Annotated in this window: 104 protein-coding genes, 1 other RNA gene and 1 pseudogene (1 of these 106 only partly in view); 51 read left to right on the forward strand and 55 right to left on the reverse strand. The window is 71.3% G+C overall.

What is annotated here, in order from left to right; genetic code table 11:
- From ACFSKW_RS20115 to ACFSKW_RS20130, 4 genes are all read right to left on the reverse strand, one after another.
- The coding region (locus ACFSKW_RS20115) for an ATP-binding protein (RefSeq protein ID WP_379573805.1) at window positions 1–705 on the reverse strand (705 nt) is incomplete at its 3' end.
- Window positions 706–1,171: 466 nt separating this feature from the next.
- Entirely contained in the window at window positions 1,172–2,020 is an 849-nt protein-coding gene (locus ACFSKW_RS20120) for an ABC transporter permease (RefSeq protein WP_379573806.1), read from the reverse strand.
- On the reverse strand, window positions 2,020–4,698 hold the full coding sequence (locus tag ACFSKW_RS20125) for an alpha/beta fold hydrolase (protein WP_379573807.1): 2,679 nt from the start codon (window positions 4,696–4,698) through the stop codon (window positions 2,020–2,022). Before ACFSKW_RS20125 ends, ACFSKW_RS20120 begins: the two co-directional genes overlap by 1 nt.
- 44 nt (window positions 4,699–4,742) lie before the next feature.
- Window positions 4,743–5,150 carry a PaaI family thioesterase gene (locus ACFSKW_RS20130; protein ID WP_379573808.1) on the reverse strand — a complete coding sequence of 136 codons (408 nt, stop codon included), beginning with the start codon at window positions 5,148–5,150 and terminating at the stop codon, window positions 4,743–4,745.
- 24 nt (window positions 5,151–5,174) lie between these two features.
- Between ACFSKW_RS20130 and ACFSKW_RS20135 the strand changes: the two genes are divergently transcribed.
- Window positions 5,175–6,425: a cytochrome P450 gene (locus ACFSKW_RS20135; RefSeq protein WP_379573809.1), complete on the forward strand. Its 1,251-nt coding sequence runs from the start codon at window positions 5,175–5,177 to the stop codon at window positions 6,423–6,425.
- The gene (locus tag ACFSKW_RS20140) at window positions 6,422–7,213 is read left to right on the forward strand and encodes a class I SAM-dependent methyltransferase (protein ID WP_379573811.1); all 792 of its coding nucleotides are present in this window, start codon (window positions 6,422–6,424) and stop codon (window positions 7,211–7,213) included. Before ACFSKW_RS20135 ends, ACFSKW_RS20140 begins: the two co-directional genes overlap by 4 nt.
- Here ACFSKW_RS20140 and ACFSKW_RS20145 read toward each other — a convergent pair.
- On the reverse strand, window positions 7,186–7,740 hold the full coding sequence (locus tag ACFSKW_RS20145) for a GNAT family N-acetyltransferase (protein ID WP_379573812.1): 555 nt from the start codon (window positions 7,738–7,740) through the stop codon (window positions 7,186–7,188). The two genes, ACFSKW_RS20140 and ACFSKW_RS20145, sit on opposite strands and share 28 nt — an antisense overlap.
- Before the next feature lie 150 nt (window positions 7,741–7,890).
- On the opposite strand from ACFSKW_RS20145, the gene ACFSKW_RS20150 reads away from it, so the two are divergent.
- Window positions 7,891–9,807, forward strand: a complete 1,917-nt coding sequence (locus ACFSKW_RS20150; protein ID WP_379573813.1) for an APC family permease — start codon at window positions 7,891–7,893, stop codon at window positions 9,805–9,807.
- Here the strand turns inward: ACFSKW_RS20150 and ACFSKW_RS20155 are convergent.
- Complete coding sequence (locus ACFSKW_RS20155) at window positions 9,705–10,163, reverse strand: hypothetical protein (RefSeq protein ID WP_379573815.1); 459 nt, start codon at window positions 10,161–10,163, stop codon at window positions 9,705–9,707. The two genes, ACFSKW_RS20150 and ACFSKW_RS20155, sit on opposite strands and share 103 nt — an antisense overlap.
- A gap of 47 nt (window positions 10,164–10,210) precedes the next feature.
- On the opposite strand from ACFSKW_RS20155, the gene ACFSKW_RS20160 reads away from it, so the two are divergent.
- A complete protein-coding gene (locus tag ACFSKW_RS20160) occupies window positions 10,211–11,335 on the forward strand; it encodes a hypothetical protein (RefSeq protein WP_379573816.1) in 1,125 nt (374 codons plus the stop codon).
- Here the strand turns inward: ACFSKW_RS20160 and ACFSKW_RS20165 are convergent.
- Window positions 11,293–12,324, reverse strand: a complete 1,032-nt coding sequence (locus ACFSKW_RS20165; protein ID WP_379573817.1) for a copper resistance D family protein — start codon at window positions 12,322–12,324, stop codon at window positions 11,293–11,295. The genes ACFSKW_RS20160 and ACFSKW_RS20165 overlap by 43 nt on opposite strands.
- The gene (locus tag ACFSKW_RS20170) at window positions 12,321–12,986 is read right to left on the reverse strand and encodes a copper resistance CopC family protein (protein ID WP_379573818.1); all 666 of its coding nucleotides are present in this window, start codon (window positions 12,984–12,986) and stop codon (window positions 12,321–12,323) included. Before ACFSKW_RS20170 ends, ACFSKW_RS20165 begins: the two co-directional genes overlap by 4 nt.
- A gap of 148 nt (window positions 12,987–13,134) precedes the next feature.
- Between ACFSKW_RS20170 and ACFSKW_RS20175 the strand changes: the two genes are divergently transcribed.
- Complete coding sequence (locus ACFSKW_RS20175; protein WP_379573819.1) at window positions 13,135–14,379, forward strand: MFS transporter; 1,245 nt, start codon at window positions 13,135–13,137, stop codon at window positions 14,377–14,379.
- 33 nt (window positions 14,380–14,412) lie between these two features.
- On the opposite strand, the gene ACFSKW_RS20180 is transcribed toward ACFSKW_RS20175, so the two are convergent.
- On the reverse strand, window positions 14,413–15,237 hold the full coding sequence (locus ACFSKW_RS20180; RefSeq protein WP_379573820.1) for an NAD(P)H-binding protein: 825 nt from the start codon (window positions 15,235–15,237) through the stop codon (window positions 14,413–14,415).
- 86 nt (window positions 15,238–15,323) lie between these two features.
- Between ACFSKW_RS20180 and ACFSKW_RS20185 the strand changes: the two genes are divergently transcribed.
- Together ACFSKW_RS20185 and hisD are read left to right on the forward strand one after the other, a co-directional pair.
- Entirely contained in the window at window positions 15,324–15,872 is a 549-nt protein-coding gene (locus ACFSKW_RS20185) for a TetR/AcrR family transcriptional regulator (protein ID WP_379573822.1), read from the forward strand.
- 274 nt (window positions 15,873–16,146) lie between these two features.
- On the forward strand, window positions 16,147–17,442 hold the full coding sequence (gene hisD, locus ACFSKW_RS20190) for a histidinol dehydrogenase (protein ID WP_379573823.1): 1,296 nt from the start codon (window positions 16,147–16,149) through the stop codon (window positions 17,440–17,442).
- Here hisD and ACFSKW_RS20195 read toward each other — a convergent pair.
- From ACFSKW_RS20195 to ACFSKW_RS20205, 3 genes are read right to left on the reverse strand one after another with little or no spacing between them, the layout of a single operon-like run.
- Window positions 17,429–17,692, reverse strand: a complete 264-nt coding sequence (locus ACFSKW_RS20195; RefSeq protein ID WP_379573824.1) for a hypothetical protein — start codon at window positions 17,690–17,692, stop codon at window positions 17,429–17,431. The genes hisD and ACFSKW_RS20195 overlap by 14 nt on opposite strands.
- Window positions 17,682–18,704 carry a dihydrodipicolinate synthase family protein gene (locus ACFSKW_RS20200; RefSeq protein WP_379573825.1) on the reverse strand — a complete coding sequence of 341 codons (1,023 nt, stop codon included), beginning with the start codon at window positions 18,702–18,704 and terminating at the stop codon, window positions 17,682–17,684. Before ACFSKW_RS20200 ends, ACFSKW_RS20195 begins: the two co-directional genes overlap by 11 nt.
- A complete protein-coding gene (locus ACFSKW_RS20205) occupies window positions 18,701–19,876 on the reverse strand; it encodes a mandelate racemase/muconate lactonizing enzyme family protein (protein WP_379573827.1) in 1,176 nt (391 codons plus the stop codon). Before ACFSKW_RS20205 ends, ACFSKW_RS20200 begins: the two co-directional genes overlap by 4 nt.
- Window positions 19,877–20,023: 147 nt before the next feature.
- On the opposite strand from ACFSKW_RS20205, the gene ACFSKW_RS20210 reads away from it, so the two are divergent.
- Entirely contained in the window at window positions 20,024–20,731 is a 708-nt protein-coding gene (locus ACFSKW_RS20210; protein WP_379573828.1) for a FadR/GntR family transcriptional regulator, read from the forward strand.
- Between the two features lie 53 nt (window positions 20,732–20,784).
- Here the strand turns inward: ACFSKW_RS20210 and ACFSKW_RS20215 are convergent, their stop codons facing one another.
- The 4 genes from ACFSKW_RS20215 to ACFSKW_RS20230 are packed head-to-tail and all read right to left on the reverse strand — an operon-like array spanning window position 20,785 to window position 25,124.
- Window positions 20,785–22,044, reverse strand: coding sequence for a mandelate racemase/muconate lactonizing enzyme family protein (locus ACFSKW_RS20215; RefSeq protein WP_379573829.1), 1,260 nt, complete (start codon window positions 22,042–22,044; stop codon window positions 20,785–20,787).
- A gap of 7 nt (window positions 22,045–22,051) precedes the next feature.
- Window positions 22,052–22,897 (reverse strand): carbohydrate ABC transporter permease, encoded by an 846-nt coding sequence (locus tag ACFSKW_RS20220; protein ID WP_379573830.1) that lies wholly within the window; start codon window positions 22,895–22,897, stop codon window positions 22,052–22,054.
- Between the two features lie 8 nt (window positions 22,898–22,905).
- Entirely contained in the window at window positions 22,906–23,856 is a 951-nt protein-coding gene (locus ACFSKW_RS20225) for a carbohydrate ABC transporter permease (RefSeq protein ID WP_379573831.1), read from the reverse strand.
- Window positions 23,856–25,124 (reverse strand): ABC transporter substrate-binding protein, encoded by a 1,269-nt coding sequence (locus tag ACFSKW_RS20230; protein ID WP_379573832.1) that lies wholly within the window; start codon window positions 25,122–25,124, stop codon window positions 23,856–23,858. Before ACFSKW_RS20230 ends, ACFSKW_RS20225 begins: the two co-directional genes overlap by 1 nt.
- 168 nt (window positions 25,125–25,292) lie before the next feature.
- Here ACFSKW_RS20230 and ACFSKW_RS20235 point away from each other — a divergent pair, with 168 nt between their 5' ends.
- Both ACFSKW_RS20235 and ACFSKW_RS20240 read left to right on the forward strand, forming a co-directional pair.
- Entirely contained in the window at window positions 25,293–26,948 is a 1,656-nt protein-coding gene (locus ACFSKW_RS20235) for a right-handed parallel beta-helix repeat-containing protein (protein ID WP_379573833.1), read from the forward strand.
- The gene (locus tag ACFSKW_RS20240; protein WP_379573834.1) at window positions 26,945–27,964 is read left to right on the forward strand and encodes a hypothetical protein; all 1,020 of its coding nucleotides are present in this window, start codon (window positions 26,945–26,947) and stop codon (window positions 27,962–27,964) included. Before ACFSKW_RS20235 ends, ACFSKW_RS20240 begins: the two co-directional genes overlap by 4 nt.
- A 90-nt stretch (window positions 27,965–28,054) precedes the next feature.
- On the opposite strand, the gene ACFSKW_RS20245 is transcribed toward ACFSKW_RS20240, so the two are convergent.
- Entirely contained in the window at window positions 28,055–29,047 is a 993-nt protein-coding gene (locus tag ACFSKW_RS20245; protein WP_379573835.1) for a Gfo/Idh/MocA family protein, read from the reverse strand.
- A gap of 130 nt (window positions 29,048–29,177) precedes the next feature.
- Between ACFSKW_RS20245 and ACFSKW_RS20250 the strand changes: the two genes are divergently transcribed.
- A complete protein-coding gene (locus ACFSKW_RS20250) occupies window positions 29,178–30,011 on the forward strand; it encodes a Gfo/Idh/MocA family oxidoreductase (RefSeq protein WP_379573836.1) in 834 nt (277 codons plus the stop codon).
- A gap of 386 nt (window positions 30,012–30,397) precedes the next feature.
- Here the strand turns inward: ACFSKW_RS20250 and ACFSKW_RS20255 are convergent.
- A pseudogene (locus ACFSKW_RS20255) lies at window positions 30,398–30,775 on the reverse strand (alpha/beta hydrolase); the annotation flags it as partial.
- A 62-nt stretch (window positions 30,776–30,837) separates the two neighbouring features.
- Between ACFSKW_RS20255 and ACFSKW_RS20260 the strand changes: the two are divergent.
- From ACFSKW_RS20260 to ACFSKW_RS20285, 6 genes are read left to right on the forward strand one after another with little or no spacing between them, the layout of a single operon-like run.
- Window positions 30,838–32,184, forward strand: a complete 1,347-nt coding sequence (locus tag ACFSKW_RS20260) for an enolase C-terminal domain-like protein (protein WP_379573837.1) — start codon at window positions 30,838–30,840, stop codon at window positions 32,182–32,184.
- A gap of 13 nt (window positions 32,185–32,197) precedes the next feature.
- Entirely contained in the window at window positions 32,198–33,028 is an 831-nt protein-coding gene (locus ACFSKW_RS20265; protein ID WP_379573838.1) for an NAD(P)-dependent oxidoreductase, read from the forward strand.
- Window positions 33,025–33,792, forward strand: coding sequence for an amidohydrolase family protein (locus ACFSKW_RS20270; RefSeq protein WP_379573839.1), 768 nt, complete (start codon window positions 33,025–33,027; stop codon window positions 33,790–33,792). Before ACFSKW_RS20265 ends, ACFSKW_RS20270 begins: the two co-directional genes overlap by 4 nt.
- The gene (locus ACFSKW_RS20275; protein WP_379573840.1) at window positions 33,789–34,739 is read left to right on the forward strand and encodes a Gfo/Idh/MocA family protein; all 951 of its coding nucleotides are present in this window, start codon (window positions 33,789–33,791) and stop codon (window positions 34,737–34,739) included. Before ACFSKW_RS20270 ends, ACFSKW_RS20275 begins: the two co-directional genes overlap by 4 nt.
- The gene (locus ACFSKW_RS20280; protein WP_379573841.1) at window positions 34,736–35,488 is read left to right on the forward strand and encodes a creatininase family protein; all 753 of its coding nucleotides are present in this window, start codon (window positions 34,736–34,738) and stop codon (window positions 35,486–35,488) included. Before ACFSKW_RS20275 ends, ACFSKW_RS20280 begins: the two co-directional genes overlap by 4 nt.
- Window positions 35,489–35,490: 2 nt before the next feature.
- Window positions 35,491–36,201: an NAD-dependent epimerase/dehydratase family protein gene (locus ACFSKW_RS20285; RefSeq protein ID WP_379573842.1), complete on the forward strand. Its 711-nt coding sequence runs from the start codon at window positions 35,491–35,493 to the stop codon at window positions 36,199–36,201.
- 111 nt (window positions 36,202–36,312) lie between these two features.
- Here ACFSKW_RS20285 and ACFSKW_RS20290 read toward each other — a convergent pair whose 3' ends face one another.
- From ACFSKW_RS20290 to ACFSKW_RS20315, 6 genes are read right to left on the reverse strand one after another with little or no spacing between them, the layout of a single operon-like run.
- Window positions 36,313–36,507: a hypothetical protein gene (locus ACFSKW_RS20290; protein ID WP_379573843.1), complete on the reverse strand. Its 195-nt coding sequence runs from the start codon at window positions 36,505–36,507 to the stop codon at window positions 36,313–36,315.
- A gap of 24 nt (window positions 36,508–36,531) precedes the next feature.
- Window positions 36,532–37,338, reverse strand: a complete 807-nt coding sequence (locus ACFSKW_RS20295) for an SDR family NAD(P)-dependent oxidoreductase (RefSeq protein WP_379573844.1) — start codon at window positions 37,336–37,338, stop codon at window positions 36,532–36,534.
- The gene (locus ACFSKW_RS20300) at window positions 37,335–38,312 is read right to left on the reverse strand and encodes an AurF N-oxygenase family protein (protein WP_379573845.1); all 978 of its coding nucleotides are present in this window, start codon (window positions 38,310–38,312) and stop codon (window positions 37,335–37,337) included. The genes ACFSKW_RS20295 and ACFSKW_RS20300 overlap by 4 nt, the downstream gene beginning before the upstream one ends.
- A gap of 28 nt (window positions 38,313–38,340) precedes the next feature.
- Window positions 38,341–38,943 (reverse strand): TetR/AcrR family transcriptional regulator, encoded by a 603-nt coding sequence (locus ACFSKW_RS20305; protein ID WP_379573846.1) that lies wholly within the window; start codon window positions 38,941–38,943, stop codon window positions 38,341–38,343.
- Window positions 38,944–38,957: 14 nt separating this feature from the next.
- Window positions 38,958–40,316, reverse strand: coding sequence for a sensor histidine kinase (locus ACFSKW_RS20310; RefSeq protein ID WP_379573847.1), 1,359 nt, complete (start codon window positions 40,314–40,316; stop codon window positions 38,958–38,960).
- A 1-nt stretch (window position 40,317) separates the two neighbouring features.
- Complete coding sequence (locus ACFSKW_RS20315; protein ID WP_379573848.1) at window positions 40,318–41,661, reverse strand: sensor histidine kinase; 1,344 nt, start codon at window positions 41,659–41,661, stop codon at window positions 40,318–40,320.
- Between the two features lie 148 nt (window positions 41,662–41,809).
- Here ACFSKW_RS20315 and ACFSKW_RS20320 point away from each other — a divergent pair, with 148 nt between their 5' ends.
- The 5 genes from ACFSKW_RS20320 (at window position 41,810) to ACFSKW_RS20340 (ending at window position 47,396) form a co-directional block, all read left to right on the forward strand.
- A complete protein-coding gene (locus tag ACFSKW_RS20320; RefSeq protein ID WP_379573849.1) occupies window positions 41,810–42,955 on the forward strand; it encodes an acyl-CoA dehydrogenase family protein in 1,146 nt (381 codons plus the stop codon).
- Window positions 42,952–43,998: an acyl-CoA dehydrogenase family protein gene (locus ACFSKW_RS20325; RefSeq protein WP_379573850.1), complete on the forward strand. Its 1,047-nt coding sequence runs from the start codon at window positions 42,952–42,954 to the stop codon at window positions 43,996–43,998. Before ACFSKW_RS20320 ends, ACFSKW_RS20325 begins: the two co-directional genes overlap by 4 nt.
- Window positions 43,998–45,425, forward strand: coding sequence for an AMP-binding protein (locus ACFSKW_RS20330; RefSeq protein ID WP_379573851.1), 1,428 nt, complete (start codon window positions 43,998–44,000; stop codon window positions 45,423–45,425). Before ACFSKW_RS20325 ends, ACFSKW_RS20330 begins: the two co-directional genes overlap by 1 nt.
- A 169-nt stretch (window positions 45,426–45,594) precedes the next feature.
- A complete protein-coding gene (locus ACFSKW_RS20335; protein WP_379573852.1) occupies window positions 45,595–46,701 on the forward strand; it encodes a sensor histidine kinase in 1,107 nt (368 codons plus the stop codon).
- The gene (locus ACFSKW_RS20340; RefSeq protein WP_379573853.1) at window positions 46,698–47,396 is read left to right on the forward strand and encodes a response regulator; all 699 of its coding nucleotides are present in this window, start codon (window positions 46,698–46,700) and stop codon (window positions 47,394–47,396) included. The genes ACFSKW_RS20335 and ACFSKW_RS20340 overlap by 4 nt, the downstream gene beginning before the upstream one ends.
- Here ACFSKW_RS20340 and ACFSKW_RS20345 read toward each other — a convergent pair.
- The 8 genes from ACFSKW_RS20345 to ACFSKW_RS20380 form a co-directional block, all read right to left on the reverse strand.
- Window positions 47,321–48,439 (reverse strand): C45 family autoproteolytic acyltransferase/hydolase, encoded by a 1,119-nt coding sequence (locus ACFSKW_RS20345; protein WP_379573854.1) that lies wholly within the window; start codon window positions 48,437–48,439, stop codon window positions 47,321–47,323. The two genes, ACFSKW_RS20340 and ACFSKW_RS20345, sit on opposite strands and share 76 nt — an antisense overlap.
- A gap of 87 nt (window positions 48,440–48,526) precedes the next feature.
- Window positions 48,527–49,477 carry a helix-turn-helix transcriptional regulator gene (locus tag ACFSKW_RS20350; RefSeq protein WP_379573855.1) on the reverse strand — a complete coding sequence of 317 codons (951 nt, stop codon included), beginning with the start codon at window positions 49,475–49,477 and terminating at the stop codon, window positions 48,527–48,529.
- Window positions 49,478–49,493: 16 nt separating this feature from the next.
- Window positions 49,494–51,521 carry a zinc-binding dehydrogenase gene (locus tag ACFSKW_RS20355; protein ID WP_379573856.1) on the reverse strand — a complete coding sequence of 676 codons (2,028 nt, stop codon included), beginning with the start codon at window positions 51,519–51,521 and terminating at the stop codon, window positions 49,494–49,496.
- A gap of 44 nt (window positions 51,522–51,565) precedes the next feature.
- Window positions 51,566–52,981 (reverse strand): Nramp family divalent metal transporter, encoded by a 1,416-nt coding sequence (locus ACFSKW_RS20360; protein WP_379573857.1) that lies wholly within the window; start codon window positions 52,979–52,981, stop codon window positions 51,566–51,568.
- 9 nt (window positions 52,982–52,990) lie between these two features.
- Entirely contained in the window at window positions 52,991–53,737 is a 747-nt protein-coding gene (locus ACFSKW_RS20365; RefSeq protein ID WP_379573858.1) for a GNAT family N-acetyltransferase, read from the reverse strand.
- A gap of 98 nt (window positions 53,738–53,835) precedes the next feature.
- Window positions 53,836–54,927 carry a M20/M25/M40 family metallo-hydrolase gene (locus ACFSKW_RS20370; RefSeq protein ID WP_379573859.1) on the reverse strand — a complete coding sequence of 364 codons (1,092 nt, stop codon included), beginning with the start codon at window positions 54,925–54,927 and terminating at the stop codon, window positions 53,836–53,838.
- A complete protein-coding gene (locus ACFSKW_RS20375; RefSeq protein ID WP_379573860.1) occupies window positions 54,924–55,937 on the reverse strand; it encodes a dipeptidase in 1,014 nt (337 codons plus the stop codon). Before ACFSKW_RS20375 ends, ACFSKW_RS20370 begins: the two co-directional genes overlap by 4 nt.
- Window positions 55,934–57,367, reverse strand: coding sequence for a flavin-containing monooxygenase (locus ACFSKW_RS20380; protein WP_379573861.1), 1,434 nt, complete (start codon window positions 57,365–57,367; stop codon window positions 55,934–55,936). Before ACFSKW_RS20380 ends, ACFSKW_RS20375 begins: the two co-directional genes overlap by 4 nt.
- An 85-nt stretch (window positions 57,368–57,452) precedes the next feature.
- On the opposite strand from ACFSKW_RS20380, the gene ACFSKW_RS20385 reads away from it, so the two are divergent.
- The 4 genes from ACFSKW_RS20385 (at window position 57,453) to rnpB (ending at window position 60,866) form a co-directional block, all read left to right on the forward strand.
- On the forward strand, window positions 57,453–58,253 hold the full coding sequence (locus tag ACFSKW_RS20385; RefSeq protein ID WP_379573862.1) for a Nif3-like dinuclear metal center hexameric protein: 801 nt from the start codon (window positions 57,453–57,455) through the stop codon (window positions 58,251–58,253).
- 2 nt (window positions 58,254–58,255) lie between these two features.
- The gene (locus ACFSKW_RS20390) at window positions 58,256–58,996 is read left to right on the forward strand and encodes a zinc ribbon domain-containing protein (protein WP_379573863.1); all 741 of its coding nucleotides are present in this window, start codon (window positions 58,256–58,258) and stop codon (window positions 58,994–58,996) included.
- 41 nt (window positions 58,997–59,037) lie between these two features.
- Window positions 59,038–60,336: a bifunctional RNase H/acid phosphatase gene (locus ACFSKW_RS20395; RefSeq protein ID WP_379573864.1), complete on the forward strand. Its 1,299-nt coding sequence runs from the start codon at window positions 59,038–59,040 to the stop codon at window positions 60,334–60,336.
- Window positions 60,337–60,470: 134 nt separating this feature from the next.
- Window positions 60,471–60,866: RNase P RNA component class A (gene rnpB, locus ACFSKW_RS20400), an RNA gene on the forward strand.
- Window positions 60,867–61,061: 195 nt separating this feature from the next.
- Here the strand turns inward: rnpB and ACFSKW_RS20405 are convergent.
- From ACFSKW_RS20405 to ACFSKW_RS20415, 3 genes are read right to left on the reverse strand one after another with little or no spacing between them, the layout of a single operon-like run.
- On the reverse strand, window positions 61,062–61,463 hold the full coding sequence (locus tag ACFSKW_RS20405; protein ID WP_379573865.1) for a carboxymuconolactone decarboxylase family protein: 402 nt from the start codon (window positions 61,461–61,463) through the stop codon (window positions 61,062–61,064).
- A 7-nt stretch (window positions 61,464–61,470) separates the two neighbouring features.
- Entirely contained in the window at window positions 61,471–62,646 is a 1,176-nt protein-coding gene (locus ACFSKW_RS20410; protein WP_379573866.1) for a cytochrome P450, read from the reverse strand.
- Between the two features lie 41 nt (window positions 62,647–62,687).
- Window positions 62,688–64,082: a glutamate decarboxylase gene (locus ACFSKW_RS20415; RefSeq protein WP_379573867.1), complete on the reverse strand. Its 1,395-nt coding sequence runs from the start codon at window positions 64,080–64,082 to the stop codon at window positions 62,688–62,690.
- A 341-nt stretch (window positions 64,083–64,423) separates the two neighbouring features.
- On the opposite strand from ACFSKW_RS20415, the gene ACFSKW_RS20420 reads away from it, so the two are divergent.
- On the forward strand, window positions 64,424–65,167 hold the full coding sequence (locus ACFSKW_RS20420; protein WP_379573868.1) for a GNAT family N-acetyltransferase: 744 nt from the start codon (window positions 64,424–64,426) through the stop codon (window positions 65,165–65,167).
- A gap of 16 nt (window positions 65,168–65,183) precedes the next feature.
- Here the strand turns inward: ACFSKW_RS20420 and ACFSKW_RS20425 are convergent, their stop codons facing one another.
- The 4 genes from ACFSKW_RS20425 to ACFSKW_RS20440 all read right to left on the reverse strand — a co-directional run bounded on the left by ACFSKW_RS20425 (window position 65,184) and on the right by ACFSKW_RS20440 (window position 70,707).
- Window positions 65,184–66,191, reverse strand: coding sequence for an NAD-dependent epimerase/dehydratase family protein (locus ACFSKW_RS20425; protein WP_379573869.1), 1,008 nt, complete (start codon window positions 66,189–66,191; stop codon window positions 65,184–65,186).
- Between the two features lie 63 nt (window positions 66,192–66,254).
- On the reverse strand, window positions 66,255–68,483 hold the full coding sequence (locus tag ACFSKW_RS20430) for a bifunctional SulP family inorganic anion transporter/carbonic anhydrase (protein WP_379573870.1): 2,229 nt from the start codon (window positions 68,481–68,483) through the stop codon (window positions 66,255–66,257).
- A gap of 58 nt (window positions 68,484–68,541) precedes the next feature.
- The gene (locus tag ACFSKW_RS20435; protein WP_379573871.1) at window positions 68,542–69,960 is read right to left on the reverse strand and encodes a hypothetical protein; all 1,419 of its coding nucleotides are present in this window, start codon (window positions 69,958–69,960) and stop codon (window positions 68,542–68,544) included.
- A 183-nt stretch (window positions 69,961–70,143) separates the two neighbouring features.
- Window positions 70,144–70,707 (reverse strand): YbhB/YbcL family Raf kinase inhibitor-like protein, encoded by a 564-nt coding sequence (locus ACFSKW_RS20440; protein WP_379573872.1) that lies wholly within the window; start codon window positions 70,705–70,707, stop codon window positions 70,144–70,146.
- A gap of 239 nt (window positions 70,708–70,946) precedes the next feature.
- Between ACFSKW_RS20440 and ACFSKW_RS20445 the strand changes: the two genes are divergently transcribed.
- Both ACFSKW_RS20445 and ACFSKW_RS20450 read left to right on the forward strand, forming a co-directional pair.
- Window positions 70,947–71,477 (forward strand): PH domain-containing protein, encoded by a 531-nt coding sequence (locus ACFSKW_RS20445; RefSeq protein WP_379573873.1) that lies wholly within the window; start codon window positions 70,947–70,949, stop codon window positions 71,475–71,477.
- Window positions 71,474–72,970 (forward strand): PH domain-containing protein, encoded by a 1,497-nt coding sequence (locus tag ACFSKW_RS20450; RefSeq protein WP_379573875.1) that lies wholly within the window; start codon window positions 71,474–71,476, stop codon window positions 72,968–72,970. Before ACFSKW_RS20445 ends, ACFSKW_RS20450 begins: the two co-directional genes overlap by 4 nt.
- Before the next feature lie 152 nt (window positions 72,971–73,122).
- Here the strand turns inward: ACFSKW_RS20450 and sepH are convergent, their stop codons facing one another.
- The gene (gene sepH / locus ACFSKW_RS20455) at window positions 73,123–75,873 is read right to left on the reverse strand and encodes a septation protein SepH (protein ID WP_379573876.1); all 2,751 of its coding nucleotides are present in this window, start codon (window positions 75,871–75,873) and stop codon (window positions 73,123–73,125) included.
- A gap of 165 nt (window positions 75,874–76,038) precedes the next feature.
- The gene (locus ACFSKW_RS20460) at window positions 76,039–76,956 is read right to left on the reverse strand and encodes a S8 family serine peptidase (RefSeq protein WP_379574560.1); all 918 of its coding nucleotides are present in this window, start codon (window positions 76,954–76,956) and stop codon (window positions 76,039–76,041) included.
- 101 nt (window positions 76,957–77,057) lie between these two features.
- Between ACFSKW_RS20460 and ACFSKW_RS20465 the strand changes: the two genes are divergently transcribed.
- Entirely contained in the window at window positions 77,058–77,876 is an 819-nt protein-coding gene (locus ACFSKW_RS20465) for a hypothetical protein (RefSeq protein WP_379573877.1), read from the forward strand.
- A gap of 30 nt (window positions 77,877–77,906) precedes the next feature.
- Entirely contained in the window at window positions 77,907–78,167 is a 261-nt protein-coding gene (locus ACFSKW_RS20470) for a hypothetical protein (protein WP_379573878.1), read from the forward strand.
- A gap of 197 nt (window positions 78,168–78,364) precedes the next feature.
- Here ACFSKW_RS20470 and ACFSKW_RS20475 read toward each other — a convergent pair whose 3' ends face one another.
- Genes ACFSKW_RS20475 through ACFSKW_RS20485 form a run of 3 tightly spaced genes read right to left on the reverse strand, consistent with a single transcriptional unit; the run spans window position 78,365 to window position 81,680 of the window.
- Window positions 78,365–79,657, reverse strand: coding sequence for a D-arabinono-1,4-lactone oxidase (locus ACFSKW_RS20475; protein ID WP_379573879.1), 1,293 nt, complete (start codon window positions 79,655–79,657; stop codon window positions 78,365–78,367).
- 45 nt (window positions 79,658–79,702) lie between these two features.
- Window positions 79,703–80,422: a polysaccharide deacetylase family protein gene (locus ACFSKW_RS20480; RefSeq protein ID WP_379573880.1), complete on the reverse strand. Its 720-nt coding sequence runs from the start codon at window positions 80,420–80,422 to the stop codon at window positions 79,703–79,705.
- A 55-nt stretch (window positions 80,423–80,477) separates the two neighbouring features.
- Window positions 80,478–81,680, reverse strand: a complete 1,203-nt coding sequence (locus ACFSKW_RS20485) for an MFS transporter (RefSeq protein ID WP_379573882.1) — start codon at window positions 81,678–81,680, stop codon at window positions 80,478–80,480.
- Between the two features lie 91 nt (window positions 81,681–81,771).
- On the opposite strand from ACFSKW_RS20485, the gene ACFSKW_RS20490 reads away from it, so the two are divergent.
- Window positions 81,772–82,911 (forward strand): lytic transglycosylase domain-containing protein, encoded by a 1,140-nt coding sequence (locus ACFSKW_RS20490; protein WP_379573884.1) that lies wholly within the window; start codon window positions 81,772–81,774, stop codon window positions 82,909–82,911.
- 134 nt (window positions 82,912–83,045) lie between these two features.
- On the opposite strand, the gene ACFSKW_RS20495 is transcribed toward ACFSKW_RS20490, so the two are convergent.
- Entirely contained in the window at window positions 83,046–83,993 is a 948-nt protein-coding gene (locus ACFSKW_RS20495) for a ferrochelatase (protein ID WP_379573885.1), read from the reverse strand.
- Between the two features lie 39 nt (window positions 83,994–84,032).
- Here ACFSKW_RS20495 and ACFSKW_RS20500 point away from each other — a divergent pair, with 39 nt between their 5' ends.
- The gene (locus ACFSKW_RS20500) at window positions 84,033–86,012 is read left to right on the forward strand and encodes a S9 family peptidase (protein WP_379573886.1); all 1,980 of its coding nucleotides are present in this window, start codon (window positions 84,033–84,035) and stop codon (window positions 86,010–86,012) included.
- The gene (locus tag ACFSKW_RS20505) at window positions 86,013–86,816 is read left to right on the forward strand and encodes an inositol monophosphatase family protein (RefSeq protein ID WP_379573888.1); all 804 of its coding nucleotides are present in this window, start codon (window positions 86,013–86,015) and stop codon (window positions 86,814–86,816) included. It begins immediately after the preceding gene.
- A gap of 72 nt (window positions 86,817–86,888) precedes the next feature.
- Here the strand turns inward: ACFSKW_RS20505 and ACFSKW_RS20510 are convergent, their stop codons facing one another.
- The gene (locus ACFSKW_RS20510; protein ID WP_358126007.1) at window positions 86,889–87,053 is read right to left on the reverse strand and encodes a hypothetical protein; all 165 of its coding nucleotides are present in this window, start codon (window positions 87,051–87,053) and stop codon (window positions 86,889–86,891) included.
- Window positions 87,054–87,283: 230 nt separating this feature from the next.
- On the opposite strand from ACFSKW_RS20510, the gene ACFSKW_RS20515 reads away from it, so the two are divergent.
- The 4 genes from ACFSKW_RS20515 to ACFSKW_RS20530 all read left to right on the forward strand — a co-directional run bounded on the left by ACFSKW_RS20515 (window position 87,284) and on the right by ACFSKW_RS20530 (window position 90,755).
- A complete protein-coding gene (locus tag ACFSKW_RS20515) occupies window positions 87,284–87,937 on the forward strand; it encodes a response regulator transcription factor (protein ID WP_379573889.1) in 654 nt (217 codons plus the stop codon).
- 68 nt (window positions 87,938–88,005) lie between these two features.
- Complete coding sequence (locus ACFSKW_RS20520) at window positions 88,006–89,286, forward strand: sensor histidine kinase (RefSeq protein ID WP_379573890.1); 1,281 nt, start codon at window positions 88,006–88,008, stop codon at window positions 89,284–89,286.
- A gap of 284 nt (window positions 89,287–89,570) precedes the next feature.
- Window positions 89,571–89,870, forward strand: coding sequence for a DUF4193 domain-containing protein (locus ACFSKW_RS20525; protein ID WP_090929286.1), 300 nt, complete (start codon window positions 89,571–89,573; stop codon window positions 89,868–89,870).
- A gap of 51 nt (window positions 89,871–89,921) precedes the next feature.
- A complete protein-coding gene (locus ACFSKW_RS20530; protein ID WP_379573891.1) occupies window positions 89,922–90,755 on the forward strand; it encodes a hypothetical protein in 834 nt (277 codons plus the stop codon).
- Window positions 90,756–90,824: 69 nt separating this feature from the next.
- Here the strand turns inward: ACFSKW_RS20530 and ACFSKW_RS20535 are convergent, their stop codons facing one another.
- From ACFSKW_RS20535 to paaI, 3 genes are read right to left on the reverse strand one after another with little or no spacing between them, the layout of a single operon-like run.
- Window positions 90,825–91,421: a TetR/AcrR family transcriptional regulator gene (locus tag ACFSKW_RS20535; protein ID WP_379573892.1), complete on the reverse strand. Its 597-nt coding sequence runs from the start codon at window positions 91,419–91,421 to the stop codon at window positions 90,825–90,827.
- Between the two features lie 4 nt (window positions 91,422–91,425).
- Window positions 91,426–92,649: a phenylacetate--CoA ligase PaaK gene (paaK, locus tag ACFSKW_RS20540; RefSeq protein ID WP_379573893.1), complete on the reverse strand. Its 1,224-nt coding sequence runs from the start codon at window positions 92,647–92,649 to the stop codon at window positions 91,426–91,428.
- Window positions 92,646–93,026 (reverse strand): hydroxyphenylacetyl-CoA thioesterase PaaI, encoded by a 381-nt coding sequence (paaI, locus tag ACFSKW_RS20545; RefSeq protein ID WP_379574561.1) that lies wholly within the window; start codon window positions 93,024–93,026, stop codon window positions 92,646–92,648. Before paaI ends, paaK begins: the two co-directional genes overlap by 4 nt.
- A 97-nt stretch (window positions 93,027–93,123) precedes the next feature.
- On the opposite strand from paaI, the gene paaN reads away from it, so the two are divergent.
- The 3 genes from paaN (at window position 93,124) to ACFSKW_RS20560 (ending at window position 97,062) form a co-directional block, all read left to right on the forward strand.
- The gene (gene paaN, locus ACFSKW_RS20550; protein ID WP_379573894.1) at window positions 93,124–94,770 is read left to right on the forward strand and encodes a phenylacetic acid degradation protein PaaN; all 1,647 of its coding nucleotides are present in this window, start codon (window positions 93,124–93,126) and stop codon (window positions 94,768–94,770) included.
- Between the two features lies 1 nt (window position 94,771).
- Window positions 94,772–95,605 (forward strand): 3-hydroxyacyl-CoA dehydrogenase family protein, encoded by an 834-nt coding sequence (locus ACFSKW_RS20555; protein ID WP_379573895.1) that lies wholly within the window; start codon window positions 94,772–94,774, stop codon window positions 95,603–95,605.
- A gap of 71 nt (window positions 95,606–95,676) precedes the next feature.
- Entirely contained in the window at window positions 95,677–97,062 is a 1,386-nt protein-coding gene (locus ACFSKW_RS20560; protein ID WP_379573896.1) for an alpha,alpha-trehalose-phosphate synthase (UDP-forming), read from the forward strand.
- On the opposite strand, the gene ACFSKW_RS20565 is transcribed toward ACFSKW_RS20560, so the two are convergent.
- Entirely contained in the window at window positions 97,043–97,324 is a 282-nt protein-coding gene (locus tag ACFSKW_RS20565; protein WP_379573897.1) for a DUF4235 domain-containing protein, read from the reverse strand. The genes ACFSKW_RS20560 and ACFSKW_RS20565 overlap by 20 nt on opposite strands.
- Window positions 97,325–97,365: 41 nt before the next feature.
- On the opposite strand from ACFSKW_RS20565, the gene valS reads away from it, so the two are divergent.
- The 7 genes from valS (at window position 97,366) to ACFSKW_RS20600 (ending at window position 105,739) form a co-directional block, all read left to right on the forward strand.
- Entirely contained in the window at window positions 97,366–99,849 is a 2,484-nt protein-coding gene (gene valS, locus ACFSKW_RS20570; protein WP_379573898.1) for a valine--tRNA ligase, read from the forward strand.
- A 156-nt stretch (window positions 99,850–100,005) separates the two neighbouring features.
- On the forward strand, window positions 100,006–101,085 hold the full coding sequence (locus ACFSKW_RS20575; RefSeq protein WP_379573899.1) for an AI-2E family transporter: 1,080 nt from the start codon (window positions 100,006–100,008) through the stop codon (window positions 101,083–101,085).
- A gap of 46 nt (window positions 101,086–101,131) precedes the next feature.
- Window positions 101,132–101,569 (forward strand): dUTP diphosphatase, encoded by a 438-nt coding sequence (gene dut / locus ACFSKW_RS20580; RefSeq protein ID WP_379573900.1) that lies wholly within the window; start codon window positions 101,132–101,134, stop codon window positions 101,567–101,569.
- Window positions 101,570–101,583: 14 nt separating this feature from the next.
- Window positions 101,584–102,237: a DUF3710 domain-containing protein gene (locus ACFSKW_RS20585; RefSeq protein ID WP_379573901.1), complete on the forward strand. Its 654-nt coding sequence runs from the start codon at window positions 101,584–101,586 to the stop codon at window positions 102,235–102,237.
- A gap of 27 nt (window positions 102,238–102,264) precedes the next feature.
- On the forward strand, window positions 102,265–102,654 hold the full coding sequence (locus ACFSKW_RS20590) for an OB-fold nucleic acid binding domain-containing protein (RefSeq protein WP_379573902.1): 390 nt from the start codon (window positions 102,265–102,267) through the stop codon (window positions 102,652–102,654).
- An 18-nt stretch (window positions 102,655–102,672) separates the two neighbouring features.
- Window positions 102,673–103,332 (forward strand): DUF3159 domain-containing protein, encoded by a 660-nt coding sequence (locus ACFSKW_RS20595; protein ID WP_379573903.1) that lies wholly within the window; start codon window positions 102,673–102,675, stop codon window positions 103,330–103,332.
- 325 nt (window positions 103,333–103,657) lie between these two features.
- Entirely contained in the window at window positions 103,658–105,739 is a 2,082-nt protein-coding gene (locus ACFSKW_RS20600) for a serine/threonine-protein kinase (protein ID WP_379573904.1), read from the forward strand.
- Here the strand turns inward: ACFSKW_RS20600 and ACFSKW_RS20605 are convergent.
- Both ACFSKW_RS20605 and ACFSKW_RS20610 read right to left on the reverse strand, forming a co-directional pair.
- On the reverse strand, window positions 105,736–106,395 hold the full coding sequence (locus ACFSKW_RS20605; RefSeq protein ID WP_379573905.1) for a potassium channel family protein: 660 nt from the start codon (window positions 106,393–106,395) through the stop codon (window positions 105,736–105,738). The genes ACFSKW_RS20600 and ACFSKW_RS20605 overlap by 4 nt on opposite strands.
- A complete protein-coding gene (locus tag ACFSKW_RS20610; protein WP_379573906.1) occupies window positions 106,395–107,060 on the reverse strand; it encodes a potassium channel family protein in 666 nt (221 codons plus the stop codon). The genes ACFSKW_RS20605 and ACFSKW_RS20610 overlap by 1 nt, the downstream gene beginning before the upstream one ends.
- A 91-nt stretch (window positions 107,061–107,151) precedes the next feature.
- Between ACFSKW_RS20610 and ACFSKW_RS20615 the strand changes: the two genes are divergently transcribed.
- Complete coding sequence (locus tag ACFSKW_RS20615) at window positions 107,152–109,200, forward strand: APC family permease (RefSeq protein WP_379573907.1); 2,049 nt, start codon at window positions 107,152–107,154, stop codon at window positions 109,198–109,200.
- 7 nt (window positions 109,201–109,207) lie between these two features.
- On the forward strand, window positions 109,208–110,446 hold the full coding sequence (locus ACFSKW_RS20620; protein ID WP_379573908.1) for a class I SAM-dependent RNA methyltransferase: 1,239 nt from the start codon (window positions 109,208–109,210) through the stop codon (window positions 110,444–110,446).
- Window positions 110,447–110,589: 143 nt separating this feature from the next.
- Here the strand turns inward: ACFSKW_RS20620 and ACFSKW_RS20625 are convergent, their stop codons facing one another.
- From ACFSKW_RS20625 to ACFSKW_RS20635, 3 genes are all read right to left on the reverse strand, one after another.
- Entirely contained in the window at window positions 110,590–111,054 is a 465-nt protein-coding gene (locus ACFSKW_RS20625) for a hypothetical protein (RefSeq protein ID WP_379573909.1), read from the reverse strand.
- 144 nt (window positions 111,055–111,198) lie between these two features.
- Window positions 111,199–111,513, reverse strand: coding sequence for a hypothetical protein (locus ACFSKW_RS20630; RefSeq protein WP_379573910.1), 315 nt, complete (start codon window positions 111,511–111,513; stop codon window positions 111,199–111,201).
- Between the two features lie 10 nt (window positions 111,514–111,523).
- Complete coding sequence (locus tag ACFSKW_RS20635; RefSeq protein WP_379573911.1) at window positions 111,524–112,171, reverse strand: tetratricopeptide repeat protein; 648 nt, start codon at window positions 112,169–112,171, stop codon at window positions 111,524–111,526.
- Between the two features lie 243 nt (window positions 112,172–112,414).
- Between ACFSKW_RS20635 and ACFSKW_RS20640 the strand changes: the two genes are divergently transcribed.
- On the forward strand, window positions 112,415–113,064 hold the 5' portion of the coding sequence (locus ACFSKW_RS20640) for an aldo/keto reductase (RefSeq protein ID WP_379573912.1). Its footprint extends 331 nt past the window's final position; the window shows 650 of its 981 coding nt (coding positions 1–650); the start codon lies at window positions 112,415–112,417; its stop codon lies off the right edge, out of view.

Genomic DNA, 113,064 nt, shown 5'->3' on the forward strand with positions numbered 1-113,064 from the left:
GGCCAGCAGGCTGAACCGGTCGGTCAGCAGCCCCAGGATCTGATCCACCGACAGCGCGCGCAGCCGCACCGCGGCCAGCTCGATCGCCAGCGGGATGCCGTCGAGGCGGCGGCACAGCTCGGCCACCGCGCCGATGTTCTGCTCGTCCAGCACGAAGTCGGGCACCACCGCGCCCGCCCTGGCCGCGAACAGCTGCACCGACTCGTTGGTGAACAGGTTCTCGTCCGGGTTGTCGCCCGGCACAGCCAGCGGCGGCACCGGCACCACGTGCTCGTACGGCAGGTGCAGCGACTGGCGGCTCGTCGCCAGGATCTTCAGCCGCGGGTTGCTGTGCAGGAGCTCGTCGATCAGCTCAGCGCAGCCCTCGATCAGGTGCTCGCAGGTGTCGAGGATGAGCAGCATGTCGCGGTCGCCGACCCACTCCGACAGCGACTCGGACTCGCCGCGCGCCGACTGGTCGGCCACGCCGAGCGCGGAGGCGATGGTGTTCTTCACCATGCCCGCGTCCTGCAGCCTCGCCAGGTCGGCGAACCACACGCCGTCGGCGAACTGTGAACGCACCTGATGGGCGAGCCGCAGCACCGTCCGCGACTTGCCGACGCCACCGATGCCGGTGACCGTCACGAGGTTCGACTCGGACAAGTGGCGTTTGAGGTTGGCAAGCAGCCTCGTCCGGCCGACGAAGCTCGTGAGCTCCGCCGGCAAATTGCCTTCTCGACGCCAACCTGTCGGGGTGGCCATGGGCAGCCTCACGGGGGTAGGCGGACACCTTCTCACGCGCGGATCCACTGTACCCCGAGTAGCCTTTACTGTCCCTTGAGGCTTACATGTGCGAGGGTGGCGTTTCTTCCTCCGGATAGCATTGTCGCCGTGAGCGAATTCCTGCCTGAGCAGACCTCGGACGACACCGACCTGGGGTGGGGCGATGATCGGGACGAGGATCCCGATGCTTTCTACCTCGACAACAAGCCCCCTCACTGGGGCTGACACGGCCTGTCGTGGAGGATGAACTTTCCTGCCCTCCCGTGACTCCCATCCTGGCCCTCAGGTGTCGTGACGCCGCTGGAGCCGTGGATGACGACCGATGGGCCGGCGCCCTCACGAGCCCCGGCCCATCGGCCCCCTCCTGTTCCGCGGCCCTTGACTGCCGCGGCCCCCACCGGGGCGCGGGTCAGCTGACGACGTCCTTACGGCGGAAGCGGCGGAAGGCGATCGCGATCAGGATCGCCGCGTAGGTGACCGACACCGCGGCCCCCTTGGTCATCCCGCCCCAGTCCAGCGCCGGGGCCAGCGCGTCCATCCACGCCGTGTTCCAGAACGTCGGCAGGAACTCCCTCAGCGAACCCAGCGCCTCCACCGCCTGCAGGATGGTGCTGACGATCACCAGTCCGACCGCGCCGCCCACCGCGCCCAGCGGTGAGTCCGTCATCGTCGACAGCAGGAAGGCAACGGACGCCACCACGAGCTGGCTGACCAGCGCGTACCCGATCACGATCCCGAAGCGCGGCAGCACGTCGAACGCGGGGATCGTCTCCCCGGTCCCCGGCACCTGGATGTCGTTCCAGCCGAACACCAGCGTGCCCGCGATCAGCGCCATCACCGGCAGGCAGATCACCGCCGCCGCCGAGTACCCCAGCGCCACGACGAGCTTCTGCCGCAGCAGCCGGTCCCGCGGCACCGGCGCGGCCAGAAGGTAGCGCAGCGACGACCAGTTCGCCTCGCTGGCCACGGTGTCGCCGCAGAACAGCGCCACCGCCACCACCAGCAGGAAACTCGCCGACACCGACAGCGCGAACGCGGCGAAGTTGAGCCCGCCCTGCGTGGCCAGGTCCGACAGGCGCAGCGCGTTCTGCTGGCCGGTGTTCTGCGGGCCGAACTGGAAGGCGATCACCAGGATCCACGGCAACGCCAGCAGCAGCCCGAACATCACCAGCGTGCGCCGCCGCTTGAACTGCCTGACGATCTCCACCCGCAGGGGCAGCGTCCGGCGGGCGAGGTAACCGGGAGCGGCGGTCGTCATCAAGACTTGTCTCCGATCAGGTCGAGGAACACGTCCTCGAGGCGGGCGCCGTGTCCGTTGTGCTTGGCGGTGCCGAGCAGGTCGGACACCGGGCCCGTGCTCACCAGGCGGCCGCGGTGCATGACCACCACGTGGCTGCAGGTCTGCTCCACCTCCGCCAGCAGGTGGCTGGAGACGATCACCGTACGGCCGTCGCGGGCGTAGCGCTTGAGCACCTCGCGCATCTCCCTGATCTGGGGCGGGTCGAGCCCGTTGGTGGGCTCGTCGAGCACGAGCAGGTCGGGCAGGCCGAGCATGGCCTGCGCGATGGCCAGGCGCTGGCGCATGCCCTGGGAGTAGGTGCGCACGGCCCGCTCCAGCGCGGTGCCGAGACCGGCGATCTCCAGCGCCTCCTCCATGCGGGCGTCCTGCGGGGGCCGTCCCGTCGCCTGCCAGTACAGGGTCAGGTTGTCGCGCCCCGACAGGTGGGGCAGGAAGCCCGGACCCTCGACGAACGAGCCCAGCCTCGACAGGACGGGAGCCCCCGGCGTCACCGCGTCACCGAAGATCCGGATCTCGCCCGCGTCGGGCTGGATGAGGCCCATCATCATCCGCATCGTGGTGGTCTTGCCCGCGCCGTTCGGGCCGAGCAGCCCGAGCACCTGGCCCTTCTCCACCCTGAACGACAGGCCGTCCACGGCCTTCTCGCCGTTCCTGTAGGCCTTCGTCAGTCCCGCGATCTCCAACGGGACCTGGGCACCGCGGGCCGCGCCGGCCGGCGTCCCGAGCTGGTCGCCGGCAGCGCTCGCGAGCTCGACGGCGGCGCCGTCCGCCGAGGACGGGGGAGCGGCGGCGGCCGTTCTGCGGCCCGTCGCCACGATGAGCGCGGCCACCGCGATCGCCGCCAGGGGCAGCGCCCATGTCCACCACACGGGACCGGACGGCGGCGCGGCGAGCTCGGGCACCGTCGGCACGGTCAGCGTCGGCGAGGCCAGACCCACCACGTAGCTCGCGGGCTCTGCGGGAGTCGCGTAGCCCATGTCGGTCGTCGTCAGCGCCAGCCGTACCCGATGGCCTGCCGCGAACCTGTGGTCGACGGCGGGCAGCGTGACCGTCGCCTCGCCGGAGCCGGCGGTGATCCGCACCGGCGCCACCAGGCCGGCCGGCAGCGTCGGCGGGGTGGCGGCGTCGGCCACGTCGTAGAGCTTGGCGAACAGCGTCGCCTCGCCCTTGCCCTGGACCCTGACCTTCACGGTCGGGGTGCCGGTGAGCTGCAGCGGCTCGGTCAGCGGCGCGGACTCGAAGACCGCGCTCTGGCCCGGCATGTCGAGGGAGACGCTGAGGTTGCCCTGCGCGGCGCCGCCGCCGAGCAGCCCGCCGACGCCCGGCACGGCCGAGATCGAGGCGGGGCTGCCACCCGGCGGGTTGGCGACGTTCTGGTCGGGGCCCGCGAGCCGTACCTCGACGGTGGAGGTGCCCGCCAGGCCCGGGTAGCGGTCGGTGCCCGGGTGCAGGCGGATGCGCTGGCGGGTGCCGGGGTCGCGACCGCCGTCTCGCGTGATGATGAACCCCTTCATCGTCCGGGCGGTGGTGTCGCCACCCCCGCCGGACCCGCCAGACGCGCCGGGCCCGGCGGTCGTTGCGGTGCCCGCGTTCCCCGCGACACCGGCGTCCGTCCTCAGGTGGCGGTCGAACCAGTCGAGCAGGCGCTCGTCCAGCCAGTCCACCTCGCCGTTCCCGCCGTCGTGCCCGCCGTCGAACCACATCACCTCGACCGGCGTCCCCGCCGCCGCGATCGCCTTGGCGTTCGCGTCGGCCTGCGCGAGGGTGAACAGCGAGTCGCGCTGCCCCTGGATCAGCAGCGTCGGCGCCTTGATCCGCCCCGCGACCGACACGGGGCTCGACGCGCGCAGCATCTCGATCGCCGCCGGGGTCGGCCTGCCGGTGGCGGCCACCTCCTGGTACATCTCGCACACCGCGGGCAGGAACCTGCCGCACCTGGCCTCCTCGGCCGACAGCGGCCGCGGCTGGGCGGTCAGCGCGCCGAGCGCCTGCGCGCCGGGGCCTGAGGCGGCGCCGGGCCCCTGCGCCTCGAGGGCGGGCCCGCCCCTGCTGAAGAAGAGCCCCGCCCACATCTTCTTGAACACGCCGTTCGGGAACAGCGCCTCCGACAGGTCGTTCCAGGTGATCATCGGGACGATCGCGTCGACCCTGGCGTCATGGGCGGCGGTCATGAGCGCGATCGCGCCGCCGTACGAGCCGCCGGCGATGCCGAGGCGCGGGTCGCCCGCGGCGTCCAGCCGTACGTCGGGCCGTTTGGCCAGCCAGTCGATGAGCTGCTTGACGTCCTTGACCTCGTAGTCGGGCGAGTTGAGCGCGATCTGCCCGGTGGAGCGGCCGAAGCCGCGCGCCGACCAGGTCAGCACCGCGTAGCCCTGCTGCGCGAGCCGTACCGCCTGGGCCCTGACGCTCTGCTTGCTGCCGCCGAACCCGTGGGCGAGCAGCACGGCCGGAGCCCTGCCACCGCCCGCGGGCGGGAAGTACGTCGTGTCGAGCTCGACCCGCTGGTCGTTTCCCGGGCCGTCGACGACGGCGATCCGCTGCTCCTGGCCGCTGATCTCGGGGGCGGACGGCCACACCAGCCAGACCACCGTCGCGAGTACGGCCAGCGCCGCGACCAGCGCGGCTGCTCTCTTCATGGACCGAGCGTACTGAGCAGTCCTGAGAGGCAGCTGAGACGCGGTCAGCCCAACAGGGCGTAGACGGTGCTGGCTCGTGCGGCGGGTCCTGGGCCGCCCTCGGCGCTCAGCGTGATCTCGGCGAAGGCGAGCGTGCGGCCCAGCTTGGTGACGCGCGCCTCGACGAGCACGTCGGCCTCGGTGACGGGCCGCTGGAACGTCGTGGACTGCTGGACGGTGGTCATCGGCACGAAGCCGCCCCTGGCCGAGGAGATCGCGATGACGGTCGCGGTGTCGGCGGCGGCCATGAGCGCCTGGCCGCTGATCCCGCCGCCCTCCCTCGCCAGCCGTCCCGACCACGGCAGGCGGAGCAGCGCGTGGCGCTCGCCCACCTCTTCCACGCTCAGCCCCAGGTCCAGGACCCAGGGGGCGAAGTTGTCCTTGAGTATGGCGTCGCCTTCTTCAGGAGTCACGCCGTCATCATGCACGCTGGAGTCATGCTTGAGGAGGTCTTCCTGCCGTCGACGTACGGCGCGGGCGTGCCGTACGAGCTGTTCGCGACGTTGCGGCGCCAGTCGCCCGTCTGCCGGATCCCGGAGCCCGAGGTCGGGCCGTGGCGGTCGGGGCCCGGATTCTGGGGGGTGTTCGGGCACGCGGACGTGAAACACGTCCTGCGCACGCCGTCCGACTTCTCCTCCCACCTGGGCGCGACGCAGATCCGCGACCCTGACACCCCCGCCGACCTGGCGTTCGTCCAGGCGATGATGCTCAACACCGATCCGCCGGAACATTCGAGGCTGCGCAGGATCGTCGCGGCGGCCTTCACGCCGAGGGCCGTGCGCGCGCTGGAGGAGACGATCGCCGCGCGGGCGGCGCGGCTGTTCGCGGCGGGCCGGTGCGACTTCGTGGAGGTGGCCGCCGACCTGCCGGTGTGGACGCTGGCGCACGTGATGGGCGTGCCGGAGCAGGACCGGCGCCTGCTGTACGACTGGGCGTCGCGGGTGATCGGCTACCAGGACGAGGAGTACGCCCACCTGTCCACCGCCGAGGACCTCAGCCCGATCGGCAGGATCGCCGTCGCCGTCAGGCCCGAGCGGCGGCCCGGCGTCAATCCCAGGTCGAGGGCGGCGCTGGCGGACATGTTCGCCTACGCCCACGCGCTCGCCGCCCGGTCGAAAGGACGGGACGACGTGATGGCGGCCATGCTCGACGGCGGCCTGACCGAGGCCGAGTTCGAGAACATGTTCTTCCTGTTCGCGGTGGCGGGCAACGAGACGCTGCGCAACGGCATCCCCGGCGGCCTGCTGTGCCTGCTGGAGCATCCCGAGGCCATGGAGCTGCTGCGGGCGCGGCCCGAACTGCTCGCCCCCGCCGTGGAGGAGATGCTGCGTTTCTGGCCACCCGTCATGGACTTCCGCCGTACCGCGACGCGCGACCTGGAACTGGGAGGGCAGCCGATCAGGGCGGGGGACAAGGTCGTCGTCTACCACGCCTCGGCCAACAGGGACGAGACGGTCTTCCCCGACCCCGACCGCTTCGACATCACCCGGTCCCCGAACGACCACGCCAGCTTCGGGTTCGGCCCGCACGTCTGCCTGGGCGCCCACCTGGCCAGGACGCAGATGCGCGCCGTCTTCGCCGAGCTCCTGCGGTGGGACGTACGGCTCGACGGCGAACCCGTCAGGCTGGTCTCGAACTTCCAGAACGGATTAAAGCATTTGCCCGTCCTCCTAGAGTCGAGATCATGACCGACTATCTCGATGTCAACAGGGCCAACTGGGACGAGCGCGTTGCCATCCACGTCGGCAGCGCGTACTACGACGTCGCGGGGTTCAAGGCCGGCGAGCAGCCGCTGCGGCCGTTCGAGTTGGCCGAGATGGGCGATGTGCGAGGGCAGCGGCTGGTCCACCTGCAGTGCCATTTCGGGCTCGACACCCTGGCGTGGGCCAGGCTCGGCGCCGATGTGACCGGCGTCGACTTCTCCGGCAAGGCCGTCGAGGCCGCCCGCGCGATCGCCGCCGAGTGCGGCATCGCCGCCAGGTTCGTGGAGGCCGACGTCTACGACGCACCCTCGGCGGCCGGCGACGGCTTCGACATCGTCTACACCGGCATCGGCGCGCTGGTCTGGCTGCCCGACCTGGACAGGTGGGCGCGGGTCGTCGACTCGCTGCTCAAGCCGGGCGGTTTCCTCTACCTGGCCGAGTTCCACCCCTTCGGCGACATCCTCGACCTCGAGGACGGCTCCAGGGTGGCGTACGACTACTTCGACCGCGCGCCCCAGGTGGAGGACTTCCCGCACACCTACACCGGCTCCGAGGTGCTGGAGAACACCACGTCCGTGCAGTTCGCGCACGGCATCGGCGAGGTCGTGACCGCGCTGGCCGGGGTGGGGCTGCGTGTGGAGTTCCTGCACGAGCACGACTTCACGCTCTTCAGGCGCTTCGGCTCGCTGGAGGCGCACGGGCCGATCTACCGTTTCCCCGAGGGGCGGCCCGCGGTGCCGCTCCTCTACTCGCTGCGGGCGGCCAAGCGGTAGTGGATCTCCTCCATGCCGTCCTCGACCTTGGAGAATCCGCTCTCCACGAAACCGAACCTCTCGTAGAACCGGCGGGCGCGCGGGTTGGCCGACAGCACCCACAGGCCGATCGTGCGCTCGGCGGGGATCGCCTCCACCGTGGTCGCCATCAGGGCCCGGCCCAGGCCGGTGGACAGGTGGCCGGGTAGCACGTAGATCGCGTAGACCTCGGTGTCGGCCCGGTCGTCGCGGCTCTCACCGAACATGCTGAAGCCCACCACCGCGTCCGCCCCTGCGCCCCCCGGCGCGACCTCGTCCGTGCCCTCCGGCGCGTCCTTCTCCGTGCCCGCGCTCACGGCGACGAACGCGCGGGTGCGGCCCGAGCCGAGCGCCCGCGTGCGCAGGCGCACGTTCTCGTCGGTGACGGCCAGGCCGTCGAGAAAGGCGTCGGGCATCGCGTCCCTGTAGGCGAACTTCCACGTCTGGATCCTGACGGTCTCGATCGCGAGCGCGTCGTCGGGCGTCGCGGGGCGCACAAAGAAGGTCATGAGCGGCCATTCTGCCCGAACCCATGTACGGGCGGCCCGCCGAAATTGACGTTTTCTTGACGCCCCGATCGCGATTGAACCACCTGTGGCCTCAGTAGTGTGCGTTCGTCTTTACGTGTACTTGATGTGGGGGTGGCCAGGTTGGCCGGCGTGGACCAGCGCGCTGCCGTGCGAGATGGGGCGCTCAGGGCGTGGCTGCTGAAGGGCCTGCAACGCTCGGCGCAGGGAAGCGGCCCGCATCACGAGGAGTCACCCGGCCACCAGCACTCCTGGTGGCAGGTGATGTGCCTGACCGGCGTGGACTACTTCTCCACCCTTGGCTACCAGCCAGGCATCGCCGCGCTCGCCGCGGGCACGCTCAGCCCGATCGCCACCGTGCTGCTGGTGGCGCTCACCCTGTTCGGCGCGCTGCCGACCTACAGGGCCGTGGCCAAGGAGAGCCCCCACGGGCTCGGCTCGCTTTCGATGCTGGAACGCCTCCTGCCGGGCTGGCGCGGCAAGCTGCTCGTGCTGTTCCTGCTCGGCTTCGTGGCCACGGCCTTCATCGTGACCATCACCCTGTCGGCGGCCGATGCCACCGCCCACCTGCTGCACAACCCGTTCGTGCCCGAGATGTTCGCCGGTTGGCAGGTGCCCGTCACGCTGGCGCTGATCGCCGCGCTGGGCGGGGTGTTCCTGGCCGGGTTCAGCGAGGCCATCTCCATCGCCGTCGTCCTGGTGGCGGTGTACCTGCTGCTGAACGCGGTCGTGGTGGCGGCGGCCCTGCGGCAGGTGTTCGCCGAGCCCCTGCTGATCTCCGACTGGCAGGCGGCGCTGACCAGCCAGCACTCGAGCCCGATCGCGATGATCGCCGTATCGCTCTACGTGATGCCCAAACTCGCCCTGGGACTGTCCGGCTTCGAGACGGGCGTGGCGGTGATGCCGCTGGTCAAGGGAGAGCTCACCAGCCGGATCAAGGGCGCGCGCAAGCTGCTGACCACCGCGGCGCTCGTCATGAGCGTCTTCCTGATCACCTCGAGCTTCGCCACCACCGTGCTCATCCCCGCCGAGGAGTTCGCCGAGGGCGGCGCGGCCAACGGGCGCGCCCTGGCGTACCTGGCCCACGCCTACCTCGGCGACTGGTTCGGCACCGCCTACGACCTGTCCACCATCGCCATCCTGTGGTTCGCCGGAGCCTCCGCGCTGGCCGGGCTCCTCAACATCGTGCCGCGCTACCTGCCCAGGTACGGCATGGCCCCTGACTGGTCGCGCGCGGCCCGGCCCATGGTCCTGGTCTTCACCGCCGTCTCCTTCCTCATCACCGTCTTCTTCGGCGCCGAGGTGGAGTCCCAGGGCGGCGCCTACGCCACCGGCGTGCTCGCGCTGATCCTCTCGGCCGCCGTCGCGGTCACCCTGTCGGCCTGGCACGGCGGCCGGATCCGCGCCGCGATCTCGTTCGGGATCATCACGCTCATCTTCGGCTACGCCACGGTCGCCAACATCATCGAACGGCCCGACGGCCTGGTGATCGCCCTGCTGTTCGTCGTCGCCATCGTGATCACCTCGTTGATCTCCCGCGCCACCCGCTCCACCGAACTGCGCGTCACCAACATCACGCTCGACGACCTGGCGCGGCAGTACATCAACCAGTGCGGCGACATCCGCCTCATCGCCAACGAGCCGAACGCCCGCGATCAGAAGGAGTACGTCGACAAGGCCCGCGAAGCCTGGGAGCTGCACCGCCTGCGCACCGGCGAGGGCCTGCTCTTCCTCGAGGTGAGCGTCCCCGACGCCTCCGAGTTCGCGGGCGAGTTGCGGGTCGTCGGCGAGGAACGGCACGGCTTCCGCGTCCTTCGCATGGAGAGCTCCACGGTCGCCAACTCCATCGCCGCCCTGCTGCTGTACCTGCGCGACCAGACGGACAAGACCCCGCACGTGTACTTCCACTGGGCGGCCGAGGGCAACCCCATCGGCGCGCTGCTGCGCTACCTGGTCTTCGGCGGTGGCGACATCCCGCCCCTCACCCGCGAGGTGCTCCGCCAGGCCGAACCCGACGCCGGCCGCCGCCCGGTCGTCCACGTCGGCTGACCTGCCGCCCGACGCCGGCCGCCATCGCGGCCGGCGGCCCGGTGGAAGTCCTCCAGGGACTCCCCGTCACGCAGCCGCAGGAACCCCTCGATCGCCAGGTCGCGACGGCGGCGGGCGCCCTCGGCGTCGGTCACCGTGGCGGCCTGGCCGTACCTGCCGGGGTCCCGCAGGATCTCGGGCGGGAAGGTGAAGACCGCGTCGCCCGCCTCGGGCAGGCCGCTGTTCTGCATCACCACGACGATGCGCAGCCTGCCGTCGGCGTTGACCAGGCGGTGGACGGTGCCGGGGGTGAAGGTGACGACGGCGGGCAGGTGGCAGCCCTCGCCGTCCCGCGGGCGTGTGCCTTTGGTGCCCACGGGGGCGTGATTGCTAAGAAGGTAAAGGCCAGGCATGATGTCCTGGCGTGAGAATACGAGCGGCTATCGATTGGGCGCTGCCCTATTGGACACGCGGGCAGGCCGGGCGTGAGACGCCGCCAGAGCTTTTCAAGGTCCTTTACTACGGGTGGCTGCTGGCTTTCGTCCTCAAGGTGCTGGGCTCCTCATGGGACGTCTCCTGGCATTTCAAGTGGCTGCGTGACGACCTGGCACCCCCGCACCTGCTCAACTCGGCGGGCACGGCGATCGTCCTTGCGCTCACCATCATTCATGGTTACACCGGTTATGGCGTCGACAGAACCGCGCTGCGGCTGATCCAGTGGGGGACGGGCACCTTCCTGGTCGCGGTGCCGCTCGACCTGATCAACCACCGGGTCAACGGGCTCGACATCACCTCGTGGAGTCCCTCGCACATCCTGCTCTACCTCGGCACCTTCTTCATGATCGCGGGGGTGATCCGGGGCTGGTACGTCGGCGGGGGAGGCAAGCCCGTGCTCGCCGCGCTGTTCGCCTTCTTCCTGGAGAACATCCTCTTCCCCGCCCAGCACCAGGAGTACGGCGTGTTCGCCATCGCCGCCTGGGACAGGGGAGCGCCGGAGGCGGAGCCGATCCTCATGCAGTTCGCCGCCGACCAGATGGGCAGGCCGGTGGACCGTGACATGATGGTCGCCTTCTCGCTGCCGGTGCCCGACTACCTCTACCCCGTCTACTTCACCGTCGCCGGCCTGATCGTGCTGGCCGTGGCGCGGATGATGGTCGGCAGGTTCGGCACGGCGACGCTGGTCGCCGCCGCCCTCGTCGTCTACCGCGCGGCCGTCTGGCCGCTGCTTAGCGTCGCCGACTTCCCCGAGTCGGCGGTGCCGTTCTTCCTGGTGGTCGGCGCGCTCGCGGTGGACGTGGCGTTCCTGATCCGCATGCCGTACCTGAGAGCCGTGCTGGGGGCGGTGCTGGCGACCGCGGCCGTGTACGGCTCGCTCATCGCCCAGCACGCCGTGCTGGCCGCGCCGCCCCTGGCCACCGCCTCGGCGGTGTGGGCGGCGGCGGGCCTGGCAGTCGCCTGGCTGGTCATGGAATGGTTTGTGACCAGGTTCGGGCTGCGCGCCGCCGATCAGCCGATCGGGGCGCGGGTGAGCGCCACGGCCACGCCGTAGGCCAGGCCCATCACGACGAGCTCCGTCGCCGCCCACGCGGCGATGGAGCTCTTCTCGTTGCGGGCGATGCCGGGCATGAGCCGCCATCTGATGTTCGCGGCGAGGGGGATCAGCAGGCCGACCAGGGCCACCTTGGCCAGCACCAGCAGGCCGTACTCGGAGGCGACCAGATCGCCCGGCAGCTCGACGCCGGTGGTCAGGGCCATCGTCGAAAGGCCGCTGACCAGACCTGACAGGGAGACCAGGGCCAGCGCGATCGTGGCGACCTTCGAGAACCTGGGCAGTGCGACGGCCAGCAACTCGCCGCGTGAGGCGAGATAGGCGCCGACCGCCAGGAGGCCGCCCGTCCAGACGGCCGCGCCCATCACGTGGAGCTCCATCGAGATCATGATGGGGTCGTGCCACACCGAGTCGACCGCGTGGCCCGTCACCGGGACCGGCAGCAGGCCGAACAGCGCGATCACGATCCGCAGCTCGGCGGGGACCTTCTCGCCGAACCGCACGGCCAGCAGGCCGAAAGCCGCGTAACCGAGCGCGCACGCCGTGCTGAACAGCAGGCCCTGGCCGGCGCCCACCGAGCCGATGTAGGTGGCGATCATGCCGAGCGTCGGCACCGTTCCAGGGCTCAGCTCGGCGGTGTACAGGACGATCGTCACCAGTGCGGTGATCGCCCAGATCCACGCGGCGGTGACGGCGTGGGTCCTGACGCGGCGCATGACGGGCTCGGTGGCGTCGGGGTCGTCGAAGCCGAGCAGCTTGGGCAGCAGGCTGAGACCGACGACGGCGGCGGCGGCCAGATCGAGCAGGACCCTGACGGCCGGCAGGCCGTACTCGACGACGGGGCCTGGCAGGGGGATGCCGGGGACGGGATCCTCGGCGGTCAGCGTGGCGGCGACGACGGCCGCGCAGACGGCGGCGAGGACCAGGCCCGCCGACATCCTGCCTGCCGTTACCGCACGGGCGGCGGGCCGTACCTCGGTGACGGTCATGCGTCGACCTGCCCGTCGGCGCGGGTGGCCGTCCCGCCTGCGGAGGCGACAGGGTGGTCGCCCGGTCCTGCGGCGGTGGTGGCGGTCTGCGCGGACGCGGACGGGTTCGTGGCGGGGGAGGGGGCGGCGCGGCGCAGGGCGATGACGGTGCCCGCGCCGAGAAGCACGAGCGCGCCGACCACCCACACGATGGCCATGCCGGCGCCGCCGTTCGCCGCCGCCTCGGCCGCCTGGGCGCCGAGGTCGGCCGCCTGCGACTGCTGCGGCGCGGGCGCCTGGGACGCGGGCGTGCCGGTGCCCGCGACGGTCAGCGTGAACGTGACCTTCCCTGAGACCGGGTGCCCGTCGGCCGACAGGATGCGGTAGCCGATCACGTACGCGCCGGCGGGCCCGAGCGGCCTGAGCCGCGCGGTGACCTTCGACCCGTTCACCGTGGCCTGCGCGGCCTCCCACCTGCCGCCGTCCGGACCCGTGACCGTGACCTGGGCGAAGCCCTGCCGCGCCGGCTGGTCGAACTCCAGCGTGACCTGCTCGGGCGCGGACGGCAGCGCGGCGCCCTCCTTGGGGTCGCTGCCGGTCAGCACGTTGTGCGCCTGCGCGGGCGCGACCGTGACGCCCAGCGCGGCGCACGCGAGCAGCAGGACCGTGAGTAGCCGCCTCACCGATCTCGACCTTCCGTAGAGCATGTCTTGACCAAGACATGCTCCCACTGCCGGCCACCTGCCGCGTTCGCGGTATAGCCGTGTTGATCGGGTACGGCATAGCATGCCGCCACCGCGATTCCCCCGATCACGCCGCGCGGAGGCCCCGATGAGCAGTGTCTCCCCACCGACCTCGGGGGCGCTGGCCGAACCCGTGCACAGGGTCGGCCCCTGGTGGGTGGCGAGCATCGCCTTCGCCAACCTGGCGCTGTTCGTCGGCTACTTCGCCCCGCTCCAGGTGCTGCTGCCCGAGCAACTGGCCGCCGTCTCCCCGGGCGACAAGGAGGGCGCGCTGGCCTGGGTGACCGGCGCGGGCGCGCTGGTGGCGATGCTGGCCAACCCGGTCGCGGGCGCCCTGTCCGACCGCACGACGGGCCGCTGGGGCCGCAGGCATCCGTGGACGGTCGCGGGCGCGCTCGCCGGAGGCGCCGCGATGGTGTTCCTCGCCTTCCAGACCAGCGTGCTGGGCATCGCGCTCGGCTGGTGCCTGGCCCAGGCCGCGCTCAACGCCACCCAGGCGGCGCTCAGCGCGGGAGTGCCCGATCACGTGCCGGTCGACCAGCGCGGCGAGGTCTCGGGATGGATCGGCGTGCCCCAGTCGGTGGGGGTGGTGCTCGGCGTCGTGCTGGTGACCGTCGTGGCCACCACGACCAGATCGGGCTACCTGCTGGTCGGCGCGGTGGTGGCGGTGTTCGTGCTGCCGTTCGTGCTGACCACGAAGGATCCCCGGCTGACCGAGCGCCCGCCGTTCGACCCGAAGGAGCTGTGGGTCAGGCATCCGGACTTCTTCTGGGCGTGGATCACCCGCTTCCTGATGATGCTCGGCAACTCGATCGCCACGCTCTACCTGCTGTACTTCCTCACCGACGAGGTGGGCTACGAGCGGCTGTTCCCCGGCGAGAAGGCGACCGACGGGCTGCTGGTCCTGATCCTCGTCTACACCGCCACGGTGGTGCTCACCACGGTCGTGGCCGGCGTCGTCTCGGACCGGCTGGGCCGCCGCAGGCTCCTGGTGACCTGCTCCGGCCTGATCAGCGTGATCCCCGCGGTCATGATGGCGTTCTGGCCGCAGTGGCCCGTGGTCATGGCCGCCGCGGCGATCCTCGGCGCCGGGTTCGGCGCCTACCTGTCCGTGGACAACGCCCTGGTCACCCAGGTCCTGCCCAGCGCCGGCGGCAGGGCGAAGGACCTCGGCGTCATCAACATCGCCAACTCGGGCCCGCAGGTGCTCGCCCCGGTGATCGCCGGGCCGATCGTCGCGGGGCTGGGCGGCTACACCGTGCTCTACCTGGCCTCGGCCGTCCTCGCGCTGTTCGGCGCCGTCCTGGTGTGGAAGATCCGCGGCGTGCCCTGACTGATCAGGGGCAGGCGGCGCGCACCGGCGAGGTCACGTCGCGAAGTCGGCCGCGTGGTCGGCGAGGTAGTCGGCCAGCGACCGCGGCGGGTGTCCCGTCAGGGCCTCCACGGTACCGGTGATCTCCGACCAGGGGCTGTCAGGCACCGCCGCCATCATCTCGGCCAGCTCGCGGGCGGTCGGCTCCGGCATGCCCCACCGCTCCTGCGCGTGCCTGGTCATCTCCTCGATGCTCAGGTCCACATAGGTCACCGTACGGCCGAGCGTCGCGGTGAGCCGGGCGGCGATCTCCTGCTGGGACAGCGCCGCGGGCCCGGTGAGGACATGTGTCGCGCTCTCGCCGACGGGGCCTGTGAGCAGGGCGAAGGCCACGTCGGCGATGTCGCGTGTGTCGATGTAGCCGGTGCGGCCGGTGCCATACGAGCCGTGGAAGCGGCCGTCGGCGACCTCGCGCGGCAGGCTCTGCATGAAGCCCACGGGCTCCAGGATCGCGTGGGTCAGCCCCGACTTCCTGAGGTGCGCGTCGACCTCGCCGTGCAGCCCGCTGCTGAGCGGCCCGCCAGGGGTCGCGCCGAGCACCGACACGGCCACCACCTGGGACACGCCCGCGGCGGCGGCGCGGTCGACGACCTCCTTGTGCCGCTGGACGAACCCGGGCCACGGCGAGGTGTTGAGGAAGAGCCTGTCGCCCATCGGGATGGACGAGGGTCGCTCGAAGTCGCCCACCGCGTACTCGACGCCGAGTTCCTCACCCTGTTCGGCCCGCCGTACCAGGGCCAGGACGTCGGCGCCCGACTCGCGCAGGCGGGAGACCAGCGCGCGGCCGATCGAACCGGTCGCGCCCGTTACCACGATCATCGAAACCTCCATAAGTGGACGATCGGATTCCGCTTCTGGCTGGACGGTACACTAAGCGGAAGATTGTCGTCCACTTAGGAGTCGAGGTGCGCGCTGACGCCCGCCGTAACAGGGACCGGATCGTGGAGGCGGCGCGCGCCGTGGTGGCCGAGCGGGGGATCGACGCGCCGATGGAGCTCATCGCGCGCCGCGCCGAGGTCGGCGTGGGCACCGTCTACCGGCGCTTCCCCGACCGGCACGCGCTGATCGCGGCCATGGCCGACCAGTACATCCACGAGATCGCCGACGCTCTCACCAGGGCCGAGGAGTCGGGCGACGGGGCGATGGCGGCGGTCAGGTCGTTCGTGGTGTGGTGCGGGGACCAGGGCAGGGGCGCGCTGGCGGCCGCGCTGGCGGACCTGCCGCAGGAGTTGTTCGAGGAGATGAGGGAGTTCGTCACGGTGAGGGCGAACATGGTCGAGCGGCTGGAGGCGCTCGTCGCCACCGCGCAGGAGCGCGGCGAGATGCGGGCCGATGTGGGCGCCGACGACCTGATGGCGCTGCTGAACATCTTCGCCTGTCACCCGACGCCGCGGGGCGAGCACTACCTGCGGATCATGCTCGACGGCATTGACAACAGTTCACGCCATCATTGACCACCGACGGGTGGTCGAGGTAGCGGGACTGGGAAAGGCCTCGGCCCGACGGCGGCGGTCGAGCGGGCACCACGACCTGGCTGTGAGCCTCGTGGTCGAGCGGCCCGTGCCCTTCCTGGAGGAGCTCGACCACCGGGTGCGTGCGGCCTGCGCGTGGGCGTGCGCACGCCGCCACCGGTCGGCGTCGATGACCTGAACTTGACGGGAGTCTGGCCAGAAACCTCCCCATATCCGGGCAAGCCGTCCTCATGGCCCCGCACTGGAGGGAGGCAGGATGACAGCGATCATCGTGTGGCAGGAGGCGGGCGAGATGGAGAGGCGCCGGCTGATGGCCAGGGGAGGTGCGTCCGCTCCCGATGCCGAGCTGGTGGAGTCGGTGGCGGATCTGGTCCAGAGGGTACGGCTGCGCGGCGACGAGGCCCTGGTCGAGGCGCTCCACAGGTTCCACTGCGTCAGGGCGGAGCTCAGGATCGGCCCCGAGGAACTGCAGGCCGCGGGAAACGGGCTGGACGACGGGCTCAAGCAGGCGATCAGGGTCTCCATCGCCCAGGTCAGAGCCTTCAACGAGATCGCGCTCGCGCGCTCGGCCTGGCGCGCCGAGATCGACGGGGTCGGGCTCGGCGAGGTGACGCGCCCGATCGAGAGCGTGGGGCTGTACGTCCCGTGCGGCAAGGGCTCCTTTCCCTCGGTCCTGATCATGGTCGCCACCCCTGCGGTCGTGGCGGGCGTCGGCAGGATCGCGCTCGTCGTGCCCCCCGGCGTGGACGGCGGGGTGGACCCCGCGGTGCTGTTCGCCGCGCACGAGCTGGGCCTGACCGAGGTCTACCGCAGCAACGGCCCCGCCGGGATCGCCGCCCTGGCCTGCGGCACCGCGACCATCCCCGCGGTTCGCAAGCTCGTCGGGCCCGGCAGTCCCGCCGTGACCCTCGCGATGGCCGAGGCACGGCGGCTCGGCTGCGTGGTCGAGGCGGGCTTCGGGCCGACCGACTCGCTGATCGTCTGTGACGGCTCGGCCGACCCCAGGCTGCTGGCGGCCGACCTGCTGAACGAGGCCGAGCACGGCCTCGACTCCGCCGCCGTCCTCGTCGGCATCGACCTGCAGGTGCTGAAACGGGCGGCCGCCGAGGTGTCCGCCCAGATCGCCGACCTGCCTGGACCGCGCCGCGACTACGCGGAGGCGTCGGTGCGGGCCAACGGCGGCATCGTGCTGGCGCGTTCGCGCGAGGAGGCCATGGCGATCGCCAACGCCTACGCGCCCGAGCACCTCCAGCTCGCCGTCGAGGACCCTGAGATGTGGCTTCCCCTGGTACGGCACGCGGGCACGGTCCTGCTCGGCCAGTGGACGACCCCGTCGGCGTCGAACTTCGCCATCGGCACCCCGGCCACGCTGCCCACGAGCGGCTTCGCGAAGGTGGTGAGCGGCGTGTCGGTGCACACCTATCTGACCAGGATCCCGGTCGCGCAGCTCGACAAGGACGCGTTCTGGCGGCTCGCGCCGACGATCACGGCGCTGGCCGAGCACGAGGGCTTCCCCGCCCACGCCGCGACGGTCACGGTCAGGCAGAATTGACATCGTCGCCCTGCGACCCGCGGCGCGAGCCGTACGGCTCCCGCCGCGGGGGCGCGACGGGCCGCCTGCAGACGTAGGGGCGCGCGGGAGGCAGGTTCCGCCAGATGGTCCTGGTCGTGAGCACCTCGTCGAAGGCCGCGCCGAGTCGCCCGCGGAAGCGCCTGCCCGGCCCGAACGGGGTGCCGGTCAGGTAGGCGATCGAGGTGAAGCTCCCTCCCGCCTTCACGAAGACACCCAGATCAGTTCGCATGCTCCGACGCTAGGGAAGCGGCGGGCCCCTCGACTCCTGCCTGACGCCGATCTCCGCCCTCCGCCCATGAGCCGATCCGACCGGCCGGCGGGCCGGAGCTCTCCTCCCCGAGGGGGACGGCCGTCTGCTCCTCGACGGACTGCCAGGCGCGCTCCAGCCTCGCCAGCTCCTCGCGGTCGAGATCGCGCAGCGGCGCCCTGCAGTACCCCGCGGGACGGCCCCACAGGCGCAGGAGCCCGCGGTAGATCGCCAGGTCACTCGCGCCGCGCACGACGGGGTCGGTGACCAGGCGGCGTAGCGGGAGCAGGCGCGCCCACCTGTCGCGGGCGCCGGGCAGGTCGCCGTGGCGCATCGCCTCCCACAACCCGGCGCCCGCCGCGGTGGCGACGTTGAGCAGGCCGCTGATCCAGCCGTGCGCGCCGCCCGCCATGGCCTCCAGTGGCGCGGCGAACCCGCCGTAGAACACCGAGAAGCCGTCGCCGGTCGCCGCGCGCAGCTCGTGCACCTCGTGCACGGTCGGCAGCGTGCTCTTGACCCCGTGCACCACGCCCTCCTCGTGGAGCCGAGCCAGCTCGGCCACCGGCAGGGGAGGGACGGCCGCGTTGGCGGGGATGTTGTAGACCCACACGGGCAGCCGGCACGCCTTCGCCACCGCCCGGTAGTGGCCGACGATCTCCCGCGGGGTGGGCCGCTGGTAGTACGGCAGGACCACCAGCGCGGCCGAGGCGCGTGCCCGCTCGGCGTGCAGGGTCAGCTCGACGGTCTCGGCCGTGCTGTAGGCGCCGGTCCCCGCCAGCACCGGCACCCTTTCGCCTACCGCGTCGAGCGCCACCTCCAGCAGCCGGCGCCGCTCGGCTCCCGACATCGCCACGAACTCGCCGCTGGTGCCGCCCACGACCAGCCCGTGCGCCCCCTGCTCGACCAGCCAGTCCAGGTGCTCGGCGGTGGCCCGCTCGTCCAGGCTCCCGTCGGCGGCGAACATGGTCAGCGCCGCAGGCCACACGCCCCTCACCGGGTGCCGCCCCTGTCGTACTCGGGCCTGAACGGATGCCTGAGGATCTCCTCGATCCGTGGTCTCGGACCGAGCCCCGGCGCGTCGGAGACGATCCACTCGCCGTTGCTCACCCGTGGCGGGTCGTCGGTGTAGCGGTCCCAGTAGACCAGTTGCTCGGGGGTGAGCATCGACTCCGAGATCAGCAGGTTGGGCAGCGTCGCGGCCAGCTGCCAGGTGGCCGCGCTCGCCAGGGGCCCGAACGGGTTGTGGAAGGCCATGCCGATCGCATTGGCCTCGGCCATCGCGGCGATGCGCCTGGCCGCCGTCAGCCCGCCGCAGAAGATCACATCGGGCTGTGCGACCGCCAGCGCCCGCTGTTCGAGGAACGGAGCGGCGGCGTAGGGTCCCGCCCACCGTTCGCCGGCCGCGATCGGCGTCGTGGACCTCCTGGACACCTCGGCCAGCCACTCCGGCCGCTCCGGCGGCACCGGCTCCTCGATGAAGGTCAGCCGGTACGGCTCCAGCACCTCGCACAGCCGCAGCGCGTTGGCCACGCTCAACCGGCCGTGGCAGTCGAGCATCAGGTGCACGTCCGGTCCCGCCACCTCGCGGGCGGCCGCGAAGTACTCGGCGACCAGCGACCAGATCCAGTTCGGCAGCAGCTCGGTCTCGGTCTGTCTGGCGGGGATGGCCGCAGGCGTCTCGTGATGGACGCTCGACACCTTCGTGTAGAACCCGGGCAGCGTCGTCTTGACGGCGGTGAACCCCATCGCGATCCTGTCGGCCACCTCGGCCGCGAACTGCTCGGGCGTCTCGGTGGCCCTCGCGTGCGTGTAGACGGGCACCGAGTCCCTGAACTTCCCGCCGAGCAGCCGGTGGACGGGCACGCCCAGCGCCCGCGCGTTCAGGTCCCAGAGCGCCACGTCCAGGGCCGAGATCCCGATCGTCAGCAGCGTGCCGCCGAGGAAGGAGTCGCGGTACATCCGCTCGAAGTGCTGCTCCACCCTGGTCGGGTCCTTGCCGACCAGGTACTCGCCGAGCTCTTCCACGATCGCGGAGACCGCTCTGGTACGGCGGCGCATGGCGACCTCGGCGTACCCCTCGACACCGTCGTCGGTCTCGATCCTGACGTAGATGGCGTTGTAGTACCCGAACTCGGCGATCCACTGCCGGACGGCGGTCACGCGCATGCGCTGGCTCCTTCGGGAGGGAATGACCCCATCCTCAGCACACTTAGGACCTAAGTCAAGAGTGTGCGTGAGCACAGGAGTTTTCCCGGCATCCCGCGATGGTCTACGCTTTCCTCGAACATAGGTCTTTGGTTAAGGAGACGCTCAGTGGCCGAGGCGACGCCGCGCGACCGCGCCCTGCTCGGCACCAGGATCGCCGGACTGATCACCGAGTACATCCGTGCCCGCGGCCTGACCGAGGGCGATGAGCTGCCCTCGGAGGCCAGACTTGCCGACGAGTACGGCGTGAGCCAGCGCGTCGTCCGCGACGCCTTCCGCTCGCTCACCCAGCAGGGCGTCATCCGCACCCGCCAGGGCAAGCGCGCCGTGGTGAGCGAGCTGCGCCCTGTGGCCGTGCACAGTTACTTTCGCCTGGCCATGGAGGCCGACGCCGCGGCCATCGACGAGCTCGTCGAACTGCGGCTCGCCCTGGAGACCAAGGCGGCGGGCCTGGCCGCCACGCGCATCACCGCGGCCGAGCTCGACGAGCTGCGGGCCGTGCTCGACGAGGTGGAGCACGTGGGCGACGACCTGCGCAGGCGCGTCCAGCTCGACCTGGCCTTCCACATCGGCGTCGTCAAGGCGGCCCGCAACCGGTTCTTCAGCGGGGTCATCGAGGCGCTGTCCGAGGCGCTGGCCGCCGAGCGGGAGCGCGGCAAGGAGCTGACGGAGGCGCTGGGGGAGAGTCACGCCGAGAGCGACGCCGAGCACCGCGCCCTGCTGCTCGGGCTCGGCACCGGCGACGCGGCGCTGGCCGAGCAGCAGATGCGCGCCCACCTGCAACGCGTCCAGCGCGCGTTCCGCGGCGAGGACTGACCGCGGAGGACCGGCTCCCGGCGAGGACCGGAGCGCCTGGAGCCGGTCCGGCCTCACTCCCAGACCGGGGCGGCCTCCGCCCTCCTGTAGAGCGCGTCGAAGTCCTCCGACCCGTCGTCGTCACGGACGTCCAGACAGGCTCCCCTCGACTGGGCAGGCATGTTCCCGACATACCTGCACTCCTCGAACAGCTGCTTGATCCCCGCGTAGCACCGGACCCTGCCGTCCCCGAGGCGGAAGCTGAGCAGCCGCCTCGGCGGCACGGGCGTGAACCCGTCCGGCACCCGCCACCGCTCCAGCGCCTCCTCGTCGAAGGCGACGCCGAGGCCGGGACCCTCGGGCAGCCGGCCGTACCCTCCGCGCACCTCGATCGGCTCGGTCAGCAGGTCGTCGGCGTAGACGTTCAGGCAGGTCACCGCGGGCCATCGGGCGTGGGTGAGGACCGCGCCCAGGTGCAGCGTCCACGCGGTCGTCAGCCCGGGGCCGACGATCTGAAGGAAGAGGTCCTTGTTGAAGGCCGCCGCCCTCAGGCCCTGCGCGATCGTGCCCGACACGCCCGCGTTGCAGGAGACGAACCCGTCGATCGCGTCCTCCCGCATCCACGAGGGGAACAGGGCCGCGTTGTAGTGCTCGACGACGGGCCTTGCGACCTTGGCCCTGACCGCCCGCTGGGCGGCCACGTCCGACTGCAGCACGGGGGATTCGTACATCTTCACCCTGGGCTGCCGGTCCAGCTCGCGCAGCACGTCGATCGCCTCGCCGGGGGTGCGCAGCATGCCGTTCCAGTCCAGGTCCAGCTCGTAGTGCACGGGCGTGACGGCGGAGATCGCGGCGACCTGCTCGTGGACGTCGAACCACGGCCTGGCCTTGAGCTTGTGGGCGAGGTAGCCCTCGGCCATGGCGTCCTTGGCCTCCTCGGCCAGCACCGCGGGCGGCATCTTGGTGCTCCACCAGGCCAGCGGGCACCAGCGCCGCACCACCGGCTGGCCGAACAGCGCGTGGACGGGCACGCCGAGCGCCTTGCCCACCACGTCGTACAGGGCCATCTGCAGCCCGGCCCCCAGCGTGTCGTCGGCCATCACCTCGGCTGGATGGCGGCCGACCACCCGGGCGACCGTCTCGTCCGTGGTCCTGGCCCAGGTGTAGTGGGGGAGGCTCTCGCCGTACCCGACCAGCTCGGCGGAGTCGGTGCGGACCCGCACGATCTCGACCACCGCGAACTCGGCGACGAGGATCTCGTTCCACGGACGGGAACGCTCGCGGAAGGGGACGTGCAGGGTGGTCCGCTCCACCCCGGTGACGCGCAGGCTCATGGGCTCCTCACTTCCCGTATCCGGCGGCGATGCCTTCGATGAGGCGGCTGCTCATCCAGAGGTAGAGCAGGAGCAACGGGATCACGACGACGCAGATCCCCGCGAACAGGACCGACCAGCGGGCGCCCGTGTACTGCATGGTCTGGACGAAGTTCAGCAGGGTCAGCGAGATCGTCTTCTTCTCCTGCAGGAACGACAGGGCGAAGAACGTCTCGCCCCAGTCGCCGATGGCCTGCAGGATGAACAGCGCGATCAACCCCGACCTGGTCAGCGGCAGCATCACGCGCCAGTAGGTGTGGTACGGGCTCGACCCGTCCAGCGCCGCGGCCTCCTCCAGTTCGCGGGGGAGCGAGGCGAAGAACGCGGTCAGGAAGAAGACGGAGAACGGCAGGTTCGTGGCGATGTAGACGATCAGCAGGCCCGACAGCGAGTCGATCAGCCCCACCCTGTCCAGTCCGAGGTAGATCGGGATCATGATGGCGGGTCCGGGGATGCCGAGGCCCATCGCGAAGAAGACGGTGACGGGTCCCGCCGGCCGCCAGCGGAAACGCGACAGCACATAGGCCGCGGGCGCCGCGAGCAGGATCGTGCCCAGGCCGCTGCCCGTCACGAGCAGCAGGGAGTTGAGCACGCCGTCACCGAAGGCGGCCGAGGTCCACGCCTCGGCGTAGTTGGCCCACTGGAGCTCGGCGGGCAGGCCCCACGGGTCGTGGACCACCTCCCTGGTGGTCTTCAGCGACGACAGCGCCATCCAGCCGACGACGAACAGGTCGAAGACGGCGAGCGACCAGGCCAGCGGCATCGCCAGCAGGAACAGCGGGCCGCGGCTGCGTCGTACGGTGCGGGTGGTCATGCGGCTCCTCAGTAGTCGGTCCGCTCGCGGCGGCCCGTCACCCTGCGGACCAGGAGGGTCAGCACGACGGTCAGGGCCATGGTGAGGACGGCGGCGGCCGAGGCGATGCCGTACCTCGGCACGCCGTCGGAGGGGAAGGCCCCCGCGTAGGCGTAGACGGAGAACGTCCACAGTCCCGTGGGTGGCAGGCTGCCCGTGGCACCGGCGAAGACCAGGACGAACTCGAAGGTCTTGAGCGCGCCGATCGCCCACAGCACCGCGCACACCCCGATGACGTCCCACATCAGCGGCATGGTGATGTGCCAGAACCGGCGTACGGCCGACGCGCCGTCGAGCTCGGCGGCCTCGTAGAAGGCGCGCGGGATGCGGTCGGCCGCCGCCATGAAGATCACCGTGTACGTCCCGGCCGCCAGCCACGTCATGCCGGCCATCACGGTGGCGAACATGTTCTCCGGCGCCAGCCACAGGGGAGGCTCGGTCACCCCCAGCGACTCCAGGACGGAGTTGGCCAGCCCGTCGGGGTCGAGCATGAACCCCCACAGGATGGCGATCACCAGCCCCGGCACCAGGCTGGGGAAGAACACCACGGCCCGCACGAACCTCCGGCCGACCATGTCCTGCAGCAGCATGGTCAGCACGAAGGAGATGACGAAGACGGCCGCCCCCACGCCGAAGAGGATCTTCATGGTGTTCGCGAACGACTGGCCGAAGACGGGGTCGGCGACCATCTCGGCGTAGTTGCCGAGCCCCGCCCACTCCATGGGACCCGCTCCGGCCCAGTCGTTGAAGCTGATCCAGACGGTGAAGACACTCGGCACGATCATGACGAGCGTGTACACGGCCAGCGCGGGCAGCAGGAACGGGCCGATCATCCGCCGCCTGGCCGCCTCGAAGGGCCCCACGCCCTCCGCCCGCACGGCGGGCCGCGCGGCCGTACGCTCCATCAGGCGAACGGCCATCAGCCCTTCGACTTCCAGTAGGCGGCGGCCTGCTCCGCCATCTTCGCCGTGAAGTCCGCCGCGGTGAGCTCCCCGAACAGCAACCGGTCGCTCAGCGGCAGCAGGACCTTGCTGTTGAAGTCGCCGGCGTCGACCAGGTCGGCCTTGTTGATCTCGCCGCTGTCCAGCGCCTTCTTCAGGTCGGCGATCTGCGGCGCGGCGGGCACGTCCTTGCGCACCGACATCTCCAGCGCCACGGTGGAGACCTTCTCCTGGTACTTGCGCTGCAGGAAGAAGGCGACGAAGCGCTTGGCGTCGGCGGCGTTGCGCGCCTTCTTGGGGATTCCGAACCCGGTGGTCGTCACGTTCAACGTCGGTGTCTTCCCGGCCACGGCCGGGAAGCGGAAGGCGCGGAACTCGAAGCCGGGCGCGGCGTACGGCGCGACCTCCTTGGGCAGGTAGGTGCCCTGGTAGAGGAAGTCGGACTCCCCGCCTGCCCATTTCTGCTGCATGGCGGGGAACTTGGTGGCGTTGAAGCCGTCGGGGAAGTAGCCGCCCTTGGCCAGCTTCTCCACCATCGTGGCCGCCTGGAGCACCTCCGGCTTGAGCCAGCCGCGCCCCGTGCGGTCGGGCGCGAGCGCGTGCCAGCCCTCGTCGCCCATGATCGCGCGGGCGAAGTGCTCCAGGTAGCGGGCGTTGTAGTTCGGGATGCTGCCGTCCTGCCCGAGCGGCTTGCGGCCCTTGGCCTTCTGCGCCTCCAGCAGGGCGGTGAACTCCTCCCACGTCTTGGGGGGCGCGGTGACCAGCTCGGGGAAGGCCTTGCCGTTGAAGAACCAGCCGTAGGTGGAGACCTGGTAGGGGACCTGGGTGACCACCCCGTCGGCCGAGGTGGCCATCCGCCGGTAGGCCTCGCCGACGGTCTCGGCGACGGTGGCCTGCTCGCCGTGGACCTTGGCCTGGTAGACGTCGGACAGGTCGAGGGCGGCCTTGGTCGCGGCGAACTGCCTGGTCAGCTCCCTGTTGTTGCCCTCCACCAGGTCGGCGGGCACGTGGTCGGTGTTCAGGCTGGGCAGGAACGTCTTGACCGCGGTACGGCCCTTCCACTGGGTCCTGACCTTGACGCCCGTCTCCTTCTCGAAGTCGGCGGCGGCCTCGGCCAGCACCTTCTGGTTGGGCTCGCCCTCCGACCACATGCTCCAGACGGTGATCTCCCTGTCGCCGCCGCCCGAGGCCTGGCCGCCGCAGGCGGTTAACAGGCAGACGGCGACGATCGCGGCTCCGACCTTCATGGGGACCGCCCTCTCAATTAAGACATAGGACAGATGTGTGTGCCCACCGTACAGCGCATCCGCCCAGGGTCAAGAGGCATTCCAGCGCGGCCGATTCCTTGACGGACCGTGGAGCGACGGTTACATTCCGGGCCAATACTTCAGTCCTAGGTCCTAGGAAGGATCGCCGTGACGCATCAGGAGACCTCCCGCCGTTCGGTCTTGGCAGGGCTCGGGCTCGCCGCCGCGGCGGCCGCCCCCATGGTGGCCGTTGCGCCGCCCGCCCAGGCGGCCACCCCCGAGAATGCCGCCGCCGTCAACAGCATCAACCTCTACCCTGCCGACGCCTACGGCGCGGTCGCCGACGGCGTGGCCGACGACTCCGCGGCGCTGCAGCGGGCAATCGACGCCGCCGCCGCGGCCGGTGGCGGCACGGTGGTGCTGCGGGCCGGCAAGCAGTACCTGCTCGGCAAGTCGCTCCGGCTCAAGACGGGCGTCGCGCTCGCCTCCGACCGCGCCCGCGCCACGCTGGTCCTCACCAGCGGCTACGCCGATCCGCACGTGCTCGCCGTCAAGGACGTCTCGGTGGTGACGCTGCGCAACCTCAAGCTGGACTGCGGCGAGCGGCGCCCGCTCCTGGCCGGCGTGCACGTCACCGCGAGCACCGACGTGATCCTCGACAACCTGCACGTCGAGGGCCTCACGGCCGGGGCCTACGACCGTCCCTCCGGCGTGGGTTCCACCGCGCTGGTGCGGATCGGGGACTCCCACCGGCTCCAGGTGGTGGGCTGCCGCCTGACCAAGGGCTACATCGGGCTCAACGTCGTCGGCAACTCCACGCACATCCTGATCGACGACTGCGACGTGCACGACCTGTCCCAGTTCGGCATGCACGTCCACGGCACAGTCGCCTCCCACACCGAGCACCTCACCATCAGCCGCTGCCGCGTCGAGCGCATCGGCGGCGGGCCGCACCCCGAATTCTCCGGCACCCCGATCTACATCACCTCCGGTGGCACCATCCATCCGGGGGCGCAGAAGCACCGCTTCGTCAGGGCGACCGACAACACCCTCACCGGCAACTACAAGGCCTTCAAGTTCGGCGGAAACGCCGACATGATGGCCATCTACGACATCCACGACGGTTTCTTCGACCGCAACGTGATCTTCGGCGGCGGCGACGCGGGCCTGTCCACCGACCGCTGCCGCAAGCTCGTGATCGCCAACAACATCATCGGCCACTGCAACACGGTCGGGATCAACGTCTGGGAGGTCGTCGACTGCACCGTCGTCGGCAACGTGGTCTACAACAACTACCAGAACTTCGACGGGCATCTCATCGCCGAGGACCGCGGCGGCATCAGGACCTACGCGAGGGACGGCAAGAAGTCGGAGAACGTCGTCATCGTCGGCAACCGCAGCTTCGACGACCAGGCGACCAAGACCCAGGACTTCGGCATCTTCATCCACCCGCGCACGAGGGGCGTGGACATCGGGGCCAACACCCTCACCGGCAACAAGACGGGCCTGTTCAAGACCAAGTCGGCCGAGGACATCACCTTCTCCTTCGTCGTCACCCTCGACGCCCTGCCGACCACGGGCTGGTGGGACAAGAACATGGTCGTCCAGCTGCGCAACCCGGCCCCGGGCCAGCCGTCCCGGTGGATCTGCACGGTGGGGGGCACGCCGGGGACGTGGCGGCCCGAGGCGGCGCTGGACGTTCCGGCGGCGATCACCGCGGCTCCCGCCTATGCCGGACAGCTGGCCCTGGCGAACAACGCGCTGTACGTGGCCAAGGGCACGGCCTCGGCGGCCGACTGGCGCAAGGTCGGGGACCTCGCGTGACGGGTGCACCGGACGCGGCGCACCCGAGGACCCTCCTGCGCCGGCGATCCCTGCTGGGCGGCGGCGCGCTGACGGTGGCGGGCGCGGCGGCCACCGTCGCCGTCCCCGCGGCCGTCCCCGCCGCGGCGGCATCCTCGGCGCCGCCCGCGGGAGTGTCCGCGGTGTACGCGCAGTACGTGCGGCGGGAAACCAGACTGCGGCTCTGGACCAGGCGCGAAGGGCACCGATGGATCCGCTACGACCTGCAGCGGTTCACCGCGACAGGGATCAGCCTCGACGCCTGGCGCCTGCAGGAGGTGTTCGCGGTCGACCTGTCGGCCGACGCCCCGGGTCCCGGCGTCGTCGAGACGAACCCGGCGCGGCTCGCGACGCCCGCCAACTACGAGTACGCCCTCTCGCTGCAGGGGGAGAGTCATATCGGCGGGATGCACGGCTTCGAGCTCTCGCGGGGGTCGCTGGTGGTGCTGGACGGGCGTGCCATGCCCGTCGACGAGCTCCCCGAGTACGCCTCCGCGGCCGAGTTCGAGCTGGCCCAGGAGAACGACCTGCTCTCCCGCGGCGACAGAAGCGTGGTCGGCGACCTGCGGGTGCGCCACCTCGTCACGTCCGCCGGGCTGCGGCTGCGCTGGAGCCTGACCTGGCGGCAGGCGCGGACGGTCGCGAACGCCTACGGCGCGATGCTTCCGGCCGACAAGAACGCCGCCGTCTCGACCAGGTGCAGGTTCATGGGCGAGGCGCGCGAGCACGACCTGACCGTTCCCGGACGGCCGCGCGCCGACGCCTACGGCGTGCAGATGTACAACAGGAGCAACGGCCTGGCGCTCTCGGTGGAGCTGACTCCCGACTTCCAGGCGGGATACGCCCACGCGAGCGGCTCAGGGATCTGGGTCAAGACCGACCAGCCGGGCTACAACAAGGCCTACCCCACCCGCGTCTACCCGGGACAGCTGGAGGACGTGGCGGAAGGCGCGACCTGGCGGCTCGACGCCACCTACCGCTTCGCCTGCCCCGCCTGATCAGCCTGCCCCGCCCCGCCGCCCGCCCCGCACGGGTGCCCTCGCGTACTCGTGCGGGACGGGCGGCAAGTCATCCGAAACGCCCGGGGATCAGCCCGGCTTGACCGAGACCCCGGTGCGGGCCGACTCGTAGACCGCCAGGACCAGGGCCAGCGCCGCCCTTCCGTCGGCCGAGGTGACCTCGGGGGCCCGGCCCTCGCGCACCGCCGCGACGAAGTCCTCCAACTGCAGGCGGTGGGCCGCCGCCCCGAGTCTGGCCGGCGGCTCCGGCTCGGCGCGGTCGTCCTCGCCGACCCTGAAGGCGGTGATCACCTCGTTCTCCACGACCGCATGGCCGGCGTCGCCGTGCACCGAGACGCGCACGCTGTTGCCGCCGTGCGCGGCCGTCGTGGCGAACAGCCTGCCCAGCGCGCCGCCCGCGAAGCGGACCACGGCCGCCGCGGTGTCCTCCACCTCGATGCCCTCGTGCGCCAGCAGTCCCGCGTACGCCGACACCTCCTGGGCCGGGCCGAGTAGCGCCAGCATCAGGTCGACGACGTGCACGCCCTGGTTCATCAGCGCGCCTCCGCCGTCCAGCGCCCACGTGCCGCGCCAGCCGCCCGAGTCGTAGTAGGACTGGGGTCGCCACAACGTCACCTCCGCCGTTCCGGACGTGAGGCGGCCGAGCTCGCCCGCCGCCACCGCGGCCCCCACCTGGCGGAACGACGGCTCGAAACGGCGCTGGCTGATCACCGTGACGGTCCTGCCCGACTCGCGCTCGGCCGCGATGATCCGGTCGGCCGCCTCCAGCGTGATGTCGATCGGCTTCTCGATGACCACGTGCTTGCCCGCCCGCAGCGCGGGGACGGCGGCGTCGGCGTGCAGGCCGCTGGGCAGGCAGACGACCACGGCCTCGATGTCGTCCCTGCCGTACAGCTCGGCCGGGTCGCCGTGCGCGTCCACGCCGTGCTCGGCGGCGAGGCGCGTGGCCCGTTCCCGGTCGGTGTCCGCGACGGCGGCCAGCTCCGCCGTACCCTCCATGGAGGCGATGAGCCTCCCGTGCAGGGCTCCGATGACCCCGCACCCCACGATCCCGAATCGCACGGTTCTCCCTTCAGAGATCTGACCTAGGACTCTAGTTTTCCGCCTCCCATAGGTCAATAAGTCCGGATTCATGGCAAACAGAGGTCCTATGTCATAAGCTCGCCGACACATCGAGCGATCGGAGCAGCGGATGCGACTGGGCCTCATCGGCATCGACAACACCCACGCCGACCACGCCGTCCGGCACCTGAACAAGGAGCACGCGCTGGGACCCGCCCGGGTCGTGGCCGTTCAGGGCGGCACGGGCGAGCAGGCGGAACGGCTCGGCGTCACCACGCACGTGCGGCACCCCGAGGAGCTGATCGGCCTGGTGGACGCGGCGATCGTCATGGACAGGGACGGCTCCCTGCACCGCCGGCACGCCGAGCCGCTGCTCAAGGCGGGCATCCCGGTGTTCGTCGACAAGCCGCTGGCCACCACGGTCGCCGACGCCGAGGCGGTCATCGCGGCGGCCGCGGCGGGCGGCGTGCCCGTCACCTCCTACAGCGCGCTGCGCTGGCACCCCGCCGTGTCGGCGCCCGCCGAGCTCGGCGAGGTGCGGGCGGTCGTCGCCACCGGACCCGTCCAACGCGACAGCCCGTTCGGCGGCATCGGCTTCTACGGCGTGCACGCGGTGGAGGTGGCCCTGCACCTGCTGCCCGTCCCCGCCGCGGCGCCGTCCGTCCAGGTCCTCCCGGGAGTGGTCCTGGTGACCGTCGCCGCGGGGGACGCCCACGCCGTCGTCACCCTGGTCGAGCGCGACGCTCACACGGCTGTGCCCTTCCATCTGCAGGTGGCCGGCACCAAGGCGGTGGCGGCCGAGCGGCTCGCGCTGGGCCCGGACTACACGCTGCCGTCGCTGCGGCGCTTCGCCGACATGGTGCGCACCGGCGAGTGGCCGCTGTCGGCCGAGGAACTGCTCGCCCCCGTGCGTGTGCTGGAGGCGGTCAGCGCCGCGGTCAGGAACGCGTCGATCTCGGCCTGAGCGGCGGCCGCGCCCTCGGCCGCCGTCCGGTAGAAGAAGCCGTGCTCGGCGCGGGGGAGCGTCACGACCCTCGCCGAGGGCAGGATCGCGGCCAGCGCGTGGACGTGCGCGTGCGGGAAGTAGCGCTCCCTGCCCACGACGACGAACAGGAACGGCGGCGCGCCCGCGTGCGCGAGCGTGCCGGGGTCGGCCGCGCGCCCGCCCTCCGCGGCCAGCTCTTCGACCGCGGGGGCGATCTCGGGATGCATGCCCTCCCACGGGAACGGCGTGCCGGGGCCGTTGAGGCTCACGCACGCCAGCGGCGCCTCGCCGTCCGGGTGGCCGCCCCGAGGGCCCTGATGCCCGTCCGGGTGCCCGTCCTGATGACCGGCACCATGGCCGGACAGGGCGAACAGCGTGGCCAGGTGCGCGCCGGCCGAGCTGCCGACCAGCGCGACGGGCCGATCGCCGAGCCGTCGCCGCAGCGTGCGGTAGCCGTCGGCGACGTCGGCCGTCATCTCCGCCAGCCGCCCGCCGACGCGGTAGCCGAGCGAGGCGCTCGTCACGCCGCGGCCGGCCGCGGCGCGCATCTGCTCGTGCCACTGCGCGCGGTCGCCCGACCGCCAGCCGCCGCCGTGGACGAAGCAGAGGGCGTACGGCGCGCGCACGTGGTTGGGCTCCAGCAGGTCGAGCCGGCGCCGCTCGTCGGGCCGGGAGCGGCGCGCCGCCGGGTGGTGGCCGTCCGCGGTCGGCGCGGTGTCGTAGGGCAGGGTCACGATCTTCACGGCAGCCCCCAGGATGTGATGAAATGAGCCAGCAGGTAGATCCTAGGTCCTAGGTTGGTGAGATGCGTTCGACAGACGTCTCGGTCCGCGAGGCGGCCGCCGCCTTCCACGACGTCCGGCTCGACCATCCGTTGCGCCTGTCCGGCGCGACGGTCGACAGGTTCACCCTCGCCGTGGTGTGGGTGACGGTCGAGGACCGCGCGGGTCGCGTGGCCTGGGGCGAGGGGGCGAGCGTGCTGTCCGTGCCGTGGTCGTGGCCGGTGTCGGAGCTGTCGTGGACCGTACGCGACCTCGTCTTACGCCGGTTGACCGAGCGGCTGGCCGCCGCCGCGACCGAGGTGGGGCCCGGCGACCCGTTCGCGATCCACCGGGAGCTGTCCGAGGCCGCCGCGTGCGCGAGGCGCGACGGGGCGGAAGCGGCCGGCGGTCCTGAGCCGGTGCCCGAGCTGGCCGCCGCCCTCGCTCTCGGGGCCGTGGACAACGCCGTCCACGACGGATGGGCGCGGGCCGCGGGAGCCCCGGCCACCTCGCTCTACGAGGGCCTCGACCTCGGCCCGGCCCGCCGCCGGCTGCCGGTCCAGCACGTCGTCGGGCTCGACGACCCCCTCGAAGCAGATCCCCTCGAACACCCCCGCGCACCGGACCCCCGCGAATCCGGCCTCCTCGAACCAGATTCTCGCGAACCGGACGCGGTCGAATCGGGCCCGCCCGACCGGGATGACGTCGTGCCCCCGCGCCGCGCGGCCGTCCGCCCGCTGCGGGAGTGGCTGCGCGCCGAGGGCATCGCCCACGTCAAGATCAAACTCGCCGGGCGGGACCCCGCCGCCGACGCCCGCCGCGTCATCGAGGTGCACCGTGTGCTGCGCGAGAGCGCCGGCGACCGGCACACCGTCTCCCTCGACCCCAACGAGGGCTACCAGGAGCCCGCCGCCGTCCTCGAACTCCTCGACGCCCTCGACGGGAGCCCGGCGTGGGACGCCCTCACCTACCTGGAACAGCCCGTCCCGCGGGACGCGCCGCCCGACCCCGGCGGCATGCGGGCGATCGGCGCCCGGCTGCCCGTCCTCGCCGACGAGAGCCTGGCCACCGAGGCGGACCTCGCGCGCCTCGCCGCGGCCGGCTGGAGCGGCCCGGTCATCAAGGCCGCCCGCGGGCAGAGCCTGGCCATGCGCAGCCTCGCCCACGCCCGCGCGCACGGCATGCGCGTCGCGCTCCAGGACCTCACAGCCGTCGGCCTGGCGCTGGTCCACTCCGCCAGGCTCGCCGCCGTCCTGCCGCTGGACTGGCAGGCCTTCGAGTACAACAGCCGCCAGTACGCGCCCCGCGCCAACGGCGACCTGCCCGCCGAGCTCGTCCGGGTCCGGCAGGGGCACGTCGTCCCGGGACCTGCGCGGCCCGGCATCCACTGACCCAGGAGTGACCATGCAGGTGGGATGGATCGGTACCGGAACGATGGGCGAGCCGATGGCCGGCCGCCTCCTCGCGGCCGGGCACGCGCTGACCGTGCACAACAGGACGGCGGGCCGTACGGCTCGGCTGGTCGAGCGGGGCGCCCGCGCGGCGCCCACGGTCGCGGCCGCCGGCGGGGAGGTGGTGATCACGATGCTGCCGGCGCCCCGCGAGGTGATGGACGACGTCCTGGCGAACGCCGTCCCCGGCACGGTCGTCGTCGACTGCTCCACCTCGGCACCCGACCTGGCCAGGCACTGGGCCGAGGAGGGGGAGCGGCGCGGCGTGAGCGTTCTCGACGCGCCCGTCAGCGGCGGCCCAGCGGGAGCGAAGGCGGGCACGCTGTCGATCATGGTAGGCGGCGACGCGTCGGCCTTCGCCCTGGTCAGGCCGCTGCTGGAGACTCTGGGCACGACAGTCGTCCACCACGGCCCGCCCGGCACCGGCCAGCTGGCCAAGCTGGTCAACCAGACCGTCGTGGCGGGCGCGACGCTGGCGGCGTGCGAGGCCTACGCGCTGGCCGTCCACGGCGGCCTCGACATCGCCAAGGTGCTCGCGTCGGTCGGGCTGGGCGTGGCGGGCTCGCCGCTGCTGGACTTCCTGTGGTCGCGGCTGGCCGCCGCCGATCTGGAGCCCGGCTTCAAGCTCGACCACCTGCTGAAGGATCTGAGCCTGGTGCACGAGGCGGCCGGCGAGCTGCCGATGCCGGCGACGGAGCGGGCCGGCGAGCTGGCCGAGCGGATCCGCGCGGTGTACGGCGGCGAGCGCGGCACCCAGGTCCTGGTCAAGGTGGCCGAGCGGTGATCGTCGACTCCCACGTGCACGTCGGCAGGTGGAAGTACCCGCCTTTGGAGGAGTACCTGCCGGCCATGGCGCAGGCGGGGGTGGCCGCCGCCGTGCTCGTCCAGTTCGTCGGCAACACCGACAACGCCTACCTCACCCGCTGCGTCGCGGCCGATCCCGCCAGGTTCGCCGCGGTGGCGATGGTCGACACCGACACCCACGGGGCGCCCGCGCACGTCGCCAGGCTGGCCGCCACCGGCCACGTCAGGGGCGTCCGGCTGTGGGCCTCGACCAGGTCGCCCGGCCCCGATCCGCTGGCGCTCTGGCGCGCCGTCGACGCGGCCGGCCTGGTGGCCAGCGTCAGGGGACCGCTGGCCGACCTCGCCGACCCCGGCTTCGCCGGCCTGCTCGCCGAACTGCCCGGCCTGCGCGTACGGCTGGAGCACCTCGGCTTCACCACCTACCCCGACGCCGACCGCCGCGCCTTCGAGCGCTTCCTCGCCCTCGCCGAGCGCCCCCACACCTACACGATGTGGGCGGGCTTCCACGCCAACAGCGGCACGCCGTACCCCCACGAGGACGCCGACCCCTACCTGCGCGAGGCGGTCGCCGCCTACGGCGCGCACAGGATCACCTGGAGCGGCGACTGGAACCGCCCCGACCCCGCGCCCGGCGACTACGCCGCCGCCGTCAGGCACGTCCTCGACCGGCCCTACCTGACCGAGGACGACCACCGGCACATCCTGGGCGGCACGGCCCGCGAGCTGTTCGGGCTCGCGCCATGAGCGTGCGCGTGGGCATCGTCGGCCCCGGCGGCATCGCCGAACGGCACGCGGGCGCCCTGACCAGGGCCGGCGCGGTCCTGGCCGCCGTGGCGGGACCCGACAGGGCGCAGGCCAGGGCGTTCGCCGCCGCCCACGCCACCCCCGGGCACGGCCCGCCCGCCGTCCATCCCACGGCCGAGGCGCTCTACGGCCAGCCCGGCCTGGACGCCGTCGTCATCGCCTCCCCCCACGCCCACCACGCGGCCCAGGCCGAGGCGGCGCTGCGCGCGGGGCTGCACACCCTGTGCGAGATCCCCGTCGCGCTCGGACTGCGCGAGGCCGAATCACTGGCCAGGACCTCGGCGGAGACGGGCAGGCACCTGGCCGTCGCGCACACGCTGCGCCACTGCGCGCCGTACCTCGCCGTGCGCCGGCTGGTCGAGGAGGGGCTGCGGGTGACGCACGTCGTGGCGCGCACGCTGATGCTCCGGCAGCGTGATGCCGGCATGGACGGCCGCCCGCGCGACTGGACCGACGACGTCCTGTGGCACCACGGCGCGCACGCCGTCGACGCGGCCCTGTGGTTCCTGGACGCCGAGGACGTCTCGGTGCGGGCGGAGCGCGGCCGGCCATGGGAGGGCAGCGGCAGGCCGATGGACGCGGCGGCCGTGCTGCGCGCGCCGACCGGCGCGCTCGCCACGATCGCCCTGTCCTATCACTGCAGGACGCCCGCCAGGGACGTCGTGGTGATCGCCGAGGACCGGACGCTGCGCCTGGACGGCGGCCGCCTCCTCGGGCCCGACGGGGTGATCGTCGACTGCGGCGACGGCGACCGGATGGAACGCGAGGGCATCGACAGGCAGGACCGTGACTTTCTCGAGGCGATCACGCGGGACCGCCGTCCCGGGTGCGCGGTCGCCGACGTGCTGCCCGCGATGCGCGTACTCGAACGATGGAGGAGCCAGTGAACGAGATCGCCCGGATGGTCACCGACGAGGCGGCCGCGGCGATGGCCCGAGCGACGATCGCGCTGCTGCCGATCGGCTCGACCGAGCAGCACGGCCGCCACCTCACCTACGACACGGACTTCGCCATCGCGGAGGCGTTCGCCAGGCGGCTGGCCGGCGACCTCGGAGAGACGGCGGTGCTCTGCCCCGGCCTGCCGTACGGGCTGTCGGAGCACCATCTCGGCTTCGCGGGGACGCTCACCCTGCGCCCCGCGACGCTGCTCGGCGTCCTGAGCGACGTGGCCGAGTCGCTGGCGCAGGCGGGCATTCGCAGGGTCGTGGTCGTCAACGGGCACGGCGGCAACGTCGACGCCGTCCGCCTGGCCGCGCGCGGCCTGCGCCGCGACCACGGCATCGTCATGGCGCACCTCATGTGGGCGGGCCTGGCCGCCGACGTGATCGCCGGTGAGATCGGCAGCGAGCGGTACGGCCACGCGTGTGAGGGCGAGACCTCGGTCGGCATGGTGCTGGCCCCGCAGGTCGTGCGGGCCGACAGGATCGGGGAGCCGGGCACGCCGCTGCCGGTGCTCCCGCACGCGGCGCCGCCCGCGCCCCGCGTCGACCTGGCCCTGCCGTACCACCTGCTGTCGGGCACGGGCGCGCTCGGCGACGCCAGGCACGCGTCGCCGGCGCTGGGCGAGCGGATCGTCGCCACCGCGTACGCCAGGTCCCTGGAGTTCGCCAAGGCCTTCGCCGGCGAGGAGGGTTGAGCGTGCGGGTTCTCATCGCGGGCGGTTCGGGCGCGGTCGGCGCACTCGTCGTGCCCGAGCTGGCCGCCCACCACCAGGTCACCGTGCTGGACCCGCTGCCGCCTGCCGTCGACGTGCCGTTCGTGCGGGGCAGCGTCACCGACCACGACGACGTACGGCACGCCGCCGAGGGCCACGACGCGCTCGTCTACCTGGCCATGGGCAGGAAGGACGGCTGGCGCGAAGGCCAGGAATGGGTGGCCAGCCACTTCGCGGTCAACGTCACGGGCCTCTACGTCACGCTGGGGGCCTGCGCGGAGGCGGGTGTGCGGGTCGCCGTGCACGCCAGCAGCATGTCGGTGTTCGACGGCTACGCCACGCGCGACTACGCCAAGCGGCCCGAGCCCGACGCCGTCGACGCCTACGGCCTCACCAAGCGCCTGGGGGAGCAGGTCTGCGAGGCCGCCGCCCGTGAGCACGGCCTCACCGTGACCTCGCTACGCCTGGTGCACCCCATGCCGGACGAGGAATGGCAGGCCTACGCAGGCGGCCTGCCCGACCTGGTGACGGCCGGCAGCGACGTGGCCGCGGCCTTCGTCGCCGCGCTCGAGCGCCGGGGGCCCGGCTACGCCGCCTACACGATCACGGGCGACTACGAGAGGACCGCGCTCGACTGGACCCCGGCGCTCCATGACCTCGGCTGGTGGCCCCGCGCCCGGCGACGCCGAGAATGACGGACGCGCGCCAGGCGGCGCTGGAACCGGCGTCCCGCGCGCGGCGGCGCTGGGACGCACGTGTGCCGGTCCCGCACGGGAGTCGCGGGACCGGCATCAGGGTTCCACCCTCTAGCTCGATCGCTGGCCGCGTCGCAACGGTAGCGACGACTTGGCCAGCCGGTGAGAGAGCGCCCCGCCGCCCGATGTCCGCTCGGTCGAAGCCGACGACCTGCCCGTCGCCTTCGAGGGCCGCTTGACGGCCGGAGCCTCGGACTCGCCGCGCAGGGAGTGCTGCTCGCGCGTCTGCCGTGACTTGGAACTCACACCACCACCTCCCCGATATGTGAGTTATGTCCGTTTCGGGGAGGGGGAAACGCGCCTGATGGCCAGCGCCGCCGCCCTGATCGCGCCCCCCGGCGAGAGCCGGGCGCCACGCCAGGCCAGCCTGCCCGAGGCGGGCGCGACGATGATCGCCTGGTTGCGGGCCACGCCGCGCATGATGTCGGCGGCCAGCGACTCCACCGGGTACAGCCTCCCCTGCGCCCTGACCGCGGCGCTGCGCGCACGCGCCCCCGTCTCCGTGTACGGCAGGCCGGGGTTGGCGTTGTCCAGCAGCGGCGTGTCGGTGAAGCCGGGGCAGACGACGCTCACCCTGACCCCGTGCGCGGCTGCCTCGGCGCGCAGGGCCGTCGACAGGCCCACGACGGCGTGCTTGGTGGCCGTGTAGGGCAGCATGAGCGGCGCGGGCACGAGCCCGGCCATCGACGCGGTGTTGACGATGTGGCCGAAACCCTGCTCGATCATGATCGGGTAGGCGGCGTGCACGCCGTGCACCACCCCGCGCAGGTTGACGTCGATCGTCCGGTTCCAGTGGTCGAGCGTGAGTTCCTCGGTGTGGCCGCCGACGGCGATGCCCGCGTTGTTGAAGACGAAGTCGAGCCTGCCGTACCGCTGCCTGACCTGGTGGACCGCGGCCCTGACGGCGTCGGCGGAGGTGACGTCGACCTCGGCGTACTCCATCGAGGGCGCTTCTGGCGGGACCAGGTCGGCGACGGTGACGGCGACGCCCTTCGCGCTCAGTGCCAGGGCCAGCGCCCTGCCGATGCCCGAGGCGCCGCCGGTGACGAAGGCCGTCTTCGGCGAGGACCTCGTCACCGGCGCGGCTCCGCCCAGATGCCCATGACCTTCCAGATCCGCCTGGTGACAGGGTTGATCAGGCCCAGTTCGGAACAGAGGTCGCGGGTCTTGCCGACCGAGTCGCGGATCTCCGTCCTGAACTCCTCGTTGTCCGTGTAGACCTCCTCCACCACCTGGGGCGGGATCTTGAACGCGCGGATCATCGGCCCGGGAGGCGACAGCATGATCCTCGCCATGAACCCGAGGATGATCGGCGAGATCACCCCGAGCGCGAGTCGGCGGTGGCGCGGCATGCGCGGCACGCGCCGTCGCAGGTAGTGGCGCGCGAAGGAGATGTGCCTGGCCTCCTCGGCGATGTGGATGCGCATGATGGTCTCTTCGAGCGGGTGGTGCCGGTAGCCGTCCTTGAGCACCTTGCGCTGCACGTGGTCGATCGGGTCCTCGCCGCCGAGCACGAAGACGAAGAACAGCTCGGTGGAGATCAGCGGGATCCACGGCGCCACCTGGGCCAGCACCGAGAGCGGTCCAGGCATGCCGCGGATCGGGAGCTTCGTACGGTTGACGAACTCCTGGAACATCATCCCGTGATGTCCCTCTTCGATCGTCTCGTGGTAGACGTAGCGGAACTCGGGGGAGCCGTTGGGCAGCCGGTAGGCGTAGTTGAGCAGCCCTCGCTTGAGCAGGTTCTCGAACTGCAGGCCGATCTTCATGGCCGTCGCCACCCGCCACAGCCCGATCCGCGCCCTCGTCTCGGGCGAGCGGCTGCGATACCAGGGATGCCGGCCGAGCTTGTCGACCGGCGGCAGTTCCCACCGGGGGTCGGCGGGGTCGATGAGGAAGTCGGGGTCGTCCCATGGGATGTCGACGTACGGCTCCCAGTGCTTGTCGACCGACGCCTTCGACAGGCGTTCGATGACCGCCTCGTATGCGCGCTTCTCCGCGACCGACTCGTCGCGTTCCCTGGCGGCGGTTGAGCTCGGTGCAGCTGTCATGCCAGCAATTGTACGGAGAATCCAATAACTACGAAAGGTCCTCCGCCGCGATGCCCAGCTCGGCGGCCGCCGCCGTGCGCACCAACTCGGCGATCCTGCGGCGTGACAGCACCTTGCGGTGCACGGTCACCTGGACGGCGAGCCCGTCCACGAGCGAGAGGATCCGCCACGTGGCGGCCTCGGGGTCGGCGCACACGAACGCGCCCGAGGCCACGCCCTCCTCCACGATCACCCGGAAGGACTCCTTCCACCGCAGGTCCAGTCGCCGCGAGGTCTCCTCCAGGTCGGCGCTGCGCATCGACTCCGCCCACGCGTCGATCCACACGCGCCACATCTTGGCCGAGCCCGTGGGGGAGTAGAGCTTGAGCAGGTCGCGCAACCGCTCCACGGCCGTGCCGCCGGAGCGCTCCAACGTGGCGAGCGAGTCGAGGTCGCGTCTGGCCGCGTAGGCGAAGGCCTGGGCGAACAGCTGGTCCTTCGTCTCGAAGTGGTAGAAGAGCAACGCCTGGCTGACGCCGGCCGCCCGCGCGATGTCGAGCGTCCTGGTGTGCCCGAATCCCTGCGCCGCGATGACCTCGCAGGCGGTCTTGAGTAAGTCTTCTCGCCGCAATCGGCTGAAACCGCGTGTCACAGGGGGAAACTGTATTACCCGTGGTAACCGTTGCGTAGAGGAAGATGTAGGACAAAGCGGGCGCCGGAGGGAGAGTCGGCGATCTTGAGGGTGCCGCCGTGGGCCTTCGCGATCTCCCTGGCGATCGGCAGGCCGAGACCGGTGCCGCCCGCGTCGCGGTTGCGGGAGGCGTCGAGCCTGGTGAACCGGCGGAAGACGATCTCGCGCTGGTCGGGTGCGATGCCTGCGCCGTCGTCCAGGACCTCGAGCACCGCGTCGGAGCCCGCCGTACGGACCGAGACGCTGATGGTCGTCTCCGCGTGCCGCTCGGCGTTGTCCAGCAGGTTGGTGAGGAGCCTGACCAGGCGCAGCCGATCGCCCGTCACCATCACGTCGTGCTCCAGGCTGCGGACGATCTCCTTGCACCGCGGCCGTCGCTCCAGCTCCTCGGCCACCAGCGCGCCCAGGTCCACGGGCTCCTTCGCGCCCGGCGCGCCCGAGTCGAGCCTCGACAGCGTGAGAAGGTCGGTCACGATCGCCTGCAGCCGGTCGATGCCGGCCAGCAGCGCCTTGCTGGTGTGCGTCCAGTCGACGTCGTCCGGATACAGGATGGCCTCCTCGACCTGCGCCCGCATCGCGGTGAGGGGACTGCGCAGGTCGTGCGAGGCGTCGGAGGCGAACCTGCGCTGCTGCTCCACCGCCGCCTCCAGCCGGTCGAGCGTCTGGTTGACGGTCTCGGCCAGATCGGAGATCTCGTCGCGGTGCCGCGAGGGCGGGACCCTGCGGCCCAGATCGGTGGAGGTGATCTCGGCCAGCTCGTTCTTGATGGTCTTCACCGGCGCCAGCGCCCTGCGCACGGTGAACCACGCACCCACGGTGGCCATCCCGGCCAGGAGCAGGACGATCAGCGCGGCGCCCAGGATGTAGAGCGGATGGATGTACCAGGGGACGGCGGGGACGTAGGAGTAGACCATCCAGAAGCCGTCCCCCACCTTGACCCGGTAGGCCACGGCGATCAGACAGTGCTCGCCCGGAACCTGGTTCGTGCACACCGTCGTGTCCACCCTGCCGTCGTCGCCCGTGGCAGGGGCGTGGAGGAGCAGGGGCTTGCCCAGCAGGCGGGCGCTGGCCTGGCGCACCCTGCCGTGATCGTCGGCCACCTGGATCAGCTCGACCTCCTCCGTGGCGGTCAGCGGCTTGAGCTGCCCCGGCGCGGACGACTCCACGTTGAAGGCCACCCTGCGGCCCGCCGCCGCGGCCTGCCCGGTCCTGTACTCCTTCAGGGCCACGTTGGTGAGCAGGGTGATCACCACCGCGGCGGCCAGGCAGCCCATCAGGGCGGTGAGCCCGGTGATCAGTGTCAGCCGACGCCGCACCGACCACGTGGTGAGCATGTCAGCTCTCCTTCGCCGGGAGCCGGAGCACGAAGCGCGCGCCCGTGTCGGAGTCGGCGAGCCCCAGCGTGCCCTCGTGGACCTCGGCGATCTCGCGGGCGATGGCCAGGCCGAGACCGGTGCCGCCCGCGTCGCGGTTGCGGGAGGCGTCGAGCCTGGTGAACCGGCGGAAGACGAACTCCCGCTGGTCGGACGCGATCCCGGCGCCGTCGTCCAGGACTTCGAGCACCGCGTCGGAGCCCTCGTTGTAGACCGAGACGGCGAGCGCGGACTCCGCGTGCCGCTCGGCGTTGTCCAGCAGGTTGGTGAACAGCCGCGCGAGCCTGAGCCTGTCGCCCTCCACGACCACGTCGGGGCGCAGGTCGAGCTTGACTTCCTTGCTGCGCGTCCGGCCCTCCAGCTCGTCGGTCACGAGCTGCGCCAGGTCCACGGACTCGGACGCCTGAGGCTCGTGCGCGTCCAGCCTGGCCAGCGTGAGCAGGTCGGTCACGATCGCCTGCAGCCGGTCGAGGCTGGCCAGCAGCGCGTGCCCGGTCTGCTCCCACTCGGCGTCGTCGGGGTGCAGCAGCGCCTCCTCCACCTGCGCCCGCATCGCGGTGATGGGGCTGCGCAGGTCGTGCGAGGCGTCGGAGGCGAACCTGCGCTGTTGCTCCACGGCCGCCTCCAGCCGGTCGAGCGTTCTGTTGGCGGTCCTGGCCAGGGCGTGCAGCTCGTCGGGGTTGGGCGGCACCGGCACCCGCTGGCCGAGGTCCGTGGCGGTGATCTCGTCCAGTTTCTGCCTGATCGCCTCGACGGGCGCGAGCGTCCTTTCCACCGTGCGGGAGGTGCCCCACCAGGTCAGCGCGATGAGGGCGAGGGAGATCCCGATCAGGAACGCCAGCGCCCACGGGTGGACGTACCAGGGGACGGTGTCGCCGAAGGCGTAGACCATCCAGTCGCCCTCCTGCTCGTAGACCCTGAAGACGGCGACGATCTGGCAGGGGTTGTCGAAGGCCTCCAGTCCGCACACCACCTGCGTACGGCTGGCGTTGTCGTCGTCCGGCATGAAGGCCACCAGCCGCGGGCTGCCCATGAGGCCGGCGGAGGAGGACACCACCTCGCCGTCGGTGTTGAGCACCTGGACGCCCCCGACGTCCGTGCCCACGACGGCGGGCAGGTCACCGCGTTTGATCAGGTGGACCACGCGGAGGGCGGCGCTCATGACCTCTTGGGTCCGGTACTCGACCGCGGCGCCGTGAATGCCCAGCAGGAGGAGGCCGTTGACCGCAAAACAGAGTGCGGCCACGCCGACCGTCGCTATCAGCGTCAGCCGTGCGCGCACCGAAGCCGCGTACCGTGCGATCACATCTCTCCCCCCGGTAATCAGATGATCACACTAGGTGCCCTTGGCTCTAATTAACGGAGATTCATTCATAAATCCGGACAAAGCTCTGCACTAGGCGGGTGAGGGCGAGCTGATTAGAGTAAGTGAGCACTGATACCGAGGAGACGATGTGAATCTTGACGAGTATCGGAGCGCCGCCAGGACCTGGCTGGCCGAGAACGCGGGACGCGGCGACGACGCCGCACAGGCCGACGCCAAGGAGTTCATGGCCCGGCTCTACGACGCCGGATACTCGGGCATCACCTGGCCCGAGCGGTGGGGAGGCCAGGGGCTCACCCAGGCGGAGGAACGGGCGTTCGCCGCCGAGGCCCGCGCCTACACGCTGCCGACCTACATCTTCTCCATCGGGCTGGGCATGTGCGGGCCCACCCTCCTCGACAGGGGCAGCGACGCCCAGCGGGAGCGGTTCATCAGGCCGCTGCTGCGCGGAGAGGAGGTCTGGTGCCAGCTGTTCTCCGAGCCGGGCGCGGGCAGCGACGTGGCCAGCCTGCAGACCCGTGCCGTACGCGACGGTGACGCCTGGGTCGTCAACGGGCAGAAGGTGTGGACCTCCGTGGCCCAGGTGGCCGACTGGGGCCTGCTGCTGACCAGGACCGACGTCGAGGTGCCCAAGCACAGGGGCCTGACGATGTTCGTCGTCGACATGCACCATCCCGGCGTCACCGTCAGGCCGCTCAAGGACATGACCGGCCGCGCCCACTTCAACGAGGTCTTCTTCGACGACGTGACGATCCCCGACGCCCACCGGGTCGGCGAGGTCAACGACGGCTGGAGCGTGGCGGTGACGACGCTGCTGCACGAGCGGCTGTCGATCTCCGCGGGCGTCGGCATGGGCGGCGGCGTCGACTGGCTGTCCGAACTGCGCGAGGCCGTGGACACCAGCGACCCCTACGTCCGCGACCAGCTCGTCGAGCTGCACATCCGCACCCGCGCGCTGTCGCTGTTCAACCAGCGCCTCGCGCAGGAGACCAGGGCGGGCATCTTCCCCGGCGCGAGGGGCAGCGCGGCCAAGCTGCTGCTGGCCGAGCTGACGCTCTTCCAGGCCGACGTGGCCGTCTCACTCGTCGGCCCCGAGGCCCTGGTGGACGAGCGGCTTTCCCACGCCGTCTGCCTCGCCCCCGCCATGGCCCTGGGCGGCGGCACGAACGAGATCATGCGCAACATCGTCGGCGAGCGCGTGCTCAACCTGCCGCCCGAGCCGAGAGTGGACAAGACCGTGCCGTTCAAGGACCTGAAGGTGGGGACGCAGGGGTGAAGCTCGTACTCGGCGAGGAACAGCAGGAGCTGCGCGCCACCGTCAGGGCCTTCATGGAGACCGTCTCGCCGCGCGAGGGCCACTCGCCCGCGGTCTACGCCCGCCTCAACGGGGAGCTGGGCCTGTCAGGCCTGATCATCCCCGAGGAGTACGGCGGAGCGGGCGCGGGCATGACCGAGCTCGCGGTCGTGCTGGAGGAGGCGGGCGCGGCGCTGCTGCCCGGCCCCTTCCTCGCAGGCGCGCTGGCCGCGATCACGCTGACCCGCCTCCCCGACAAGGAACTGCTCACCGCCGTCGCCGAGGGGCGCGTCACGGCCACGGTCGCGCCGCTGGCGGGCGGCAGCGCGCTGGTCGCCGACTCCCGCGACGGCGAGGCGCTGGTGAAGGGCAGGCTGCCGCAGGTGCTCAACGCGGCCGAGGCCGACGTGCTGCTCGCGCCGGTCACCCGCAACGACGGTGTCGCGCTGGTCGCGATCGACCTGACAGACCAGGGCGTCACCCGCGTCCCGCTGACCGCGCTCGACGAGACCAGAAGCATGGCCGAGGTCGTGCTCGCGGGCGTGAGAGGCAGGGTGCTCGCCGCGCCGCCCGACGGCGCGGCGCTCGAGTCGGCGTGGACGCTCTTCTCGGTCGCCCTCGCCGCCGAGCAACTGGGAGTCATGCGGGCCTGCCTCGACGCCATCGTCGGCTACGCCAAGATCCGCGTCGCCTTCGGCCGCTACATCGGCTCCTACCAGGGCGTCAAGCACAAGCTGGCCGACATGCACTGCAAGCTCGAGCAGGCCGAGTCCATCGTCCGCTACGCCGCATGGGCCGCCGACGAGTCGCCCGGAGAGCTGCCGCAGGCCGCCGCCCTCGCGCAGGCCTACGTCGGCAGGGCCTGCTTCGAGGTCGCCCGCGACCATCTGCTCCTGCACGGCGGCATCGGTTTCACCTGGGAACACGACGCGCATCTCTACTACAAGCGGGCCAAGACAGACGAGGTCCTGCTCGGCCCGCCCCGCACGCACCGAGAGCGGCTGGCCGACCTGCTGGAGCTGTGATGAACGGGTTCTACGAGATAGCGAAGTCCGATCCTGAACGCCTGGCCGTGGTCGAGCCGAGGACGACCTACGGAGAGTTGCTCGCCCGCGTCAACCAGGTCTCGCACGGCCTGCGCGCCCGGGGCCTCGGGACCGGCGACGTGGTGGCCGGGGTGCTGCGCAACGGCGTCGAGCAGGTCGTCATGCTGATGGCGACGGGCCAGATCGGCCTCTACTTCGTGCCGGTCAACTGGCACCTCACCAAGGCCGAGGTCGACTACATCGTCGGCGACAGCGGCGCGAAGGTCGTGGTCACAGGACCCGAGGACGTGGACGCGCTGGCCGAGGGCATGCCGTCCACCGACCCCGAGAGCCGTACGGCGGGCGCGGTCATGTGGTACACCTCGGGCACCACGGGCTTCCCCAAGGGCGTGCAGCGCCCGCTGCCCGGAGCCGAGCCCGAGGCCATCGTGCCGCTGTACACGTGGTTCCTCGGCGAGGTCGTCGACCTCAAGGCGGGCGAGGGCACGCACCTGGTCACCTCGCCGATGTACCACTCGGCCCCGTGCGCGCACACGCAGTTCGCGCTGCACCTCGGGCACACGCTGGTCATCGCGCCGCGTTTCGAGCCCGAGCCGATCCTGGAGCTGATCGACAGGCATCGCGTCACCAACGCGATGATGGTGCCCACCATGTTCCACCGGATGCTCCTGCTGCCGGAGGAGGTCAGGAAGAGGTACGACCTGTCCTCGCTCCAGCAGGTGATCCACACGGCCGCCGCCTGCCCCGTCGCGGTCAAGAAAGCGATCATGGACTGGTGGGGGCCGGTGCTCTACGAGTACTACGGCTCGACCGAGTCGGCCATCGCCTTCTCGGTCAAGCCGCACGACTGGCTGGCCAGACCCGGCACGGTCGGCAGGCCGGCGCCCACCTTCGAGGCCAGGATCCTCGACGAGCGGGGACAGGAACTGCCGCGGGGCGAGCCCGGCATGATCTACGTCAAGTCGAGCCTCGGCACCTTCGAGTACCGCAAGGACCCCGCCAAGACCGCCGCCAGCATGCGGGGCGAGTGGTACACCCCCGGAGACATCGGCTTCCTCGACGAGGACGGCTTCCTGTACCTGTGCGACAGGCGCACCGACCTGATCATCTCGGGTGGGGTCAACATCTACCCCGCCGAGATCGAGGCGGCCCTGCTCGAGCATCCGGCGGTCGCCGACGTCGTCGTCATCGGCGTGCCGGACGAGGAGTGGGGCCACAACGTGGTCGCGCTCGTGCAGGCGCACGCGGAGGTCACGCCTCAGGAGCTGCTGGACCACCTGGAGCCGAGGATCGCCAGGTTCAAGCACCCGAAGGTCATCGAGTTCCGCGCGGAGCTGCCGCGGACGCCGACGGGGAAGCTGTCGCGCTCGAAGGTGCGGGAGGAGTACCTGGCGGCCCTCGGGTGATCTCGCGCTCGACGTGCTCCACGGCCGCTCCCGCTCGGGCAGCGCCGCGAAGACCGTGCCGACGGCGGACGCCTCCGCCCGCGAAGGCGGTGCCCCCACCTGCCGTCGCGCGAGGGAAGTACTCCCTGCGTACGACGTCCGATCGGACATATCCGTCTATTGTGCCGGTATGAAGGTTGATCGGGACGTGGTGCTCGCGGTGGTGATCGCGGCGGCCCAGGTGGGCGGAGAGATGCTGCTCTCGCCAGGACTGGCCCCGCTCGACTACGGGTTGCTGCTTGCCGGCACGCTCGTGCTCGCGTTCAGGCGGCGGTATCCGATCACCGTGCTGGCGGTCACCGTCGCCTGCCTGCTCGCCTACTGCGCCCGCGCCCACCCCGGAGCGACGGTGGTCTTCCCCGTGCTCGTCGCCGTCTCCAGCACGGTCCGGCAGGGCAGGCGCCCGGCCGCTCTGGCCGCCATCGTCGTCTTCGTCGCCGGCATGTTCGCCATCGGGCAGGACTCGACGGCGGCGCTGTCGCCCAGGTCGGCGATCGAGAGCAAGGTGCTGCTGGTCGGCTGGCTGGTGGCCGCGGCGGTGATCGGCGAGGCCCAGCGGGCCTGGAGCCACTACCTGGAGGAGGTCGAGCAGCGCGCGGCGGAGGCGGAGCGGACCCGTGAGGAGACCGCGCTGCGCCGCGCGGGGGAGGAGCGGCTGCGCATCGCCAGGGAACTGCACGACTCGCTCACGCACAGCATCTCGATCATCAAGGTGCAGGCGGGAGTGGCCGCCCATCTGGCCCGCAAGCGCGGCGAGGAGGTGCCGCCGTCGCTGACGGCCATCCAGGAGGCGAGCGCCGACGCGATGCGGGAGCTGCGTGCCACGCTGGAGGTGCTGCGCTCGGAGGAGGGCAGCGGCCTGGACCAGGTGCCCGAGCTGGTCGACAGGGCGCGCGCGGCGGGGCTGCCCGCCGAGGTCGAGGTGAGCGGATCCCCGCGCCCCCTGCCGACCGAGGTCGACAGGGCCGCCTACCGCATCGTCCAGGAGGCGCTGACCAACATCACCAGGCACGCGGGGCCCGCCTCCGCCTCCGTCCGCATCGGCTACCTGCCCGACGAGGTGGTCGTGCAGATCGACGACGACGGCGCCGCCGTACCCCACCAGAGGCATCAGCCGGGCGTCGGGCTGACGGGGATGCGCGAGCGCGTCACCGCGCTCGGCGGCCACTTGCGCGCCGAACCGCGGCCCGAGGGCGGCTTCACCGTCAGGGCCGAGCTCCCGGCGGCACGGTCATGATCAAGGTACTGCTCGCCGACGACCAGGCGCTGATCAGGGCGGGCTTCCGCGCCCTGCTGGAGGCCGAGGACGACCTGGAGGTGGTCGGGGAGGCGGCCGACGGCCGCCAGGCCGTCGAGCTCGCCGTACGGCACCGCCCGCAGGTCGCGCTCGTCGACATCCAGATGCCGGTCATGGACGGCATCGAGGCCACCAGGCGCATCGCCGCGGACGAGAGCCTGGCCGGTGTGCACGTGGTGATGCTGACGAACTACGGCGTCGACGAGTACGTGCTCGACGCGCTGCGCGCGGGCGCGGCCGGCTTCCTGCTGAAGGACACCGACCCCGCCGACCTGCTGTCCGGGATCAGGGTGGCGGCCAGGGGTGACGCGCTGCTGTCGCCGACGATCACGCGGAGGCTGATGGACGAGTTCGTCATGCGCGCGCCCGCCAGCCAGGTGACCGACCTCGACCCGCTGACCAGGCGCGAGCGGGAGGTGCTGTCGCTGGTGGGGCGCGGCCTGTCCAACGACGAGATCGCCGCGCACATGGTGATCAGCCCGTTCACCGCCAAGACCCACGTCAGCAGGGCGATGGTGAAGCTGGGCGCGCGCGACCGCGCCCAGCTGGTGGTCATCGCCTACGAGTCCGGCCTGGTCTCGAAGCGCAGCTCGTCGGTGAACCGGGTGCCGCCCTCAGGGGTGTCGCCCAGGTAGAAGCGGACGCTCATCGTCCTGTCATGGGTGTCGAGCACGGTCGTCCACGTGGTCCGCCACATCTTGTCCGCCCCCGCGGCGACCTCGTCCAGCGCGCTCGCCAGGCCTCGGGCCGACAGGGGCGCGCCCTTGCCGCGCTCGTGCAGCGTGCGGAGCCTGCCGAAGGTGTCCATCGTGGTCTCGTCGTCGGCAGGCAGCGCCATCGGGTCGGGGTAGCGATGCAGCGGATGGTTGGTCACGCACAACGGCGCGTCACCCGCTTCGACGATCCGCTCGCTCTCCCACACGAACGCCTTCCCCGAGGCGTCGGCGATCAGGTAGTGCAGGGGCAGGCCGTGGTCGTACTGCTTGGCCATCAGCAGCGCCCTCTTGGCCTGCTCGACGTTCTCGCAGGTGTCGAGCACGAACCTGGGCAACTGCACCGAGCTCAGCCCGACGCCCGGCTCGGCCGATCCGGGCGGCTCGGCCCTGCTCACGTCGGCGATCAGCAGCACGACCGCCAGGCCCGCCTCGTTGACGCCGTCCATGCAGCCGTCGAGCTCGTTCATGGTGATGACGGTGGAGGCCGGCCCCTCGTCGGGGATCGTGGTGATCACGTAGGGGCGGGAGGCCATGGGGAGCTCGCCGGGCGCCGGAGCCTGGCGGCCCATGATCTCGCTGGTGGTCTGCGTGAAGAAGTCGTAGTTGCGGGCGATCCTGCCGTGCCCGTCGGTGGCGGCCGAGGGCGGGCACCACAGTGCCGAACAGCCCGACCCCGTCGGCAGGGCGTTCAGCCCGTCAAGGACGAGGTCGTCACGGTCGGGGTCGAGGTCGAAGGCGGCGGCCACGCCGTCCAGCCGTTCGTGATGCTGCGGCCAGAAGTGCTCGAACCAGGCCATGCGCGCCCTGTTCACCGTCTGGTCGGCCGGTCGCGGCGCCCAGCCGGCACGGGTGCGCGCCTCCTCCGCCAGGGACCTGCCGATGTCGAACTGGCTGCCACGCACGGTGAGATGCCTGACGAGCTGGAAGTCGTTCTCGCTGCCCGCGATCTGGGTGATGGTCATGCCCCGAGCCTCGGCGGGGGCGCTGACCGCGCGCCTACCGCCCGCTGACCGCCCTGCCGCGGCGCGCCTTCGTCCCGCTGACAGCGCCTACGTCCCGCTGACCGCCCTGCGGTAACGCTCCGACAGCGTGCGGACCACCTCCGCCAGCTCCGGCGGCTCGATCACCTCGAAGTCGACGCCGAGCAGGCCGATCCAGACCGCGATGCCGGTGAGGTCGTCGCCGCCGACGTGCGCGATCGAGGTGTGCTCGTCGACGGGCTCGAAGTCCATCCCCGTCGGCAGGCCGCTCATCCGCTCGGCGGAGGCGTGGACCAGCACCTTCGCCCGGTAGCGCCACATCGCGGTGTTGAGGCCGCGCTCCACGTGCTCGGCCACGTCGAAGGGCAGCTCGCGCGGGGTGAAACGGGGGCCGTTCGGGGTACGGACGGAGATCCTGTCGACCCTGAACGTCCGCCAGTCGCGCCGCTCGACGTCCCACGCCAGCAGGTACCAGCGGCCACGCCGGTGCACCAGCCGGTACGGCTCGGCGTCGCGCCTGCTGCCGGTGCCGTCATGCCCCGTGTAGTCGAAACGCAGGCGCTCGTGGTCGCGCGCGGCGTTGGCGATCGTGGTCAGCACCTCGGGCGGCACCGAGGGCGCCGCGCCGGGGATCTGCACGGTGTAGGCGTTGAGCGCGCCCACCCTGCGCCGCAGCTTGGCCGGCAGCACCTGCTCCAGCTTGGCCAGCGCCCGCACCGAGCTCTCCTCGATGCCCGCCACGCCGCCGCCCGCCGCCCTGCCCAGGCCGACCGCAACCGCGACCGCCTCCTCGTCGTCGAGCAGCAGCGGCGGCAGGGCGGCGCCCGCCCCGAGACGGTAGCCGCCTGCCACACCCGGTGTGGCGTGCACCGGGTAGCCGAGGGTGCGCAGCCGCTCGACGTCGTTGCGCACCGTCCGGGTCGTCACGCCCAGACGGTCGGCCAGCTCAGGGCCTGACCAGTCCCTGTGCGCCTGGAGCAGGGAGAGCAGCTTGAGCAGGCGAGCCGAGGTTTCCAGCATGCGACCAGTGTGCCGCCTAACGAGGAACGTCCGCTTCCGTGATCACCACGATCTTGCCGAGAAGATGCCCTTCCTCGCTCAGCCGGTGAGCGTCGGCCGCGTCCTCCAGCCGGTAGACGCGGGCGATCGGCATGCGCACGCTCCCCGACGCCACCACGTCCCTGACCGGCGCGGGATCGGTGCCGCCCGTGGAGAAACGCACCCCGAACTCGCCCGCCGTCGGGTCGGCGATCGTGACGACCTTGTCCGCGTCCCCGGTCAGCCGCACGGAGTCGGCGAGCACGCCCCTGCCCGAGGCGTCCAGGACGGCGTCCACCGGGCCCACCCTGTCCGCCCACCCGTCGCCGTAGGTGACGGGGATGACGCCGAGGTCGCGCAGGAACGCGTGATGGGCCTCGCTCGCCGTACCGACGACCTCGACGCCCATGGCTCGCGCCAGCTGCGCGGCGACCAGGCCGACGCCGCCCGCCACCGCGTGGATCAGCAGCCTCCGGCCGTGCCCGCCGCCGTGCCCGCCATGCCCGCCGCCGTGCCCGCCGCCGTGCCCAAGGTCGTGCCCGAGGCCGAGCTCGGCCAGCGTCCTCATGGCGGTCTCCGCCGCCACGGGCAGCGCCGCGGCCTCCTCGTAGGTGAGATGGTCCGGCTTCTCCAGCAGCTCGGCGGGGTCGGCCAGCACATGGTCGGCCAGGCCGCCGGTCGGGACCCTGCCGAAGACCGGCTGCCCCACCCGCCAGCCCGCCACGCCCTCGCCGAGCGCGTCGATCGTCCCGGAGACCTCGATTCCCGTGCCGGTCGAGCCCTCCAGCGGGACGACCATGTAGCCCCTGCGGAACTTCCAGTCGAGGGCGTTCACCGCGGCGGCCCTCACCGCGATCCTGACCTGGCCCGGACCCGGCGCCGGGATGCTCACCTCGTCGACGGTGAGCACGTCCGCCTCGCCGTACTCGCGGTAGCGGACGGCGCGCGAGGTGGCCAGCAGGACCGCCTTGCCCACCAGGGTGCGCCCCTCGATGGCGGCGTGCGCGTCGGCCGCCCTGTCCAGCGGCACGGCCAACCCGATCGTCGGCGTGATCCCGGCGGCGAAGGCCCGCTCCGCCAGACGCCTGAACTCCTGCGGCGTGAACTGGACCTGCTCCATGCCCGTGACGGTGATCCCGCGCCTGCCCGCCTCGGCCGCGTCGACGGGGGCCGGCCCTCCCGCCGTGACACCGTAGGCGAAGAATCTGCCACCCCGCGCGGTCAGCTCGAAGGCCCGCGCGCCCTGCTCGCCGCCGACCCCGTCGAAGACGACGTCGAACCCGCTCCGCCAGGCCCCTCCGGCGTCGGCCGCGTCCCCGGCATGCGGCGCCCCCTCGGCGTGGGCGGCGTCCCGGGTGTGGGCGGCGTCCCCGGGGTGCGTCGGCCGCTCGGTGTGAGCCGCGTCCCCGATGCGGATCGCGTCCCCGGAGTGCGTCGGCTGCTCGGGGGGCGCCGCCTGCTCGGTGTGGGTCGCGCCGAGGAGTTGGGCCCGCCGTCGCTTGGCCGTACCGGACGCGATGGCGGTGACCTCGGCGCCCGCCGCCGCGGCCAGCTCCACCAGCACCAGGCCCAGGCCGCCGCCCGCGCCGGTGACCAGAACCCTCGCCCCCGGCTTCAGCTCCGCCGCGTCCACCAGGCTGAGCGCGGCTGGACCCACCTGCAGCAGCGCCGCCGCGTCGCGCAGAGACAGCCCAGGGGGCACGGGCACCAGCGCGTCCGCGTCGGCCGACGCCTGCTCGGCGTACCCACCGCTGACCATGGCGGCCACCCTGCGCCCCAGCCACGAGGGGTCCACCCCGTCGCCGACCGACAGCACTGTCCCCGCCACGCCGGTGCCTGGCACGTACGGCGGCTGCGCTCCGAACCACTCCCTGCCCCAGCCCGTGCGCAGCTGCGCCTCCACAGAGAGGACGTCGGCCGCCGCCACGCCCACGACGACCTGCCCTGGGCCCGCCACCAGGTCGTCGACCTCGCGCGCTCGCAGAACCTCGGGACCGCCGAACTCCGTGACCTCGATAATCTTCATGCCGAGCAGTCTCGAACCTCAAGCATGCTTCAGGTCAAGTTCGTCTAGCCGAAGAGCTTCTGCGCCTGCTGGAGGAGTGTCAGCACGGTCAGCGATCCGAAGAAGGCCACCGACCAGACCAGGGCCGCGAGCCGGTAGCTGCGTACCTTGATCGGCCCCGGCAGCGCTCGCCTGTTGAGCACGATCAGCAGGATCGAGTACACGAACATCATCGCCGCGGCGAAGCACGCCGAGAGAACCAGCAGGATCAGCGGCTGGTCGAAGCCCGCGAGCAGGACGGCGATCCCGACCAGCGCCATCGCCCAGACGACGATGAAGTAGACCCTGTTGACCGAGATCGGCCGGTCGCGCAGGTAGACCGTCTTCAGCACGTCGGAGGCGAGCCTGCTGGTGTAGTCGACGATGCCCATCGCGGAGGCGAACAGCGACAGCGCGCCGATCACCCAGAACAGCACGCCGAACCACGCGCCCACCGTGGCCTGCAGCGCCTCGCCCTCCACCTTAAGGAAGCCGATGCTGTTGGCCAGCCCCTCCTTACCGAAGACCGTGGAGTAGGCGAGCATCGACATCAGCGCGATGGTCACGAACGACACCACGGCGAACGTCGAGGCCTGCTCCACGTTGGCGAAGCGCCACCAGGCCCGCCACCTGGCCAGGTTCTCCTTCGTGGGCGCGAACTGGAACCCGGTCGACGAGGCCGCCTCCTCGTGACCGGTGACCGGGCTGACCAGCCGCGGCACGTAGTGGCCCATGCCCAGGCCCTTGTCGCGGATCCAGTTGCTCTGGCACAGGTTCTGCCCGCCGCCCGCGCCCGCGTAGGCGATGGCGCCCATCAGCAACGCGAACTCCAGCGGCGGGACCGGCAGGCTCGCGTCCACCGTGAGACCCCTGCCCAGCGCCACCCACGCGTCCGCGTTGATCGCGAACAGCACGGCCACCACGATCAGCGTGACCACCAGTGCGATCTTGACGAAGATCACCCGCTCCAGCATGGTGTAGATGACCGGCGCGAGCGTCAGCCCGAGCGCGATCACCAGGAGCATGCCGATCGCGATGAAGCGGACGTTGCCGCCCGTCAGGTACGTCACCATCGTCGCGGAGGTCGTCACCCAGCCGGGCCACAGGTTCGACAGCAGCGTCATCACGACGAACACCGCGCCCCAGTGCTTCCAGAACCGGCTGAACCCGGTCAGCGCGGTCTCGCCCGTGGCCAGCGTGTACCGCTCGATCTCCATGTTGAGGAACCACTGCGTGACGATGCCGATCAGCGCGCCCCAGATGAAGACCAGGCCGACCTGCGAGGCGATGTAGGGCCACAGGATGAACTCGCCGGAGGCGAGCCCCACTCCCGCGCCGACGAGCCCCGGCCCGATGAGGCGCCACTTCGAGACGGGGGCGTCGGGCAGATCCCTGACGGTGACCGGTGGAAGGACGTGCTGCGGCACTGTAGGCGTGAACACGCCAGCCCTCTACCCGATCAGCACCACATATTCACCGTTCTTCGTGAAATCCGCGACCCGCCCGCCGTCCGCCATCAACCCGCCCAGCACCTCGCGCATCGCAAGCCGCCACGCCATCGCCGCCGACGGGTCCTCGTGGCGCAGCGCCTCGATGTCGGCGGGCGTGCCGACCAGCGCCACCGGCCCCTTCACCTGCCCCCTGACGGGGAGGCGGTCCTCCTCCTCCAGCGCCACCACGCCCTCGTACGGCACGGCCGGGGCGTCCTGCTCCTTCACCAGCCACTCGACCACCAGGCGGTCGGACTCGTCGCCCTCGTTGATCGCGTCGGCCATCGCGCCGTAGAAGCCCTCCACGTACTCGATGGCGCGCGCGCCGAGCTTGGCGAGGTTGAAGTGGGCGTTGCGGCGCACCAGCGGGTCGAACGTCCACGTGATCCGGTCGATGCCGCGCTCGGCGCACCAGGCGCGCTGGTGCGTCTTGAGCGCGTGGCCGACGCCCCTGCCGGGCGCGGCGCCGGTGACGTGGGAGTGCAGGGTGTTGTCCTTGGCCAGAATGCCCACCGACGCGCCGACCAGCCTGCCGCCCTCGTAGGCGCCCGCGACGTAGCCGCCGGTGTGGGAGAAGACCCGCATCAGCTCCACGGTCACCGGTGGGTTGGCGGGAGCGGGGTGCCAGATCTCGTCGAACAGCCTGAAGACGTCGGCGAACTCGCCGATCTGGCGCAGCTCCCGCACCACCACCTGGGCTTTCGTCACCTTGGGAAATCTATCCGAGCCCGCGGGGCCGACACCTGCGAGCCGCGCCTTTCCTGAGGCGGCCGAATGCCCTGCCGATCCGGCGCTGCTCGGCAGGGTCAGGAGGCCAGGACCGAGGACACCAGCGCCCGTAGCAGCCGCATCCGGCCCGGCATCTCCGCCACGACCACGTGCTCGTGGTCGGCGTGCGCGCCTCCGCCCACCCCGCCGAGCCCGTCCAGTGTCGGCACGCCGAGCCCCGCCGTGAAGTTGCCGTCCGAGGCGCCGCCCACCGACGCCGACGTCAGCGCCCCGAGCCCCAGTTCCTCGGCCAGCCGCGCCGCCTCGGCGAACAGCTCCGCCGACAGCGCCGCCTCCATCGGCGGCCGGTTCGGCCCGCCGCTCATCTCCAGCCGCGTCCCCTTGAGCTGCGGCGACAGCGCCCGCATCAGGGTGTCCACCTTCGCCTGGGCGGCCAGCGTCGGCACCCGCACGTCCACTCCGACCCGTGCCAGGGCGGGCACCGTGTTCACCGTCGTCCCACCGGCCAGCACGGTCGGCGTGACCGTCGTCCCCGTCACCGGCTCATCCTCGTCGACGAGTTCGGCCACGCCCGCGATCGTGAGGATCTGGTGGGCCAGCTCGATCCCCGCGTTGGCCCCGTTCCACGGTTCGAGCCCGGCGTGCGCCGCCTTGCCGTACACGGTGACCGTGTAGTCGGAGGTGCCCTTGCGCGCGGTCTTCAGCGCGCCGCCGTCCGCGCTCGCCTCCAGCACGAACGTGGCCGCCAGGCCGCGGGCGGCGTCCTCGATCAGCGTGCGCGAGGTGACCGAGCCGACCTCCTCGTCGCCGGTGACCAGCACGCAGACGCCGTCGAGCGAGTCGAGCTCGGCCAGCGCGTGGAACATCTGCACGAGCCCAGCCTTCATGTCGAAGACCCCTGGCCCGCGCGCGATCCCGTCGACGACCGACCACGGGTGGGTGGCCAGCGTCCCCATCGGCCAGACGGTGTCGTGGTGGCCGAGCAGCAGCACCTTGGGCGTGCCGAAGCTCCACCGCAGGTGCGTGACGCCGTCGATGACGATCGTCTCCGGCTGCGCGCCCAGGTGACGGGCGCCCATCGCGGCGACCACCTTCGCGCTGCGCGCCACCGCGTCCAGGTCACTGGAGAAGGACTCGCAGCTGACCAGCTCACCGAGGTCCTCGATCACGCCAGCGCCTTCCCGAACAGGCGGTGCACGTTCCCGCCGACGATCTTGCGGACGTCCGCCTCGGGCACTCCGCGGGCCAGCAGCCCCTCGGTGACCATCGGCAGGCCGCTGGGCCCCTCGAGCCCCGGCACGCAGGCGCCGACGTCGAGACCGGTGGAGGAGATGGTCTCGCAGCACGGGGGAGTGAGGTCGCGCCTGACCTCGTCCATGAAGTCGGGCCCGAGCCCCACGTGGTCGATCCCCACGACGCCCACGATGTGCTCGATGTGGTCGAGCACGTGGTCGAGCGTCGCCTCGCGGGCGTTCTCGGTGAGGAAGGCGGCCAGGAAGTTGACGCCGATCACGCCGCCCGTCCCTGCCACCCCCCTGAGCTGCTCGTCGGTGAGGTTGCGGTGGTGGTCGCGCAGGGCGCGCGCGGAGGAGTGCGTGGCCATGACCGGCTTGGTCGCCAGCTCCAGCACGTGCGCGACGCCGGAGGCGCCCAGGTGGGAGACGTCGAACAGGATGCCCAGCCGTTCCATCTCCTTCAGCGCCTCGACGCCGTGGGAGGTCAGCCCGCTGCCCGTGGCGTCCTCGCCGCTGCCGTCGGCCAGCGGCGTACGGCCCCAGTGGGCGATCGAGGCGATCCGGACGCCGAGCCTGTGCACGGTCGGGATCAGCTCCACGCTGGCGTCGATGCCGGGCATGCTCTCCAGCGCCAGGACCAGCGCGATCCTGCCCGAGGCGATGGCCGCGTCGATCTGCGCGGCGTCCGTGCACAGCGCCACCTCGTCCGGGTTGCCCTCGGCGATCACGTGCGCGCACTCGATCATCCGCAGCGTCTGCCTGAGCGAGCCCTCCGGCCGGAACTCCGACGAGATGAACACCGGCAGCACCTGCAGGTTCACCTTGCCCGTCCGCAGCTGGGGCAGCCATTGGACGCGGAAGAACTCCGCCCACCGGTCCGGCGGCCTCGCCGAGACCGCCATGAGCAGATCGTTGTGCGTGTCTGCGACCACATGCGACGTCATGCCGAAGACGTTATCCGGTAGGCGGGCAGCGGCGGGAGGGCGGTGAGCCTGCGGTACAGCGTCGTCGGTCCTGGCCAGTTGTTGGTGACCCGCCCCTCGGCGGTCTTGTACCAGCTCTGGCAGCCGTTGTTCCACACCATCCGTTCCATCGCGGCCGCCAACTGCCCGCGCCACGCCGCCATGGCCTCGGGCCTGACCTCCATGGGCCCGTTCCTCTCCAGGTACGGCAGGCACGCCATGACGTGCCGCACCTGGCACTCGATCATGAAGACGATGGAGTTGTGGCCGAGGTTCGTGTTCGGCCCGTAGAGGAGGAACAGGTTGGGGAAGTTCGGCACGGTGATGCCGAGATAGGCCTCGGCGCCGTCCTTCCACTGCTCGGCCAGCGACCTGCCGCCCAGCCCTGTGAACGCGATCGGCCGCAGGAACTCCGTGGACCTGAAACCGGTGGCGTAGATGATGGTGTCGGCCTCGCGCACGCCCTCGGCGGTCTCCACGCCCTTCGCGGTGATCCTGGCGATCGGGTCGGTGACGACGTCGACGTTGGGCCTGGTCAGGGCAGGGTAGAACGCGCTGTCGATGACCACCCTCTTGCAGCCGACGGGGAAGTCGGGCGTGAGCCTGGCGCGCAGCTCCGAGTCGGCGACCTGGGCGTGCAGGTGGCCCAGCGCCCGCTTCCTCAGCATGCCGGCGCTCCAGCCCTGGGCGAGGGCGGGGTAGAGGGTGCCCTCGGCGTACCGGTAGATCCACTCGCGGTAGGCCCGCTGCAGGCCGGGAACGAGGCGGAAGGCGAGCGTGGCGGCGGGGCCGAAGGCGGAGTCGGGCTTGGGGATGACCCAGTTCGGGGTGCGCTGGAAGACGTCGAGGTGCTCGACCAGCGGCTGGATGCGGGGGATGAACTGCGCGGCGGACGAGCCGTTGCCGATCACCGCGACGCGGCGGCCGGTCAGATCGTGGTCGTGGTTCCAGCGGGCGCTGTGGAAGGCGACCCCTGCAAAGCTCTCAATTCCCGAAATTTCGGGGTATGAGGGGCGGTTCAGCTGCCCGACGGACGACACCACGACATCGAACTCCTCGGTCCCTTCGCCGGTGGTGACCTGCCAGCGCCGGCCGTCGAACGCGGCGGAGACGACCTCGGTGTTGAGCCGGATCTTCGGCCTGACACGGTACTTGTCGGCGCACATGTCGAGATAGGCCAGGATCTCCGGTTGCTCGGGGTAGCGGCGGGTCCAGCTCGCGTACTTCTCGAACGAGTACGAGTACAGATGGGAGGGGATGTCGCAGCCCGCCCCCGGATAGCTGTTGTCGCGCCAGGTGCCGCCGACGCCGCCCGCCTTCTCGTAGACCGTGTAGGAGCCGATCCCCGCGCGCTCCAGCCTGATCGCCATGCACAGACCGCCGAACCCCGCACCGATGATCGCGACCCTCATGCGCCCCTCCACAGATGTCAGGATCCACTTACGGTAGGCGGCGCTCGTTCACCTGTCGAGGCACCCGAGCCGGTAGTCTGCGCTGGTGACGCTGGCAGATGTGATCAACGTGTTCGAGGCCGCCTATCCGCCGCAAAGGGCCGAGTCGTGGGACGCCGTCGGCCTGGTCTGCGGAGATCCCGCACAGCCCGTGCGGCGGGTGCTGTTCGCCGTCGATCCCGTGCCCGTCGTCGCGGAGGAGGCGTTCGACTGGGGAGCCGACCTGATCGTCGTCCACCACCCCCTCTACCTTCGCGGCACCACCAGCGTCGCCGCGACCACCTACAAGGGACGGCTGATCCACCAGCTCATCCGCAACGACGTCGCCCTCTACACCGCCCACACCAACGCCGACGTCGCCAACCCCGGCGTCTCCGACGCGCTGGCCCGCGCCGTCGGCCTGGTCGGCGACCTCGTGCCGCTGCAGCCGTTCCCCGACGACCCCTGGCGCGGCCTCGGCCGCGTCGGCGACCTTCCCCGCACCATGACGCTCGGCGAATTCGCCGAGCAGGCCCTGGCCGGGCTGCCCACGACCTCGTGGGGGCTGCGCGTGGCGGGCGAGCCGTCCACGCCCGTCAAGCGGGTGGCCGTCAGCGGCGGCTCGGGAGACTCCCTCCTCGGTACGGCGCGCGCCGCGGGCGTCGACGTCTTCCTAACCGCCGACCTGCGCCATCACCCCGCCAGCGAGTTCGTCGAGGCCGGCGGCCCCGCCCTGGTCGACGCCGCCCACTGGGCCACCGAGTGGCCATGGCTCGACAGCGCGGCGTCCATCCTGAGCTCCAGTGGCGTTAACGTTGAGACGCGCGTCTCCGCCACGGTCACCGATGCTTGGACAAGAGGATATTGATCATGAAAGCAGCCCCTGCCGAACAGAAACGACTGCTCGACCTGGCCGAGCTCGACTCCGCTGCCGATCGTCTGGCCCACCGCCGCCGCACGCTGCCCGAGCTGGCCGAGATCGACGAGCAGTCGAAGCAGTTCGCCCAGCTGGCCACCCAGGTGATCGCCGCCGAGACCGAGGCCGGCGACCTGGCCCGAGAGCAGACCAAGGCGGAGAGTGACGTCGACACCGTGCGCACCCGCGCCGAGCGGGACCAGAAGCGCCTCGACTCCGGCATGGTCACCTCGCCCAAGGACCTGTCAAGCCTGCAGTCCGAGATCGCCTCGCTGCACCGCCGCCAGGGCGACCTGGAGGAGGTCGTGCTGGAGATCATGGAGCGCCGCGAGGCCGCCGACTCCAAGGTCACCGACCTGATCGCCAAGCGCGACGAGATCGCCTCCACCCGCGGCGCCGCAGAGGACCGTCGTGACACCGCCCTCGCCGAGATCGACAAGGAGGCCGCCGACGTCGCGGGGCGCCGCTCCGGCGTCGCCACCGAGATCCCCGCCGACCTGCTCGCCCTCTACGAGAAGCTGCGCGGCCAGTACGGCGTGGGCGCCGCGATGCTGCACGGCGGCCGTTGCATGGGCTGCAAGGTGACGCTCTCGATCGCCGACATGAACCGGATCAAGGCCGCGCCCCACGACGAGGTGCTGCGCTGCGAGGAGTGCCGCCGCATCCTCGTCCGCACCCCCGAGTCCGGCATCTGACCCTCGGCCCCGACTCGGCCCTCAGCGATCAAGGAGCAGTCATGAGCACGACCTCGTACCTCATCGAGGCCGACGGCGGGTCGAGGGGCAACCCCGGTCCCGCCGGCTACGGGGCCGTCGTCATGGACGCCGCCGACAGCCAGGTCCTCGCCGAGGTGGCCGAGGCGATCGGCGTGGCCACCAACAACGTCGCCGAGTACCGCGGCCTGATCGCGGGGCTCACCTGCGTGCTCGACCTCGGCGGCGAAGGTGCCGCCGTCGAGGTCCGCATGGACTCCAAGCTCGTCATCGAGCAGATGGCGGGCCGCTGGAAGGTCAAGCACGAGGGGCTCAGGCCGCTCGCCCTCGAGGCGCAGGCGCTGGTCAGGCGGCTGAGGGTCACCGGGTGGACGTGGATCCCCCGTGAGCGCAACAAGCACGCCGACCGGCTGGCCAACGAGGCGATGGACGCGGCGGCCAAGGGGCTGGCGTGGAAGGCGGGCGGCGCCGCCGTACGTGAGTCCGGCGCCGCGGGCGGCGTCGCCGAGCGGGATGCAGGCATCTCGGGCGGCACCGCGGAGCGGGATTCGGGCGGCGTCAACGCGGCTGGTCCTTCGCCCGTCGGGCTCGGGGCGGCCGCGCCGAAGGCGGGGGAGCAGACCGACCTGCTCGACCTGTCGGCCCCCACCGCCTCGCTGGTCACCCGGCAGGCCGCCAAAGGCACCGGCTGGGGTCCCGCCACCAGGGTCGCCACCTCCCTGCTCCTGCTGCGTCACGGCGAGACCCCGCTGTCGGCCGAACGCCGCTTCTCCGGCCTCGGTGACGCCGAGCTCACCGCCAACGGCCTGGCCCAGGCGAGTGCGGCGGCGCGCAGGCTGGCGGCGCCGCCGTACCGGATCGACGTGATCGTCAGCTCCCCGCTCAAGCGGGCCCGGCAGACCGCCGAGATGGTCGCCCGGCTCGTCGGCGTCGAGGTCGAGATCGACGAAGGGCTCAGGGAGACCGACTTCGGCGTCTGGGAAGGCCGCACCTTCACCGAGATCCAGCGCGAGTGGCCCGACGAGCTGGCCGCCTGGCTGGCCGACCCCACCGTCGCGCCGCCCCAGGGCGAGAGCTTCGCCGAGGTGGCGCGCCGGGTCGAGGCGACCAGGGACCGGCTGATCGAGCGCTACGAAGGCAAGACCGTGCTGGCCGTCTCCCACGTCACGCCGATCAAGACGTTCCTCAGGCTCGCGCTGCTCGCGCCGCCGGAGGCCCTCTACCGCATGCACCTCGACCTGGCGTGCCTGTCGCTGATCGACTTCTACGCCGACGGCCCGGCGGTGATGAAGACGTTCAACGACATCTCCCACCTGCGCTGACCCGGGCACGGCCGGGCCGTTCCGACGCCGCGAGGCTCACCGGACCCGGCCGGGACCCTGGGCGCCGCCATCACGTCCCGGCGCTCTCGCCGGCGGGGTGGGAGGGGGCGGGGATGCGATAATCTCGGGGGAGACGAGCCGGCCGGGCGACCGCGTCGAGCCCCTTTGCGGGGCTCGCCGAGGAAGGTCCGGGCTCCACAGGGCAGGGTGGTCGGTAACGCCGACCCGGGGCGACCCGCGGGCTAGTGCCACAGAGAGCAGACCGCCTCCCGGTCATCCGGGAGGTAAGGGTGAAAGGGTGGTGTAAGAGACCACCAGCGCCCACGGTGACGTGGGCGGCTAGGTAAACCCCACCTGGAGCAAGGTCAAGAAGGGACGCTCCCAGGAGCGTCCCGCGCGCGGCGTTCGAGGACTGCCCGTCCGAGCCGCGCGGGTAGACCGCTTGAGGCCGCCGGCAACGGCGGTCCTAGATGGATGGTCGCCCCTTCGTTCGCGAAGGACAGAACCCGGCCTACAGGCCGGCTCGTCTCTCTCCGCCCCTCTGACCAGGGGCGGAGCACTCTTCACGATCTCCCGTTCCGTGATCTTGGGAAGTGGAAGCACGTCGACCGCTCCAAAGGGTGCGAGTCCGCGCCTGGCGCAGGGCACGACGAGGGCACATGACAACGTGGGCGCCGGAAGGCGGCGGCCCGCGGTGAGCGGGCCGCCGCGTCACCTGCGCGCGCTCACGTCCCGGCCGCGGGGACGGGCACCAGACCGCGCTCGGCGAAGACCTGCTTGGCGATCGAGGTGGCGACCAGCGCCCGCGGCATCCCGCAGTAGACGGCCGCCTGCAGCAGAGCCTCGGTGATTTGGTCCGGGGTCAGCCCCGCGTTGAGCGCGATCCTGAGATGCATCTTGAGCTGCGGCTCGCAGCTCCCCAGTGTGGTGAGGATGCCCAGGATGACGAGCTGCCGGTCGCGCGGCGGCAGCGCGGGCCGGTCGTAGATCTCGCCGAACGCCCAGGAGATCACCTGGTCGGCGAGGTCGGGCGAGACGTCGTCGAGGGCGGCGGTGACGTGCGCGCGGGCGGTGCCGTCCAGGCGGTCCAGGACGTCTTCGCCGTGCTTGCGGCGATCTGTTGTCATGTCTTCCTCACCAGCGGACGTGGAGGCTGTCGGGGTGGCGGTAGCGCCAGCCGTGGAAGGCGGGCGGCCGGTCCGCGTCGGCACGCAGGCCGGGCAGGCGTTCCAGCAGCACCTCCAGGCTGATGCGGACGATCTCCGGCACGAAGTCGATGGCCAGGCAGCGGTGCCGGGCGTAGCCCAGCGAGACGTGCGGGTGCAGCGGCCGGTGGAGGTCGAAGCGGTCGGGGTCGTCGAACACGCCCTCGTCCCGGTTGGCGGAGGCGACGATGGCCGCGACCGGCGCGCCCGCCGGCAGCGTCACCCCGGCCAGCGTGACCTCGCCGGGCGCCGAGCGCATGAGCGCGCCCACAGGCGAGATCCACCGCAGCGCCTCATGCACGGCCGGCGGCAGCAGCGAGAAGTCGGCCTTGACCGCCGCGTACTGCTCCGGGTTGCCGAACAGGCCCAGCAGTGCGTAACTGGCCGCGATCGACGGCTCCTCGATGGCGCTCATCACCAGCCGCAGCGTCGGCAGTACCTCCTCCAGCGTGCGCGGGTTCTCGGGCGGCCGGCCCGCGTGGATGAGGTTGGAGAGCGTGGACTGGTTGGGGCTCTTGGTGTACCGCTCGACGGTCGGTGTCAGGGCCCGGTTGATCTCGGCGGCCGTGTCCTCGCCCAGCTTCTGCATGGCGGGGTCGCCCTCGAAGTTGGTGATGCCGGTGTTCAGCCCGCGCGACCACCGCAGGAAGATCTCCGGGTCCACCTGGTCCAGGCCGAGCACCTTGGCCTCGGACAGGACGGCGATGGGGCCGAGGTAGTCGCGCTTCAGCTCGGCCTCGCCGCGGCCGGCGATGGTCTCGACGTACTTCTCGGCCAGCCGCCGGACGTCGTCGGCGAAGAAGCGGTGCACGGTCTCGGTCGAGTAGTCCACGTCCACGCAGGCGCGCAGCTCGGCGTGGGCGTCCCCCTCGGTGCCCAGCATGTTGCCCTGCCCGCACACCCGCGCCACGAGGGACTGGGGGAAGTGGGTGGTGAAAGACTGCGGGCGGCTGACCACCGTTACGACGTCGTCCCAGCGGGTCACCATCCACTGGTTGATCGCGGGCAGGAAGGCGACCGGCTCCTCCTTCCGCAGCCGGGCGTAGATCGGGTACGGATCCTCGTTGAGCTGGTCGAGTGTGATGCTCTCGGTGAAAGTGCTCATGGAGAAAGGTCCTCTCAATCCCTTCAGGGGCTCACTGGGGCTCAGCGGGTGAGGGCGGTGAGCGGGTGCCGTGCCCGGGGCTCGGGGCCGCCAGGCGCGCGCACGTCGCGCAGCACCTCCCGCAGGTCCGCCAGCAACTTGTCGGCGGTGTCGAAGCTGAATCCGTTGCGGATCACGAAACGCAGGACCTGGATCTCCTCCAGCGCGGGCGGCAGGTGGTAGGCGGGCACCTGCCAGCCGCGGCGGCGCAGCCGGTCGGACAGCTCGTGCGCGGTGCAGCCCAGATCGTCCGCCGTCCTGACGGCGAACACCGGCAGGTCGCTCCCGTCGGTGAGCGGTTCGAGACCGCCGAGCTCGGAGATGCCGGCCACCAGGTGCCGGGCCACGTCCTGGCAGGTCTGCTGGACCGCGCGGTACCCGTCGAAGCCCAGGCGCAGGAAGTTGTAGTACTGGGCCGCGATCGGGGCGCCCGACCGGGAGAAATTGAGGGTGAATGTCTCCTGCGGGCCGCCCAGCACGTCGGTGTGGAGCACCAGGTCGTCTGGCAGGTCGGCGGCGTCCTGCCAGACCACCCAGCCGACCGCCGGGTAGACCAGCCCGAACTTGTGGCCGGAGGCGTTGATCGAGCGCACCCGCGGCAACCGGAAGTCCCACACCAGGCTGGGCTGGAGGAAGGGTGCGACGAAGCCGCCGCCGGCCGCGTCCACGTGCAGCGGCACGTCGATGCCCCGCTCCGCCTCCAGCCGGTCCAATGCGGCGGCGATCTGCGCGACGGGGTCGTACGCGCCGGTCTGGGTGGAGCCGAGCACGGCGACGACGCCGATCGTGTTCTCGTCGCAGTGGCTCGCCACGTCCTCGGGGTCGAGCCGCAGGTCGAAGGCGCCGCCGTGGTGGCGGATCGGCACCAAGCGGGCCTCGACGTCCCAGTAGCGGCAGAACTTCTGCCAGCACACGTGGGTGTTGGTGCCGATGACGAGGTTGGGCCGGTCGCCCGCGTGGCCGCGCCGCCGCCAGGCGAACTTCATCGCCAGGCCGCCCAGCATGGCCGCCTCGCTGGAGCCCGCCGTCGAGCAGCCGATGCCGTGGCCTGGGTCGTGCCACAGCTCGGTGAGCATGTTGACGCAGCGCCCCTCCAGATCGGCGATCTGCGGATACTCCTCGCGGTCGACCATGTTCCGGTCGAGGCACTCGCCGATCAGCTCCTTGGCCTGAGGCTCCATCCAGGTGGTGCTGAACGTGGCGAGGTTGAGGCGGGCGTTGCCGTCCATCATCAGCTCGTCGCGGATGATCGCCAGGGCGGCGTCGGGGTGCATGGGGCCGTCCGGGAGACGGTAGCGCGGCACCCCGCCCTCGGAGATCAGCCCGCTGTAGAGCGGGTTCACGCTCAGGGCGGCGGCGGAACGATCGGCGCCAGCCCTCTTGTGCAGGTTCGACATGGTCGGTCTCCCGTCCTGGGTACGGTTCGAGCCGCGGCCTGTCGTGCAGAGATCACCACCGGCAATTTCCCACCATTCGCGCCGATGGGAGGCAAGGCAATCAGGACGGCGCGACTTCGTGAGGTCCGGCCGACGGGATGAGCTGCGGCCTGGGGGCCGGTCTCGCGCGGGCGGAGGTCACAGTCGGCCGGACTGATCACAGAGGCAGGCAGCCACCCGAGGTACTGCCAGGAATGGCGGCGGGGCAGAACAACGTCACCCGCTGACCGTGGGGACGACGTCGTTCGGGGTCGCATCGCCCCTCGGGAAAGTACCGGCGAGCTCTCTTGTAGGGTCCCTTCATGACCATCATCGACCTGGCCGATCTGCGGTCGGCCACCGCGAACGCGGCGGCGCTGTGGAAGGCGCTGGGCGACGTGCGCGGCTGCGACGTGGTGCAGCGGCCGGGGTTCGTCGGTGTCGGGGGTGACGAGCGGGCGGGGCTGCGGATCATCCTCCAGTCGCCCTCGCCGGGCGCGGACGACGTCGCCGAGCTGACCGAGCTGGCCAAGGGCTGGACGCGCGGCCCCGTGCTCGTCGAGGACTCCTACGGCGTCGTCGACATGAGCGCGATCGGGCTGGAGCCCCGCCGGCTGCCCGTCATGATCCGCAGACCGGGCGAGGCCCTGCCGCCCGCGGCTCTCGAGGTCGTCAGGGTCGAGCGGGAAGAGCAGCTCGAGACCGCCGAGCGGATCGTGGTCGAGGGCTTCCCGCTGTCCCGCTTCCAGCCGCACCGGCCACGGCAGGCCTTCCCCACGGCGCTGCTGGGCTACGACGGCGTCGAGCTGTTCGTCGTGGAGAAGGACGGCGAGCCCGCCGGCGCGTGCCTGACGGTCGCCGACGGCACGGTGGGCGGGCTCTACTGGGTGACCACCCTGCCCGAGTTCCGTTCGACGGGAATCGGGAGGGCGCTCATGCACGCGGTGCTCGGCGGCCTGCTGAAGGACCTGCCGGTCACCCTGACGTCGGCGAAGGCCGGCAAGCCGCTCTACGACTCGCTCGGCTTCACCACCATCACGCAGTCCACGTGGTGGTCGTCGCCGTGATCCCTGGCGGGGCCGCCTAGCGGGCGGCCCAGTCCGCCAGGATCGCCGCCTCCTTGCCGGGGGCGATGCCGTGGACGTTCTTCCTGCCGAACACCCGCTCGCCGACGGGGATATCTCTCAGCCACTCCCAGGTGTCCCTGACGGTCTCGGCCACGGTACGGCAGCGCAGCCCGGCCGCCTCGGCCTTCGCCGTGGAGATCGTCCAGAAGTTGGCCATCTCGGGTGCCGCCGGCGCCCACAGGGGCAGCTCCATCCAGACCCCGACCTCGTGGTCGAGCAGGAACCGGTCGTCCACCCACACGAACTCCGCGTCCGAGCCCGTGGCCTGCCTGCACAGCTCCAGCCACTCGCCGAAGGTGGTGTTGCCCGCCGGCCCCGTGACCATGAAGCGGTCGCTGACGCCCTTCTCCGCCTGGTCGAGGGTGAAGATCGCGATGTCGCGCGCGTCGATCAGCTGCATCGCCACCGAGGGGTCGCCGGGAGCCAGGACCTTGCCGCCGCGCTCGATCCTGGTCAGCCACCACGGCAGCCTGGCCACGTTCTCGTAGGGGCCGAGGATGAGCCCTGGCTGGATGATCAGTGTGTTGCCCTCGAACCCCTGCTCGACCGCGCGCTCGCAGCCCGCCTTGAGCACGCCGTACTCGCCGTCCTCGGGTCCCGCGTCGGGAGCGCAGTCCCACAGGCCGGACTCGTCCGTCGCCCGCTCGGCGGGGAAGCCGCGCACCGCCGAGACCGTCGAGATGAAGGCGTAGGTGTCCGCGAGCCCCGACAGCCGCCGCGCGGACCGGCCCGCCACGCGCGGCACGTAGGCAGAGGTGTCCACGACGATGTCCCAGCGCCGCCCCTCCACCAGGCGGTCCAGGTCCGCCTCCGACTCCCTGTCGCCGTGCACGGCCTCCACGCCGGGCACGTCAGGGTAGCTCTGCCCCCTGTTGAACGTCGTGACCTCGTGCCCGCGGGCGAGTGCCTCCGACACGATCGCGCGGCCGAGGAACGCTGACCCTCCGATGACCAGAACTCTCATGAAGGCATTCTTCGGGTATGACACGCGATCCACGCCATCACTTCACCGAGAGCGTAGGCGCCGTCACGGCCCCTCCTCCGCCCGGACCAGGGCGCCCGTGGGAACCGCCGCGGCGGCCAAGGGGTTGGGCAGGATGTGCACCCGCGCGGAGGGGATGTCGAAGTAGAGCCCCACCAGCTCCAGCGACCCCGCCGCCACCTGCTCGGCGACCTTCCTGTGCGTGCGCAGGTTCTCCAGCTGCTGCATCACGTTCACTCTGCACAGCCGGTCGAGCGGGCCCGTGTCGCTGCCGTCGCTGTCCGACTGGATGAACCTGGCCAGGCTGTGGTTGCCGTGCCGCAACCACCGGCGCAGCCCCGGCAGGCTGCCCGCCTTCTCCCCGCCTGACAGCAGCCCAGCCATGGCCCCGCACCCCGAATGCCCGCACACCGTGATCGTCCGTACGCCCAGCACCTGCGTGGCGTACTCGATCGCCGCCGACACCGAGTCGTCATGCGGACGCGAGCCGTACCGGGGGACGAGGTTGCCGATGTTGCGCACCACGAACAGGTCGCCAGGACCGCTGGCGGTGATGAGCGTGGGCACGATGCGGGAGTCCGCGCACGTGATGAACAGGTGCGTCGGCTGCTGCTTGTGCGCCAGCTCGGTGAAGATGGGCCGCATCCGGGGAGCCGCACGCCGGTGGAACTCGCGTGCGCCCACGGTCAGCTCGCACTCGGCGGGACCGCCCTGTTCGGGCACCGCGGAACCCCTGCGCCTGCGGCGGTGCGCCCACGGTAGCCACCAGCGCTCGTGCGCCTTGGGCGGCGTCTTGGCGGGGAACATCCGGTTGCCGCCGGCGGCCAGGCTGTACCACTCGTCGTGCAGTTCGTCGATGTCGACACTGCCGCCCGAGCGCTCGTGCTTGAGCCGCCACGAGTGCAGCGCCTCGAAGGCGGCGTTGTCCATGAAGTCGATGTTGAGGTCGAGGTCGACGGGCACGCCAGGCGGGATCGCCCGCAGCTCGTCGGTGAGCCTGGGCACGCCGAGGAAGGTGAGCGACCCCGAGATCGTCACGTGCCGCCTGTCGCCCGGCTCCTGCCGTACGTGCACGGAGACCCACGTCAGGCGCCGCAGCGCCAGCAGGACGGCCAGCGCGAGCCCGAACAGCACCCCCTCCGCCAGGCCGAGCACGACCACGCCCGCCAGCGTGATCATGTAGACGGGCACCTCGCCGTGGCCGTGGACCTTCCGCACGTGACCCAGGTTGATCATCTGCAGGCCGATGAAGGCCAGCAGCGCGGCCAGCGCCTCCAGCGGGATCAGCCGGATCGCCCAGCCGAAGGACAGGACGAAGACCAGCACCCACACGCCGTGCAGGACGGCCGACCAGCGGCTGCGGGCGCCGGCCTGGACGTTCGTGGTGCTGCGCACGATCACGCCGGCGATGGGCAGCCCGCCGAGCAGGCCCGACACGATGTTGCCCAGGCCCTGCCCGCGCAGTTCCCTGTCCAGGTCGGTGCGGGGCCCGTCGTGCTGGCCGTCGATGGCCACCGAGCACAGCAGCGACTCCACGCCCGCCAGCAGCGCCACCAGCATGACCGCGGCGAGGATGCCGTGCCAGTCGCCCGCGGGCAGCACGGGCGGCGTCCACCGCAGCAGATCGTCCGGCAGGTCCACCCTGGTGACGTCCCAGCCGAACACCGCGGCCGCGGTCGAGGCAAGCAGCAGCGCGGCCAGCGGCCCTGGGACCAGGCGGACCCCGCGCGGCAGCCACCTCCACACCAGCAGCACGCCGATCGTGATCAGCCCGACGGCGGCCGCGTGATTGTGCAGGTTCACGACCTGCGCGGGCAGTTCGAGCAGGTTGTCGATGGCCGCGCTCTGCGGGCTGCCGCCCAGCACCACGTGCAGCTGCGACAGCGCGATCACCACGCCCACACCCGCGAGCATGCCGTGGATGACGGCAGGGGAGACGGCCAGCGCCACGCGGGCGGCCCTGAAGGCGCCGAGCATGAGCTGCACCACACCGGCCAGCAGCGTGATCACGCAGGTGGCCCGCCACCCGTAGGTGTGCACGAGGTCCGCCACCACCAGTGACAGGCCCGCGGCAGGCCCGCTCACCTGTACGGCGGAGCCGCCGAACAGCCCCGCCACCACGCCGCCGACGATCGCGGCGATCAGCCCCGCGGCCAGTGGCGCGCCTGAGGCGACGGCGATTCCGAGTGACAGAGGGACCGCGACGAGGAAGACCACCAGCGACGCGGGCACATCATGTCGAAGGGCAGTCAGTACGTTACTCTGAGTGTCCACTGCCAGACTGTATCGGCTGACAGCCTGGCAAATGGGCCGTTATGAGAGGCCTTTACGATCAACGGTAATAGTCGGGGTATTCCTGCTCAGGGGAGCGGTGGTGGCTGCCCCGGCGCCCCTGACTGGCGGGCTCGCTCGCCTCGGGCTGGCCGTACATCTCGCCGTAGGAGGGCCAGCTGGCGTTCGCGGCGGGCGTCTCGGGCCAGGCGGCGGGGGTGGCGGGCGCCCCGTAGGGGGCGGCCTGCGGCCGCTCCTGCTCGTAGGCGGACGACGGGTACTGCCCACCGCCGCCCAGCACGTCGTCGTACGGCGTGACCGTCCTGCCCGGCGCGGTGGGCGTGGTCGACGCGGGCGTCGGCCCGGTCGTGAGCGCGTCGTCGTCGGGCGCGGCCCAGCCCGAGCGCACCTCGTAGGAACCGGGATAGGCGGCCGCGGGAGCGGCGGGCTGCGTGTAGGTCTCGAACGCGGGCCAGGACGAGGCCGGAGCCGGTCCGTCGAGCACGTCAGGGGCGGGGGCGGCCGACCACGAGCCGGAGGTGGTCGACGCGGCGGGCGGCGGCGACTGCCATGTCGTCTCGGTGTCGGCGGAGCCGTAGGCGGGGAACGGGTCGCTCGTCGGGGCGCCGTGGATCGGCGAGGGCTGTACCGCGGGGAAGGAGCCGCTGCCGGTGACGGCGGGGAACGATCCGCTGCCGAACGCGGAGAAGGAGCCGCTGTTCGGCTGGGGCTCCGGCTGTAGCGGCGGCACCGGCTTGGCACCCGCGCCCAGGATGCTCATCACGTCGGGCGTCGGGGCGGCGAACGTCACGGTGCGCTGGTCGGCCAGGTCGGAGGCGGAGGGCGCGGGACGGGGCTCGGGCATCGGCGCGGGCTCGACCAGCGGGCGCTTGTCGGCCGCGGCGGCTCGGGCCGCGGCCCTGCTCGACCGGCTGGGCCTGCCCGACCTGGCGGCCGGGGCCTGAGCGGCGGCGGGCGCGGCAGGGACGGCTTCGGCGGCCGCGGGCCTGGGCGGCAGCGGGAGCTGGACCGTGCGCTCGGTGGAGGGGTCGGCCGCGGGACGCTCGGGCTCGACCGGCCTGCTGGCCGCCATGCGGGCCTTGACCGTGCCGCCGGCGCCGAAGCCGCCCTCGGTGGCTTCGTTGCGGATGTTGGCCCAGAACTCCTCGTCGTCGTCATCGGCCGCGCCGTTGCCCCACTCGTCGACACCGCGCTTGCCGCGCTGTCCCGTGCGGACGGGCTTGGGCTGCTTCTGCTGGTCGATGGGGCTGAAGTCGGGGCTGAAGTTGACCATGCGAGGTTCGTGCGCGGCGAACTCGTCCGTCGAGCGGATCTGGGTCATCTCCTCCTTCTCCGCCATCGCTTTGAGACGCTCCGGCGGGAGCGAGCTCTCGCGCTTGTTCATCGAACGCATGCCCAGTGCCACGACTACGAGCACGAGGAGCACGACGGCGACGAGAACCAGTACGACCGCAGTCATTGCACCACCCTCAAGGCCATGGCCTGCCAGCGGCGCCGGTGAGATCGCGCGGCCATCGACGCGATCTGCCCCCTTTGATCACCAACGCACAGCGAACGGATCTGATTGTGTCGGACCACTATGAGCGTTGTCACACCCAAAGTGAAGAATCGGTAACCATTACTACCCGCAGCGTTTGGACCATCACTCGATGTGCACCGCCGTCAGGCGTCCACGCGCGATGGTCTGGTCGGCGATCATCTTCAGGATGTCGGGGAGGGAGGCGCTCCTCGTGTCCTCAAGCCGCCCGCTCAACGCGTAGACGCTGAACCGATAGCTTCCGGTCTTCTCGCAGGGCGGCTCGTAGCCGACCTTCGTGCTGGTCACCGCCGCCTGGCCGGCCTCCTTCGGCGGGTCGGACGAGGCGTCCTCGCCGAGTTCGGTCGTGCGCGGGTCGATGTTGTAGACCACCCAGTGCACGGCCGGGTTCGCGGAGCCGGTGTCGTCGACCACGACCGCGATCGACTTGGCACGCGAGAGCACGTCGCTCGACCAGCGCAGCGGCGGGCTCTTCTTGGTGCCGTGACAGGAATATTCCGACGGCAGGGGAGTGTTGTCGCGCAGCCTCGAGCTGCTGACGTTGATCTCCCTGATCTCCCTGGCGGGGCCGTTCAGGATGCCGCAGCCGGACACGCCGAGCGTCAGCGCGGCCACCATCCCGATGACGGTGGCGCGCCCCACGCGCGTGTACGTGTTCGGCTGCCCCATGCCGGAAGATGCTACGCGCCTGTCGGTGGTGCGCCGACCGGTTCGGGAGGTTCGGTCGAGAGGAAAGCCGTTGAAATCCGTAAAATCAGGGCATCGAAGGGTGACCTTGGACACAGCTGTGACCGTCGGCATCCTTTCCGCGCCGCCATGACCGGCCACTCCGTCCCTCCCGGACGATCTGATCAATCGGTACGGCGCAGAAGGCGGGAAATCCGGCGCTCCCTTCTAAGCTGGGCAGTGTGAGTGAGCCGCCCGACCCCGTAGCGGGTCCCCTGCGCGATCCAGAGCATCGCGTCTCGCCCAAGGCGGTACGCCTGTGGCTGCTCGAGGCGCTGTCCGCCTTGGTGATCTTCACGGGCGGCTCGCTGGGACTCGCCGCGTGGATTCCGAGCTGGTCGTGGCTGCCCGCGTGGCTGTCGGGCAACTCGTGGCTGGTGCCCGTGGTGGTGCTCGTGCCCGGCACGCCGCTGCTGCTTCTCGAGCCCTTCGTGCGCTATGCCGTACACCGCTGGGAGCTTTCAGGAGACGTCGTCTACGCCAGGTCGGGCTTCCTGACGCGGGAGTGGGTGTTCGTGCCCGTCAGCCGCATCCAGACCGTCGACAAGGCCCAAGGGTGGTTCGAGCGGATGCTCGGACTGGCCACGCTGGAGATCCGCACCGCCTCGCACGCGGGGTCGTCCACCATCAAGGGGCTCGACCTCGTGATCGCCGCGGGGCTCGCCGAACGGCTGGCGCACAGGGCCGAGGAACTCAGGGACGACGCCACATGAGCGAGGAGCCGCCAGGACTGAAGCTCAGTCCCAAGGTCCTGCTCATCGACCCCGTGCGCATGCTGCCCTCGCTGCTGGTGCCGCTGGCGGGCGTGCTGTTCGTGGGCGGCTTCTCCGCACGCTCGTTCGGCTGGGCGGCCGTGGGCGTGCTCGGCGCCGTCGTCTTCGCCGTCGTGCGCTGGGCGACGTTCAGCTACTGCGTCGCCTACGACCGGCTGGAGATCAGGCGGTCGCTCGTCAGCAGGTCGGTGCGGACCATCCCGCTGGAGCGCATCAGAGGCGTCGACATCAGCACGCCGCCCATGCACCGGCTGCTCGGGCTCGCCGTACTCAAGATCGACACGGGTGCGAGCGGAGGAGGGGAGCAGGAGGGCGAGCTCGACGGGGTGACCGTGCAGGAGGCCGAGAGGCTCAAGGGCGTCCTGCTGCGCAGAGCCAGGGCCGCCAGGGCGGAGGCCGCCGAGGGCGCCCCTGACGCGCCGCCGACCGCTCCTCCCGCCCCGCCCGAGGAACGGGTGATCGTCAAGGTGCCGCGCGCGTGGCTCCTGTACGGCCCGCTGTCCGGCTCCTACCTGCTGACGCCCTTCGCCCTCGCGGGCGGCGCCATCGGCCTGGCCTTCCAGTGGGGCGACGACCTGGGCTTCCGTGATCTGGCATGGGACGCGGGCCAGTGGCTGTGGCAGCATCCCCTGCTCATCGTGGGCGCGATCCTGCTCCTGGTCCTGGCCATGCCGTTCGTCGCCGCGGTCATGTACGCCGTCTTCAACTGGGACTTCACGCTCAAGGAGCGCGAGGGCTACCTGGTGGCCGAGCGCGGCCTGATCACCAGGCGCAGCGTCTCCCTCGAGGCACGCCGCGTCAGGGGCTACGAGATCGTCGACGCCATCGCCGAGCGGAAGGCCGGCATCGTCAGGATGTGGGCCATCGTCACCGGCCTCGGCGACTCCGAGACCAGGGGGCAGCTGCTCCCCGACGTTCCCCGTCCCGTGGCGCTGGACGTCGCCGCGCAGGCCGTGGGCGCGTTCACCGCGCCGTTGCGCCCCCACCCGCCCGTCGCCCGCGAACGCAGGCTGTTCAGGGCGATCGCTCCATGGGTCGCCGTGGCGGTCGTCGCGGCCGTCCTCGCCTTCGTCACGTCCATGGGGCTGTGGTGGACGGTGGTCGTCGTGGCGCTGGTCCTCGCCGGGCTCGGTGTCCCCCTCGGCAACGACCGCTACCGCTCGCTCGGGCACGGCTACGACGGCGCCCTGCTGTCGGTGCGCTCGGGCTCGCTACGGCGCGCCCAGGCGGTCTTCGAGCGGAGGGCCGTCGTCGGGTGGCGGTTGCGGCAGACCTGGTTCCAGCGGCGCGCGGGCGTGCTGACGCTCATCGCGGGGGTGGGTGCGGGCAAGGGCGGCTACGAGGCGGTCGACGTCTCCCCCGAGCAGGCGGTCGGCCTGCCCGCCGAGGTCACCCCCGAGTGGATGGCCCCGTTCCTCCGCACCTCCGGCTGACCGTCTGGGGCGCCCCGGACGTCCGCGGAAGGCTAGGCCGGGCCCCGCATCACGACGGGCCGAGGCCTGCGCGAACCGCGAGCGGACGGGTTTTCCGGAAGCGCGAACGAGGGGCGGTCCCGTGAGACCGCCCCTCGTGATGTCGGTTCGCGTCAGTCCTGGCGGCGGGCGCCGAACATGATCTCGTCCCAGGTCGGCACCGAGGCCCTGCGACCCCTGGCACCCTTCTTCGGCTGACGCGCGGCGGGCGCGGGCGGCGGCGACGGCACGGGACCCGGCGCCGCGTCCCCCGGCTTCTTGGGTACGGGCGGCTTGGGCACCGGCGCCTTCTCCTGCGCGGGCTTGGCCTCCTTGGACTCCGCGTCGGCGCTCGGACGCGCGGCCGGCACTGCGGCCTTCTCCTCGCGCTCCTCGGGTACGGCCTGCCCGGTTCCCTTCGCCTCCCGAACGGCCTCGGCGACCCGCTCAGGCTCGGCGACCCGCTCAGGCTGGGCGGGGCGCTCTGGCTGGGCGGCCTTCGGAGGCTCCACGGTCTGCGTGGGCCCCGCGGCCTTCGGAGTCCCGCCGGCCTGGTCCGCCTGATCCGCCCGGGCGGCTTCCTCGGCCTTCGGCTCGGCGACATCCGCGGCCTGCGGCCCTCCGGCGTGCGGCGTCACGGCGACCTTGGCCTCCTCACCCTGCGGGGTGGCGGCGACCTGCGGACGCTGCGGCTCCTGGGCCTGCGCCGTGTCGGAGGCCTTCGGCTCCCCGGCCTGCGGGGAGGCGCCGACCTGCGAGTCACGGGTCTGCGGGCTGTCGGAGGTCTTCGGCTCTTCGGCCTGCGGGGCTCCGGTGACCTGGGGCTCCGCGACCTGCGGGGTGGCGATGGCCTGTGGCTCCCCGGTCTGCGGGGTTCCGGTGGTCTTCTGCTCCTCGGCCCGCGGGACTGCGACGGCCTTCGGCTCCTGACCGGGTCCGGCGACGGTGCCCGGCGTCTTGACCGGCTCCGCGGACCCCGCGGACGGCGTCGGGAGGGCCGTGGCGACCTTCTCGGCGTCGGCTGTCACCCCTGCGGGAGCTGTGGCCTGCGGCTCGCTCGCGGGCGTGGTGGAGGCGGCATGACCGGCCGCTTCCGCCGTCTCCGGAGTGGCGGCGACTGCTGCCCCGGCCACCTCGGACCCGCCGACCGGCGCGGAGACCTTGGCCGACTCCTCGGCGGACTCCTTGGCGGCCTGTTCGGCTGCCGAGGGCGTTCCGGGCGCGACCACCGTGGGTTCCGCGGAGGAGGCCAAGGTCGGAGCGGAGTCCCCGGCGGCCTCCGGCGACGCGCTCACCTTGGCGGCTTCGACAGGAGTGCCGGCGGTGGAGGAAGAAGTCGCTTCGGCAGGAGCGGTCGCGTCGGCATGAGCCGTCGGCCGGGCAGCAGCCGCCGCTTCGGCAGGATCGGTCGCTTCGAGGGGAGCGGGCTTCTCCACGAGGACCGAGGCCTGGGCGGGCTGCACCGGCTCCTCGACCCTGCCGGGGGCCGTCGACGTCTCGACGGGCGTGACGGCGTCAGCGGGTGCCGCAACGGCAGGCTCGACGACGGCAGGCCCGGTGCCGGCAGATCCAGCGTCGCCAGATCCAGCGTCGCCAGATCCGGTGACGGCAGATCCGGCGGCGGGTGGAGAGGCGACGGATGGAGAGGCGGCCGACGGAGGCGCGGTCGCCGCAGGAGCGGCGGGTTGAGGTGCGGCGGGTTGAGGTACGGCGGGCGGCGCGAAGGCCGCCGGTGCCGCGGGCTCGTGGGCCACCACCGGCTCGGCGTCCCTGGCCGCGGGCGGCGGCGCGGGGAAGCGCGGCGCGACAGGCTCCGCGTGCGGCTCGGGCAGCCGCGGCGCGACAGGCGCGGGCACCTGCTCGTCGGCCGTCGGCCACTCGGCGCCGGGTCGCTCGATACCAGGTCGCTCGGTACCGGGTCGCTCGGCCGCGGGCGCGTGGTCGAACGTCGTGGGTCCCGCGGTCGTGGGCGCGTGGTTGTACGCCTGGCGCTCCGGCGCCGCGGGACGCTCCGCCGGCTGCTCTGGTTCGCGGACCGCAGGAGCGTAGATCGACTCCGGCTCGCGAGTGGCCCGCGCCGGAGGCTCCGCCGTCCGCGGAAGATTCGGCGCCCACGCGGCGGGCGGCTCGGGGACGGCGGGACGCGCGGACGGCTGGGTGTAGGGCGCCGGATCCTGGCGGGACACCGAAGGGAACGGCACGGGCGGCTGCATCAGCGGCTCGGCGGCCAGCGGCGGCACCGGCTGCAGCTTGGCCACCCGCGGCGTGAACGGCGTGACGGTGGTGTCCTCGACCGGCGGGTTCGGGTCGAAGTCGGCCGAGGACAGCCGCATCGACTCCTCGTCGTGCGGGGTCACGTGGCGGCGGCGCGGATCGAACAGCCACTCGGCGTGGCGCGTGTGACCGTTCCACACGTAGCCGAGCTTGACCCGCCACAGCCCGTCGTCGCGCTTGGCGGAGTCCCAGTCGATCTCATCGGACGGCACGCCGCGCCTGGTGAGCCGCTCGGCGACCAGGTCGCCGAGCGTGGGGCCTGGGGCCGACTCTCCAGGCATGCGCACGGACACGCGCTGCGCCTGCTGGGCGACGTACTCCCTTTCCTGGAGCACGGGGCCCTCGAACCAGCGGACCCGCTCGACGGGGATTCCCGCGGTCGCGGCGATCTCCTCCGCGGTCTCCCCGGCGCGTATGCGGGCCTGGATCTCCTTGGGGCGCAACGGACTCTCCACTTCGATCTCGTACTGGCCGAGACGGGAGAAGTTTCCGCGGACGGCAGCACGGAGCCGGTCGTCCACGGGAAGCGTGAAACGGGTCCCTCTCCCGGCCGTAGCCAGCACGAGATAGGTGCCGTCCTCGCTTACCGCGACGAGTCGGAGCTCCTGCATGCGAGTCCCTTCGTCAGCGTCGTGCTCAATCTTCCCCCGGACCCTTGAGTCTCTCGCGTGTGCCGGTTGCCTGCCAGCACCGTACCCGGCATGTCCGAACATCGCCTTCATGGGAAGGGGCCTGGCCGATGTGACGCCGGTCACATTTGACGATTTCATCCGAAATTACAGCTCGTCACCGTGCAGCAGGAGGCTAAGCGTCCTCGACGGATTCTGGCGAATCACGTCACGCGCCGCCGTGGACTTCGGCCAAGTGGCCTCATCCGATGGGCCGGCGGGCGGGTGGGACTCCAGGTGGCCTGCCATCGTGCCCGCCGTACGCGGAGAGGTCGTGACGGCCACGTCCGACTTCCCGAGCCTGCGCACGGCGGTCGTCAGGGCGGGGGAGTCGCCCGCGGCGACGGGCAGGTTCGCCACGGCGGGGCGGCGCGCGTGCCTGTGCACCCAGTCGAGCCCGGCGAGCACGTCGGACAGGTCGCCCGAGCCGTCGCAGCGGAGCACCTTGACCGAGCCGACGCGGGCGCCCGGCGCCACGCCGTCCTTCCCGCCCGCCGCGAGAGAGGCGGCGCGGGTGCCGTGGTCGCCGCAGAAGCGCCCGCGGACTCCCGTGGCGTCGAAGGCGTGCCACGCCCTGTCGCCGAACTCGTCACGGGCCACGTCGACGCCGGTGCCGAGCACGTAGACGGTGACCCCCTCGCCGGTGGCGGAGGAGCGGGACGGTGCGGCACCGCCGGAGAGGTCGAGACCGCGAACCCTGCCGTCGGGCTCCAGCGCACGTACCCTCGGGTCGGCGCGCAACTCGGCGGCCTCCGCGGAGGTGAGCAGCGTCGCGAAGCCGGGAAGCGCGGCGGTGTAGTAGCGGCGCACCCGCCATCGCGCGTCGCCGACCAGCGCGCGGGCCTCGGCCCCTGCCGGTGGCGGTGACGATGTAGGGGTGGGGCGGCTCGGCGGAGGCGGGCGCGGGGGCGTCGGCGGGGGCCACGACAGAGGCGACCACGGGAGCCGCTGTGGTGACGGCCGTCGCCAGGGCCGCGGCGGCGTACACGGAGGGTAGTCCGAATCGGCGGGGCACGAGTGTCCAATCTGCTGTCACGCAGGTCACAGGAACAACAGGACACGCGACCGCGTCTAGTTACGAAGAAGCTCTTTACCGAACGAGTGACAAGAGGGGACTGATCCGGGGGATGAGCGGCGAGCAGCGGAAGTTCGAGCTGAGCGTGCCGCAGATCGCAGGAGGGGCAATGGCCGCGGTGACGGCGGCCGTGGCGGCGTCGTACCTCGGAGTGGCGGGGACCTTTGTGGGAGCGGCGGTGGCGAGCATCGCCAGCACCGTCGGCGGCGCCGTCTACACGCACTACCTGAAGCGCGCCAACGACCAGATCAAGCAGCACACCGTCGTCGCGTGGCGCGACAGATCCGAGCCGCCCGTCCGCGTCGAGGGGGAGGGCGAGCTGGCGACGGCCGTCCACGCCACCGTCAGGGAGGAGGGCGACTCCTCGCCCACGCTGGTGATGGCGCCGGTGGCGCCGGTGGCGCAGGCGGCGCCGAGGTGGCGGATGCCGTGGCCGACGCTGCTGGCGGCCGCCGCGCTGGTGTTCGCGATCAGCACCGGCGTCATCCTCACCTACCAGGCCTTCGCCCACGAGACCGTGCACGAGACGGTCACCGGCAAGACCGGCGCGGTCGAGCGGGAGAAGAGAGAGCCGCAGCGCAAGCAGGAGGAGAGCGCTCCGGTCGCCCCGCCGGTCTCGGACCGGCCCGGCTCTCCTGAATCGGCCGACGCGCCGACGCCCACCCCGACCCCCACCCCCACGCCCACGCCCAGCGAGACGCCGACCCCCACCCCCACCCCCACGGCGGCCACGCCGACGCCTACCGACGCCGCCTCCCCTGATCCCACGCCCACGGAGACGCAGAGCGACAGGGGCACCGACCCCGACCAGGGCCCGCCCGCCGAAGACCGGCTCGAGCAGGCGCCAGAGCAGGCGCCCGAGCAGCCCTAGCGGCGTGCCGGCGCTCGTAGGATGCCGGTCGTGACGTCCCACGCGGTCGAGGAGTTCGAGGCGCACAGGCCGCGGCTGCCCGTTCTCACCGGCGGCGCCCGGCTCGGCCCGCTGGACAGCGCCGAGCAGCGGGAGCTCTACCAGCGGGCCCGCCTGCGCGTCGCCGAGGGGCGGCCGCGCTTCTCCGCCGGCCGCGCTTCTCCACCGGCCGCGCCGAGGGCAAGGCCACCGCGGCCCGCAGTGTCGTCGCGGGCCCTGCCAGGGTCGCCCGCTACCTCGGCTCGTGGATAGGCAGGGGCGTGGTCGAGGCGGCCGTCACGATCGGCGAGGTCAACGGCCGGGCCCGCCCTCTGGGGTACGGCAGGCGGCCGCCTGCTCGGCGTGATGGTTTTGGAGATCACCAACGGCCTGGTCGTCACGGTGCGGGGGTGGTCAATCCCGACGAACTCGGCTACATGGCGAGCCGGCTCAGCATGGCGTGAGACCGGTCATGGGCCCAGCACCGTGTCCAGGTAGGCGTTGGCGAACACCCGGCCGGGGTCGAGCCGGTCGCGCAGCGCGAGGAAGTCGGAGAAGCGCGGATAGGCCCCGGCCAGGTAGGCGGCGTCGCGGGTGTGGAGCTTGCCCCAGTGCGGGCGCCCTTCGAGGCGCGTCATGATCTCCTCGACCCCCTCGAAGTATGCGGGGTTGGGGGTCGGCCGGTAGATGTGGCAGGCCAGATAGGCCGACGGCCTGCCGTACGCGGTGGACAGCCAGGCGTCGCTGGGCGGCGTGACCCGCACCTCGATCGGGAAGGTGATCTTCCAGTCGTTCCGCTCGATCAGGTCCCTGGTCTCGCGCAGCGCCTGCCCGAGCCGTTCCCGGGGGACGGCGTACTCCATCTCCAGGAAGCGCACGTCGCGGACGGAAGTGAAGATCTTGTAACTGGTGTCCACCGACTCCGAGTCGCCGAGGAAGGCGGCCGAGAGCGCGTTGAGTCTGGGGATCGCGGAGGGGAAGCGCCCGCCGATCCCGCACAGCGCGCCGAAGAGTGTGTTCTCCAGGAACACGTTGTCCATCCAGTGCTTGATGGCGCTCGGCGGCCGGGCCGGGCCCGGATGCCGGTTGTTGGTCTTCACCAGGCAGGCGTCGGTGTGCGGCAGCCAGAAGAAGTCGAGATGCTCGTTGGCCGAGGTCATCGAGTCGAGCTCATCCAGGATGCCGCTCAGCGGCATCGCCCTGCGGCTGTTGTGCAGCAGGAAGGAGGGCTCGACGCGGAAGGTGACCGCCGTCAGCACGCCGAGCGCGCCGAGGCCGACCCTGGCCGCGTCGAACAGGTCGTCACCGGGGGAGGCGGTCGCGACGGAGCCGTCGGCGAGCACCATCTCCAGCTTGACCACCTGGTCGGCCAGGCCGCCTGTGTCGCGCCCCGTGCCGTGGGTGCCGGTCTGGATGGCGCCGGCGACCGTCTGCGCCGTGATGTCGCCCATGTTGGCCAGGGCGAGGCCACGCTTGCCGAGTTCCTCGTTCAGCACGCTGAGCGGCGTGCCTGCGAGCACGTTCACCCAGGTGGCGCCGTTGTCCTTGGTGACCGAGCGGATGCCGGTCAGCCCCTGGGGCCTGAGCATGATGCCGTCGGTGACGGCCACGCCGGTGAAGGAGTGGCCGGTGCCGACCATGCGGACGCGGCGGCCGCTCGCGGCGGCGTCCTTCACGGCCCGCGCCACGTCCTGCACGGACGAAGGGGTGCGCACCTCGGCGGGAGTGCCTGTCTGGTTTCCGGCCCAGTTCGTGAAGACCATGCGCACCCCTCCGGAGCAACATTCGGTTTTAAACGCGAACGATACTCACTTTTCCCAGCCTTCGGGAACGGGGAAGATGTCGCCTGGCTGCAGGTTCTGGCTCTTGATCACCTCGGAGACGGTCACGAGATGGTAGCCCTTGCCCTGCAGCGTCTTGATGAGCGCGGGCATCGAGTCGACCGTCTGCTTCACCCAGTCGTGCATCAGGATGATGCCGTCCTGCTTGGCGACCGCGAGCGTCTGCTTCTTGATGGACGTCTCGTTCCTGGACTCCCAGTCGCGGGACCCGCCGGTCCACAGGATCATCGGCATCCCGAACTCGGCCGCGATGTCGGAGACCTGCAGGTCCGCCATGCCGTACGGCGGGCGCAGCAGCTTGGGCTCCACGCCCGCCGTCTGCTTGATGATGTCCTGCGTCTTCTTGATCTCGTTCCGGATGGCCCCCGGCTCGAGCTGCGTGAAGTTGGGGTGCTTGTAGCTGTGGTTGCCGAGCTCGTGCCCCTCGGCCGCCATGCGCTTGGCGAAGGCGGGGCGGCTCTTCACGTACTGGCCCTCGAGGAAGAACGTCGCCTTGGCGTCGTACTTCTTCAGCGTGTCGAGCAGCTTGCCCGCGTACTGGCCGGGGCCGTCGTCGAAGGTCAGCGCGAGGCACTTGACCTGCGTGCAGTCGACCTCCTTGCGAGCGGGAGCGGCGTTCGCGGCTGATGGGGTCAGGGTGACCGCAACAGCCGCGATGGCAAGAAGTGAAACAAAATGTCGGGACATAACAGACTTTCCAGTGTTGAGGGTGTTGTCTGAGGGATCTCCCGACCGTAGCGGATCAACCTTTGGCCGGTGAAGGAGCCTCGGGAAGTCTCAGCAAACCCGAACCTCCGATGCCCACGAGGGCCGCGAGCAGCGCGCACGCCAGCGAGAAGCCGTAGGCGTTGGACGCGCCGAACGCCTCGGTGAGCCGCCCGCCCGCCCATGCGCCGATCGCCACGCCGAACCCGATCGAGGTGGAGATCCACGCCATGCCCTCGGTGAGCAGGGACGGCGGCACCAGCCGCTCGGTGAGCGAGAAGCCCGTGATGAGCGTCGGAGAGATCGCCAGTCCCGCGATGAACAGCGCCCCCGCCATGAAGGGCGCGCTGCCGATGAAGGCGATCGGCAGCAGGCCGACGGCGAAGATCGCGATAGCCCTGACGAACCTGGCCCGCAGCGAGACCTTCCATGCCCGCGAGCCGAACCACAGGCCCGACACCATCGAACCGCCCGCGAAGGCCGCCAGCAGGAACCCGGCGGCGCCCTTGACGCCGTGCTCCTCGGCGAAGGCCACGGTGATCAGGTCGACCGAGCCGAAGACCGCGCCGAGCGCGAGGTAGACGCACGACAGCAGGGCGATGCCGGGAATGGTGATCGGGCTGCCGCCGACGTGCCGTACGGGGGAGACCGGGGGTTCGGTGCCGCGCTGCATCGCGAAGGCGAGCGTGCCGATCAACATGAGCACCAGCGCCACGATCAGCCCGGCGAACGGGTTGACCATGGTGGCCAGGACCGTCACCATCGCCGGCCCGGTAACGAAGATCACCTCGTCGGCCACGGACTCGAACGCGAAGGCGGTGTGCAGCTTCGCCGAGCCGCCGAGCTGGTGCGACCAGCGGGCGCGGACCATCGAGCCGAGGGACACCGAGGTGGCGCCGACGACGAATCCGGAGACGTAGAGCGTCCAGTCGGGCAGGCGGAATCCGGCGCACAGCATGAGCGCCGCCATGGACGCGCCGTTGACCAGGGCGAGCGGTGTGATGACCCGGCCCTGCCCGAACCTGTCGACCAGGCGGCCCGACAGCGGGGCGGCGATGGCGAAGGAGATGTTCGTGACGGCGGCGACGGCTCCCGCCGTGGCGTACGAACCGGTGATCAAGGAGATCAGCAGGACGATCCCGATGCCCAGCATCGACATCGGCATCCTGCCGATGAATCCGGCGAAAACGAAACCCTTGACTCCGGGCGTGTTGAAAAGCCCCCGGTACGGCCCGACCACTACGTCCCCCTACTCTCCAAGCGCCCAACCTTTGCGCACCGTCTATCAGGACAGCAAGTGATTTTTCGCCTGATCGTCTAACGTGGCCTGGGTGTCTGCTCTTCCCTCCGTCCGGGGACTCATGGTCGTTCTCGCCGTCGTGGTCTCCGTGGGCGCCGCCGGCGCCTTCGCGTTCACGCTGAGCGAGGACCAGGAGAAGGAGAAGGATCCGGCGCCCTCCGCCGTCCGCAAGAACGAGACGCAACACCTCGACACGCTGGTCCCCGTGAAGGAGTTCGGCCAGGGCGGCCCTGGGATCACGGTCACGCCGCCGCGGATGCTGGCCATCGCCCGTGGCACGGTCCCGAAGCAGACACGCCTGGCGCTCGGCGGCCTCAAGCACGTGCAGAAGGTGATCGTGGTGGACGCGGGCTCGGTGAAGGTCGCGGGGACGGGCGTCAACCTGCTGGCCGTCGAGCCCTCCGAGTACCGGTCATGGACGCCGCAGGCCGTCGCCGACCAGCCGGAGGTGTGGAGCGCGCTGGCCAGGGGCGAACTGGTCGCCGACACCTCGGCCGCGCGCAGGTTCGGCCTCGTCCTCGGCGCGTCCTACCAGATCGACGGCGGCCCCAGGCTGCGCGTGGCCGCCTCCGCCACGCTCGGCCTGCCGGGAGTGGACGGCATCGTCAGCACCGAGGTCGGCCGCAGGCTCGGCCTCATGGAGGGCGTCGCCGTGCTCCTCCACGGCAAGGCGGGCAAGATCGGCGAGGCCGGCGTGCGCAGGCTGCTCGGCGAGCACGCCCAGGTCGTCTCCGTCGGCCGTGTCCGTCCCCCCGCCCGGCCCCGGTCCCAGCCCGACAAGCAGGTCGTACGGCAGGGCAGCTACCTGGACCTCTACAAGTCGGCCGCCACCCGCTGCCCCGGCCTGTCATGGACCGTGCTGGCCGCCATCGGCCAGGTCGAGAGCTCCCACGGGCGCAACAACGGCCCCTCGAGCGCGGGCGCGCTCGGCCCGATGCAGTTCATGCCCGCCACCTGGAAGGCCTACGGAGTGGACGGCGACGGCGACGGCCGCAAGGACATCTGGAGCCCCTACGACGCGGTGCCGGGCGCCGCGAACTACCTGTGCGCCAACGGCGCGGGCCAGGGCGGGCAGAAGTTGCGCAAGGCCGTGTGGTTCTACAACCACTCGTGGGACTACGTGAACAAGGTCCTCGGCCTGTCCGAGGCGTACGCGCGCGCCTACGCCTGACCTGCAGGTTACGCGGCCCGCGCGTGCGTCCACGCCCACCACGCCCGCCTGACCTGCCGGTTCACGTGGCCCGCGGGTGCGCCGACGCCCGCCCGCGACGTCCCCTGCCTGGCCGCGAGGCGTGAAGAGCGCGTCTACGCGGGCCGGCGGACGGGAGCGGGGCAGCAGCTCAGAGCGCACGCCGCCGGCTCGGGCTCGGCCATGAGCTCGCGCACCATCCGCACGAAGCGCGGATGCGTCCCGGCCGTCGCCGCCCGCTCCAGCGGCAGCCCCAGCTCGGCCGCCAGCCGCCTGGCCTCCACGTCGAGGTCGAAGACGACCTCCATGTGGTCGGAGACGAAGCCGATCGGCACCAGCACCACCGCGGGCGCGTCCGTCTTGCGCAGGTGGTCGAGCACGTCGGGCTCCAGCCACGGCACCTGCGGAGGGCCGCTGCGTGACTGCCACACCAGCTCCCACGGCTCGGTACGGCCGAGCGCCTGGCTGACCAGCTCCGCCGACCGGCGAAGCTGCGCCTCGTAGAGCCCGCCGGACGGGCCCGCCGTCTGGGCCATCGAGACGGGGATGCTGTGCGCGGTGAACACCAGCCTGGCGTCGTCGCGGCCCAGCCGGTCGAGCGCCTGCCTGGCGTGGTCGGCCATCGCCGCGACGAAGCCGGGGTGCTCGCCGAAGTGCCGCATCTTGACCAGCTCGGGGCCGCCCTCGACGGAGATGCGGGCGATGTCCTCGTAGTACTGGCGACAGCTGGAGTAGCCGGCGAACGCCGAGGTGGCGAAGACCGCCGCCTTGGTGATGCCGTCGGCCTTCATCCGCAGGACCGTGTCCTCGCCGAACGGCCGCCAGTTGCGGTTGCCCCAGTAGATCGGCACGTCCAGCTCCGGCCGCAGCGCCTCGATCAGGTCGCGGTTCTGCTGGTTGATCGGGCTGACCCCGCCGAAGGACTGGTAGTGCTCGGCCACCTCGAGCAGCCGCTCGCGCGGCACCCCTCTGCCCCGCACGACGTTCTCGAGAAACGGCATCACGTCGTCGGGTCCCTCGGGACCGCCGAAGGACAGCAGCAGCAAAGCGTCGTAGTTCCCCACGCTGGTAAGCCTATGGGGGCCACGATGTAGGTTCGTGACGTGAGCTCATTCAAGGATATTCGTGACTATGTGGCCATCCCCCGAGTCCTCTCGCTGAAGCTCTCGCCGGACGGATCCCGGCTCGTCAGCGCCGTACAGTCCCTCAACCCCGACGGGAAGTCGTTCGGCACCGCACTCTGGGCGATCCCCGTGGACGGCGAGCCGTACCGGCTCACCAGGAGCGCCAAGGGAGAGGCGGGCACGGAGTTCACCGCGGCGGGTGACGTGCTGTTCACCTCGCGCCGCCCCGACCCGACCGTCAAGGACTCCGACGAGGAGGTGCCGGCGCTCTGGCTGCTGCCGCGCGCGGGCGGCGAGGCCTGGCAGATCGCCACCCGGCCGGGCGGCATCGGCGCGGCGCGGACCGCGGGCGACGTCGTCGTGTTCGCCTCCGAGGTGCTGCCCGGTGACGAGGCCGCCGACGAGGAGCGGCGCAAGGCCAGGAAGGACGCGGGCATCAGCGCGATCCTGCACGAGGGCTACCCGGTCCGCTACTGGGACCACGACCTCGGCCCCGGCCGTACCCGCCTGTTCGCGGCCAGGCTGGGCGCCGACCGGCTGGAGGAGGTCAGGGACCTGACTCCCGACTCCGGCGCCCATCTGGACGACCACCTGGACTTCGCGCTCACCCCCGACGGCGCCATAGTGCTCACCACGTGGACGGTGCCCCTCGACGCGGGGCAGCAGCGCACCGAGATCGTCGCGATCGACGTGGCCACGGGGGAGCGGCGCACGCTCTTCGCCGCCGACGACCACGACTTCGAGGGGCCGCTGCGGATCTCGCCCGACGGCGCCCGCGTGGCCTGCTCGCGCTCCCGCCACACCGCGCTCGATGTCTCGGCCCGCTCGGAGCTGTGGATCGGCGACCTGGCCACCGGTGAGGGCAGGACCTACGCCGACGACCTGTTCCCCGCGGACCTCGAATGGGCTCCCGACTCAGGCGCCGTCTATCTGGTGGCCGACCACCAGGGCCGCCGCCCCGTCTTCCGGGTGTCGCTCGACGGCTCCTTCGACAGGCTCACCACCGACGACGCCGCCTACCTCGCGCTCAGCGCCTCCGGCGACGGCCGTTTCCTCTACGCGCTGCGCAGCGGCTACCACGGCCCCGCCACGCCGGCCAGGATCGACGCCGCCACCGGCGAGGTGGTCGAGTTGCCCTCGCCCGCCCCCGCACTCGACCTGCCCGGCACCCTCACCGAGCTGTCGGCCGTGGCCGACGACGGGCAGGAGATCCGCGGCTGGCTGGTGCTGCCCAAGGACGCCTCCGCCGAGAACCCCGCCCCGTTCCTGCTGTGGATCCACGGTGGCCCTGTCTCCTCGTGGAACGACTGGTCGTGGCGCTGGAACCCGTGGATCATGGCCGAGCACGGCTATGCCGTCCTGCTGCCCGACCCCGCCCTTTCCACCGGGTACGGCCAGCACATGATCGACCGGGGCTGGGGCGAGTGGGGTCCGCGCACGCTCGCCGACCTCGACTCCATCGTCGACGAGGCGCTCAAGCTGCCCGAGATCGACGAGACGCGCCTGGGCACGATGGGCGGCTCGTTCGGCGGCTACATGGCCAACTGGGTCGCCGGGCACTCCGACCGCTACAAGGCGATCGTCACCCACGCCTCGCTGTGGAACCTCGACCAGTTCGCCGGCACCACCGACGCCTCCATGTACTGGCAGCGCGAGTTCGGCGCGCCGGGCACCGAGCGGTACGCCAAGCTCTCCCCGCACGGCGCCCTCGACCAGATCCGCACGCCGATGCTGGTCGTCCACGGCGACAGGGACTACCGCGTGCCGATCGGCGAGGCCCTGCGCCTGTGGTGGGACCTGCAGCGCAGCAACGTCGAGTCGAAGTTCCTCTACTTCCCCGACGAGAACCACTGGATCCTCAAGCCGGGCAACGCCGTCGCCTGGTACGAGACGGTGCTCGCCTTCCTCGCCCAGCACGTGCTCGGCCAGGAGTGGAAGCGCCCGGACTCGGTGGCGTAGATGACGGACTTCGCGGCACTGGCCACGGACATCGCCCGCGAGGCGGGCGACATGCTGCTGGCCAAGCGGCCGAGCAACCCCGAGGTCGTGCAGACCAAGTCGAGCCCGACCGACGTCGTCACCGCGCTCGACCGCGCCTCGGAGGAGCTCATCAGGGCCAGGATCAGGGAGGCCAGGCCGGACGACATGATCCTCGGGGAGGAGGGCGGCGACACGCCGGGCTCCAGCGGGGTCAGGTGGGTCGTCGACCCGATCGACGGCACCGTCAACTTCCTGTACGGCCTGCCCGAGTGGGCGGTCTCCATCGCCGTCGAGGTGGACGGCAGGATCGTCGCGGGTGTCGTCAACGTGGTGCCGCGCGGCGAGCTGTTCAGCGCCTCGCTCGGCGGCGGGGCCGTCCTGCACAAGGACGGTCTCGCGGTCTCGCGGCTGCGCTGCAACAGCGGCGTGCCGCTCGGGCAGGCCCTGGTGGCGACCGGTTTCGGCTACGACGCCTCCCGCCGCAGGGTGCAGGGGCAGGTCGCGGCGGCCGTCCTGCCCTCGGTGCGGGACATCAGGCGCGGCGGTTCCTGCGCGATCGACCTGTGCTCGGTGGCGGCGGGCAGGGTGGACGCCTACTACGAGCGAGGGATCAACTACTGGGACTACGCCGCGGCAGGGCTGATCGCCGCCGAGTCCGGCGCCAGGATCGGCGGGCTGAACGGCAGGCCGCCGAACGGCGAGCTCACGCTGTGCGCCGCTCCAGGGCTGTTCGAGGAACTGCACGACCTGCTCGTGCCGCTCGACCCCGAACGCGACGCCTGACACTGCCCGCCCGTGGACGTGACGACGGCCGGAGCCCCGCGGGGCTCCGGCCGTCGTCACATGCGGTGCGGTTCAGCGCGGCAACGGGACACCGTGGTCGTCGGCCAGGCGTCGCAGATCCTCGATCTCCGCGGTGAGGGTGTCGGCGAGGTAGTCGTCGCCGACGGACCTCGCCTCGTCGAGACCCTTGTAGGCCTGGCAGAGGCGGCGTTCGATCGTGGTCGTGAACTCGCCCATCTCACCTTCTCTCTCACATGCATCTCGGGGGCGGCGCGTGCGGTCATGGGGGTTCAACGGCACGCGGCGATGGGTGTCCCGCGTGTCTACCCACCCTCACCGCGGTCCGAAACCTCCGATCGCATGTGCCCTGCGTCACGATGGCCCCGCACATGCCTTACCGTGCGTTTATCGGAGATGTGGTGAAAATGAGAGCCACATCCAGGAGCGGGGAAGAGGTGCCGGCAGCCGTGCGGGTGCTTGTGGTTGAGGACGAGCGGGTGCTCGCCGACGCGATCGCGACGGGGCTCCGTCGCGAGGCCATGGCCGTGGACGTGGCCTACGACGGCGGCGCGGCGCTGGAGAAGACCTCCTACATCGACTATGACGTGATCGTGCTGGACAGGGACCTGCCGGTGGTCCACGGCGACGAGGTGGCGCGCAGGCTGGTCGCCGAGCGCAGCGCGTCCAGGATCCTGATGCTGACCGCGGCGGGCGACGTCGACGACAAGGTGGAGGGTCTCGGCCTCGGCGCCGACGACTACCTGGCCAAGCCGTTCGTGTTCGTCGAGCTGGTGGCCAGGGTGCGCGCGCTCGGCCGCAGGTCGGCGCCCGCCCTGCCCCCGGTGCTCGAGCGGGCCGGGGTACGGCTGGACCCCGGCAAGCGGCTCGTCGAGCGCGACGGCAAGGAGATCCAGCTGACGAAGAAGGAGTTCGCGGTCCTCGAGGAGTTGCTGCGCGCCGAGGGCGCCGTGGTGAGCCAGGAGGACCTGCTGGACAAGGCATGGGACGAGAACATCGACCCGTTCACCAACGTCGTGCGCGTCACCATGATGACGCTGCGCAAGAAGCTCGGTGAGCCGCAGGTGATCGAGACCGTCCCGGGAGTGGGATACAAGTTGTGAGCGACGAGCAGGACCGTCCGGCGGTTCCCACCCATCCGATGATCAGTCCGCACTCGGAGCGGGCCAGCATGACGCGGACGAGGGTGGAGCAGCTGGGCCAGGGGGACGAGCAGGCCCCGCGGCAGGGCGGCGGCGAGTGGGACGGACCGCCGCCCCTCCAGCCCGAGGGCGAGGAGACGATGGCCGAGCGCATCAGGGTGATGCGCGACAGGGTGAGCATCCGGTGGCGGCTCACGCTGACCTACAGCGCGCTGTTCTTCGTGGCGGGGGCGTTCCTGCTCTCGGTGATGTATCTCATCGTCAGCTCGGTGCTCCACCAGGGCTTCCAGTTCACCCTGAAGCTGCCGCAGTGGGCGCCGTCCGGGCTGGCCGAGTCGCTGAACGACCAGTCCGAGCTCCTGATGAACAACAACATCAACGCCATCCTGGAGAACCTGATCAGGCAGTCCGTCATGGTGCTGATCGGGGTGGGCATCCTGGCGCTGATCCTCGGCTACTTCGTGGCCGACAGGGCGCTGCGGCCCGTCGCGCAGATGACGGCGACGGCCAAGAAGCTGTCCGAGAGCAACCTCGCCCACCAGCGCATCGACCTCAAGGGACCCCAGGACGAGCTGAAGGAGCTCGCCGACACCTTCGACGCGATGCTGACCAGGCTCAACGTCGCCTTCGACACCCAGCGAAGGTTCGTCGCCAACGCCTCGCACGAGCTGCGCACGCCCCTCACCATCAACAGGACGGTTCTGGAGATCGCGCTGTCCGACCCCGAGGCGTCCCAGGACCTGAAGGCGCTCGGCCGTACCCTCCTCGAGGTCAACGCCCGCAACGAGAAGCTGATCGAGGGCCTGCTCCTGCTCGCCCGTAGCGAACGCGAGCTGCGCGTGCGCAAGCCGGTGGACGTCAAGGAGGTCGCCATGACGGCCGTGGAGCAGCTCGCGCCCTTCGCGGCCGAGCAGGGCGTCACCGTCACCACCGAGCTGTCGCCTGCGCCCACGCTGGGCGATCCCGTGCTGCTAGAACGCTCCATCAGCAACCTGCTGGAGAACGCCGTCAAATACAACATCCCGGAAAGCGAGCCAGGAAACGGAAAAGTCTGGATCCGCACGGGAATGGTGGACGGGGCACTGGTTGTTCAGGTGGCCAACACGGGACAGCATGTCCCGGCGTACGAGGTGAACAGCCTGTTCGAGCCCTTCAGAAGGCTCCACGCGGACCGCGTGGACTCGGCGAAGGGATCGGGACTCGGCCTGTCCATCGTCCGCGCGGTCGTGCAGGCGCACGGCGGAAACGTGGCCGCGGTGCCGCGCGACGGCGGAGGACTTGTCGTGACCATTCGACTCCCCGGGCGCTAGTCCGGCGTGTTGATCTGACGGGGGAGTCTCGTTCGCGCCGTACATGTGGTTGGATGTGCCGTCGAACACGGTGGTGCATGCCGCCAATGCTGTGTGTTTCGCCATATTTGGCTAACCACAGGCCGTTGGCGGCAGGCCCCTTCGTGTCGGGAGGTTCAGCAGCCGTTCCTCCGGGGTACCGATGCACAAATCTCCCTGAAGGATCGGGCACAAGATGGGCCTCTCGGACGTTAGACACGCGCGACGAGCGCGACACCATAGATGAGGGGGATGGAGCAAGCACAATGGCTACCGACTACGACAGCCCGCGCAAGACCGATGACGACCTGGGGGAGGACAGCCTCCAGGAACTCCAGGCGCGGCGGACCGACAAGTCCTCCGGCAGCATCGACATCGACGAGACGGACCTCGCCGAGTCGCTCGAGCTGCCCGGTGCGGACCTGTCGAATGAGGAGCTGTCCCTGCGGGTGATCCCTCGCCAGGCCGACGAGTTCACCTGCTCGCGGTGCTTCCTTGTGCACCACCGCAGCCAGCTGGCCTCCGAGAGGAACGGGCAGCAGGTCTGCAGGGAGTGCGCCGCCTGACCGAGAGGGCACCGCATCGTGTCATCCAAGAAAGAGGAGCGGGACGACCCTGTGAACGACGCAGAGGTCGCAGAGTCGTCCGCTGCCTCCGCCGTGGACAAGGACCCGAAACCCGAGGTCGAGGATCCCGATCGCGAGGTCGGCGAGCTCGTCGGCCGTCTGGTGCGGCCTGGTGAGCTGGAGAGCGCCGAGCGGCGCAGGCTGCTCGGCCGCCTCACCAGGTCGCTGAGCGAAGGCGCCAGGAGGGCGAACGCCTCGGGCGTCGGCAGAGGCCGGTGGCTGGCCGACGTGTTCCTGAACATCGCGCCCCGCATCCCCATCAGGGATCTGGCGACCCTTTCCGAACATCACCACGGCCTCACCGGCGAGCAGCTGGCCGACGATCTCGTCCGCACCGCGCAGAAGGCGACGATGACGGTCGGCGCGATCGGCGGCGCCCTGGCCGCGGCCGAGTTCGCCGCCCCGCCGCTGCTGCTGTCGGCGCCGGCCCAGCTGGTCGCCGAGACCATCGTGGTGGCGGCCATCGAAGTGAAGCTGCTGGCCGAGCTCCATCAGGTCTACGGCATCGAGGTGCCAGGCACGGGCACCCAGCGTGCCGTCGCGTTCGCCGCGGCCTGGTCGAGGCAGCGGGGCATCGACCCGCTGGCGCCGGCCTCCGTCACGCTCGCGCTGGGTGCGGCGACGAAGACGGCGCTGCGCAACAGACTGATGAGGACTCTCGGACGGCACCTGACGACGCTCGGTCCCTTCCTCACCGGAGCCGTGGCCGGTGGCATGCTCAACCGGGCGGCCACCAAGAAACTCGGTGAGGCGATCCGCGCTGATCTGCGGGTCAAACGCCCCACGCTGCCGCCGACCCCCGGTTCGGCCGAGCTCGAAACCTGACACCTCGTCTGAGATGCCGGCGCCCAGGGCGGCGGGCCCTCCCCCGCCTCGCCCCCTGGGCCGCCCGCGTCAGCGGGTGCGCAGCCCGTCGAAGGCGATCGTGAGGATGGCGTCGGCGAGCTCGTCGGCCGAGCCCCCGCGTGACGGCTGGTACCACTCGGTGATCGAGTTGACCGTCCCGAACAGCAGCCGCGTCACCAGTGCGGGATCCACGTCGGGCCTGATGTGCCCCTCCGCCGCGGCCTCCTTCACCAGGTGGCTGACGAATCTGTCGAACTCCCGCCGCCGCTCCAGCGCGTCCTGCTCGGTGGCGCTGTTGCCGCGCACCCTCAGCAACAGTGTGACGTACGGCAGGCGCTCCACGAGGATCGACACGCTGCGCCGCACCACCCATTCCAGCCGCGTGATCGCCGGGCCCGACACCGCCATCGGGTCGGCGATCATCGTGAACAGGCCGTCCAGCGCCCTGTCGAGGGCCCGCGCGAGCAGTTGCTCCTTGCCCGGCACGTGGTAGTAGATCGCCGACTTGGTCACCCCGAGGGCGCGGGCGAGGTCCTCCATGCTGGTGCCGTCGTAGCCGCGCTCGTTGAACACCGTCACGGCCATGTGCAGGACGGACTCGGGGTCGTGCCCGCGCCCGCGCTGACGGGTCGGAGGGGTGGTCATGTGGCTAATTATCCCGAAAGTCCACTACGCGTTGGAGCTTGCCCGCCGATCTGGCCAGCGTCCCCTGCTCCACGAGCTCGACCGCGATCGTGACCCCGACGGTGTCCTTGACCGTCCTGGCCAGCGCCTCGGCCGAGGCGCCCGGTGAGGCCTCCACCCGGACCGTCATCACGTCGAGGCGGCCCGGTCTGCTCAGCTCGATCATGAAGTGCGGCGAAAGGCCGGGGGTGCGCAGCACGATCTCCTCGATCTGCGTGGGGAAGACGTTGACGCCGCGCAGAATGATCATGTCGTCGGTGCGTCCCCTCACCTTCTCCATCCGCCGGAAGGCCGGCATCGCCGTACCGGGGAGCAGGCGGGTCAGGTCGTGGGTGCGGTAGCGGATGACGGGCATCGCCTCCTTGGTGAGGGAGGTGAAGACCAGCTCGCCCCTGCCGTCGGCGTCCGCGTCGACGATCTCGGGGTAGAAGTGGTCCTCCCAGACGTGCAGCCCGTCCTTGGTCTCCACGCACTCCTGCGCCACGCCGGGGCCGATGACCTCCGACAGGCCGTAGATGTCCACGGCGTCCAGGCCGAAGGCGCTCTCGATCTCCGCGCGCATCTCCTCCGTCCACGGCTCCGCGCCGAAGACGCCGATCCGCAGAGAGGTCGCGCGCGGGTCCAGGCCCTGCGCCTCGAACTCCTCCAGCAGCGCCAGCATGTACGAGGGGGTCACCATGATGACGTCGGGACGGAAGTCGGTGATGAGCTGTACCTGACGGGGCGTCATGCCGCCGGAGACCGGCACCACCGTGCAGCCGAGCCGCTCGGCGCCGTAGTGCGCGCCCAGCCCGCCGGTGAACAGTCCGTATCCGTAGGCGACGTGCACGATGTCGCCGGGCCTGCCGCCCGCCGCCCTCAGCGACCTGGCCATGACCTCGGCCCAGGTGTCGATGTCGCGCCTGGTGTAGCCCACCACGGTCGGCTTGCCCGTCGTGCCGCTGGAGGCGTGCACGCGCACCACCTGCTCGCGCGGCACCGCGAACATGCCGAACGGGTAGCACGAGCGCAGGTCGTCCTTGGTGGTGAAGGGGAACCTCGCCAGGTCGGCCAGCTCCTTGCAGTCGGCCGGGTGCACCCCTGCCGCGTCGAACTTCTCCCTGTACAGCGCGACGTTGCGATAGGCGTGGTCGAGGGTCCACCGGAGCCGCTCCAGCTGCAGCGCGGCGAGCTCGTCCGACGAGATCATCTGCTCTCCTCCTCCAAGGCGCGGCTGCGCCCGCGGAACTCCGCGACCACCCTTCCGTCGCCGCCTCGCACCGTGACGTCGTAGATCCCGTTCCGTCCGAAACGCGTCCGCTCCAGCGCCGTGGCGGTCAGCGTCTCACCGGCCTGCGCGGGGGAGACGAAGGAGATCTCCGCGCCCGCCGCCACCGTGACGGGCCCATGGGAGTTGCAGGCGCACGCGAAGGCCGTGTCGGCCAGCAGGAAGACGTAGCCGCCATGGCAGATGGCGTGCCCGTTGACCATCCGCTCGGTCACGGCCATCGTGCAGACCGCCTGTCCGGGAGCCAGTTCCGCCAGCTCGATCCCCAGTGCGGCCGAGGCCACGTCGGCCGCCATCATGCGACGCGCGGACTCCACGGATGTCTCCCTTGTCAGCTGACCGAATGTTCGGTAAACACATCATCGTCCGCAGGTCCTGTCAAGGGAGGCGCTGACCATGTTCGACCAGCACGGGGACACGCTCACAAGGGCCATGAAGGCCATCGCCGAGCGGGGTTACTGGAGCGCCTACCCCGAGTCGCCGAGCCCCCGGGTGTACGGCGAGGGCGCGGCCGAACGGGGCAAGGAGGCCTTCGAGTCCTACCTCGGCAAGCCGTTCCCGATCGAGCAGCAGGGCACCGGGCTGTGGATCGGCGCCGAGCGCTCGCCGTACGGGATGGAGCTCGGCGTGACCTACCCCGAGCCCTCGCCCGAGCAGCTCGTCGACCTGGCGGGGGCGGCGATGCCGGCGTGGCGCGACGCGGGACCGCAGGAGAGGGCGCAGGTCTGCGCCGAGATCCTGCACCGCATCAACCAGCGCAGCTTCGAGATCGCCAACGCCGTCCAGCACACCACGGGCCAGGCGTTCGTCATGGCCTTCCAGGCGGGCGGACCCCACGCGCAGGACCGCGGCCTCGAGGCCGTCGCCTACGGCCTGGCCGCCATGACCGCCGCGCGGTCCCACGCGCGCTGGGAGAAGCCCGCCAAGGGCGACCCGCTGGTGATGGAGAAGACGTTCACGGTCGTGCCGCGCGGTGTCGCCCTCGTCATCGGCTGCAACACCTTCCCCACGTGGAACGCCTACCCCGGCCTGTTCGCCTCGCTGGTCACCGGCAACCCCGTCATCGTCAAGCCGCACCCTGGCGCGATCCTGCCGCTGGCGATCACCGTGGCCATCGCCCGTGAGGTGCTGGAGGAGGCGGGCTTCGACCCCGACCTGGTCACGCTCGCCGCCGAGGAGGGGCAGGGCCTGGCCAGTCAGCTCGCCACCCACCCCGACGTGCGGATCGTCGACTTCACCGGCTCCACCGAGTACGGCGACTGGCTGGAGCGCAACGCCACCCAGGCGCTCGTGCACACCGAGAAGGCAGGGGTCAACACGGTCGTCGTCGACTCCACCGACTCCTACAAGGGCATGCTGGGCAACATCGCCTTCTCCCTGTCGCTCTACAGCGGCCAGATGTGCACGGCGCCGCAGAACATCCTCATCCCCTCCGACGGCATCCAGACCGACGCGGGGCCCAAGAGCCTCGCCGAGGTCGCCGCCGACCTGGCGGCCGCCGTGTCGCGGCTGCTCGGCGACGACGCCAGAGCGGTCGAGCTCACCGGCGCGATCGTCAACGCGGGCGTGCTGGGCAGGGTCGAGGCCGCGCCCTCGCTGGGCGAGGTCGTGCTGGAGTCCAGGGCGGTGACCCACCCGGCCTTCCCAGGAGCCACGGTGCGCACACCGGTGATCGTCAAGCTCTCCCAGGCCGACGAGGAGACCTACGGGCGCGAGCACTTCGGCCCCGTCGCGTTCGTCATCGCCACGGGCTCGACGGAGGAGTCACTGGCGGTGCTGCGGAGGACGATCTCCTCTCGCGGCGCGCTGACCGCCTCGGTCTACTCCACCTCCCCGCAGGTGCTGGAGGCGGCCGAGAGGGCGGCGCTCGACGCGGGGGTCAACCTGTCGTGCAACCTGACGGGCGGCGTGTTCGTCAACCAGTCCGCGGCCTTCAGCGACTACCACGGCACGGGTGCCAACCCGGCCGCGACCGCCTCGCTCACCGATCCAGGGTTCGTGGCGGGCAGGTTCTTCGTCGTCCAGTCGCGCCGCCACGCCTGACATGGCGGTGCGGGTCGCGGTGATCGGCGGCGGGCGCATGGGCGCCGGCATCGCCCAGGTCTTCCTCGCCGCAGGGGCGCGGGTGACCGTACAGGAGGCGGACGACGCCGCGGCCGCCGCCGCGCAGGAGCGGATTGCCAGGGGGCTGCGGACGGCCGAGTCCAGGCAGCAGGACGTGCGCGCCGACGAGGCGCTGCGGCGGCTGACGCTCGGGCCCGTGCCCGAGGCGGCCGACCTGGTGATCGAGGCGGTGCCCGAGGACCCGAAGCTCAAGGTCGAGGTGCTGGCGGCGGCCGAGGCGCGGATCCGGCCCAGGGCGCTGCTGGCCACCAACACCAGCTCGCTGTCCATCAGCGAGCTGTCGGCAGGGCTGGACGTCCCGCACCGGCTGATCGGCCTGCACTTCTTCAACCCGGTGCCCGTGCAGCGCCTCGTCGAGATCGTCGTCACCCCGCAGACCCCGCCGGGCGTGCTCGCCGCGGCCAGGCGGCACGTCGAGGCGCTGGGCAAGACGGGCGTGGTGGTCAACGACTCGCCCGGGTTCGCCACCAGCCGCCTCGGCGTGCTCCTCGGCCTCGAGGCCATCCGCATGGTCGAGGAGGGCGTCGCCGGCGCCGAGGACATCGACACCGCCATGACCCTCGGCTACAGCCACCCCATGGGCCCGCTCAGGCTCGGCGATCTCGTCGGACTCGACGTGCGGCTGGCCGTCGCCGAGTACCTGCACGCCAGGCTCGGCCCTCGCTTCGAGCCGCCCGCCCTGCTGCGCGAGATGGTGGCGAGGGGAGAGCTGGGCCGCAAGACGGGGAGGGGATTCTACACCTGGGACAGTTGACCGGTTTGTGTTTTTTTGTGTAAATCCGGGGTAGATGTCCACGGAATTGTCGACAGCCCAGGAGGACATGCGTGGCCGGCCGTAGCTCGTTCCTGATCGTCGCCAACCGGCTTCCGGTGGACAGAACGATCGAATCCGACGGCACGGCCGCGTGGCGGAGGAGCCCCGGGGGGCTCGTCACCGCGATCGCACCGGTCATGCAGCGCCGCCAGGGCGCCTGGCTCGGCTGGCCCGGCGCGCCGGACGAGAAGCTGGAGCCGTTCGAGCAGGACGGCATGAGCCTCATCCCGATCCCGCTGTCGGCCGAGGAGGTCGAGCTCTACTACGAGGGCTTCTCCAACGCCACCCTCTGGCCCCTGTACCACGACGTGGTCGCCCCGCCCGTCTTCGAGCGCCGCATGTGGGAGACCTACCGCAGGGTCAACGAACGCTTCGCCGAGGCCGCCGCCGAGGCCGCCGAAGAGGGCGCGGTCGTCTGGGTGCAGGACTACCAGCTCCAGCTCGTCCCCGCCATGCTCCGCCGGCGCCGCCCCGACCTGCGCATCGGCTTCTTCCTGCACATCCCCTTCCCGCCCGTCGAGCTGTACTGGCGACTGCCGTGGCGCACCGAACTCCTCGAAGGACTGCTCGGCGCTGACCTGGTCGGCTTCCAGCTGCCGGGCGGCGCCTCCAACTTCATCAGGCTCTGCCGCCGCCTGCTCGGGCTGTCCTACAAGGGCAACGAGGTCTACTACGGCGACCGCGTCGTCACCGCGCAGGCCTTCCCCATCTCGGTCGACTTCTCCGAGCTCGACGTCCTGGTCCGCGAACCGCACATCGTGCAGCGCGCCAAGGAGATCCGCGCCGAGCTCGGCGACCCCGAGCACGTCCTGCTCGGCGTCGACAGGCTCGACTACACCAAGGGGATCGGCCAGCGCCTCGAGGCCTTCGGCGAGCTGCTGACGGAGGCGACGCTGGGCCCTGGCGAGGCGGTCTTCGTGCAGATCGCGACGCCGAGCAGGGAGCGGGTCGACGAGTACCGCAGGCTGCGCGACGACATCGAGCTGCAGGTGGGAAGGATCAACGGCGAGCACTCCGCGCTGGGCGCCCAGCCGATCCAGTACTTCCACCAGTCGCACAGCCGTGACGAGCTGGCCGCGCTCTACCTGGCGGCCGACGTGATGGTCGTGACCCCGCTGCGCGACGGGATGAACCTGGTCGCCAAGGAGTACGTCTCCTGCCACCACGACCTGCGGGGGGCGCTCGTGCTGAGCGAGTTCGCCGGGGCCGCCGACGAGCTCAGGCAGGCCTACCTCGTCAACCCGTACGACGTCGAGGGACTCAAACGGACGATGATGACCGCCATGCGGGCCACGCCGCACGAGGTGGCCCGGCGGATGCGTGCTCTGCGCCGCCGGGTGTCGACCTACGACGTGGACCGCTGGGCGAGCGAGTTCCTCACTGCGTTGGAGTCTTGAGCGCCTTCCACGCGAGGTAGCGCTTCTTCGCGGTCTTGTTGACCACGATCTGGGCCACCTGCATGCCCACGCCCATCACCACCGCGTAGCCGATCGCCTCGGCCATGCCGACCTCGTCGGACTCGGTGTCGATGGGCGCCTCCTTGCCGGTGGCCTTCACCCACACGTAACCGAGCACCTTCTTGGCCGCCCAGGCGGTGGCCAGACCCACCAGGCCGCCGATCACCCGCCAGGCGATGTCGGGCTTCTCCTCTGTCTTCATGTGGCAACCCTATTCGTCTTCGACGCGTACCATTTGGAGGCATGACTCAGCGATCACGCCATCCGCTCATGCCCGAGAAACCTACTCTCGACGGCCTGGAGCAGGTATGGGTAGAGCGCTGGGAGTCCGAGGGCGTCTACCGCTTCGACAGGTCCAGGACGCGGGAGCAGATCTACTCGATCGACACCCCGCCGCCGACCGTCTCCGGCTCGCTGCACGTCGGCCACGTCTTCTCCTACACCCACACCGACACCATCGCCCGCTACCAGCGGATGCGCGGGCGCGAGGTCTTCTACCCGATGGGCTGGGACGATAACGGCCTGCCGACCGAGCGCAGGGTACAGAACCACTTCGGCGTGCGGGGCGACGCCTCCGTGCCGTACGACCCGTCGTTCCAGCCGCCCGACAAGCCGGGCAAGCAGCAGGTCAGCATCTCCAGGCGCAACTTCATCGAGCTGTGCGAGCGGCTCACGATCGAGGACGAGAAGGCCTTCGAGGAGCTGTGGCGGCGGCTCGGCCTGTCGGTCGACTGGAGCCTGACCTACGCCACCATCGACGGCGCCTCGCGTGCCGCCTCCCAGCGCGCCTTCCTGCGCAATCTGGCGCGCGGTGAGGCCTACCAGGCCGAGGCGCCGACACTGTGGGACGTCACCTTCCGCACCGCCGTCGCCCAGGCCGAGCTGGAGGACAGGGAGTGGCCGGGGGCCTTCCACCGGATCTCCTTCTACGGTGACCAGGGCCCCGTCTGGATCGAGACGACCAGGCCCGAGCTGATCCCCGCCTGCGTCGCGCTCGTGGCCCACCCCGACGACGAGCGGTACAAACCGCTGTTCGGCACCGTCGTCCTGTCGCCGCTGTTCGGCGCCGAGGTGCCGATCCTGGCCCACCACCTGGCCGAGCCTGACAAGGGCTCGGGCATCGCGATGATCTGCACGTTCGGCGACATCACCGACGTCACCTGGTGGCGCGAGCTCGACCTGGCGACCAGGCCCGTCATCGGATGGGACGGCAGGCTGCTGCCCGAGCCGCCCGAGGGCGTCGACGCCGAGCCGTACAAGGAGCTGGCGGGCAAGACCGTCCACAGCGCCCGCGAGCGGATCGTGGAGATGCTGAGCGAGTCCGGCGACCTCGACGGCGAGCCGCGCCCGGTCAGGCGCCCGGTGAAGTTCTACGAGAAGGGCGACAAGCCTCTCGAGATCGTGACCACCCGCCAGTGGTACATCCGCAACGGCGGGCGCGACGCCGAGCTGCGCGAGCGCCTGCTGGCCAGGGGCGCCGAGCTGGTCTGGCACCCGCCGCACATGCGGGTCCGCTACGACAACTGGGTCAAGGGCCTGGCGGGCGACTGGCTGATCTCCCGCCAGCGCTTCTTCGGCGTGCCGTTCCCCGTCTGGTACGACGTCGACACCGGCGCGCTGATCCTCCCCACGGAGGACATGCTGCCCGTCGACCCCTCCTCCGACGTGCCGCCCGGCTACACCGAGGAGCAGCGCGGCGTGCCCGGCGGCTTCGTGGGCGACACCGACGTCATGGACACCTGGGCCACCTCGTCGCTGTCACCCGAGATCGTCGGCGGCTGGGAACGCGATCCCGACCTGCTCGCACGGGTGTTCCCGATGGACCTGCGGCCGCAGGCGCACGAGATCATCCGCACCTGGCTGTTCTCCGCGGTGGTCCGCGCCCACCAGGAGTTCGACTCGCTGCCGTTCAAGAACGTCGCGATCTCCGGGTGGATCCTCGATCCCGACCGCAAGAAGATGTCGAAGTCCAAGGGCAACGCCACCACGCCCATGTCCATGCTGGAGGAGTACGGCTCCGACGCCGTGCGCTACTGGGCGGCCGGCGGCCGGCCCGGCACCGACACCGCCTTCGACACCGGCCAGATGAAGATCGGCCGCCGTCTGGCCATCAAGATCCTCAACGCGTCGAAGTTCGTGCTCGGCTTCCCCGAGGGCGAGCGGGTCACCGAGCCGCTCGACCTGTCGATGCTGGCCGCGCTGTCGCAGACGGTGCGGGAGGCCACCGACGCCTTCGAGGGCTACGACTACGCGCGGGCTCTCGAGGTGGCCGAGCGCTTCTTCTGGTCCTTCTGCGACGACTACCTCGAGCTGGTCAAGGCCCGCGCCTACGACAGCGACGCGGCCGCCTCCTCCGCCCACGCCGCGCTCAGGCAGGCGCTCGAGGTGCAGTTGCGGCTGTTCGCGCCGTTCCTGCCGTTCGTCACCGAAGAGGTGTGGTCGTGGTGGCGCGACGGGTCGGTCCACCGCGCCGCCTGGCCCGAGGCCGAGGCGGGCGAGGGCGACCCCGCGCTGCTGGCGCTGGTGTCGGAGGTGCTGCGGCAGGTCCGCAAGGCCAAGTCCGAGGCGAAGGTGTCGATGCGCGCCGAGATCGCCAGGCTCACCGTCCACGCCCCGCAGCCCGGCCTGGTCCGGCAGGGCGCCGACGACCTGTGCGGCTCGGGCAACGTCGACGAGTTCGTGCTGGAGGCGGGCGAGGAACTGGCGGTGGCCGTCGAGCTGGCCTGACCTTCTGGGGGTGTTTCTGGGGGTACGGCCCGCCGTCGTGCCCCCAGATGTTTCGTCCACGGCGATAACCGCGCGCGTTCGGGTCAGGGACATGCCAGTCTTGAACATGTGTTCTCCGACCGCCCAACCCAGCTGGTACCACCCCTCGTGGCCAAGATGGCCGCATGGAGCGCGTGCCTGATCGTCGTCGGCGTGGTCGTCTACGTCTTCGCCTCGATCGTCGCCAGGCTCAGCTTCGTGGCGCTGCCGGTGGCGATCGCGCTGTTGCTGACCGCGCTGCTCTACCCGCTCAGCAGCAGGCTGACCAACGCGGGCCTGCGGCCCATCTACGCCACCTGGATCACCCTGCTGATCGCGCTCGCCGTCCTGGCCGGCGCGGGCTGGCTCATCGGGGCCAGGGCCAGCGACGAGTTCCCGACCGTGGTCGACCAGGTGCAGAAGTCGATCAACGAGTTGCGCGACTGGCTGGTGACGGGGCCCATCCACCTCGACACCAAGCAGCTCGACGACTGGGTCAAGACCATCACCAACCAGCTGCAGACCTCGCAGGCCGCCATCACCAACACGGTGCTGACCGCCGGGCAGGTCGCCATCGAGGTGCTCGCCTCGATGGTGCTCATGCTCTTCGTGACGTTCTTCCTGCTCAAGGACGGCGACAGGATCTGGGCCTGGTTCCTCAAGGGTTTCGGCGGAATGTCCTCCCGCGTCGACAGGGCGGGCAGGGTGGCCTGGGCGACGGTCTCCCACTACGTTCAGGGCACGGTCGCCGTCGCGGCCGTCCACGGCCTGGTCATGGGCATCGTGCTGGCGGGGCTCGGCGTGCCGCTCTGGGCACCGCTGGCCATCCTCATCTTCCTCGCCAGCTTCATCCCCATCGTCGGCATCTTCATCGCCGGCACGGTCGCCACCCTGGTCACGCTCGGCACGACCAGCCCACTCAAGGCGCTCATCTTCCTCGCTGTGCTCATCGTCGAGCAGCAGCTGGAGAACCACGTGCTGCAGCCGCTCATCGTCGGCAGGGCGCTCAACTTCCACCCACTCGCGATCATCATCGTGCTGGCCGTCGGCGGCATCCTCGGCGGCATCGCGGGGGCGGCCGTGGCCGTACCGGTCGCCGCGGTCATCTACCGGGCGCTGCCCGAGCTTCGCCACGTACCCCCGGCCCTGCCGCCGGCGGACACGCCACCACCGCCCGAGGTTCCCGCGAAGAGCAAATCCGAGCAGCCCAAGGGGTAGTCTCATCCCTCATGACGCGTACGTTGGGGTGTAGCGAGGAGACCGCATGACCGTAGAGGTGCTCATCCATCGCCTCGACCCCGACCTGCCGGTGCCGAGCTACGCGCATCCCGGCGACGCGGGGGCCGATCTGGTGGCCGCGGCGGACGTCGAGCTGCTGCCGGGCGAGCGCGCGCTGGTCGGCACCGGCGTGGCGATCGCGCTGCCCGACGGGTTCGCCGCCTTCGTGCACCCGCGCTCGGGGCTGGCCGCCAAGCACGGCGTCACGCTCGTCAACGCCCCCGGCACCGTCGACGCGGGTTACCGGGGCGAGATCAAGGTGACGCTGCTCAACACCGACACCAAGGAGGCGGTCCGGCTGCGACGCGGCGACCGCATCGCCCAGCTGGTCGTCCAGCGGGTCGAGCGGGCCACCTTCTACGAGGTGGACCGGCTGCCCGGCTCCATGCGCGGGGCCGACGGCTTCGGTTCCACAGGTAGATGAGGGAGTGATCGACAGTGTTCCGACGTCGCAGGCATGAGCAGCCCGAGCAGCAGGCCGCGGAGGCGGCCGTCGAGCGGCAGGCGCGCGAGTCGGGCCCGTGGGACGCCGACGAGCCGCACCCCGAGGGCGACCGCGTCGACCTCGGCGGCATGCGCGTCAGCGTCAGCGAAGGACTCGACGTGCAGATCGCCGTCGCGGGCGACCAGCCCATCGGCGTGGTCGTCCTCCACGGCGACAGCGCCCTGCAGCTGCACGCCTTCGCCGCACCCAAGCGGGGCGGCCTGTGGGACGAGGTCAGGACCAAGCTGATCGCCAGCGTGAAGGAGGCGGGCGGCACGGTCGAGGTGACCGAGGGCTCGTTCGGCCCCGAGCTGGTGGGCACCATTCCCGGCGAGGCCGGCACCCAGGCGGTCCGCTACGTGGGCGTCGACGGCCCGCGCTGGTTCCTGCGCGCGGTCTTCAGCGGCAAGGCCGCCGTCGACTCCGCCGCGGCCGAGCCGCTCGAAGCCGTCATCCGCGATGTGGTCGTGGTGCGCGGCGAGGAGCCGATGGCCCCGGAGGAGCCCATCCTGCTGCGGATCCCGGGAGAGCGGCACACCGGACCCGCTCCTTCTTCGGCGGCTCAGAACCCCTTCAAAAGAGGGCCGGAAATGACCGAGACCCGCTGACCGCGTCATCGCATAAGCTGAGTCATCATGACTAGTACGGCAGAGCCCCCCAAACGCGGGGGATTGCGCGGGTTCTTCAGCAGACTGGCCTCCTCGCAGGCCGAGCTGGAGGCCGAGGAACTGCGTGAGGACGCCGACCAGGCGGGCGCCACGCCGATCGTGTCCTGCGGTGGCAGGCGACGTTTCTGTGTGGCGGGTACGCTACGTACGGTGACGCTGCGACCGCGGGGCGGCGCCCCCGCGTTGGAGGCCGAGCTCTACGACGGCTCAGACGTGATCGACCTGGTGTGGCTCGGCCGACGCAAGATCGCGGGCATCGAGCCGGGCCGCATCGTCAAAGCCGAGGGCCTGGTCAGCATGCAAGACGGGCGCAAGGTGATGTTCAACCCGCGCTACGAACTGCGCCCAGGCGCCTGACAGGGAGCGATCGATCACGTGACAGAGCAGGCTACGGCCCACGACACCGTTGAGTCCGCCATCAGGGCGCAGCTGTCCAAGGCGCTCGGCGGCTTTCGTGGCATCGTCGAGGCCGCGGTGCCGACCATCGCCTTCACGGTGTCGTGGCTGGCGACCGAGCAGCTCAACCTGTCGCTCATCATCAGCGCCTCCCTGGCGGCCGTGCTGCTGCTGGTCCGCCTCGCGCAGCGCTCCACCCCGCAGTTCGTGATCAACAGCTTGATCGGCATCGGCATCGGCTGGTTCTTCGCCTCCCGTACCGGCGACGCGCGCGATGTGTACCTGCCCGGCATCCTCTACAACGCCGGATACGCCGCCGCCATGCTGATCTCCATCGCCGCCAGGTGGCCGGTCGTCGGTTTCCTCATCGGGTCGGTCACGGGCGATCCCACCGCGTGGCACAAGGACCCAGGGATCGTGAAACTGTGCACCAAGCTCACGTGGCTGCTCATGCTGCCGTGTGTCGTGCGGGTGGCGGTGCAGCTGCCGATCTACCTGTTCGGCGGGGGCGACGAGGCGATCGCCGCGCTCGGCATCGCCAAGGTGCTGATGGGCTGGCCGCTACAGGTCGCGGGGCTGGCAGCGATGGCCTGGCTCCTCAGCCGCGGCCGCACCCCGATCCAGGCGGCCACCGCCTGACCTTTCCTCCTCCGCGCGGGAGCCGCGCGTTCGTTTCCGTACGGCAAGCAACGGCAGAAGGCCACCGGGGTCACCGGTGGCCTTCTGCCTTTCGCGCTGCCTTTCCACGCTGCCTTTCCACGCCACGTCAGCGCCGCCGCTGACCCGCCGTCACGCCGGGATCGTCGGGCGGGCTCTCCGGTGGACCCCCTCCGCACCGGGCTGCTCGCGGCCGTTCGTCGCCTGGCCAGGTCATGACGTGGGAAGAGGCCGTTCGGGAACGCGACATCTCGTGCGAGTGTTGACATGAAGGATGTGAGGTGACCTGTGAGGGTAGGGGGCGAACGTGGGTGAGCCCTCCGAGCAGAGGCTGGTCGGCGGCAGGTACCTGCTGTCGGACGAACTGGGACGTGGCGGGATGGGCGCCGTGTGGCGGGCCCACGATCAGGTGCTCGACAGGCCCGTCGCGCTCAAGCAGGTGCTGGTGCCCGGCTGGATGGGCGAGAAGGACAGGGAGCGCGCCTTCGAACGGGTGTTGCGCGAGGCGAGGGCGGCGGCCCGGCTGCGCAACCCGTACGTGATCACCATCCACGACGTGGTCATGGACGAGGGGCACCCGTGGATCGTCATGGAGCTGCTGCCGGCCTCCTCCCTTGCGCAGGTGCTGGAGCGGACGGGCCCGCTGCCCGAGCAGGTCGCGGCCGACATCGGGGTCAAGGTGCTGGAGGCCCTCAGGACCGCCCACGCCGCGGGCATCACGCACAGGGACGTGAAACCGGCCAACGTCCTCCTCCTCGACGACGGGGGAGTGGTGCTGACCGACTTCGGCATCGCGCACGTCGCCGACTCGCCGACCCTCACCGCGACCGGGATGCTGATGGGCTCGCCCGCCTACATGGCGCCCGAACGGCTGGAAGGGGCGCCGGCGAGCGAGGCCAGCGACCTGTGGGCGCTGGGGGCGACGCTGTACACGGCGGTCGAGGGCGTCCCGCCGTACCCGATGGACAGCCCCGTCGCGGTGCTGGCGGCCATCCTCATGCGGGAACCGCGGCCGATGCGGCTGGCCGTGCGGCTGGAGGGGGTCGTGCAGGGGCTCCTGCGCAAGGATCCCCAGGAGCGGCTGTCGCACGAGTCTGCGGCCGCGGTGCTGAGCAGGGTGGCGACGCGGTCTCAGGAGGAGACGCGCAGGAGGGCCGGGTCGCGGGCGCTGGCGGCGCTGGTCCGCGACCACCGGGCCGACGCCTCCTCAGGACCCGATCCGGATGCCCCCACCGCGCCGGCCCCCGCCGCCGCACCCGGGGAACCCGCCACACCCGGGGAACCCGACGCGCCGGCCGGGCCCGCCGCGCCGGCCGGGTCTGACCGGTCCGCCTGGCCCGCCGCACCCCCAGATCCCGGTCTGTCCGCCGCGTCCGGTCAGGATGTCGGTACGCCGGAGGGGCCGGGTGCGTCCCGCGGGTCCGGCCTGGGTGTCGGTACGCCGGAGGGGGCTGGTGTGTCCCGTGGGCCCGGTCAGGGTGTCGGGACTCCCGAGGGGCCTGCTGCGTCCCGCGGGCCCGGTCAGGGCGTCGGTACGCCGGAGGGGCCGGGTGCGTCCCGTGGGCCCGGTCAGGGCGCCGGGACTCCTGGAGGGCCTGGTGCGTCCGCCGGGTCCGGTCGAGGCGTCGGGCCCGTAGGATCCTCTTCCGGTGTGCCTGCCTCCGCTCCGCCTGGAGCCTTCGGGGGGCGCTCGCCCGGCCGCCCCGCTTCCTCTCCGCCTGGGGCGTTCGAAACGCGCTCGTCCGGTGGGGCGGGGGAAGCGGCCGGCGCTCCCGCGGAGCCAGGGCCGCGTGGTGCAGTGGGGAGCGGCCCGCCGTACCGGCCCGTACCGGCGGGCGGGCGGGTGGCGCGGCTGCTCAGGCTCGTGGCCGTCGCGGCGGCCTGCGCGGGCGTGGTCGCCTACGTGCTGCCCAGGGCGGCCACGCGCTTGGGCGTCGTGCTTCCCTCCATCGGGACGGGCACCGACCTGCTGATCCTGTTCGCGGCCTTCGCGCTGCTGGCCGTCGTCGTGCCCCGGCCGCTGCTGCCCGAGGGTGGCACGGCGGCGACCGTCACCAGGGCGCTGCCGTTCGTCGCGTTCGCCGGCTACCTGGGCGGATACCAGACGGGCAGCGGCTCCCAGATGACCACGGCCATGGCCTACGGGCTCCTGTGCGCGTGGACGGCCGTCACCGCCGTGCGCACGTGGCGGCGGTCGCGAACCGCGGCCGCCGTCGCGGGGGCCGCGACCGCCGGGTTCGCGGCGCTGGCCGTGATGCACCTCTGGCTCGACCTCGCCGGTGCGAGCGGCCTCACGGCACTGATCCTGCCGGTGCTGAGCGCCGCGACGGCCGCGGCCTGGACACTGGCCACCGTATGGGGGTGGTGGGCGGCCCGCCGTACCGGCTAGTGGGGGGACAGGAGCTGGGCCAGCTCCTCCTCCACCTCCTGGCTGGCGACGAACATCAGCTCGTCGCCCGCTTCCAGCGGGTCGTCGGCCGAGGGCACCAGCACCCGCCCCTCGCGCAGGATCGCCACCAGCGCGGAGTCGACGGGCCACGGCACCGAACCCGCCCGCTGCCCGACGACGGGCGCGTCCTCGGGGAGCGTGAGCTCGACCAGGTTGGCCTGGCCCTGGCGGAAGGTCATCAGGCGGACCAGGTCGCCGACGCTGACCGCCTCCTCGACCAGCGCCGACAGCAGGCGCGGAGTGGAGACCGCGACGTCGACACCCCACGACTCGTTGAACAGCCACTCGTTGTTGGGGTGGTTGATGCGGGCGACCACGCGCGGCACGCCGTACTCGGTCTTGGCCAGCAGGGAGACCACCAGGTTGACCTTGTCGTCGCCGCTGGAGGCGACCACGACGTGGCAGTTGTTGAGCCCGGCCTCGTCCAGGGAGGAGATCTCGCAGGCGTCGGCCAGCAGCCACTCGGCCCGCGGCACCGCGTCGATCTTGATGGCCTTCGGGTCGCTGTCGATCAGCAGGACCTCGTGGCCGTTCTCCAGGAGCTCGGCGGCGATGGAACGGCCGACCGCGCCGGCGCCGGCGATGGCGATGCGCATCAGTGACCCTCTTCCGGTGCGGCGGCCAGCACCTTGTTGATCCTGTCCATGTCGTTCTCGGCGGCGATGACGTGGAGCACGTCACCCTCCTGCACCACGGTGTCCGGCTTGGTGACCAGTGCCTCGCCCATACGGTTGACGAAGGCGACCCTGGCGCCGACGACCTCCTCCAGCGCGGTGACCTTGGTGCCGATCCACGCGGGATTGGTGGCGACCTCGGCCAGCACGACCGTGCCTGTGGGGTCGCGCCACAGCGGCTCCGCGCCCTCGGGCAGGATGCGGCGCAGGATCTGGTCGGCCGTCCACCGTACGGTGGCCACCGTGGGGATGCCGAGCCGCTGATAGACCTCGGCCCGCCGGGAGTCGTAGATGCGCGCCACGACGTTGTCGACGCCGAAGGTCTCGCGCGCGACCCGGGCGGAGATGATGTTGGAGTTGTCGCCGCTGCTGACGGCCACGTAGGCGGCCGCGGACTCGATGCCCGCCTCCTGCAGCACGTCGCGATCGAAGCCGACCCCGGTGACCCTCCGGCCCCTGAACCCGGCCCTCAGCCGCCTGAACGCCTGCGGGTCGCGATCGATGATCGCGACCGAATGGCCGTTGTCCTCCAGGATGTGGGCGATGGTCGACCCGACTCGTCCGCATCCCATTATCACGATATGCATGTGCTCCCCACGGGTTGCCTTCACCTCAGTATGGCGCGGACAGGGAGCGGCGTGTCGGTGGGGCGGGCAAGGAGGACTAGCATCTTCAGACGTGGCGAAGGTGACAGATCTTGTCAAGCGTCTCCTGGTGGGACGCGCGCTCCGCAGTGGGCAGCTTCATGAACAGTTGCTCCCCAAACGGATTGCGCTGCCCGTCTTCGCCAGCGACGCGCTCTCCTCCGTGGCATACGCGCCGCAGGAGATCCTCGTCATCCTCTCCCTCGCCGGCGTCTCGTTCTACCACTACAGCCCATGGGTCGCCATGGCCGTCGTCGTGGTCATGATGACCGTGGTCGCCTCCTACCGCCAGAACGTCCACGCCTATCCCAGCGGCGGCGGCGACTACGAGGTGGCCACCGTCAACCTCGGCAGGAACGCGGGACTGACGGTCGCCAGCGCGCTCATGGTCGACTACGTGCTGACCGTGGCCGTCTCGGTGGCCAACGGCGTCGACTACGTGGGCGCCACCGTCCCGTTCGTGGCCGAGCACAAGCCGACCGTCGCCATCGCCATCGTCGTGCTGCTCACGATCGTGAACCTGCGCGGCATCCGCGAGTCCGGCGTCGCCTTCGCCATCCCGACCTACGCCTTCATGGTCGCGGTGCTCGGCCTGGTCACCTGGGGCGGCGTCCGGCTGCTGATCCTCGGCGACGAGCTCAGGGCGCCCACCGCGGGATTCCAGGTCGTAGCCGAGCAGACCAACCTGACCAGCTTCGCGGCGGCCTTCCTCGTGCTGCGCGCCTTCTCCTCCGGCTGCGCCGCGCTGACGGGTGTCGAGGCGATCAGCAACGGCGTGCCCGCCTTCCGGAAGCCCAAGAGCAAGAACGCGGCCACCACGCTGCTCATGATGGGCCTGGTCGCCGTCACGATGTTCTCCGGCATCATCGCCATCGGCCTGGCCTCGGGCGTCACCGTCGCCGAACCCCAGCACGTCGCCGTAGACCTGCTGCGCCCCGACGGCACCCCTGTCGGGCCCGGCTACTACCAGCAGCCGATCATCTCCCAGGTCGCCGACGCGGTCTTCGGCAGCGGCTCGCTGATGTTCGTCATCATCTCCGCGGTCACCGCGCTCATCCTGTTCCTGGCCGCCAACACCGCCTTCAACGGCTTCCCCGTACTCGGCTCGATCCTGGCCCAGGACCGCTACCTGCCACGCCAGCTCCACACCCGCGGCGACCGCCTGGCCTTCTCCAACGGCATCGTCATCCTGGCACTCGGCGCCTGCCTGCTGCTGTGGGGATTCCAGGCCGACGTCAGCCGCCTGCTGAACCTCTACATCGTCGGCGTCTTCGTCTCCTTCACCCTCAGCCAGACCGGCATGGTCATCCACTGGACCCGCCACCTGAAGACCGAGACCGACCAGCGCGTCCGCTTCCAGATGCAGCGCTCCAGGGTCATCAACTTCTTCGGCGCCGTCATGACCGCCCTCGTGCTGGTGGTCGTCCTGCTGACCAAGTTCGCGGTCGGCGCGTGGATCGTCTGCATCGCGATGCCGATCCTGTTCCTGATGATGAAGGGCATCCGGCACCACTACGACAACGTCGCAGCCGAGCTCGCCGTCACCGAGGACCTCGACGAGACCATGCTGCCCGCCCGCAACCACGCGATCGTGCTCGTGTCCAAGATTCACAAGCCGACGCTGCGGGCCCTGGCCTACGCCCGCGCCACCAGGCCCTCCACCATCGAGGCGGTCACCGTCGGCGTCGAAGGCGAGGAGGCCGCCACCCTCCAGGAGGAGTGGGAGCGCAGGGGCATCCCCGTGCCGCTCAAGATGCTGGACTCGCCGTACAGGGAGATCACCCAGCCCATCCTCGACTACGTCAAGACGCTGCGCCGCCGCTCACCGCGCGACGTGGTGACCGTGTTCATCCCCGAATACGTCGTCGGCCACTGGTGGGAGCACCTGCTCCACAACCAGAGCGCGCTGCGGCTCAAGGCGCGGCTGCTGTTCAAGCCCGGCGTGATGGTGACCAGCGTGCCCTGGCAGCTCCACTCCTCCGACCGGCTCAGGGCCCGCCGCGAGCCGTTCGCCCCCGGCGCGGTCCGGCGGCCGTGGCACGAGGTCGAGGTCGAGGGCGACGACGACACGGCGAAGGCATGAGTAGTCTGTGCAGGTGGAACTCGAAGTAGGGCCGGTGGCCCACGGTGGCTGGTGTGTGGCGCGGCACGAAGGACGCGTCGTCTTCGTACGGCACGCGCTCCCAGGCGAGCGCGTCATCGCCGAGGTCACCGAGGAGACGACCCGCTTCCTGCGCGCCGACGCCGTCCAGATCCTCGAACCGTCGCCCGACAGGGTGACGCCGCCCTGCCCCTACGCGGGCCCCGGCAGGTGCGGCGGCTGCGACTGGCAGCACGCCAGCATGGAGGCGCAGCGAGCGCTCAAGGCGGACGTCGTCGCCGAGCAGCTGCGCAGGCTGGCGGGCATCACCCGGGACGTGGTGGTCGAAGAGGTGCCCGGCGCCAAGGACGGGCTCGGCTGGCGCACCCGCGTCCAGTTCGCCGCCAACCGCGAAGGCGTCCTAGGCTTCCGCCGACACCGCTCGCACGACATCGAACCCGTCGACGCCTGCCTCATCGCCCACCCCGAGGTCGAGGCCGTCGGCGTGGAAGCCCGCACCTGGCAGGGCTCGTCGGGCGTCGAGGTCATCGCCTCCTCCGCCGGTGACCACGCCGTCGTCATCGCCCCCAAACCACGCCGCTCGGTCGCCGTCCCCTCCCTCGACGCGCCCGTGTCCATCCTGGTCAACCAGGGCAAGGGCCGTACCGAGCCCCGCCACGGCTCCGGCATGCTGCACGAGCGGGTCGGCGACCGCGAGTTCCAGGTGACCGGCAGCGGCTTCTGGCAGGTTCATCCCGGTGCCGCCGAAACCCTCCTCGACGCCGTCCTCAGCTACGCCGCCCCCGAGCCGGGCGAATGGGCGCTCGACCTCTACTGCGGTGTCGGCCTGTTCGCGGCGGGGCTGGCCGAGGCGGTCGGGCCGTCCGGCGCGGTGTTCGGCGTGGAGAGCGAGGCGGCGGCCGTCCGTGACGCCCGACTCAACCTGCGCGACCTGCCGTGGGCCCAGGTGGAGCGCGGACGCGTGGAGGACGCGCTGGACCGCTTCGAGATCGAACGCGCCGACCTGGTCGTCGTCGACCCGCCGCGCTCGGGGCTCGGTCGCGAGGTGGTGGAGCGGATCGCGTCGCTGGAGGCGTCGCGGGTGGTGTACGTGTCGTGCGACCCTGCCACGCTGGCGCGTGACCTGCAGTGGTTCGGGGAACGGGGGTACGGCCTGGCGGACCTGCGCGCCTTCGACGCCTTCCCCATGACCCATCACGTGGAGTGCGTCGCGCTGCTGGTCAGCTGATTCCGTATCGCTCTGACCAGCGACAACTCCTCTGCGCATGAGGTGCGCACGATCTTGGAGCGCCCCGCGACCCTTCCACGGTCGCGGGGGGTGATCAACCCGTCTGCCCTCGCGCCGAAGCCGGCGGAGCCGTGGCCGGGCGGCTAGTCGAAGGGGATGCCGTCGAAGGTGCCCGACAGGGACGGGCGGGTGGAGAATGCCGCCCAGGTCAACGTCACCTCGTGGGCGCGTCCGCCGGTCTCGGCCGTGAGGGTGGCGGTGGCGTGGCCGTCCGGGGTAAGGGTGATCGGTCCGCTGACCCGCAGGTCGCGTACGAACCGCACTTTGTCGAGTGTGATGTCCTGGCCGAAGGTGACCTGGCCGCCGCGCAGCCCCGGCTCGTTCGGCAGCCCGAAGTGGTAGAAGGCGTGTGGGTTGCGACGGGCGGTGGCGTCGGCGGCGGTGGCGAAGGTGGCCGCAAGGATCCGCCGCGGGCCGGGGCCGAGCTTGCGGGCCGGGTGCGGCGCCACGTCCCTGAGCTTTTGCGGGAATGCGCCGACGGCACGGTAGTTCTCGCCGGTGCATTTCTGGTCGACCACCCGCTTGCTGGTCAGGAAGGTACGCAGCATGCCGCGCACGCACTCACCCGTCGGCGATGGGAAAAAGGACTGCGCGTGAATCCCGAACGGAATCCGGATGACGGTCGCGTTCGGGAAGACCCGAAGCGACCGCGCCACCTCTGCGGGGCGGGTTGACGTCGAACTCCCCTGCCGTCACCAGGATGGGCACGTTGGGCAGTGCCTGATCGCCAGCAGCGGCGGCAGGGGCAGGCGCGTGGCGTTGTCCGTCTGGAAGACGGGTCCGTCGATCAGTTCGTCCTTGACGACGTGGAAATGCGGCCCCTTCTTGCTCGTGGACTCGGGCTCGACGGGCTCCAGCGACCACGCCGTCCGGCACCACTGCCGCCTCGTGGCGGCCCTGTGACGCCCACGCCTGTCATCGGCCGCCGGCGAGGCGTCGGTGCTCACCCAGCCGCTCCCGTCCTTCTCGCAGCCCCAGCCGGTCAGCAGGCTGTCGTGGCCCGCCAAGGAGCAGGAATCAGCCGGCGAGATCGGCGCGGGCCTCGGCGACCTGACGGGTGATGCCGTGGGCGCCGCTGGACTGTGCGATGGAGTCCGCCTCGTCGAGGAGCTGGAGCACGTCGTCGTGGCGGCCTTCGCCGGAGGCGATGTAGGCCAGCCCGACCAGGTTCGCGGCGACGCCGGGCAGGAAGCCGATCTCCCTGCGCAGGCGCACCGATTCCTCCAGCCGCTCCCGTGCCGCCGCGAGACGGCCCGCGACGTGTTCGGCGAAGCCCAGGTGGCGAAGCGCGTAGGACATGGTCAGCTTGTCGCCGGCCAGGGTCGCGAGCTCGTGGGAGCGTTCGAGGGAGGGAAGCGCGGTGGCGCCGTCGTGCCGTACCACCTGGTGGAAGATACCGACCCAGAACAGCGACTCGCCATGGCCGCGCACGTCGCCGAGCTTCTCGTACAGCTCGGCGGCCCGCTCGAACAGGGCGAGCTCGTCCGGATCCTCGGTCCCGCCGTCGAGGAAGCGGGCGTGGGCGATCCGGCCGCGGGCCAGGCAGAGGTCGGCCTCGACCGCGTTGAGCTCGTGGTCGGCCGCGGCTAGGGCGGCGGGGTCGCCGCCGAAGACGGCCCGCTCGTAGAGCAGCCCGGCCTGTTCGATCCGTTCGTCCGCGCTCATGCTGACCCCGTTCACAAGGTCCACCGGTTGGTCGCACCCTACGGGGTTCTGCACCGGACGCCCAAGCGGATGCGCGGCGCGCACCCCGGTTCGTCGTGCCGGCGGCGAGGTCGCATGTCGCCTCTTGTGGCCTAAGTGTGCCGCCGGGCACCGTTCACCGAGGTCGGCGTCACCGCCCGCACCTAGCGTGGGGATGAGTACGCCGCCAACTCGTGGCGACGCCCGAGTGAGGAACCAAGAGTCATGAGACACATCGCGCTGGGTGGACAACTCGACGTCTCGCGCATCGGCCTCGGTGCCATGACGATGTCCGCCTACTACACCGGTGCCAACAGCGACGAAGCCGAAGCGATCCGCACCATCCACCGGGCGCTCGACCTCGGTGTGACGTTCCTGGACACGGCCGAGATCTACGGGCCCTACCTCAACGAGGAACTCGTCGGCAAGGCGCTCAAGGACCGCCGCGACGAGGTCGTCCTGGCCACGAAGTTCGGCATGGTCTCGCACGAGGGCGGCGGGCCCGGCGTCCTGGACAGCAGCCCGGCGAACATCAGGATCGCGGTCGAGGGCTCGCTGAGGCGGCTCGGCACCGACCGCATCGATCTGTACTACCAGCACAGGGTCGACCCGGACACCCCCATCGAGGACACCGTCGGAACCCTCTCCGAGCTGGTCGCCGACGGCAAGATCGGCCATGTCGGCCTGTCGGAGGCGGGCGTGGAGACGATCCGGCGCGCTCACGCCGTGCATCCGATCACCGCGCTGCAGACGGAGTACTCGCTGTGGACGCGCGACCCCGAGGCGGCGCTGCTGCCGGTGCTGCGCGAGCTCGGCATCGGCTTCGTGCCGTACTCGCCGCTGGGCCGCGGGTTCCTGACCGGCTCGATCCGGTC

Origin of the sequence: Nonomuraea mangrovi (assembly GCF_042681425.1) — a bacterium.
GTDB classification, from domain to species: Bacteria; Actinomycetota; Actinomycetes; order Streptosporangiales; family Streptosporangiaceae; genus Nonomuraea; species Nonomuraea mangrovi.

Coding starts and splice junctions, on each gene's coding strand:
- ACFSKW_RS20425 (WP_379573869.1), bottom strand. CDS start 66,191: ATGAGAGTTCTGGTCATCGGAGGGTCAGCGTTCCTCGGCCGCGCGATC.
- ACFSKW_RS20480 (WP_379573880.1), bottom strand. CDS start 80,422: ATGTCCCGACATTTTGTTTCACTTCTTGCCATCGCGGCTGTTGCGGTC.
- ACFSKW_RS20475 (WP_379573879.1), bottom strand. CDS start 79,657: ATGGTCTTCACGAACTGGGCCGGAAACCAGACAGGCACTCCCGCCGAG.
- ACFSKW_RS20520 (WP_379573890.1), top strand. CDS start 88,006: ATGACGCGGACGAGGGTGGAGCAGCTGGGCCAGGGGGACGAGCAGGCC.
- ACFSKW_RS20120 (WP_379573806.1), bottom strand. CDS start 2,020: ATGACGACCGCCGCTCCCGGTTACCTCGCCCGCCGGACGCTGCCCCTG.
- paaN (WP_379573894.1), top strand. CDS start 93,124: ATGTTCGACCAGCACGGGGACACGCTCACAAGGGCCATGAAGGCCATC.
- hisD (WP_379573823.1), top strand. CDS start 16,147: ATGACAGCGATCATCGTGTGGCAGGAGGCGGGCGAGATGGAGAGGCGC.
- ACFSKW_RS20195 (WP_379573824.1), bottom strand. CDS start 17,692: ATGCGAACTGATCTGGGTGTCTTCGTGAAGGCGGGAGGGAGCTTCACC.
- ACFSKW_RS20345 (WP_379573854.1), bottom strand. CDS start 48,439: ATGACCATCACCCAGATCGCGGGCAGCGAGAACGACTTCCAGCTCGTC.
- ACFSKW_RS20220 (WP_379573830.1), bottom strand. CDS start 22,897: ATGACCACCCGCACCGTACGACGCAGCCGCGGCCCGCTGTTCCTGCTG.
- ACFSKW_RS20125 (WP_379573807.1), bottom strand. CDS start 4,698: ATGAAGAGAGCAGCCGCGCTGGTCGCGGCGCTGGCCGTACTCGCGACG.
- ACFSKW_RS20435 (WP_379573871.1), bottom strand. CDS start 69,960: ATGACTGCGGTCGTACTGGTTCTCGTCGCCGTCGTGCTCCTCGTGCTC.
- ACFSKW_RS20175 (WP_379573819.1), top strand. CDS start 13,135: ATGAGCAGTGTCTCCCCACCGACCTCGGGGGCGCTGGCCGAACCCGTG.
- ACFSKW_RS20420 (WP_379573868.1), top strand. CDS start 64,424: ATGACCATCATCGACCTGGCCGATCTGCGGTCGGCCACCGCGAACGCG.
- ACFSKW_RS20250 (WP_379573836.1), top strand. CDS start 29,178: ATGCGACTGGGCCTCATCGGCATCGACAACACCCACGCCGACCACGCC.
- ACFSKW_RS20380 (WP_379573861.1), bottom strand. CDS start 57,367: ATGAGGGTCGCGATCATCGGTGCGGGGTTCGGCGGTCTGTGCATGGCG.
- ACFSKW_RS20180 (WP_379573820.1), bottom strand. CDS start 15,237: ATGATCGTGGTAACGGGCGCGACCGGTTCGATCGGCCGCGCGCTGGTC.
- ACFSKW_RS20340 (WP_379573853.1), top strand. CDS start 46,698: ATGATCAAGGTACTGCTCGCCGACGACCAGGCGCTGATCAGGGCGGGC.
- paaK (WP_379573893.1), bottom strand. CDS start 92,649: ATGATCTCGTCGGACGAGCTCGCCGCGCTGCAGCTGGAGCGGCTCCGG.
- ACFSKW_RS20205 (WP_379573827.1), bottom strand. CDS start 19,876: ATGCGCGTGACCGCCGTCCGGCAGTGGATCGCCGAGTTCGGGTACTAC.
- ACFSKW_RS20355 (WP_379573856.1), bottom strand. CDS start 51,521: ATGAAGATTATCGAGGTCACGGAGTTCGGCGGTCCCGAGGTTCTGCGA.
- ACFSKW_RS20310 (WP_379573847.1), bottom strand. CDS start 40,316: ATGCTCACCACGTGGTCGGTGCGGCGTCGGCTGACACTGATCACCGGG.
- ACFSKW_RS20565 (WP_379573897.1), bottom strand. CDS start 97,324: ATGAAGACAGAGGAGAAGCCCGACATCGCCTGGCGGGTGATCGGCGGC.
- ACFSKW_RS20375 (WP_379573860.1), bottom strand. CDS start 55,937: ATGACGTCGCATGTGGTCGCAGACACGCACAACGATCTGCTCATGGCG.
- ACFSKW_RS20440 (WP_379573872.1), bottom strand. CDS start 70,707: ATGGGGCAGCCGAACACGTACACGCGCGTGGGGCGCGCCACCGTCATC.
- ACFSKW_RS20215 (WP_379573829.1), bottom strand. CDS start 22,044: ATGAGCCTGCGCGTCACCGGGGTGGAGCGGACCACCCTGCACGTCCCC.
- ACFSKW_RS20610 (WP_379573906.1), bottom strand. CDS start 107,060: ATGCATATCGTGATAATGGGATGCGGACGAGTCGGGTCGACCATCGCC.
- ACFSKW_RS20635 (WP_379573911.1), bottom strand. CDS start 112,171: ATGAGCGCGGACGAACGGATCGAACAGGCCGGGCTGCTCTACGAGCGG.
- ACFSKW_RS20140 (WP_379573811.1), top strand. CDS start 6,422: ATGACCGACTATCTCGATGTCAACAGGGCCAACTGGGACGAGCGCGTT.
- ACFSKW_RS20605 (WP_379573905.1), bottom strand. CDS start 106,395: ATGCGCATCGCCATCGCCGGCGCCGGCGCGGTCGGCCGTTCCATCGCC.
- ACFSKW_RS20225 (WP_379573831.1), bottom strand. CDS start 23,856: ATGGCCGTTCGCCTGATGGAGCGTACGGCCGCGCGGCCCGCCGTGCGG.
- ACFSKW_RS20575 (WP_379573899.1), top strand. CDS start 100,006: ATGGCCGCATGGAGCGCGTGCCTGATCGTCGTCGGCGTGGTCGTCTAC.
- ACFSKW_RS20165 (WP_379573817.1), bottom strand. CDS start 12,324: ATGACCGTCACCGAGGTACGGCCCGCCGCCCGTGCGGTAACGGCAGGC.
- ACFSKW_RS20415 (WP_379573867.1), bottom strand. CDS start 64,082: ATGTCGAACCTGCACAAGAGGGCTGGCGCCGATCGTTCCGCCGCCGCC.
- sepH (WP_379573876.1), bottom strand. CDS start 75,873: ATGCAGGAGCTCCGACTCGTCGCGGTAAGCGAGGACGGCACCTATCTC.
- ACFSKW_RS20395 (WP_379573864.1), top strand. CDS start 59,038: ATGAGCACGACCTCGTACCTCATCGAGGCCGACGGCGGGTCGAGGGGC.
- ACFSKW_RS20335 (WP_379573852.1), top strand. CDS start 45,595: ATGAAGGTTGATCGGGACGTGGTGCTCGCGGTGGTGATCGCGGCGGCC.
- ACFSKW_RS20135 (WP_379573809.1), top strand. CDS start 5,175: ATGCTTGAGGAGGTCTTCCTGCCGTCGACGTACGGCGCGGGCGTGCCG.
- ACFSKW_RS20555 (WP_379573895.1), top strand. CDS start 94,772: ATGGCGGTGCGGGTCGCGGTGATCGGCGGCGGGCGCATGGGCGCCGGC.
- ACFSKW_RS20535 (WP_379573892.1), bottom strand. CDS start 91,421: ATGACCACCCCTCCGACCCGTCAGCGCGGGCGCGGGCACGACCCCGAG.
- ACFSKW_RS20505 (WP_379573888.1), top strand. CDS start 86,013: ATGACGGACTTCGCGGCACTGGCCACGGACATCGCCCGCGAGGCGGGC.
- ACFSKW_RS20330 (WP_379573851.1), top strand. CDS start 43,998: ATGAACGGGTTCTACGAGATAGCGAAGTCCGATCCTGAACGCCTGGCC.
- ACFSKW_RS20260 (WP_379573837.1), top strand. CDS start 30,838: ATGCGTTCGACAGACGTCTCGGTCCGCGAGGCGGCCGCCGCCTTCCAC.
- ACFSKW_RS20625 (WP_379573909.1), bottom strand. CDS start 111,054: ATGCTGCGTACCTTCCTGACCAGCAAGCGGGTGGTCGACCAGAAATGC.
- paaI (WP_379574561.1), bottom strand. CDS start 93,026: ATGATGGCGGCCGACGTGGCCTCGGCCGCACTGGGGATCGAGCTGGCG.
- ACFSKW_RS20590 (WP_379573902.1), top strand. CDS start 102,265: ATGACTAGTACGGCAGAGCCCCCCAAACGCGGGGGATTGCGCGGGTTC.
- ACFSKW_RS20410 (WP_379573866.1), bottom strand. CDS start 62,646: ATGAGCACTTTCACCGAGAGCATCACACTCGACCAGCTCAACGAGGAT.
- ACFSKW_RS20300 (WP_379573845.1), bottom strand. CDS start 38,312: ATGACAGCTGCACCGAGCTCAACCGCCGCCAGGGAACGCGACGAGTCG.
- ACFSKW_RS20145 (WP_379573812.1), bottom strand. CDS start 7,740: ATGACCTTCTTTGTGCGCCCCGCGACGCCCGACGACGCGCTCGCGATC.
- ACFSKW_RS20265 (WP_379573838.1), top strand. CDS start 32,198: ATGCAGGTGGGATGGATCGGTACCGGAACGATGGGCGAGCCGATGGCC.
- dut (WP_379573900.1), top strand. CDS start 101,132: ATGACCGTAGAGGTGCTCATCCATCGCCTCGACCCCGACCTGCCGGTG.
- ACFSKW_RS20405 (WP_379573865.1), bottom strand. CDS start 61,463: ATGACAACAGATCGCCGCAAGCACGGCGAAGACGTCCTGGACCGCCTG.
- ACFSKW_RS20230 (WP_379573832.1), bottom strand. CDS start 25,124: ATGAAGGTCGGAGCCGCGATCGTCGCCGTCTGCCTGTTAACCGCCTGC.
- ACFSKW_RS20450 (WP_379573875.1), top strand. CDS start 71,474: ATGAGCGAGGAGCCGCCAGGACTGAAGCTCAGTCCCAAGGTCCTGCTC.
- ACFSKW_RS20350 (WP_379573855.1), bottom strand. CDS start 49,477: ATGCTGGAAACCTCGGCTCGCCTGCTCAAGCTGCTCTCCCTGCTCCAG.
- ACFSKW_RS20525 (WP_090929286.1), top strand. CDS start 89,571: ATGGCTACCGACTACGACAGCCCGCGCAAGACCGATGACGACCTGGGG.
- ACFSKW_RS20465 (WP_379573877.1), top strand. CDS start 77,058: ATGAGCGGCGAGCAGCGGAAGTTCGAGCTGAGCGTGCCGCAGATCGCA.
- ACFSKW_RS20510 (WP_358126007.1), bottom strand. CDS start 87,053: ATGGGCGAGTTCACGACCACGATCGAACGCCGCCTCTGCCAGGCCTAC.
- ACFSKW_RS20390 (WP_379573863.1), top strand. CDS start 58,256: ATGAAAGCAGCCCCTGCCGAACAGAAACGACTGCTCGACCTGGCCGAG.
- ACFSKW_RS20275 (WP_379573840.1), top strand. CDS start 33,789: ATGAGCGTGCGCGTGGGCATCGTCGGCCCCGGCGGCATCGCCGAACGG.
- valS (WP_379573898.1), top strand. CDS start 97,366: ATGACTCAGCGATCACGCCATCCGCTCATGCCCGAGAAACCTACTCTC.